The 115,343-nt window shown below is 71.4% G+C and carries 102 protein-coding genes (1 of these 102 running past the window's edge); 53 read left to right on the top strand and 49 right to left on the bottom strand.

The features are described 5' to 3' along the window. The 3 genes in view from AB0E94_RS12730 to AB0E94_RS12720 are tightly spaced (at most 2 nt apart) and all read right to left on the bottom strand, a layout consistent with a single transcriptional unit that may run on beyond the window. Positions 1-378, bottom strand: the start of a protein-coding gene (locus tag AB0E94_RS12730) for an SbcC/MukB-like Walker B domain-containing protein (protein ID WP_360325840.1). The gene continues 2,943 nt to the left of window position 1, outside the view; the window shows 378 of its 3,321 coding nt (coding positions 1-378); its start codon is at positions 376-378; its stop codon lies beyond the left edge, outside the window. Between the two features lie 2 nt (positions 379-380). Then, the gene (locus AB0E94_RS12725; protein WP_360325678.1) at positions 381-1,037 is read right to left on the bottom strand and encodes a DUF4194 domain-containing protein; all 657 of its coding nucleotides are present in this window, start codon (positions 1,035-1,037) and stop codon (positions 381-383) included. After that, positions 1,030-2,472 carry a DUF3375 domain-containing protein gene (locus AB0E94_RS12720; protein ID WP_360325676.1) on the bottom strand — a complete coding sequence of 481 codons (1,443 nt, stop codon included), beginning with the start codon at positions 2,470-2,472 and terminating at the stop codon, positions 1,030-1,032. Before AB0E94_RS12720 ends, AB0E94_RS12725 begins: the two co-directional genes overlap by 8 nt. Before the next feature lie 220 nt (positions 2,473-2,692). On the opposite strand from AB0E94_RS12720, the gene AB0E94_RS12715 reads away from it, so the two are divergent. After that, the gene (locus AB0E94_RS12715) at positions 2,693-5,767 is read left to right on the top strand and encodes a tetratricopeptide repeat protein (RefSeq protein WP_360325675.1); all 3,075 of its coding nucleotides are present in this window, start codon (positions 2,693-2,695) and stop codon (positions 5,765-5,767) included. 10 nt (positions 5,768-5,777) lie between these two features. Here the strand turns inward: AB0E94_RS12715 and AB0E94_RS12710 are convergent, their stop codons facing one another. The 4 genes from AB0E94_RS12710 to AB0E94_RS12695 form a co-directional block, all read right to left on the bottom strand. After that, positions 5,778-6,266 (bottom strand): calcium-binding protein, encoded by a 489-nt coding sequence (locus AB0E94_RS12710; RefSeq protein ID WP_360325673.1) that lies wholly within the window; start codon positions 6,264-6,266, stop codon positions 5,778-5,780. A gap of 62 nt (positions 6,267-6,328) precedes the next feature. Continuing rightward, on the bottom strand, positions 6,329-7,096 hold the full coding sequence (locus AB0E94_RS12705) for a calcium-binding protein (RefSeq protein ID WP_360325672.1): 768 nt from the start codon (positions 7,094-7,096) through the stop codon (positions 6,329-6,331). 104 nt (positions 7,097-7,200) lie between these two features. Then, complete coding sequence (locus AB0E94_RS12700; protein WP_360325670.1) at positions 7,201-8,433, bottom strand: MFS transporter; 1,233 nt, start codon at positions 8,431-8,433, stop codon at positions 7,201-7,203. A gap of 10 nt (positions 8,434-8,443) precedes the next feature. Beyond that, positions 8,444-9,805, bottom strand: a complete 1,362-nt coding sequence (locus tag AB0E94_RS12695) for an FAD-dependent oxidoreductase (RefSeq protein ID WP_360325669.1) — start codon at positions 9,803-9,805, stop codon at positions 8,444-8,446. 107 nt (positions 9,806-9,912) lie between these two features. Here AB0E94_RS12695 and AB0E94_RS12690 point away from each other — a divergent pair, with 107 nt between their 5' ends. The 3 genes from AB0E94_RS12690 to AB0E94_RS12680 all read left to right on the top strand — a co-directional run bounded on the left by AB0E94_RS12690 (position 9,913) and on the right by AB0E94_RS12680 (position 11,407). Beyond that, on the top strand, positions 9,913-10,290 hold the full coding sequence (locus AB0E94_RS12690) for a metalloregulator ArsR/SmtB family transcription factor (RefSeq protein WP_360325667.1): 378 nt from the start codon (positions 9,913-9,915) through the stop codon (positions 10,288-10,290). Between the two features lie 87 nt (positions 10,291-10,377). Next, positions 10,378-10,782 carry an arsenate reductase ArsC gene (locus tag AB0E94_RS12685; protein ID WP_360325666.1) on the top strand — a complete coding sequence of 135 codons (405 nt, stop codon included), beginning with the start codon at positions 10,378-10,380 and terminating at the stop codon, positions 10,780-10,782. Between the two features lie 64 nt (positions 10,783-10,846). Beyond that, a complete protein-coding gene (locus AB0E94_RS12680; protein WP_360325665.1) occupies positions 10,847-11,407 on the top strand; it encodes a DM13 domain-containing protein in 561 nt (186 codons plus the stop codon). 8 nt (positions 11,408-11,415) lie between these two features. Here the strand turns inward: AB0E94_RS12680 and AB0E94_RS12675 are convergent, their stop codons facing one another. The 9 genes from AB0E94_RS12675 to AB0E94_RS12635 all read right to left on the bottom strand — a co-directional run bounded on the left by AB0E94_RS12675 (position 11,416) and on the right by AB0E94_RS12635 (position 19,889). Beyond that, the gene (locus AB0E94_RS12675; RefSeq protein ID WP_360325663.1) at positions 11,416-11,736 is read right to left on the bottom strand and encodes a metalloregulator ArsR/SmtB family transcription factor; all 321 of its coding nucleotides are present in this window, start codon (positions 11,734-11,736) and stop codon (positions 11,416-11,418) included. Next, entirely contained in the window at positions 11,733-12,524 is a 792-nt protein-coding gene (locus tag AB0E94_RS12670; RefSeq protein ID WP_360325661.1) for a metal ABC transporter permease, read from the bottom strand. Before AB0E94_RS12670 ends, AB0E94_RS12675 begins: the two co-directional genes overlap by 4 nt. Continuing rightward, on the bottom strand, positions 12,521-13,372 hold the full coding sequence (locus tag AB0E94_RS12665; RefSeq protein ID WP_360325660.1) for a metal ABC transporter permease: 852 nt from the start codon (positions 13,370-13,372) through the stop codon (positions 12,521-12,523). Before AB0E94_RS12665 ends, AB0E94_RS12670 begins: the two co-directional genes overlap by 4 nt. Further along, entirely contained in the window at positions 13,369-14,124 is a 756-nt protein-coding gene (locus AB0E94_RS12660; RefSeq protein WP_360325658.1) for an ABC transporter ATP-binding protein, read from the bottom strand. Before AB0E94_RS12660 ends, AB0E94_RS12665 begins: the two co-directional genes overlap by 4 nt. Before the next feature lies 1 nt (position 14,125). Next, a complete protein-coding gene (locus AB0E94_RS12655) occupies positions 14,126-15,091 on the bottom strand; it encodes a metal ABC transporter substrate-binding protein (RefSeq protein ID WP_360325657.1) in 966 nt (321 codons plus the stop codon). 66 nt (positions 15,092-15,157) lie between these two features. Continuing rightward, a complete protein-coding gene (locus tag AB0E94_RS12650; protein WP_360325655.1) occupies positions 15,158-15,889 on the bottom strand; it encodes a class I SAM-dependent methyltransferase in 732 nt (243 codons plus the stop codon). Positions 15,890-15,932: 43 nt separating this feature from the next. Beyond that, positions 15,933-17,126: an aminotransferase class V-fold PLP-dependent enzyme gene (locus AB0E94_RS12645; protein WP_360325653.1), complete on the bottom strand. Its 1,194-nt coding sequence runs from the start codon at positions 17,124-17,126 to the stop codon at positions 15,933-15,935. Continuing rightward, the gene (locus AB0E94_RS12640) at positions 17,119-18,438 is read right to left on the bottom strand and encodes a pyridoxal-phosphate dependent enzyme (RefSeq protein ID WP_360325652.1); all 1,320 of its coding nucleotides are present in this window, start codon (positions 18,436-18,438) and stop codon (positions 17,119-17,121) included. Before AB0E94_RS12640 ends, AB0E94_RS12645 begins: the two co-directional genes overlap by 8 nt. Next, positions 18,435-19,889 (bottom strand): Y4yA family PLP-dependent enzyme, encoded by a 1,455-nt coding sequence (locus tag AB0E94_RS12635; RefSeq protein ID WP_360325650.1) that lies wholly within the window; start codon positions 19,887-19,889, stop codon positions 18,435-18,437. The genes AB0E94_RS12640 and AB0E94_RS12635 overlap by 4 nt, the downstream gene beginning before the upstream one ends. Before the next feature lie 274 nt (positions 19,890-20,163). Between AB0E94_RS12635 and AB0E94_RS12630 the strand changes: the two genes are divergently transcribed. From AB0E94_RS12630 to AB0E94_RS12600, 7 genes are read left to right on the top strand one after another with little or no spacing between them, the layout of a single operon-like run. Further along, the gene (locus AB0E94_RS12630; protein ID WP_360325648.1) at positions 20,164-21,141 is read left to right on the top strand and encodes a permease; all 978 of its coding nucleotides are present in this window, start codon (positions 20,164-20,166) and stop codon (positions 21,139-21,141) included. Then, positions 21,138-21,845 carry a TIGR03943 family protein gene (locus AB0E94_RS12625; protein ID WP_360325647.1) on the top strand — a complete coding sequence of 236 codons (708 nt, stop codon included), beginning with the start codon at positions 21,138-21,140 and terminating at the stop codon, positions 21,843-21,845. The genes AB0E94_RS12630 and AB0E94_RS12625 overlap by 4 nt, the downstream gene beginning before the upstream one ends. Then, the gene (locus AB0E94_RS12620) at positions 21,842-22,909 is read left to right on the top strand and encodes a hypothetical protein (RefSeq protein WP_360325645.1); all 1,068 of its coding nucleotides are present in this window, start codon (positions 21,842-21,844) and stop codon (positions 22,907-22,909) included. Before AB0E94_RS12625 ends, AB0E94_RS12620 begins: the two co-directional genes overlap by 4 nt. Positions 22,910-22,922: 13 nt before the next feature. Continuing rightward, a complete protein-coding gene (locus tag AB0E94_RS12615) occupies positions 22,923-23,792 on the top strand; it encodes an AraC family transcriptional regulator (protein ID WP_360325643.1) in 870 nt (289 codons plus the stop codon). 53 nt (positions 23,793-23,845) lie between these two features. Beyond that, a complete protein-coding gene (locus AB0E94_RS12610; protein WP_360325642.1) occupies positions 23,846-24,649 on the top strand; it encodes an ABC transporter ATP-binding protein in 804 nt (267 codons plus the stop codon). An 11-nt stretch (positions 24,650-24,660) separates the two neighbouring features. After that, the gene (locus tag AB0E94_RS12605; RefSeq protein ID WP_360325640.1) at positions 24,661-25,707 is read left to right on the top strand and encodes an iron-siderophore ABC transporter substrate-binding protein; all 1,047 of its coding nucleotides are present in this window, start codon (positions 24,661-24,663) and stop codon (positions 25,705-25,707) included. Next, entirely contained in the window at positions 25,704-27,761 is a 2,058-nt protein-coding gene (locus AB0E94_RS12600) for an iron ABC transporter permease (protein WP_360325638.1), read from the top strand. The genes AB0E94_RS12605 and AB0E94_RS12600 overlap by 4 nt, the downstream gene beginning before the upstream one ends. Here the strand turns inward: AB0E94_RS12600 and AB0E94_RS12595 are convergent. Genes AB0E94_RS12595 through AB0E94_RS12585 form a run of 3 tightly spaced genes read right to left on the bottom strand, consistent with a single transcriptional unit; the run spans position 27,731 to position 29,521 of the window. Continuing rightward, positions 27,731-28,576, bottom strand: a complete 846-nt coding sequence (locus AB0E94_RS12595) for an alpha/beta hydrolase (protein WP_360325636.1) — start codon at positions 28,574-28,576, stop codon at positions 27,731-27,733. The two genes, AB0E94_RS12600 and AB0E94_RS12595, sit on opposite strands and share 31 nt — an antisense overlap. A gap of 10 nt (positions 28,577-28,586) precedes the next feature. Next, complete coding sequence (locus tag AB0E94_RS12590) at positions 28,587-29,015, bottom strand: hypothetical protein (RefSeq protein WP_360325634.1); 429 nt, start codon at positions 29,013-29,015, stop codon at positions 28,587-28,589. A gap of 47 nt (positions 29,016-29,062) precedes the next feature. Continuing rightward, entirely contained in the window at positions 29,063-29,521 is a 459-nt protein-coding gene (locus AB0E94_RS12585; RefSeq protein ID WP_360325632.1) for an Lrp/AsnC family transcriptional regulator, read from the bottom strand. A gap of 62 nt (positions 29,522-29,583) precedes the next feature. Here AB0E94_RS12585 and AB0E94_RS12580 point away from each other — a divergent pair, with 62 nt between their 5' ends. Both AB0E94_RS12580 and AB0E94_RS12575 read left to right on the top strand, forming a co-directional pair. Then, positions 29,584-30,231, top strand: coding sequence for an AzlC family ABC transporter permease (locus AB0E94_RS12580; RefSeq protein ID WP_360325630.1), 648 nt, complete (start codon positions 29,584-29,586; stop codon positions 30,229-30,231). After that, positions 30,224-30,541 carry an AzlD domain-containing protein gene (locus tag AB0E94_RS12575; protein WP_360325628.1) on the top strand — a complete coding sequence of 106 codons (318 nt, stop codon included), beginning with the start codon at positions 30,224-30,226 and terminating at the stop codon, positions 30,539-30,541. Before AB0E94_RS12580 ends, AB0E94_RS12575 begins: the two co-directional genes overlap by 8 nt. On the opposite strand, the gene AB0E94_RS12570 is transcribed toward AB0E94_RS12575, so the two are convergent. Next, complete coding sequence (locus AB0E94_RS12570) at positions 30,528-31,133, bottom strand: TetR/AcrR family transcriptional regulator (RefSeq protein WP_360325626.1); 606 nt, start codon at positions 31,131-31,133, stop codon at positions 30,528-30,530. The genes AB0E94_RS12575 and AB0E94_RS12570 overlap by 14 nt on opposite strands. Before the next feature lie 145 nt (positions 31,134-31,278). Between AB0E94_RS12570 and AB0E94_RS12565 the strand changes: the two genes are divergently transcribed. Further along, a complete protein-coding gene (locus tag AB0E94_RS12565; RefSeq protein ID WP_360325624.1) occupies positions 31,279-32,328 on the top strand; it encodes an MBL fold metallo-hydrolase in 1,050 nt (349 codons plus the stop codon). A gap of 1,028 nt (positions 32,329-33,356) precedes the next feature. On the opposite strand, the gene AB0E94_RS12560 is transcribed toward AB0E94_RS12565, so the two are convergent. Then, entirely contained in the window at positions 33,357-34,121 is a 765-nt protein-coding gene (locus tag AB0E94_RS12560; protein WP_360325622.1) for a DUF2071 domain-containing protein, read from the bottom strand. Between the two features lie 1,072 nt (positions 34,122-35,193). Between AB0E94_RS12560 and AB0E94_RS12555 the strand changes: the two genes are divergently transcribed. Further along, entirely contained in the window at positions 35,194-35,730 is a 537-nt protein-coding gene (locus AB0E94_RS12555) for an ATP-binding protein (RefSeq protein ID WP_360325621.1), read from the top strand. 118 nt (positions 35,731-35,848) lie between these two features. On the opposite strand, the gene AB0E94_RS12550 is transcribed toward AB0E94_RS12555, so the two are convergent. Then, positions 35,849-36,685, bottom strand: coding sequence for an alpha/beta hydrolase (locus AB0E94_RS12550; protein WP_360325619.1), 837 nt, complete (start codon positions 36,683-36,685; stop codon positions 35,849-35,851). Positions 36,686-36,841: 156 nt separating this feature from the next. Here AB0E94_RS12550 and AB0E94_RS12545 point away from each other — a divergent pair, with 156 nt between their 5' ends. Beyond that, positions 36,842-37,798: a helix-turn-helix domain-containing protein gene (locus AB0E94_RS12545; RefSeq protein ID WP_360325617.1), complete on the top strand. Its 957-nt coding sequence runs from the start codon at positions 36,842-36,844 to the stop codon at positions 37,796-37,798. A gap of 114 nt (positions 37,799-37,912) precedes the next feature. On the opposite strand, the gene AB0E94_RS12540 is transcribed toward AB0E94_RS12545, so the two are convergent. Continuing rightward, positions 37,913-38,482 (bottom strand): hypothetical protein, encoded by a 570-nt coding sequence (locus tag AB0E94_RS12540; RefSeq protein WP_360325615.1) that lies wholly within the window; start codon positions 38,480-38,482, stop codon positions 37,913-37,915. A 131-nt stretch (positions 38,483-38,613) separates the two neighbouring features. On the opposite strand from AB0E94_RS12540, the gene AB0E94_RS12535 reads away from it, so the two are divergent. Beyond that, on the top strand, positions 38,614-39,450 hold the full coding sequence (locus AB0E94_RS12535; protein ID WP_360325613.1) for a CHAP domain-containing protein: 837 nt from the start codon (positions 38,614-38,616) through the stop codon (positions 39,448-39,450). A 75-nt stretch (positions 39,451-39,525) separates the two neighbouring features. Here AB0E94_RS12535 and AB0E94_RS12530 read toward each other — a convergent pair whose 3' ends face one another. After that, positions 39,526-40,392 carry a hypothetical protein gene (locus AB0E94_RS12530; RefSeq protein ID WP_360325611.1) on the bottom strand — a complete coding sequence of 289 codons (867 nt, stop codon included), beginning with the start codon at positions 40,390-40,392 and terminating at the stop codon, positions 39,526-39,528. Between the two features lie 838 nt (positions 40,393-41,230). Here AB0E94_RS12530 and AB0E94_RS12525 point away from each other — a divergent pair. Further along, on the top strand, positions 41,231-43,834 hold the full coding sequence (locus tag AB0E94_RS12525; protein ID WP_360325609.1) for a LuxR C-terminal-related transcriptional regulator: 2,604 nt from the start codon (positions 41,231-41,233) through the stop codon (positions 43,832-43,834). Between the two features lie 26 nt (positions 43,835-43,860). Here the strand turns inward: AB0E94_RS12525 and AB0E94_RS12520 are convergent, their stop codons facing one another. Beyond that, positions 43,861-44,346, bottom strand: coding sequence for a GNAT family N-acetyltransferase (locus tag AB0E94_RS12520; RefSeq protein WP_360325607.1), 486 nt, complete (start codon positions 44,344-44,346; stop codon positions 43,861-43,863). Positions 44,347-44,456: 110 nt separating this feature from the next. Between AB0E94_RS12520 and AB0E94_RS12515 the strand changes: the two genes are divergently transcribed. Next, the gene (locus AB0E94_RS12515; protein WP_360325605.1) at positions 44,457-45,374 is read left to right on the top strand and encodes a hypothetical protein; all 918 of its coding nucleotides are present in this window, start codon (positions 44,457-44,459) and stop codon (positions 45,372-45,374) included. Positions 45,375-45,378: 4 nt separating this feature from the next. Here the strand turns inward: AB0E94_RS12515 and AB0E94_RS12510 are convergent, their stop codons facing one another. After that, on the bottom strand, positions 45,379-49,383 hold the full coding sequence (locus tag AB0E94_RS12510) for a hypothetical protein (protein WP_360325604.1): 4,005 nt from the start codon (positions 49,381-49,383) through the stop codon (positions 45,379-45,381). Next, positions 49,374-50,462: a metallophosphoesterase gene (locus tag AB0E94_RS12505; RefSeq protein WP_360325602.1), complete on the bottom strand. Its 1,089-nt coding sequence runs from the start codon at positions 50,460-50,462 to the stop codon at positions 49,374-49,376. The genes AB0E94_RS12510 and AB0E94_RS12505 overlap by 10 nt, the downstream gene beginning before the upstream one ends. Positions 50,463-50,603: 141 nt before the next feature. Between AB0E94_RS12505 and AB0E94_RS12500 the strand changes: the two genes are divergently transcribed. After that, positions 50,604-51,635 carry a hypothetical protein gene (locus AB0E94_RS12500; RefSeq protein WP_360325600.1) on the top strand — a complete coding sequence of 344 codons (1,032 nt, stop codon included), beginning with the start codon at positions 50,604-50,606 and terminating at the stop codon, positions 51,633-51,635. Between the two features lie 3 nt (positions 51,636-51,638). On the opposite strand, the gene AB0E94_RS12495 is transcribed toward AB0E94_RS12500, so the two are convergent. Together AB0E94_RS12495 and AB0E94_RS12490 are read right to left on the bottom strand one after the other, a co-directional pair. After that, positions 51,639-52,391, bottom strand: coding sequence for a hypothetical protein (locus tag AB0E94_RS12495; protein WP_360325598.1), 753 nt, complete (start codon positions 52,389-52,391; stop codon positions 51,639-51,641). An 87-nt stretch (positions 52,392-52,478) separates the two neighbouring features. After that, on the bottom strand, positions 52,479-54,776 hold the full coding sequence (locus tag AB0E94_RS12490) for a hypothetical protein (RefSeq protein ID WP_360325597.1): 2,298 nt from the start codon (positions 54,774-54,776) through the stop codon (positions 52,479-52,481). A 267-nt stretch (positions 54,777-55,043) separates the two neighbouring features. On the opposite strand from AB0E94_RS12490, the gene AB0E94_RS12485 reads away from it, so the two are divergent. From AB0E94_RS12485 to AB0E94_RS12465, 5 genes are all read left to right on the top strand, one after another. Further along, positions 55,044-55,586, top strand: coding sequence for a SigE family RNA polymerase sigma factor (locus tag AB0E94_RS12485; protein ID WP_360325596.1), 543 nt, complete (start codon positions 55,044-55,046; stop codon positions 55,584-55,586). Further along, on the top strand, positions 55,579-56,793 hold the full coding sequence (locus AB0E94_RS12480) for a hypothetical protein (protein WP_360325594.1): 1,215 nt from the start codon (positions 55,579-55,581) through the stop codon (positions 56,791-56,793). The genes AB0E94_RS12485 and AB0E94_RS12480 overlap by 8 nt, the downstream gene beginning before the upstream one ends. Before the next feature lie 81 nt (positions 56,794-56,874). Beyond that, on the top strand, positions 56,875-57,360 hold the full coding sequence (locus AB0E94_RS12475) for an SRPBCC family protein (protein ID WP_360325593.1): 486 nt from the start codon (positions 56,875-56,877) through the stop codon (positions 57,358-57,360). Beyond that, complete coding sequence (locus AB0E94_RS12470; protein ID WP_360325591.1) at positions 57,357-58,451, top strand: acyltransferase; 1,095 nt, start codon at positions 57,357-57,359, stop codon at positions 58,449-58,451. The genes AB0E94_RS12475 and AB0E94_RS12470 overlap by 4 nt, the downstream gene beginning before the upstream one ends. Positions 58,452-59,676: 1,225 nt before the next feature. Beyond that, entirely contained in the window at positions 59,677-60,258 is a 582-nt protein-coding gene (locus AB0E94_RS12465) for a hypothetical protein (protein WP_360325589.1), read from the top strand. 86 nt (positions 60,259-60,344) lie between these two features. Here AB0E94_RS12465 and AB0E94_RS12460 read toward each other — a convergent pair whose 3' ends face one another. Then, on the bottom strand, positions 60,345-61,013 hold the full coding sequence (locus AB0E94_RS12460) for a M15 family metallopeptidase (protein WP_360325587.1): 669 nt from the start codon (positions 61,011-61,013) through the stop codon (positions 60,345-60,347). A gap of 87 nt (positions 61,014-61,100) precedes the next feature. On the opposite strand from AB0E94_RS12460, the gene AB0E94_RS12455 reads away from it, so the two are divergent. Together AB0E94_RS12455 and AB0E94_RS12450 are read left to right on the top strand one after the other, a co-directional pair. Then, positions 61,101-61,985 carry a YihY/virulence factor BrkB family protein gene (locus AB0E94_RS12455; protein WP_360325586.1) on the top strand — a complete coding sequence of 295 codons (885 nt, stop codon included), beginning with the start codon at positions 61,101-61,103 and terminating at the stop codon, positions 61,983-61,985. Positions 61,986-61,998: 13 nt separating this feature from the next. Continuing rightward, positions 61,999-64,593, top strand: coding sequence for an ATP-binding protein (locus tag AB0E94_RS12450; RefSeq protein WP_360325838.1), 2,595 nt, complete (start codon positions 61,999-62,001; stop codon positions 64,591-64,593). Here AB0E94_RS12450 and AB0E94_RS12445 read toward each other — a convergent pair. Further along, positions 64,583-65,428 carry a helix-turn-helix transcriptional regulator gene (locus AB0E94_RS12445; protein ID WP_360325584.1) on the bottom strand — a complete coding sequence of 282 codons (846 nt, stop codon included), beginning with the start codon at positions 65,426-65,428 and terminating at the stop codon, positions 64,583-64,585. The two genes, AB0E94_RS12450 and AB0E94_RS12445, sit on opposite strands and share 11 nt — an antisense overlap. Before the next feature lie 102 nt (positions 65,429-65,530). On the opposite strand from AB0E94_RS12445, the gene AB0E94_RS12440 reads away from it, so the two are divergent. The 4 genes from AB0E94_RS12440 (at position 65,531) to AB0E94_RS12425 (ending at position 70,893) form a co-directional block, all read left to right on the top strand. Next, the gene (locus tag AB0E94_RS12440) at positions 65,531-66,526 is read left to right on the top strand and encodes an aldo/keto reductase (protein WP_360325582.1); all 996 of its coding nucleotides are present in this window, start codon (positions 65,531-65,533) and stop codon (positions 66,524-66,526) included. A gap of 146 nt (positions 66,527-66,672) precedes the next feature. Beyond that, on the top strand, positions 66,673-67,065 hold the full coding sequence (locus AB0E94_RS12435) for a hypothetical protein (protein ID WP_360325581.1): 393 nt from the start codon (positions 66,673-66,675) through the stop codon (positions 67,063-67,065). A 34-nt stretch (positions 67,066-67,099) separates the two neighbouring features. Continuing rightward, positions 67,100-69,580: a VWA domain-containing protein gene (locus tag AB0E94_RS12430; protein WP_360325580.1), complete on the top strand. Its 2,481-nt coding sequence runs from the start codon at positions 67,100-67,102 to the stop codon at positions 69,578-69,580. After that, positions 69,577-70,893: an extracellular solute-binding protein gene (locus tag AB0E94_RS12425; protein WP_360325578.1), complete on the top strand. Its 1,317-nt coding sequence runs from the start codon at positions 69,577-69,579 to the stop codon at positions 70,891-70,893. Before AB0E94_RS12430 ends, AB0E94_RS12425 begins: the two co-directional genes overlap by 4 nt. 4 nt (positions 70,894-70,897) lie before the next feature. On the opposite strand, the gene AB0E94_RS12420 is transcribed toward AB0E94_RS12425, so the two are convergent. The 3 genes from AB0E94_RS12420 to AB0E94_RS12410 all read right to left on the bottom strand — a co-directional run bounded on the left by AB0E94_RS12420 (position 70,898) and on the right by AB0E94_RS12410 (position 71,974). Further along, positions 70,898-71,311, bottom strand: coding sequence for a hypothetical protein (locus AB0E94_RS12420; RefSeq protein WP_360325577.1), 414 nt, complete (start codon positions 71,309-71,311; stop codon positions 70,898-70,900). Positions 71,312-71,398: 87 nt separating this feature from the next. After that, a complete protein-coding gene (locus AB0E94_RS12415; RefSeq protein ID WP_360325575.1) occupies positions 71,399-71,806 on the bottom strand; it encodes a nuclear transport factor 2 family protein in 408 nt (135 codons plus the stop codon). A gap of 15 nt (positions 71,807-71,821) precedes the next feature. Continuing rightward, positions 71,822-71,974, bottom strand: coding sequence for a hypothetical protein (locus tag AB0E94_RS12410; protein WP_360325573.1), 153 nt, complete (start codon positions 71,972-71,974; stop codon positions 71,822-71,824). A 116-nt stretch (positions 71,975-72,090) separates the two neighbouring features. Here AB0E94_RS12410 and AB0E94_RS12405 point away from each other — a divergent pair, with 116 nt between their 5' ends. Further along, entirely contained in the window at positions 72,091-72,846 is a 756-nt protein-coding gene (locus AB0E94_RS12405) for a GntR family transcriptional regulator (RefSeq protein WP_360325571.1), read from the top strand. Here AB0E94_RS12405 and AB0E94_RS12400 read toward each other — a convergent pair. The 4 genes from AB0E94_RS12400 to AB0E94_RS12385 form a co-directional block, all read right to left on the bottom strand. Further along, complete coding sequence (locus tag AB0E94_RS12400) at positions 72,839-74,362, bottom strand: AMP-binding protein (protein ID WP_360325570.1); 1,524 nt, start codon at positions 74,360-74,362, stop codon at positions 72,839-72,841. The two genes, AB0E94_RS12405 and AB0E94_RS12400, sit on opposite strands and share 8 nt — an antisense overlap. 66 nt (positions 74,363-74,428) lie before the next feature. Next, a complete protein-coding gene (locus AB0E94_RS12395) occupies positions 74,429-75,781 on the bottom strand; it encodes a DUF1996 domain-containing protein (protein WP_360325568.1) in 1,353 nt (450 codons plus the stop codon). 100 nt (positions 75,782-75,881) lie between these two features. Continuing rightward, on the bottom strand, positions 75,882-77,228 hold the full coding sequence (locus tag AB0E94_RS12390) for a hypothetical protein (protein WP_360325567.1): 1,347 nt from the start codon (positions 77,226-77,228) through the stop codon (positions 75,882-75,884). Next, complete coding sequence (locus AB0E94_RS12385) at positions 77,225-78,271, bottom strand: NAD-dependent epimerase/dehydratase family protein (RefSeq protein WP_360325566.1); 1,047 nt, start codon at positions 78,269-78,271, stop codon at positions 77,225-77,227. The genes AB0E94_RS12390 and AB0E94_RS12385 overlap by 4 nt, the downstream gene beginning before the upstream one ends. A 154-nt stretch (positions 78,272-78,425) precedes the next feature. Between AB0E94_RS12385 and AB0E94_RS12380 the strand changes: the two genes are divergently transcribed. The 10 genes from AB0E94_RS12380 to AB0E94_RS12335 all read left to right on the top strand — a co-directional run bounded on the left by AB0E94_RS12380 (position 78,426) and on the right by AB0E94_RS12335 (position 89,351). Continuing rightward, positions 78,426-79,085 (top strand): glycosyltransferase family 2 protein, encoded by a 660-nt coding sequence (locus AB0E94_RS12380; RefSeq protein ID WP_360325565.1) that lies wholly within the window; start codon positions 78,426-78,428, stop codon positions 79,083-79,085. Then, positions 79,082-79,717, top strand: a complete 636-nt coding sequence (locus AB0E94_RS12375; RefSeq protein ID WP_360325564.1) for a DUF2064 domain-containing protein — start codon at positions 79,082-79,084, stop codon at positions 79,715-79,717. Before AB0E94_RS12380 ends, AB0E94_RS12375 begins: the two co-directional genes overlap by 4 nt. Before the next feature lie 83 nt (positions 79,718-79,800). Next, positions 79,801-80,346 carry a class I SAM-dependent methyltransferase gene (locus tag AB0E94_RS12370; RefSeq protein ID WP_360325836.1) on the top strand — a complete coding sequence of 182 codons (546 nt, stop codon included), beginning with the start codon at positions 79,801-79,803 and terminating at the stop codon, positions 80,344-80,346. Continuing rightward, positions 80,343-81,449, top strand: a complete 1,107-nt coding sequence (locus tag AB0E94_RS12365; protein WP_360325562.1) for a molybdopterin-dependent oxidoreductase — start codon at positions 80,343-80,345, stop codon at positions 81,447-81,449. Before AB0E94_RS12370 ends, AB0E94_RS12365 begins: the two co-directional genes overlap by 4 nt. Further along, the gene (locus AB0E94_RS12360) at positions 81,446-81,871 is read left to right on the top strand and encodes a hypothetical protein (RefSeq protein WP_360325561.1); all 426 of its coding nucleotides are present in this window, start codon (positions 81,446-81,448) and stop codon (positions 81,869-81,871) included. The genes AB0E94_RS12365 and AB0E94_RS12360 overlap by 4 nt, the downstream gene beginning before the upstream one ends. Next, a complete protein-coding gene (locus AB0E94_RS12355; protein ID WP_360325560.1) occupies positions 81,871-82,260 on the top strand; it encodes a hypothetical protein in 390 nt (129 codons plus the stop codon). Before AB0E94_RS12360 ends, AB0E94_RS12355 begins: the two co-directional genes overlap by 1 nt. Before the next feature lie 212 nt (positions 82,261-82,472). After that, positions 82,473-83,183, top strand: a complete 711-nt coding sequence (locus AB0E94_RS12350; RefSeq protein WP_360325559.1) for a response regulator transcription factor — start codon at positions 82,473-82,475, stop codon at positions 83,181-83,183. Next, positions 83,180-84,193, top strand: a complete 1,014-nt coding sequence (locus AB0E94_RS12345; protein ID WP_360325557.1) for a HAMP domain-containing sensor histidine kinase — start codon at positions 83,180-83,182, stop codon at positions 84,191-84,193. The genes AB0E94_RS12350 and AB0E94_RS12345 overlap by 4 nt, the downstream gene beginning before the upstream one ends. Positions 84,194-84,352: 159 nt before the next feature. Then, complete coding sequence (locus AB0E94_RS12340; RefSeq protein ID WP_360325555.1) at positions 84,353-88,411, top strand: carbohydrate-binding protein; 4,059 nt, start codon at positions 84,353-84,355, stop codon at positions 88,409-88,411. Between the two features lie 70 nt (positions 88,412-88,481). Beyond that, on the top strand, positions 88,482-89,351 hold the full coding sequence (locus tag AB0E94_RS12335; RefSeq protein WP_360325553.1) for a polysaccharide deacetylase family protein: 870 nt from the start codon (positions 88,482-88,484) through the stop codon (positions 89,349-89,351). Here AB0E94_RS12335 and AB0E94_RS12330 read toward each other — a convergent pair. After that, a complete protein-coding gene (locus AB0E94_RS12330) occupies positions 89,341-89,721 on the bottom strand; it encodes a RidA family protein (RefSeq protein WP_360325551.1) in 381 nt (126 codons plus the stop codon). The genes AB0E94_RS12335 and AB0E94_RS12330 overlap by 11 nt on opposite strands. Positions 89,722-89,833: 112 nt before the next feature. Here AB0E94_RS12330 and AB0E94_RS12325 point away from each other — a divergent pair, with 112 nt between their 5' ends. The 6 genes from AB0E94_RS12325 to AB0E94_RS12300 all read left to right on the top strand — a co-directional run bounded on the left by AB0E94_RS12325 (position 89,834) and on the right by AB0E94_RS12300 (position 94,818). After that, positions 89,834-91,573 (top strand): BTAD domain-containing putative transcriptional regulator, encoded by a 1,740-nt coding sequence (locus AB0E94_RS12325; protein WP_360325550.1) that lies wholly within the window; start codon positions 89,834-89,836, stop codon positions 91,571-91,573. 17 nt (positions 91,574-91,590) lie between these two features. Next, positions 91,591-91,767 (top strand): hypothetical protein, encoded by a 177-nt coding sequence (locus tag AB0E94_RS12320; RefSeq protein ID WP_360325548.1) that lies wholly within the window; start codon positions 91,591-91,593, stop codon positions 91,765-91,767. A gap of 57 nt (positions 91,768-91,824) precedes the next feature. Beyond that, the gene (locus tag AB0E94_RS12315) at positions 91,825-92,928 is read left to right on the top strand and encodes a LacI family DNA-binding transcriptional regulator (protein WP_360325546.1); all 1,104 of its coding nucleotides are present in this window, start codon (positions 91,825-91,827) and stop codon (positions 92,926-92,928) included. 267 nt (positions 92,929-93,195) lie between these two features. Further along, complete coding sequence (locus AB0E94_RS12310) at positions 93,196-93,852, top strand: hypothetical protein (RefSeq protein WP_360325545.1); 657 nt, start codon at positions 93,196-93,198, stop codon at positions 93,850-93,852. A gap of 253 nt (positions 93,853-94,105) precedes the next feature. Next, entirely contained in the window at positions 94,106-94,555 is a 450-nt protein-coding gene (locus AB0E94_RS12305) for a GNAT family N-acetyltransferase (protein WP_360325544.1), read from the top strand. A 53-nt stretch (positions 94,556-94,608) separates the two neighbouring features. Then, the gene (locus AB0E94_RS12300; protein ID WP_360325542.1) at positions 94,609-94,818 is read left to right on the top strand and encodes a DUF4287 domain-containing protein; all 210 of its coding nucleotides are present in this window, start codon (positions 94,609-94,611) and stop codon (positions 94,816-94,818) included. Between the two features lie 140 nt (positions 94,819-94,958). Here the strand turns inward: AB0E94_RS12300 and AB0E94_RS12295 are convergent, their stop codons facing one another. The 5 genes from AB0E94_RS12295 to AB0E94_RS12275 form a co-directional block, all read right to left on the bottom strand. Next, positions 94,959-96,575: a discoidin domain-containing protein gene (locus AB0E94_RS12295; RefSeq protein ID WP_360325540.1), complete on the bottom strand. Its 1,617-nt coding sequence runs from the start codon at positions 96,573-96,575 to the stop codon at positions 94,959-94,961. Further along, entirely contained in the window at positions 96,572-97,417 is an 846-nt protein-coding gene (locus AB0E94_RS12290; RefSeq protein ID WP_360325539.1) for a GDSL-type esterase/lipase family protein, read from the bottom strand. The genes AB0E94_RS12295 and AB0E94_RS12290 overlap by 4 nt, the downstream gene beginning before the upstream one ends. Positions 97,418-97,565: 148 nt before the next feature. Next, positions 97,566-97,934, bottom strand: coding sequence for a hypothetical protein (locus AB0E94_RS12285; protein WP_360325537.1), 369 nt, complete (start codon positions 97,932-97,934; stop codon positions 97,566-97,568). 660 nt (positions 97,935-98,594) lie between these two features. Further along, positions 98,595-99,470 carry a hypothetical protein gene (locus tag AB0E94_RS12280; RefSeq protein WP_360325535.1) on the bottom strand — a complete coding sequence of 292 codons (876 nt, stop codon included), beginning with the start codon at positions 99,468-99,470 and terminating at the stop codon, positions 98,595-98,597. Positions 99,471-99,523: 53 nt separating this feature from the next. Continuing rightward, entirely contained in the window at positions 99,524-100,498 is a 975-nt protein-coding gene (locus AB0E94_RS12275) for a WYL domain-containing protein (RefSeq protein ID WP_360325533.1), read from the bottom strand. A 63-nt stretch (positions 100,499-100,561) separates the two neighbouring features. Between AB0E94_RS12275 and AB0E94_RS12270 the strand changes: the two genes are divergently transcribed. Continuing rightward, complete coding sequence (locus AB0E94_RS12270; protein WP_360325532.1) at positions 100,562-101,560, top strand: alpha/beta hydrolase; 999 nt, start codon at positions 100,562-100,564, stop codon at positions 101,558-101,560. On the opposite strand, the gene AB0E94_RS12265 is transcribed toward AB0E94_RS12270, so the two are convergent. The 4 genes from AB0E94_RS12265 to AB0E94_RS12250 form a co-directional block, all read right to left on the bottom strand. Next, positions 101,517-102,512, bottom strand: a complete 996-nt coding sequence (locus tag AB0E94_RS12265) for a Ppx/GppA phosphatase family protein (protein ID WP_360325530.1) — start codon at positions 102,510-102,512, stop codon at positions 101,517-101,519. The two genes, AB0E94_RS12270 and AB0E94_RS12265, sit on opposite strands and share 44 nt — an antisense overlap. A gap of 85 nt (positions 102,513-102,597) precedes the next feature. Beyond that, positions 102,598-104,169: a PAS domain S-box protein gene (locus AB0E94_RS12260; protein ID WP_360325529.1), complete on the bottom strand. Its 1,572-nt coding sequence runs from the start codon at positions 104,167-104,169 to the stop codon at positions 102,598-102,600. A 123-nt stretch (positions 104,170-104,292) separates the two neighbouring features. Beyond that, entirely contained in the window at positions 104,293-105,309 is a 1,017-nt protein-coding gene (locus AB0E94_RS12255; protein ID WP_360325527.1) for a hypothetical protein, read from the bottom strand. Positions 105,310-105,346: 37 nt separating this feature from the next. After that, a complete protein-coding gene (locus tag AB0E94_RS12250; protein ID WP_360325525.1) occupies positions 105,347-105,802 on the bottom strand; it encodes an RNA polymerase sigma factor in 456 nt (151 codons plus the stop codon). A gap of 170 nt (positions 105,803-105,972) precedes the next feature. On the opposite strand from AB0E94_RS12250, the gene AB0E94_RS12245 reads away from it, so the two are divergent. Continuing rightward, a complete protein-coding gene (locus tag AB0E94_RS12245) occupies positions 105,973-107,280 on the top strand; it encodes a choice-of-anchor B family protein (RefSeq protein WP_360325523.1) in 1,308 nt (435 codons plus the stop codon). Positions 107,281-107,318: 38 nt separating this feature from the next. After that, positions 107,319-108,134, top strand: coding sequence for a hypothetical protein (locus AB0E94_RS12240; protein ID WP_360325521.1), 816 nt, complete (start codon positions 107,319-107,321; stop codon positions 108,132-108,134). On the opposite strand, the gene AB0E94_RS12235 is transcribed toward AB0E94_RS12240, so the two are convergent. After that, positions 108,124-111,939: a WD40 repeat domain-containing protein gene (locus tag AB0E94_RS12235; RefSeq protein ID WP_360325520.1), complete on the bottom strand. Its 3,816-nt coding sequence runs from the start codon at positions 111,937-111,939 to the stop codon at positions 108,124-108,126. The two genes, AB0E94_RS12240 and AB0E94_RS12235, sit on opposite strands and share 11 nt — an antisense overlap. A 166-nt stretch (positions 111,940-112,105) precedes the next feature. Between AB0E94_RS12235 and AB0E94_RS12230 the strand changes: the two genes are divergently transcribed. Both AB0E94_RS12230 and AB0E94_RS12225 read left to right on the top strand, forming a co-directional pair. After that, a complete protein-coding gene (locus AB0E94_RS12230) occupies positions 112,106-112,639 on the top strand; it encodes an RICIN domain-containing protein (RefSeq protein ID WP_360325518.1) in 534 nt (177 codons plus the stop codon). 165 nt (positions 112,640-112,804) lie between these two features. Next, entirely contained in the window at positions 112,805-115,063 is a 2,259-nt protein-coding gene (locus AB0E94_RS12225; RefSeq protein WP_360325517.1) for a M4 family metallopeptidase, read from the top strand. Positions 115,064-115,343 lie beyond the last annotated feature (280 nt).

Here is a 115,343-nt window from a genome sequence, read left to right as displayed (position 1 = left end):
CGCGATGGCCGACCAGGTGTCCCGGCCGTCACCACGCAGCACCCGCAGCTTCGTCTCACCGTCGGCGCGGGACTCGTCGAGCTTGCCACGGGCGTACGAGAGGATGTTTCGCTGGTCCTTGCCCCGGGGCCGGCCGACCACTCCGCCGTTGGACGCCCCGTTGAAGGGGGTCGTGTGCGGCATGAGCAACGCGATGTACGAGTCCATCAGCGTCGACTTGCCCGATCCGGAACCTCCGCTCAGCAGGGTCGCGCCCGGTGCGAGGCGCAGGTGGTGGTACCCGTCGTAGCCGCCCCAGTTGACCAGTTGCAGGTCACGCGCCACCCACTGCTGGCCCCGGGAGGCTGCCGGGACCAGCCCGAACAGCGTGTCGATCATGCTCACGCGGTGACCTCGTTCTGGTCGCGCAGCCACTGGTCCAGCTCGGCCAGTTTCTCCGTGCTCAGCACGACCTCCACCATCGGGGTGATCCGGTACCGGCCGGCCGACTCCTCGGCGAGGAGCCCTTCGGTGACCAGCCGCTGCACCGCGTTGCGCACCTCCTGCTGACGCCGGGCCAGGTTGTGGTCGTGCGGGTCGAAGTAGGTCAGCACGGTCTGCTCCAGTTCCTCGATGTCCACCCGCGCGGACGTCTCACCGGTACCCCGTTCGCGTTGGAAGACCGTGCGGAGATGGACCAGGACCAGGGTCTCGGCCCGGTTGTACGGGTCGTCCTTGAGCAGGATCGGCACGTCCATCTCGACCGACCGCACCTGCTGCTTGTAGGCGACCCCGCGGTCGTGGTCGACCACGAGGCGGACGAACAGGTCGTGCATACGCGATTCGATGATCTGCTGGTTCTCCAGCAACGTGCGCCAGTGCGCCGGGTTCTTCTCGGCGAGCAGGAACTTGCGCCGCAACAGCTGGACCAGCACACGGCGGACCTCCGCGTCCAGCGTGCCCGCATCGCCGGCGAACAGCTCGGCGGGATCCTCCTCCATCGACACCGGGTCGATGAAACCCGCCGACCAGCCGTCGGTCTCGTCCGGCTCACTCATCGTCACCACTCCTGTCCACACCGGCCGGATTCGCCGCCACCACACTGCCCAGGGCAAAACGTCGGCGGGTCCGGTCGGGTCGCACCGTCTCGACCACCGTGACCTCGGCCGTCTCGGTCATCCCGGCGCCGTGCGCGACCTCCAGGAGGCCGAGCAGATCGACCGGCCGCTGCAACTCCTCGCCGGCCGCACGGAACGCGTCCACCACGTCGACGCTCGCCGCCCCGGCCGCGAACGTCTCCAGATGGGCCCGCAACTCGGCGTAGCGCGGGCCGCCCCACGCCCGGGTGTCCGCGGCCGGCATGTCCTCCGGCTCGTCCCAGTCCGGCAACGGCGCGGGCGGCTGCGGAGGCCGCGGGTCGCTCATCCGCTGGCGCAGGTGCCCGACGTCGGCGACCGGCAGGCGGCGCAACGGCTCGACGGCCTCGCCGCGGCGCGAGCCGGGAACCCACCTGTGCAGGCCCGACATCACGTCTCGCAGCAGCTCGTCGACCTGGCGGTCACGCATCGGATCGTGGTTGCGGACCTGGGTGGTGATGACGTGCGACGCCTGCCGCTGGGCGGCCAGCACCTCTTTGACGCCCTGCTCGATCCGCCGGGAGATCTCGGTCAGCTCACGCCGCTGCTGCGGCGGCAACAGCTCGGTGAACCGGTGCCGCAGCACGGTACGCAACTGGCCCCACAGGCCGTCGATCTGCGCCGGGTCACCGATCAGGCGCAACGCCCCGGCGAACGCCCGGCCCTCCGGTGTCGCGTCCAGGATCCGCTGGCCGCGCGCGAGATACTCACGCAGGACCTCGCCGGTCGGGCGCACGTCGTGCCGCAACTCCGCGACGACGTCACGCTGAATGGCTTTGATCGACTCGGCCACACGGGCGAAGTCCGCGGGCAGCTCCCGCGCCAGGTGCAGCACGTTCTCGGCCGCCTCGAGCAACTGCTCGTCGTCGACCGTCTCGACGGCGCCGCCCTTCTCCAGGCGGGTCAGCTCCTTCTGCCGCTGCTGGATCTCCTCGTGCAGGCGCACCATCCTGGACATCAGGTCCGGATCGGCGTCCTGCGCCAGTCGCTCGATCGCCTCCAGCAGCGTCCGGACCCGCGACTCCGACACCCGGGTACGGGCGCCGCCGACCCGCCCGGCGACCTCGAGCGCACCGACGCCGTACGCCGAAAGCCGATACACCTCGGCATCGTCGTCGGACACCTGCCGGACCAGCCACCCGGCCTGCACCCACTGCCGGCAGAGATCACGCGCACTGCCCACGGGCAGCGGCTGGCTGTCCTCGTCGCCGTAGCCGGCCGCCCGCAACTGGCCGAGGGCGTCGTTGATCTCGGCATGCGCGTCGGCCACCGCGACGGTCGGGCGCTCCGCGGTGAAGACCATCGCCAGCACCGTCACCACGAACGGCGCGTGCGTCTGGTGAAGCAAGGCGAGCATCGGATTCTGAAACGCCCGGAGCGCTCCCTGGTAAGCGCCTTCAACACCTCGTGTAGCCATCACCGCACACCCTACGGCGCGGGTACGACACAAGCGGGTTCATGACCCGGCCGGGCGCGAGTCTCCGACTCTGGCGGGTTGGCGACCAATCGGTGCTGTGGCCGCCGATTCGTGCTGCCATTGGCGTCGATGGATTGCGGACGACGGACAGGGAGCCGGCATGGCGGAACAGGCCCGTCGCAAGCGCCGTGCCGGACGCTGTTTCAGCTATGTGGCCGCAGCCGGATACGGCAAGACGACGACCCTCGAAGCGATGTGCGCGGACGGCGCGGGGACGTACTGGACTGCCGAGGCGCTGCTCGCCACGCCGTACCGTCACCCGCCGGAAGCCCTGGCCCGGGTGGTCGTCGACGACCTGTGCGCGTTGCCCGCTCCGGCGCAGCGGCGGCTGGCGCGGGAACTGGCGACGCTGCCGGCCGATGTCGAGCTCTGGCTGGCGGCCCGCCGGCCCCTCGCTTCCGAGTTCTACGCCACGCTGCCGGGTGCGGCCGTCGAACGTGGCGCCGCCGACCTCGCCCTCACCCTCGACCAGGTCGCGCGGGTCCTGCGGGAGGAGCACGGCGTCGTCGATGCCGAGCTGGCCGTGCTGGTGCACGACGTGACGGCGGGATGGCCCGCGCTGGTCCAGTTCGCCGGTGAGGCCCTGGGCCGGCAGGGAGTCGGCTCAGCGGAGCTCCTCGCCGCGATCACCGACCCCGGCACGCCGGCCGCGACCTGGCTCGGCGAGGAGGTCCTGGCCGAGCAGCCGGTAGGCGCCGCCGCATTGCTGGATGCGGCCGTGGCGCTCGGCCCGGTGCCCGAGGCGCTCTGCCTGGGCCTGGCGGACGCGGGGCTGCTCGACAACGGTGTGCCGGGCACGCCGTTGCCTTCGCTGCGATGGCTGAACCGGGCGGGTCTGCTCGTGGCGCGCGCCGGTGCGGCGCCGCGGCTGGTGCCGGCGGTCTCTGCGGTGCTCGGTCACCGGCGCCGGTCGGGCTGTGCGGGCGCCGGCGTGCCCTCCGAGGCCTTCGTCGACTTCGCCGCCGCGTGGTATTCGCGCCACGGGCACTCCCTTGCTGCGGCGGCGCTGCTGCACCGGGCGGGGCGGCCGGAGCAGTGCGCGGCCGTGCTCGCCGAGCACGGTGACCGGATGCTGGCGGCCGGAGGCGGGTTCGAGGTCGTGCGGCTGCTGCGATCGCTCCCCGCCGAGCAACGGTCGTTCGAGCTGCGGCTGGTACAGGGCGACGCGTTGCGGATGACCGGCGACGCCGCCGGGGCGCTGCGTGTCTTCGCTCCGCTGCTGCGGGATCCGGCCCGCGGCGGTGACCCGGGACTGCGCTGGCGAGCGGCGATGGTGCACTACATGCGCGGCGAGTACGCGACGGCGCTGGAACTGTGCACCCTGCCGGACGGCCCCGGCCGAACCGTCGACGAGGTGCTGCTGCTGGCCTGCCGGGCCGGCGCGTTGATGATGCTGGGCCGGTCCGCCGAGTCGGCTGCCGTGGCGGCCCAGGCGCTGCGCTGTGCGGAGAGCAGCGGCGACGATCGGGGGAAGGCAGCCGCGCACATCGCTGCCGCGCTCGGTGCGGTAGGCGCCCGGCGTGACGGGCACCTGGCCGCCGCGCTCGACGCCGCGCAGCGCGCCGACGACGTGGTCACCGTGGTCCGGGTGCTGGTGAACCGGGCCGAAGGGCTGATCCGTGACGCCAGGTACCCGGAGGCGTTGCGGGTCGCCGCGCAGGCGGTGCACACCGCGGAGCACAGCTGCCCGCCCGGGTTGCTGGTGGCGGCGCTGTCCAACGCCGGCGACGCGCTGCTGCGGCTGGGCCGGTACGACGAGGCCGAGCGGCATTTCGAGCGGGTGGTCGCGGTGTCACACCGGGCCGGCCTGAACCGCGCGGCGTCCGGGCTGTGGGGCATCGCCGAGGTCCGGCGGCAGATCGGCCGGCGTGAACAGAGCCGGACCGCGTTCGAGGAGGCGGTGGAGGCGGCGCACGCGGTCGATGACACGCAGGTCCTCGTACCGGCGCTGGCCGGCCTCACCCGGGTGCTGCTGGACGGGCCGGACCCCGATCTTGCCGCGGCTCGTTCCGCGGCCGAGGAGGCGGAACGTGTCGCGCCCGAGATTCTGCTGCCGATCGCCCTGGTGGCCGCCGGCTGGGTCGCGTTCGCGGAGGGAATCCTGCCGGTCGCGCAGCAGCGGGCGGCCGCGGCGGTGACCGCCGCCCGGGCCAGCCGGCGCGCCGATTGTCTTGCCAATGCGCTCGAGCTGGTCGCTGCGGTGAGCATCGACACCGCCGGCGCGGTGGCGGCGCTGCGTGAGGCGGAGGCGATCTGGCGTGCCGCGGGTGCGCTGCCCGCCGCCGATCGGGCCGTGGTGCTGCTCGGCCGGGTGCCCGGTGCTGACGGCGCGCAGCGTTCGGCGGCGAAGGCCGCTGCCCGGCGGCTGGTGGAGTTGGGCGTGGCGGCTGTCGACGATGCCCGTCTGCCGGCCGGCGAGGACAGATCGACACCGGTGCGGATGCGGGTCCTGGGTGGGTTCGAGGTGTTCGTCGACGGCCGGCCGGTGCCACTGCCGGCCTGGCGCTCCCGGCAGGCGCGGTCGCTGGTCAAGATCCTGGTCGCGCGGCGTGGCCGGCCCGTCCCGCGCCTGGAGCTGCGGGAGCTTCTCTGGCCCGATGACGAGGCACATCGTACGGCGCACCGGTTGTCGGTCCTGTTGTCGGTGGTTCGCACGGTGCTGGATCCGGCGCGCCGCTGGCCGACCGACCACCATGTCCGGGCCGACCTGGCGGGGATCTCGCTCGACGTCGGGCACGTCGCGGTCGACGTCGAGGAGCTGCTGAGCGACGCGGCACACGCGGCGCTGCTGGTCCGCACCGGTGACCGGGCGCAGGCGCGGGAGGTGCTCGTCGAGCTCGATCGGTTGTATCGCGGTGACGCGTTCGGCGACGAGCCGTACGAGGAATGGGCCGACGGGCTGCGCGAGGAGGCGCGTGCGGTGTGGCTGCGTGCGCTGCGCGACCTCGCGGGGCTCAGCCGTGCCGCCGGCGATCTCGACCAGGCGGTCACCTACCTGGTTCGGCTGCTCGCCATCGACGCGTATGACGAGGTGGTGCACCGCACCCTGGTCGAGGTCCTGGTGCGGGCCGGCCGGCACGGCGAGGCCCGGCGCGCCTTCGACCGCTGGTGCCAGGCGATGCGGTCGATCGACGCGCCGGTGCCGACCACCGGAGTCCTCGCCGGCCGGGCCTGACGGCCTCTCCTCAGTTCAGGATGGGCTCGCTGGCGCACCGGACGAAATACTGGACGATGTCGAAGTACGCGTAGACCTGCGCGGATTCGACGTCGCAGATGTTGACGCCGGTGCCGCCGAACCCGGTGTCGTAGCCCTCCTCGCCGAACAGCAGGTCGTTGCCGGCACCGCCGTCGAGCACGTCGGCGCCTTTGTCGCCGTAGATCTCGTCGCACCCGTCGTCGCCGTAGAGGCTGTCGGCGCCGGGGTCGCCGTGGATCACGTCGTTGCCGCCGAGGCCGTGGATCACGTCGTCGCCGCCGTGACCGCGGATCAGGTCGTCGCGGGGGGTTCCGTTGAGCACGTCGTCGCCGGGGGTGCCCTCGATGACGAAGCCGGGCCCGGGTGTCTCGCACGGGTCGATCGCGGCAGCCGGTCCCACACCCGAGAGTGTGAGACCGGCGGTGGCGAGGATGGTCACGCCCAGCAGGGCCATTACCTTGCGCAGGTTTTCAGTCATGCGGGCAACATCCCACCGGCCCGTCATCGTGGCGTCATCACGGCGCCGGCCGTACCCGCTGATCAGCAGTTGATCTGGGTTTCGGTGGCCGGGCTGCAGACGTCGGCGCCGCCGGCCGGTCCGCCGTTGCCGGTGTCGGTGCCGGCCTCGCCGTCCATCTGGTCGTCGCCGTCGTTGCCGCGCACGACATCGTCGCCGTCGCCGCCGAACAGGTCGTCGTTGCCGAAACCGCCGTTGAGCACGTCGTCACCGGCGTCGCCGTCGAGCCGGTCGTTCTGCTCGTTGCCGGCGAGCTCGTCGGCGCCCGGTCCCCCGTGGACCCGGTCCTGGCCCTCCCCGCCGTTGAGCACGTCGTCACCGAGGTCACCGGCGAGCTGGTCGGCGCCGCTGTCGCCGTTCGCCACGTCGGCGCCGGGGCCGCCGGTCAGGGTGTCGTCGTCCTCGTTGCCGTTGACGGTGTCGTCGCCGTCGCCGCCGCCGGCCAGATCGTCGCACTGGTTGCCGAAGATCAGGTCGTTGCCGTTCTCGCCGCCGATGTTGTCCACTCCGTCACCGCCGAGGATGGTGTCGTTGCCGTCCCCGCCGAGGATGACGTCGTTGCCACCGAGTCCGTTGATGAAGTCGGCGCCGCCACGTCCGTCGATGAAGTCGTCGAACGGGGTGCCGACGAGGTTGTTGGGCATGCCGTCACCGATGAGGACCACACCGGGCCCCTTCGGCAGGCAGTGCTCCTCGTCGTCGGCGTAGGCGGCCGAGGCGCCCGACGTCGCCAGCGCGGCCGAGGCGAGCAGGAACGCGGCGGCCGCGGCCAGGGTCTTTCGCTTGTGCATGGTGGTGCCTCCAGAAACGTTCCGCCGGGCTCGCATCCCGCGAGGCCGGGCCACCGGATTCGGCGACAGGCAGAGCGTCGCCGGGACCCGTCAGCCCGGCGTCATCACGCCGTCATCATGCGAGGACCCAGCCCTCGCGCCCGGCTGACGGCCGGTGGCGGGCTTTCCGCGAGGGCCAGGATTCCGGCGGCGGCCAGCAGGCCGGCCGCGCCGATGGCCAGCAGGACCGGCAGGTAGCCGCCGGTGGCGGCGAGCAGGCCGGCGGCGAGCAGCGGCGCGGTGGCCCGGGCGAGGGTGACCGGGGCCGCGAGGGTGCCGGCGATGGCGGCGTAGGCGGCGGTGCCGTAGCGATCGGCGAGCAACTGTGGGGTGGCCAGGCTGGCGATGCCGAAGCCGAGCCCGAACGCCACCACCGCCAGGATCGCCCCCGGGCGGCTTCCGCCCGCCACGGGCAGGACCAGCGTGGCAGTGGCCTGCACGACGAAGATCGCGGCGACGATCCGGTGCAGCCGGACACGCCTGGAGGTGGCGGTGAGCAGCAGACGGCCGGTGACCGACAGGACACCGAGCAGCCCGGCCACGGTCGCGGCGAAGGTCGCCGGGTGGCCGCGGCTGACCAGATAGCCGACCAGATGGACGGTCATGGTCGCGTTCGCGGCGGCATGCGCCACGAACGCGGCGACCAGGCACCAGAACCGGCGGTCCCGCATCGCGGCCCGGACCAGGGCCCGCCGATGACCGGAACTTGCGCGCCGCGGTCCGCGCACCGCTTCCGGTGGTCGGCGCACGACGAGCAGATGCAGCGGTACGGCCACACCCGCGTACAGCCCGGCGAGCACCAGCAGGGTGGCCCGCCAGCCCTCGCGTTCGGTGAGCCAGCCGGTGAGCGGCATGAACACGGTGCTGGCGAACCCGGCCACCACGATCATGCCGAGGATCGCCCGCGGCCGGCGGACGGCGTCGAACCAGGAGACCAGCACCGGGGTGGCCGCCTCGTAGAGGGCCATCGCCATCGCCACGCCCAGCCCAGCGAAGACCAGATAAAGCGCCCATATTGTACGGACGTGCGCCCACGCCACCAGCATTCCGGCGCCGAGCATCGCGCCGGTGGTCATCAGGGCGCGCCCGCCGTGCCGGTCGAGCCAACGGCCCACCGGCACGGCGGCCGCAGCTTGGGCGAGGATCGCCGTGGTGAACGCCCCGGTGACCGCGGCCGGTGAGGTGTGCAGGTCGGCGGCGATCGGATGCAGCAGCACGGCGAAGGCGTAGTAGAGGGTGCCGTACCCGATGGTCTGGGTGACGGCGAAGGTGACCACGATCCACCAGCCGTGAAACACCGCAGGATGGTCAGCAGCAGGTGCCGGCCTGACCGGCAGCGGGAGAGTCACCGAGGGTGATCAGGTTCAGGGGCGCGGTGGGCAGCGGCTCGGCGGATTCTTCGGGTGCAGTGCCGCAGCAACTGTCGCCGTCGACCGCGTCGCTGCTGCAGACGCCGGTCTCGGGCAGGTCGAGCCGCACGTCGCGGGCCGCCGCCCAGTCGCCGGCGAGCGCGGCGACGACCGAGCGGGCCTGTTCGTAGCCGGTGGCGAGCAGGAACGTCGGCGCCCGGCCGTAGCTCTTGACGCCGATCGCGTAGTAGCCGGGCTCGGGGTGGGTGAGTTCGTCGACGCCGTGCGGCGGGACGGTGCCGCAGGAGTGCTCGTTCGGGTCGATCAGCGGTGCGAGAGCCCGGGTGGAGCCGAGGATCGGGTCTAGGTCGAGCCGCAGCTCGCCGGTGATGCCGTGGTCGGGGCGGAACCCGGTCGCCGAGACGATCCGGTCGGCGGTGACGGTGCGGTCGCCGTCGGACACCCGAACCGTGTCGCCGTCGACCCGCACACGCTCCACCCGGAAGCCGGTGAGCAGGGTGACGGCGCCGGACTCGACGGCCTGGCGCAGGCGGGTGCCGAGGGCGCCGCGTTCGGGCAGGGCGTCGGCGCTCTGCCCGCCGTAGGTCCGGGTCGGGCTGCTGGACCGGACGGCCCAGGTCACCCGGGTGTCGGGGGCCTGCTCGGCGAGGGCGGCCAGGGCCAGGACGGTGTTGGCGGCGGAGTGCCCGGCGCCGACCACGAGGACCCGGCGTCCGGCGAACCGGTCCCGGTCCCGGCCCAGGACGTCCGGCAGGGCATTCTCCAGGTACGCCGCAGCGCCCGCTTCGCCGTGGGCGGGGATGCCGTACGCGCCGAGCACGTTCGGTGTGTCCCAGGTGCCGGAGGCGTCGATGACCGCGCGGGCGTGCAGGTCGGTGCCGTCGGTCAGCCGCACGAGGAACGGTGTGTCCGCCCGGCCGGCGCTGCGGACCCGGTCCAGACCGAGCCGGGTGACCGCGACGACCCGGGCGCTGTAGCGGATGTGCGGTTTGAGCGCGGGCAGGTCGGCGAGCGGCTGGAGATAGTCGGCGGCGAGTTCGGCGCCGGTGGGCAGCTTGTCGTCGTCGGGCCGTACCCAGCCCGCGTCGCCGAGCAGACGGGCCGCGGCCGGGTCGAGGTCGTAGCGCCACGGCGAGAACAACCGCACGTGACCCCATTCGCGGACGGCGGCGGCCGGACCGTCACCGGCTTCGAGAACAAGGAAGGGCAGGCCGCGGTCGGCGAGCTGGGCGGCGGCGGCCAGGCCGACCGGGCCGGCGCCGATGACCACGACGGGAAGCTGGGAGAGCTGGCTGGACACGGAGGTGACTCCTGCCTGTGAGGCGACGCGGTTTCGACAACCATTGGATTCGACCGTTCTCGAAACCGAGATTTGCACACCGATTCGATAGTTGTCAAACTCGACCCATGTCGAAGCCGGCCACCACCGCCCCCGCCCCGCTTGATGAGAGCAACGACGTACCCTGCTGCCCGCCGATGACGCAGCAGCGCATCGACTCGGCCACGGCGGTGAACCTGTCGGCCGCGTTCAAGGCCCTCGGCGATCCGGTACGGCTCCAGCTGATGTCGATGATCGCGTCGGCGCCGGACGGGGAGATCTGCGTCTGCGACCTCACCCCGGCGTTCGAGGTGTCCGGCTCGACCATCTCCCACCACCTCAAGACGCTGCGCGAGGCCGGCCTGGTCGACGCCGAGCGCCGGGCGAGCTGGGTCTACTACCGGCCCCGCCCCGCCCTGATGCGGCAGCTCGCCACCCTGCTCGACCCGGCGGCAATCGCTCAGTAGCCGGCGCCGGCGCGATCCTCGTGCTCTACCCGGTGACCGGCCGGGCCGTAGCGGAAACCAGTCACCCCTCGTGAAAGGAGCGATCAGATGATCGTGCCCACCGTCCTGTTCGTCTGCGTGCACAACGCCGGTCGCTCCCAGATGGCCGCCGGCTGGCTGCGGCACCTCGCCGGTGACCGGGTCGAGGTCCGGTCGGCCGGGTCCGCGCCGGCCGACACGATCAACCCGGCCGCCGTCGAGGCGATGCACGAGGTCGGCATCGACATCACCGACCAGTCGCCGACCAGGCTGACCTTGGACTCCGCCCGGGAGTCGGATGTGATCATCCTGATGGGCTGCGGCGACGCCTGCCCGGTCTTTCCCGGCAAACGGTACGAGGACTGGAAGCTGGACGACCCGGCCGGCAAAGGCGTCGAGGCGGTGCGCCCGATCCGCGACGAGATCAGGTCACGTGTCGAGACGCTCCTCGCCGACCTGCTCCCACCCAGGTGACGTAAGGGTTCCGTAAGCGGGTCCGGCCTACCGATCACGGCGGTGGGCGGCTTGACTCGTACATGTGATTCGCCGACTTCTCAGCAGACCTGCCACCTGGATCGTCGTCGCGGTGCTCGGGATCGGCGGCGCGGGGGCGTTCTACTGGTTCGCGCCGTGGCGGTTGTTCACCGACACGGTCGTGGCCGACACCCTGACCGTCGTGCCGGCCGCACCGCCCGCCGCCGTACCGCCATCGTCCGGTTCCGCAGAAGCGCCGCCGCCGGCCGCACCGGTGATCATCGCTCAGGGGGATTTCATCACCCACGAGCACGACACCAGCGGCACGGCCCGGCTGGTGCGCAACCCGGACGGCAGCCACCAGCTGGAGATCGCCGGCCTGGACACCAGCGACGGCCCGGACCTGCGGGTGTGGCTGTCCGACCAGCAGGTACGCACCGGCACCGCCGGATGGCGGGTCTTCGACGACGGCGAGTACGCGGAGTTGGGCAAGCTCAAAGGCAACCACGGGGATCAGGTGTACCGGCTGGACTCCGGCGTCGACCCGGCCGAGTTCCGCAGCGTCAGCATCTGGTGCAAGCGGTTCGCCGTCTCGTTCGGGGCAGCCGAGCTGACCACCGTCTGACCGGCTGGTCACGTCGGCCGCTGCCGGTCGCCGCCGGTGACGAAGTCGAGGATGCCGTCGATCAGGCGGCCGGTCGACTCGTTCGGCAGCGAGTAGTAGACCCGCTGGCCCTGCCGCCGGCGCAGGATCAGGCCGGCGTCGGTGAGGTGGCGCAGGTGGTGGGCGATCGCGGTGGGGTGGGCGGGGACGATCCCGTTCAGGTCGGCCGGGGTCGCCTCGCCCGCGCGCAGCACCAGGAGGATGTGCAGGCGGTGCTGGTACGCCATGCCGCGCAGCACCTCGACCGCACGATCGAGGTCGGCCTGCTCGATCCGGGGTGTGATGGTCATGCCGGCACCGCCCGGACGAGGCGGCGCAGGGTCCAGGAGACCGTCAGGACCGCGGTCGCGGCCAGGGAGATGCTCGCGCCCGCGGCCACGTTCCAGTGTGCGGAGACGTACAGCCCGGCCAGGCCGCTCGCGACGCCGAACAGGACCGCCAGCCCGGTCATCACCGGCAGCCGGGCCGACCACAGCCGGGCGGCCGCGGCCGGGGCGACGATCAGCGACAGCGCGAGGATGGTGCCGACCGCCGGCACCACCGTCACCACGACCAGCACGATCGTGAGGAGCAGGAGGACGTCCCAGCCGCCGGTCCGGACACCCGCCGCCCGCGCGCCGGCCGGGTCGAAACCCGCGAACAGCAGCGGGCGGGCGCAGACCGCCAGGACCAGCGCGACCACGGCCAGCACCCCGACCGTGGCGGCCAGGTCCGATCGGCTGACCGTGAGGATCGAGCCGACCAGGAACGACGACAGGTCCCGGCTGAACCCGCTCTGGGTGGCGACCAGCGCCGCGCCGAGCGCGAACCCGCCGGACACCAGCACCCCGGTGGCGGCCGCCGCGTCCTGACCGCGGCGCCGGGTCAGCGCGGCCACCCCCAGCGCCACGACTGCTCCGGTCAGCACCCCGCCGACCAGCAGATTCACCCCGATGATGGACGCGGCCACCACGCCGGGGAAGGTGGCGTGGGTCAGCGCCATGGTGAAGAACGACAACCGCCGCACCACCACCTGCACCCCGATCAACCCGGTCAGCACACCGACCAGGACCACTTCGACGACCGCCCGGAGGATCACGTCAGCCCTCCGGCGAACGAGCGGTCGCGCCAGCGGCGTACCGGCAGGAGCAGCAGATAGGCCAGGACCAGCATCAGGACGACGGCGGAGGCGGAGGTCAGCGCCACCCCGTAGCGCAGCGACGCGGTCCAGCTCAGCAGCAGCCCGGCATACCCGGCGACCAGGACGAGACCGGTGCCGGCCAGCGCCATCACGGCGGGCCGGGCGGTGATCATCCGGGCCGCCGCGGCCGGGACCACCAGCAGCGCCACCACCAGGATCGTGCCGACCGCACGGACCGCGGCGACGACCACCAGCGCGAGCAGGACGTTCAGCCACAGGTCGAGCCAGCCGACACGCAGTCCGGCCGCGGCGGCGCCGGCCGGATCGAAGGCGCGGAACAGCCAGGCCCGGGCGCCGATGGCCAGCGCCACCAGGATCACCGCGGCGAGGACGGCGGTCTCGGCGATCTGCCGCGGCGTCACGGTCAGCAGACGGCCGAAGAGAAAGGCGGTCAGATCTGAGGTGTACGACGTACGCCGCGACACCAGCACCACCCCGATCGAGAACATCGCGGTGAGCACGACCGCGGTGGCGGCGTCGTCGGTGAGCCGTGCGGCGCGGGTCAGGACGGTCAGCACCACCGCGGTGAGCAGCCCGGCGACGAGCGCTCCGGCGAACAGGCCCTCGATGCCGCCGGCGACGAACCCGATCACGACTCCGGGGAACACGGTGTGGGTGAGCGCGTCGGAGACGAACGACAGCCGCCTGACGAAGACGAACACGCTGACCGGGCCGCAGATCAGCGCGAGCAGGGCGATCTCGGTGAGGGCGCGGCCCATGAACGGTACGGCGAACGGCTCGATCACGGTTCGACCAGCACCATCCGGCCGTCGGCCAGGTCGAGGGCGGCATGGGCGTACGTCTGGCGCAGCGGACCGGCCGTGAGGGTCTCGCCGGGCGTGCCGACCGCCCATTGCCGGCCGTTGACCAGGCAGACCAGGTCGGCGAGGTCACGGGCGACGGTGAGGTCGTGGGTGCTGAGCACGATCGCGGTCCCGTCGGCGGACAGTTCGCGCAGCACCCGGACGATGGCGTCCTGGCTGACCGCGTCGACGCCGTTGAACGGTTCGTCGAGCAGCAGCAGCCGGGGCCGCGCGACGATGGCGCGGGCGAGCAGGGCGCGTTGCCGCTGGCCGCCGGAGAGCAGCCCGAACCGGTCCCGGGCCCGGTCGGTGAGCCCGACCCGGTCGAGGGCGGTGGCGACGGCCTGCCGATCGGTGGCGCGGGCCGGCCGCCACCAGCCGAGTTGCCGGTAGCGGCCCATCATCACCACCTGGCGGACGCTGACCGGGAAGTCGGGGTCGAGGTTTCCGGTCTGCGGCACGTATCCGGTGTGCGAGCGGGCGCGGGCCGGTTCCTGGTCCAGGACGGTGGCGGCGCCGGTGAGGATGTCGGCGAGGCCGAGCACCGCTTTGATCAGGGTGGACTTGCCGGCGCCGTTCGGGCCGACGAGGGCGAGCCGCTGCCCCGGCCTGAGTTCGAGGTCGACGCCGGTGACCACGGGCCGGCCCTGGTAGCCCACGCTCACGCCGGTCAGGCGCAGGGCGGCGGTCGCCATGTCAGCCGGCCAGCGCGTCGACGATGACCTGCGTGTTGTGACGTTCGGCGCCGAGGTAGGTGCCCTCCGGCGTACCCGGTGCTCCGAGGCTGTCGCCGAAGAGGGCGTCCTCGCCCGCGACGACCTTGACGCCGGCCTGCTGGGCGATGGCCTCGGTGGTCTTCGGCGGCAGGGAGCTCTCCGCGAAGATCGCCCTGGTGCCGGTGGCCTTGATCTTCGCGACCAGGTCGGTGAGCTGTTTGGCGGACAGTTCGGCGGAGGTGTCGAGGCTGGGGATGACCGAGCCGACGAACTGGAGGTCGTAGCGGGCGATGTAGTAGCCGAAGGCGTCGTGGTTGGTGACCAGCTTGCGGTCGGCGGCCGGGATCTTCGCCCAGGCGGCGGTGTTGTCGCTGTCGAGCTTGTCGAGCTCGGCGCTGTAGGTGGCGAGGTTCTTCGCGAAGGCGCCGGCCTTGGCCGGGTCGGCGGCGGCCAGTCCCTTCTGGATGTTGGTCACCATGATCTTGGCGTTGCGCGGGTCGTGCCAGATGTGCGGGTCGTGTTCCTCCTCGCCGGCGTGCGCCTCGCCCTCCTCCTCTTCGTGGCCGCCCTCGCGCAGGGTGACGCCCTGGCTGGTGTCGACGACGGTGCCGGCGAATCCGGCCGACTCGATCGTGCGGTCGAGCCATTCCTCCAGGCCCACACCGTTCTTGACGACCAGCTTGGCGCTCGCGATGGCCTGTAGGTCGGCAGGGGTCGGCTCGTACTCGTGCGGGTCGACGTTGGGTTTGATGATCTGGGTGACGTCGACGTCGGCGCCGCCGATGTTGCGGACGAAGTCGGCGACCTCGGGGGTGGTGGCCACGACGGCGAGCTTGGTGGTGGCCGGGGTGGAGGCGCCGGGCTCGGCGGCCGCGGAGCCGCAGCCGGCCAGCACGGCCAGGGCCGCGGTCCAGACGACAAGGTGGGGGGTGGTTCGGGTGTTCATGGCGGAACGATAATCATTGTCGAAAATTATCGTCTAATCGCAAACTGACGATATGTTGAGAAGCGGTCACGCGATCGCGGCGAGGGCGGCGTGGGCACCCCACCGCCAGACCACGCCGGCCTGATCGAAACCCGCGTCCAGAGCGGCCGCGCGGTGCCAGTCGGCGGGCGGGGCGAACTCGGCCGGCGCCCGGCCGGCGAAGACCGCCCGCCGTTCGTCCAGCAGCGGCCGCAACGACTCCTCGGCGTGCAGCCCGTCCCACCAACTCGCCCACGCCGGGCCGGCCGCGGGCTGGAGATGCGCCATCACCCGGTCCAGGCCCGGTTCGGGCATCAGGTCGGCAACGATCAGCAGGCCACCCGGACGCAGTGCCCTGCGGGCCGCCCGATACAGGGCGAGCGCCTGTTCCGAACTCAGGTAGTGGATGGTCATCACCATGGTGAGCAGGTCGTACGGCCCGCCCGGGAGGGACCGTCCGGAGGCCAGGTCAGCACAGTGGACCCGGATCCGGCCGCCCGCCCCGGCGTCGGCGAGAGCGAGCAGGACCGGGTCCAGGTCCAGCATCGCGACGTCGGCGCCCGGCCAGCGGCCGGCCATCCGTTCGGCGAAGACGCCGGGGCCGCCACCGAGGTCGAGGATCCTTCGCGGGCACCCGGCGCACGCGGCCTCGACGACTGCGGGCAGCGCCTCCTCGAGGCTCGCGGCGCCGGGCAGGAAACCGGCCATCACCTCGTCCCAGGTGCTTCGCCACCGGTCGACTGTCGCCCGATCAAGAACGGGCAAAGCGGGAGGAGACACGGGGACACTCTAACGGAAGTCGTTTTCAATAAGGCGGAACCGGTCAACCTTCCGCGTCGAGCCGGGTCAGCAGCTCGACCAGGCGATCGACCTCCTCCTCGGTGTTGTAGGCGTGCAGGCTCACCCGTACCGATGCCGTCTTCTCGCCTTTTTCGGCCTGGCAGTGACCGTCGGCCCGGACCAGGAAGCCCTCCGCGGCCAGAATGAAACCGAGATCGTTGGAACCGATCCGGCGATGCCGGAAGGTGACGATGCCGTGCCGCTGCTGCACCGGCGAATCGGCCGCGAGACTGCGCTGACAACCCAGCACCTCGTACGCGGGCAGGCGCCACAGCGCGTCGGTGAGGCGGGCGCCCAGCCCGACGGTCCACCTGGCGATCCGCTCCACACCCGCCTTGTCCAGCCAGTCCAGCGCGGCCGCAAGGCTCACGATCCCGCTGGTGTTCGGCGTGCCCGCCCAGCCACCGGGCGTGAACCGGGCGCCGCGCCGGTTGGCCGCCCAGATCGCGCCGGTGCCCGGCAGCGCCATCGCCTTGTGCCCGGAGAAGACCACGAAGTCGACGTCCAGGTCGGCCACCGACAGCGGCAGGTGCCCGATCCCCTGCGCGGCGTCCAGACAGATCGCCACGTCCGGGCCGGCGGCCGCGCGGATCCGGTGGATGTTCATGTCGCCGCCGTAGACGTGGTGCACGTGGGTGGCGGCGATGAACCGGGTCCGGTCGGTGACCAGGGCCGGCAGCGCCCGGTGGTCGTAGTCGTGGGCCGCGTCGTAGGGCAGCTCCACGATCCGGACGGCCACCCCCTCGCGGGCCAGCTGGCCCACCGCCTCCCGCCAGGGCAGCGCGTTCGCCTGGTGGTCGGCGGCCGGCACGATGATCTCGTCGCCGTCGCGGAGGTGGCGGGTCAGCCAGTCACGGGCGACCAGCCGCAGCCCCTCGGTGGCGCCGCTGACGAAATGCACCCCGGAACGGTCCGGGTCCGGGTCGCCGAGGAAGTTCCGGAGCCGCTGCCCGGCCGCCTCGACCAGCGCGGTGGTCCGGTTCGCCCACGGGTAGGTGCCCCGGCCGGCGTTGGCGTTCTCACTGGTCAGATAGCTGATCACGGCGTCCAGCACGGCCTGCGGCTTCTGCGCGGTGGCGGCGCTGTCCAGGTACGCCGTGCCCGGGTTGCCGACGATGATCGGGAACTGCTCGCGCAGCCCCTCCTGCCAGGCACGCAACTCGTCCACGTCAATCACGCACCAGGGTGGCGCCGGCGTCGCGCCAGGCGATCACCCCGCCGTTCAGCGACCGGACGTCCGGGTGCCCCATCCGGGTCAGCAGGGCGGCGTACCGGGCGGACTTCTCCCCCACCGGGCAGACCAGCAGCACCGGCTGGCGGCGGCTGAACGGCAGTCCACTGTGCAGCATCTCGCCGAACTGCTCGTCGACGATGTTGATCGACCGGTCGATGTGCAGCGCCCGGAAGGCGAACGGGCTGCGCAGATCCACCACCAGAGGCCGTTCGGTGTCGATCCAGGCCTGCGCGCCGGCCACGTCGACGGTGTGCGCCGCGGCCACCTCGGCGCCGGTCAGGCTGTGCACCGAGTTGGCGCGGGCCGGCTGCCGGAACAACTCGGGACGCCGCTCCCGCAGGTAGCTCATGTAACTCTCCACCCGGTCGCAGACGATGAACACCGCGGTCCGCCGCCCGGTCAGCTCCTCGTCGACGCCGCGCAGGTAGCGCACCGCCCCCTGGTACGCCCCACCACCCGTCGGGCCGGCCAGGGTGCCGCACCGGCGTACCAGCGTGAGCAGCCCGTCGATCGCATCGTCGGAGCTGACCGCCTCGATGACGTCGTAGGTCCCCGGGTCGAACAGCCCGACCTCGTGCACCTCGTCGATGTCGCGGATGCCGGGGATGAAGTCGGACTTCTCGGCCACCAGCCCGACCACGGTGACCGCCGGGTCGTGCGCCCGCAGCACCCGGGCCACCCCGCTGGACGAGCCGGCCGTGCCGACGCACGCGATGAAGTAGTCGGGCGCCCGGCCGCCCAGGTCGGCGATGATCTCCGGCCCGGTGCCGTGCACGTGCGCCTCGACGTTGCGGTCGTTGAAGTACTGATCGGTGTGCAGGTAGCCGGCCCCGTCGGCGGACACCGCGTGGTACATCCGGGTCAGCGGATCGTCGGTGTCGGTCGGGTCCAGGCACTCCGAACGGCCCGGCAGCTCGTCGATCTGGGCGCCGAGCAGCAGCAGGAGATCCTTGATCTCGGGCACCCGCATCCGGTTGGTGACACTGCGGAACGGCAGCCCGTGCATGCCGGCGATCACCGCGAGCGCCTTGGCGGTGTTGCCGCTGGACAGCTCGACCACCGTCTCGCCGCGGTCGGCCGCGCCGGCCAGCCGGTGGCGCACCATGTTCCACGCGGCCCGGTCCTTGACCGAGCCGAACGGGTTGAACAGCTCCATCTTCGCGTACAGGTCGATGTGCCGGAGCCCGTGCACCGCCGGGTCGATGCGCACCAGGGGCGTGCCGCCGATGATGTCGGTGACGCTGTCGTACCTCACCCGATCTCCTCACGGCCGGTCACCGGCCAGTACCCGTCGTCCAGGCACCATCGCCACGCGTCGCCGGCCCGGTAGGCGGCGATCGTGCGGGCGGTGGGCTGCATCAGCGCGCCGCCGGCGCTGAAGTCCATCAGGTAGCCGGCCGTGTTGGCGAAGACCAGCAGGTCACCCGGCTGCGGACGGCTCGGCAGGAACACCTTGCGGCGGGTGATCAGGTCGGCTTCCAGGCACAGGTTGCCGGTCAGGTAGACACCTGCCGGTCCGCCCGGCTGCGGGTCTCCGCGGGGCACGAGAATCGGATCCATCAGTACGCCGTGCTGCTCCAGCCCGACGTCGGTGCCGTTGCCGGCCACCCGGACCAGGGTCTCGCCCCGCCCGTCGTCGCCGACCTGCTCCACCCGCAACAGGACCGCCCCGCACTGGTCGAGCAGCGCCCGGCCGGGCTCGGCATACAGGTCGTAGAGGTGATCGAGCACCAGCGTGCCCAGCGGCCGCCGGTACAGGGCCGACTCGGTGCGCAGCAGAGTGTCCAGATAGTCCGGTCCGGCGACACTGCGGTGAGCCGGGTAGACACTGAGCGCGCCGCGGACCGTGCCGCCCTCGTTGCGCAGCCCGTATCCGTGCCCGTTCCAGGTCAGCGGCGGCCGCCGGCCGAGCACTGCCGAGGTGAGCTCGGTGGTCCACGACTCCCATTCGGTGGCGTCGGCCAGGTAGTTCAGGCCGAAGCCGCCACCGATGTCGATCGCCCTCGGGTTCAGCCCGCGCTGCCCGGCCTCGTCCATCGCGGTCAGGCAGCCCTCCAGCGCGGCCGCCTTCTCCGGCAGTCCGACGGTGTCCAGGTGGTACGCCACGCCGAGGAAGTCGAGCTGGTCTCGATGCTTGTCGAGGACGTCCCAGAGCGGGCCGGCGCCGGTGGCGGGGATGCCGAAGCGGCTGGCCCGGGACAGCACGGTCGTGCCGGTCCCGGCGAACCCGGAGAGCCGGGCCATCACCCGCACCGTGGGCAGCCCGTGCGTCGCCACGATCGCCGCCAGGCCGGACAGCTCCGCGACCGAGTCGGCGTTGACGATCACGCCGGACCGGGCGGCCAGCCACAGGTACTCCCGGCTCTTCGGCCCGGTCGCCATGATCCGCTCCGGGGTGAACCCGGCGCCGAGCGCGTGCTGGAGCTCGCCCAGCGACGCCACGTCGATCCCGCTGCCCGCCCCGGCCAGTGCCCGGACCAGCGCGTGCGACCGGTTGGCCTTGTGTGCGAAGTAGACGCCGCCGCTCAGGTGATGGGCCGCGAGCACCCGCCGGAACTGCTCGACGTTGCGGGCCACCTGCTCGGGCAGCACCAGGTTGAGCGGCGATCCGAGGGCGTCGGCGACCTGGTGGAGCCACGCGTGATCGTCCAGCAGGGGCCGCAGGTCACCCTCCACACGCGGCTGTAGATATCGGACCAATCCCACTCCCCGTGTCGTTGACGGCACAGCCCGAACGTAATCCATGAAAGTAGGCGGGCCAAGAGGATCATCACCTGAACGTGATCAGGTAGTCACGCTATGCAATGTTGCGCATATCGGCAGGCATCCATCCGACAGCTGCTCGAAATAGAATGCTGAACATATTAGAAATTGAGCATCAATTGATATTCCCGGACGGATCTTGCACCTCCGCCGATATTCGGTACGTTATTGACGGCCGTGACTGCATTCTCGTCCGGAGGATAACGAGGAGCGAATGGTGCCGACTATTTCCCAGGAACGCGTGACCTGGCGTTTCGGGTCCGTGGAGGCCTTGGCGATCCTTCTCGTGACGCTCGTCGCCCTCCGCAATCCACTCGCCGCTCTCGTTTCCGATCCACGGCTCCAGACGTGGACCACCGTATTCGTCTCGGTGATGGTCCAGGCCGTCCCGTTCCTGATTTTCGGGGTCGCCCTGTCCGCGGTCATCGCGGTGTTCGTGCCGCGCTCGTTCTGGGCCCGGGCGCTGCCCCGCCACCCCGCGGCGGCCGTGCCCGTCGCCGGCCTGGCCGGAGTGGTCCTGCCCGGCTGCGAATGCGGCAGTGTGCCGATCGCCGGTTCGCTGATGCGCCGGGGCGTCACCCCGGCCGCGGCGCTGGCGTTCCTGCTGGCGGCGCCCGCGATCAACCCGATCGTGCTGACCGCGACCGCGGTGGCCTTCCCCGGCAACCCGGAGATGGTCGCCGCCCGAGCGGGCGCCAGCCTCGTCGTGGCGGTCGCGATGGGCTGGCTGTGGCTGCGCCTGGGCCGCAGCGAATGGATCCGCCTGCCGCGCCGCTCCGATCTGGACGGAAGTTCCCGGGCCCGGGCGTTCTGGGCGTCCTGCCGGCACGACGTCATGCACGCCGGCGGCTTCCTGGTCCTCGGCGCGGCCGCCGCCGCGACCATCAACGTCGTGGTGCCCGAGTCCTGGATGCAGACCCTGGCCGCCGAACCGGTGCTGTCGGTGCTGGCACTCGCGGCGCTGGCCGTGCTGCTCTCGATCTGCAGCGAGGCCGACGCGTTCGTGGCCGCCTCGCTGTCCCAGTTCTCGCTGACCTCGCGGCTGGTGTTCCTGGTGGTCGGGCCGATGGTCGACCTCAAACTGATCGCGATGCAGACCGGGGTGTTCGGCAGGCGTTTCGCCGCCCGGTTCGCGCCCGCGACGTTCGTGGCGGCCGTGCTGACCGGCGCCGGCGTGGGCGCGGTGATCTGGTGAACCGGCGGGCCCAGGCGATCGTGATGGTGCTGTTCGGCGGGGCGATCCTCAAGGCCAGCCTCACCGATGTGTACCTGCGGTACGTCAAGGAGAGCCTGCAACCCTTCCTCATCGCGGCGGGCGTGCTGCTGCTGGCCGCGGCCGCGATGACCCTCTACTACGAGATGCGGCCCGCCCCGACCGGCGAGGACGGGCACGACCATCACGAGCCGCAGGTCGGCTGGCTGCTGATCGTGCCGGCGCTCGGGGTGCTGCTGATCGCGCCGCCGGCGCTCGGCTCCTACGCCGCCGGGCAGTCCGGGACCGCGCTGGCCGGCGCGCAGGTCGAGTCGGAGTTCTCGCCACTGCCACCCGGTGATCCGGTCCCGCTGAGCCTGATGGAGTACGCCACCCGGGCGGTCTTCGACCAGGGCCGCACTCTCGACGGCCGGGAACTGCGGCTCACCGGTTTCATCAGCCCCGGCCCGGACGGGCGGCCGATGCTGACCCGGATGACGGTGGCCTGCTGCGCCGCCGACGGCCGCCCGATCAAGGTGGGAATGGACGGTGCCGTCGCGATCGACGCGCCGGTGGACACCTGGATTCACGCCGTCGGCGTCTACACCAGCCGGGTGGAGAAGGATCCGGTCAACCAGGCCGACGTGCCCTACCTCAGGGTGACGAGCTGGCAGCAGACCACGGCGCCCCGGCGGCCGTACGAATGAGGACCTCCGTCAAGAGCACCCTCGCCGTCGTCGTCGCGCTCGGCGCGGTCGGCGCCCTCGTCTTCCGCGGCAGCCCGCCCGAAGCCGCGCCGGCCCCCGTGCCCTCGGCCGGCGTCACCCGGATCACCGCCGCGACGGTCTGGCCCGCCGCGGAGTCGGCCACCTTCGACGACCTGCCGTTGCGACCGCTGCTGTTCCTCGACACCACCACCGTGGTGGGTGTCGCGACCAGCAACGACGACCGGTTCCTGCGCCTGCTGCTGCGCGGCGCCGACGGGGTGCCACGCGAGCTGCGCCGCCTCGATACCGCGGCCAACCCCCGGTTCGAGAACGTGATCTCCGCCGGGGACGACGTGGTGTGGACCGAGTTCGCCGACTACGGCCCGCCGCAGATCTGGGCCGCGAGCGTGCTCGACCGGAGCCCAGGCCGCCGATTGACCGCCGATGTCGGCAACGCGGTGTTCTACGGCAGCGAACACGACCTGGTGTACCAGGCCGGGCGGGTGTACTGGACAGCCGGCGCGGCCGACGACTCGGCGACGACGGAGGTGCGTTCGGTGGCGACGACCGGCGGCCGCGTGCGGGTCGACCGGGTGCCCGGCGAGTGGTCGATGGCGCCCTGGCCGTGGCTCGACGACGGCGCCGGCAGTGGTGTGGCGGCCACGCTGATGCGCAACACCAGCACCGGCCGGGAGATCACCGTCCCGACCTCCGGCTCGGAGTTCGCGGCGTGCAGCCCGTCCTGGTGCCGGGTGATGGTCATCGAGGGCGACGATCTGTCCCGCATCGATCTGATGCGCCCGGACGGCTCCGAGCGCCGCGAGATCGCCACCGGCACGGTCCGCACGGCAGTTCCCGACGTGGCGATCCTGGGCCGCTTCGAGATCCTGGCCGATCCCAAGCCCGGCTCGGCCGCTCTGCTCGCCTACGACATCACCACCGGGACGACCGTCGAGGTGGCCGCCACCGCGAACGACGCGCAGTGCCGCAACGGCCTGCTCTGGTGGTTCGGCGGGGACGACGGCCCGACCCGGTGGCACGTGCTGGATCTGCGCACCGTGTGAGACGCTCGGCGCCATGGTCCCGTCCCCCTCCGATGACCTCGGCCTGGCCACCTGGCGCCGCGACCCGGGCACCGTGGTCCGGCGGGCCGTGTCGGTGCCCGCGGGCGACCTGACGCCGCTGGCGATCGTCGCCGGCTCGGAGGTGACCGGGCCGGCCACCGACTGGCTGCCGCACTCGCATCCGCGGCATGAGCTGGTGTGGGTGCGCGGCGGGACACTGACCTCGCGGATCGGCCGACGGATCCTGACGGTGCCGGCCGGGTTCGGGCTGTGGCTGCCCGCCGGCGTGGTGCACGGTGGGCGGCTGACCGCCGGCGCCGAGCTGCACGACGCGTTCTTCGACCCGGGCCGCACCCCTGTCGAGTTCGCCGGGCCGACCCTGATCACGATGACTCCCCTGCTGGAGTCGCTGCTGGTGCGCCTGGCCCGGACCGACCTGGACGCCGGGGCGCGGGCCCGGACCGAGGCGGTGGTGTTCGACGTGCTCGACCCGGCCGCGCGGCAGTTCGCGCTGGAGCTGCCGGGTGATCCGCGGATCGACCCGATCGCCGAGGCGCTGCTGGCCGACCCGGCCGACGTTCGCGGGCTGCTGGAGTGGGCGGCGCTGCTGGGGCTGAGCGACCGGACGATCACCCGGGCGTTCCGGGAGACGACCGGGCTGTCGTTCGGTCAGTGGCGGCAGGTGCTGCGCGTGCACGAGGCGGTGGCGCTGCTGTCCGGGGGCGCCGACGTCCAGGCAGTGTCCGAGCGGCTCGGTTACGCCCAGCCGAGCACGTTCATCGCCGCGTTCCGCCGAGTGCTGAACGTGACTCCCGGGACTCTCGCGCTCGATGTCCGGAATCCCGTATCAGCTGTCCAGAGTGCGGGATTGCCGACAACTTAATGATCATCTAGCCTCGGTTAGGCAAGGCAAACCTTATTAACCGGAGCTTTTCGATGAACCTGCGCGGCGACCAGCTGGTTCTTCGCTACGGCAAGACGGCGGTGGTCCACGGCGTCACCGTCACCCTGACCCCGGGGCACGTGACGGCGCTCGTCGGGCCCAACGGCAGCGGCAAGTCCACCCTGCTGCGCTCGCTGGCCCGGCTGCACCGCGTCGACGAGGGCGAGATCACCCTCGGCGAGCACCGCGCGTCGCTGCTCAGCGCCCGCCGGTTCGCCCGCGAGGTCACCCTCTTCGCCCAGTCCCGCCAGGCTCCGCACGGGCTCACCGCGGCCGAGGTGGTCGCGTTCGGGCGGCACCCGCACCGGCGCCGGTTCGCCGGCCCCTCCCCCGGCGACCGGGCCGCCGTCGACCACGCCATGCGGGTGACCGGCATCCACGACATGGCCGCACGCCCGGTCGGTGAACTCTCCGGCGGCGAGATGCAGCGCGTCTGGCTCGCCGCCTGCCTGGCCCAGCAGACCGGGATCGTGCTGCTCGACGAACCCACCAACCACCTCGACCTGCGGTACCAGATCGAAACCCTCGACCTGATCCGCGACCTGGCCGACGACCACGGCGCCGCCGTCGGGGTGGTGCTGCACGACCTCGACCACGCCGCCCGCGTCGCCGACACCCTGGTGCTGCTGCACAACGGCCGCATCCACGCCGCCGGCGACCCGCACGAGGTGCTCACCGCCGAACACCTCAGCGAGGTCTACGACCTGCGCGTCGACGTCGAGGCCGACCCTCGCACCGGGCGGCTGCGCATCGACCCCGTCGGGCGGCACCCCGCTCGTACCCGTACCACCCGATGAAAGAAGCTGTGATGAAACGCCTCCTCCAGGTCGCGGCAACCGCCGCAGCCCTCGCCTCGGTCGCGGCCTGTGGCACCACGACCGTCGCCGAACCCGCCGCGGTCGCCTCCACCCCCACGTCGCAGACCTGCGCGAACGACACCACAAAGACCGCGACCGGCCCGGTGTCGCTGACCGACGGCGTCGGCCGCAAGGTGGAACTGGCCAAGCCCGCCCAGCGGGTCGCGGTGCTGGAATGGCAGCAGACCGAGGACCTGCTCACGCTCTGCCTCAACCCGGTCGCCGTCGCCGACCCCAAGGGCTACGGCACCTACGTCAAGGCCGAGACCCTGCCGGCGAACGTCGTCGACGCCGGTCAGCGCGGCGAGCCCGACCTCGACGCCATCTACGGGCAGAACCCCGACCTGATCATCGTCGAGGCGTTCAAGGCCGACGACGAGATCATCGGCAAGCTCGAAGAACGCGGCGTCCCGGTGCTGGCCACCGTCGGCGCCGACGCGAGCGGCCAGATCGCCAACATGAAGAAGGTCTTCTCGATGATCGGTACGGCCACCGGCCGCACCGAACGCGCCGACCTCGTCCTCAAGCAGTTCGACGAGCACCTCGCCGCCGCCAAGCAAAAGGTCACCACCGCGAACGTCACGGCGAAGGACTTCCTGTTCTTCGACGGCTGGATCGAGGGTGGCAACGTCGTCATCCGCCCCTACGGCAAGGGCGCCCTCTTCACCGAGCTCGGCGAACAGCTCGGCCTGGCCGCGGCGTGGACCGAACAGATCAACGCCACCTACGGCAGCGGCGGCGTCGACCCCGCCTACGGTCTCGCGCAGACCGACATCGAAGGGCTCACCGCCGTCGGCAGCGCCACCCTGTTCTACTCCGACGACGCCACCCCGGAAAGCTACGTCCCCGAGCTGCGCAAGAGCCCGATCTGGACGGCCCTCCCGGCGGTCAAGGACGGGCGGGCGTACCCCTTCCCGGCCGGCGTCTGGGGCGCCGGCGGCCCGATCTCCAACGAGCAGGCCATCGACGCCTACGTGAACATCCTGACCAAGGGGTGAGCAGCCCCCGCATCGGGCTCGGCCGCGGCACGAGCGGGACGGCAGTGCTGGCCGTCCTGCTCGCCGCAGTGGTCGTCACCGGCCTGTGGCACATCACCCAGGGCACCTCGGGGATCGGGTTCACCGACCTGATCCGCTACCTCCTCGGCGCCCGCGAGCAGGTCGGCGGCGTACCCGTCACCGACGTCCTCACCGGATCACGGCTGCCGCGGATGTTCGCCGGAATCGCCGTCGGTGTCGCGCTCGGCACCGCCGGCGCCCTGCTCCAATCGGTCACCCGCAACGCGCTGGCCGCGCCGGACACCCTCGCCGTCACCGCCGGCAGCTACTTCACGCTCTGCGCGGTCGCCGCGTTCGGGCTGGCCGTGCCGCTGTGGGCGTCCGGGGCGGTCGCGTTCACCGGCGGGCTGCTGGCCGCCGGCCTGGTCCTCGGACTCGCCGGATCCGGCGTCGGCTCCACCCGGCTCATCCTCGCCGGGTCGGCCGTCGCGATGGCCCTCGACGCCGCCACCGCGATGCTGCTCATCCTCTTCCAGGAGAACACCACCGGGCTGTACGCGTGGGGCAGCGGCTCCCTCGCACAGCTCAACCTGGACGCCGCCACCCGGGCCGCGCCCGTCGTCGTGGCCGGGATCGTCGCGGCGCTGCTGCTGTCGCGTCGGCTCGACGTCCTCGGCCTGGGCGACGACACGGCCGCGTCCCTCGGCGTGCCGGTCCGGTCGACGCGGGTCCTCGCGGTCCTCGGCGCCGTCGTGCTGACCAGCATCTCGGTGACGCTGGCCGGGCCGATCGCGTTCATCGGGCTGGCCGCCCCGGTCGCGGTACGCCTCGCCGCCCACCGCATCGGCGTCCTCAACCGGCACCTGTTCCTCATCCCGGCGTGCGGGCTGGCCGGGGCGCTGCTCGTGCTGCTCGCCGACGCGGTGCTGCGGGCGGTCATGGGCGCGCAGGCGGCCGCGTCGATCCCCACCGGGATTCCCACGTCACTGCTCGGCGCGATCGTGATCGTGATCCTCGCGCTTCGGATGCGGGACGTCGGCGCGGGACGGGAGACACCCCGGGCGCGGGTGGCCGTACGATCGCGTCGCCGTTTCTTGATTGTCTTGATCGTCTCGGCCGGGCTGCTCGCGCTGGCCGCGCTGGCCGGGCTGCTGCTCGGCAGCCTGTGGCTGCGCACCGGCGACATCGCGCTCTGGATGCAGGGCGCCGCGCCGGACCTGATCGGCCGGGCCCTCGACGACCGGGCCCCACGGGTCGCCGCCGCGGTCGTGGCCGGTGCGGCGCTCGCGCTCGCCGGAACCGTGGTGCAGGGCACGGTCCGCAACCCGCTCGCCGAACCGGGTGTCCTCGGAATCACCGCGGGCGCCGGCCTGGGCGCGGTCATCGTGGTCACCTCGGCCGTGCCCGGCGGGCGGCCCGCCCTGATCGGGACCGCCGTCGTGGTCGGGCTGGTCACCTTCGCCGTCATCGCGACGCTCGCCTGGCGCGGCGGGCTCATGCCGGACCGGTTCCTGCTGATCGGCATCGGCTGCGGGTACGCGCTCACCGACGTCTCCACGTTCCTGCTGCTCCGGGCCGACCCGTGGGACACCCCGCGGATCCTGACCTGGCTGTCCGGCACCACCTACGGGCGTACCTTCGCCGACGTGCTGCCGGTCCTGGTCGTGCTGCTGGCCGCCACGCCGGTGGTGGTGGCGATGCGCCGCCAGCTCGACCTTCTCGCCGTCGACGAGGACACCCCACAGATCTTCGGGGTACGCCGGGACCGCGCGCGACTGACCCTGCTGACACTGGCGGCCGTCGTCGCCGCGGTCAGCGTGATCGCCGTCGGGGTGGTCGGGTTCGTCGGGCTGGTCGGGCCGCACATCGCCCGCAACCTGGTCGGCGTGCGGCACGGGCGGGTGGTGCCGGTCGCCATGCTGGCCGGTGGGGTGCTGGTGTGCGTGGCCGACACGATCGGGCGTACCGTCATCGCGCCCTCGCAGATTCCCGCCGGGTTGATGATGGCGCTGATCGGGGCGCCCTATTTCGTCTGGTTGCTGCGCCGCGGCTGACTTTCCAGGAACTCGCGGATGATCATGCTGATCAGCTTCGGTTTCTCGGCCACCAGGGCGTGCGTCGTGCCCGGGACGATGCACAGCTGCGCGCCGGGGATCGACTCGGCGATCAGCAGGGTGTGGTCGGGGCGGATGGTGTCCCGGTCGGCGGCCATGATCAGCACGGGCTTGGTCAGCCGGGCCAGCTCTTTCGGGTCGATATTCGGCTGGGTCGTCCACAGGCGGAACAGCTTCGTCAGTACGACGTCCGCGTGCTCCGGGCCGTCCGGCGACAGTCGTTCGTAGTGCAGGCGCTCGACATCCGGTTCCGCTTCCGCTTGGCCCGTGCGTGTTTCCTCGGCCGCCGCGGGTTCGGCGTCCTCTTCGCCGACCGCCGCGGGTTCGGCGTCCTCTTCGCCAACCGCCGCGGGTTCGGCGTCCTCCTCGCCGGGCGCCGTGAATGCCGACGGATCGAGATTCGCGCTGATCGCGGTCAGTGAGCGGACCCGCTCCGGATGGTCGAGCGCGAGCAGCAGGCCGATGATCGCCCCGTCGCTGTACCCGACGACGTGCGCCGACTCCAGTCCGACCAGGTCGAGGTAGGCGACGGTGTCGGCGAGGCCACGCTCGTACCCGTACTCCTCGTCTATGTCAGCCGACCGCCCATGGCCGGGACGCTCGAACGCGAACACCCGATGATCCGGAATCAGCGCGTCCGACTGCGCCCGCAACGATTCCAGCGAACAGAACCCGCCGTGCAACAGCAGGACGGGCTCGCCCTCGCCGGCGACCTCGAAATAGAGGTCGACGCCACCGATTCGCAGGTAGGACACCCGCTGAACCCTACATCGGGAACAGGTTGTCCAGCCGACTGCTCGCCGCCCGCCCATTCGCTGACAACACGCCCAGGGCGGCCCCGCTCTCACGGCTCTCGCCCGCACGGTTCTCGCCCGCCCGGCTGAACAGCCGGGACCAGCGCCCGCCCGCACGCTTGCCGACCTCCTCGGGCTCGGCTCCGTACTCCACGGCCCGGGCCGCGGCGTCCTCCGCGAGCCGCCCGGCCTCGGCACGGACCGCCTCCAGGGCTGACCGGGTCGCCAGCCACGCCCGCCGCCGCTGATCCTGACTGAGGCCCGGTTCCCACGGCGACGCGACGTCCATCCCGCCCTCGCCCACCGCTCGCTGCCGGGCCAGTTCCCAAGCCACTTCCTGCACCGCAGCCACGAGCCTGTCCTGCTCCGTCACATCGGCCTCCCCCGTATCGATGATCACCCCATCAAAGCGTCCACTGTCAACAGCGCGATGCCCGCGGCCGGCGGTCAGCGGTTGCTCTTGATCAGCTTCATGGTCAGGTGGGACTCGACCCGCAGCAGGCCCGGCAGACCGATCAACTTGCCGCTCATGAACGCCTCGTAAGCCGCATGATCGGCCACCGCCACGCGCATCAGGTAGTCGGGCCGGCCGAACATCCGCCGCAATTCGGTCACCTCCTCGTAGGCGGCAACGGTGGTCTCGAACTCCTGGACCGTCTTCAGATCCTGCGCCTGGATCTCGATGTCGAGCAGGACCTCCAGCCCACGCCCGGTGGCGGCCGGGTCGATCACCGCGCGGTACCCGGCGATCACCCCGGCATCCTCGAGGCGTTTCACCCGGCGCAGGCACGGCGGCGGCGTCAGACCAACCCGGCGGGCGAGCTCGACGTTGGTCAAGCGCCCGTCCGAAGCGAGGTGAAACAATATTTCACGATCAACGGCATCAAGGCGGATTTCATTACCCACAAGGCCATTCTAGAGCAACAACTTAAAACCATATTAGGTACGATTTAAAATAGAATTGCTTCGTGAAAGAGGCATTCAAAACCTCGCTGTCCGTCGGTTTGGGGCTCGGTCCGCTCGGGGTCGCGTTCGGGGTGCTCGTCGTGCAGGCCGGCCTGCCGTGGTGGTGGGCCACGATCTTCACCACTGTCGTCTACGCCGGGTCGTTCGAGTTCGTGCTGGTCGGACTGGTGACCGTGATGGCGCCGCTGGCCACGATCGCGACCACGGCGCTACTGGTGAACGTGCGGCACCTGTTCTACGCGCTCTCGTTCCCACTGCACCGGGTCGGCAGCCGGGGCGGCAAGGTGTACAGCACGTTCGCACTGACCGACGAGGCGTACGCGCTGACCACCGGCCGGCAGGCGCAGCAGTGGCCGGGCCGCCGGATCATCGGGCTGCAACTGTTCCTGCACCTGTACTGGGTGACCGGCGGAACCGTCGGCGCTCTGCTCGGTTCCCTGATCCCGGACCGGATCGCCGGGCTGGACTTCGCGCTGACCGCGCTGTTCGTGGTGCTGGCCGTGGAGGCGGTACGCGACGTCACCACCCCGCTGATCGCCCTGCTGGCGGCGCTGACCGCACTCCTGGCCTTTCCACAGCAGATGCTGCTCGTCGCGTTCGCGCTGTTCACCGTGGCGATGCTGACCCGCCGGGCGGTGGCCCGTGCCTGACACCCGCTATCTGATCACCGCCGTCGTCGTGTCGGCCGCGGTCACGTGGGGACTGCGGGCGGTGCCGTTCGCAGTCCTGGCACGCCTGCGGACCAGCGCGGTCGTGACCTATCTGGCGGCGGTCATGCCGGCCGGAGTCATGGTCATCCTGGCCGCTTACTGCCTGCGTGATCTGCCGCACGCCGACCGTGCCCGGGTGCTCGCGACCCTGCTGGGTGTCGCCGTCACCGCCGCGCTTCACCTCTGGCGGCGCAACGCCCTCCTGAGCATTGTGGGTGGCACCACGACGTACATCATCATGGTGATCTGACGTCTGGGGCGTAGCCGCGCAAGATGAACGCGATCGTCTCGTCGACGCCGGCCTCGATCTGATCGGCGGGGAAGCCGCCGCTGAGCGCCAGCGAAGTGAGGCCCTGAAGCGCGACGAACAGCGGCAACGTCAGCAGATCGAGGTGCCCCGCACGAACCTCGCCGCGGCGCTGGCCGTCCGCGATCAGGTCGGTGGCCAGGTCTTTCAGGCGGTGCATGGCGGCGATGAGCTCGGTGCTGGCGTCGGGGTCGTGCTTACGCCCATACATCAGGTCGAGCAGCGCCCCGTTGGCGGCGGCGAAGCCCAGATAGCTGCGCGCGAGCGCCGTCAACCGTTGCGCGAACGTCTCCCCGGCCTCGTCGAGCGAACGGCCCATGGCCAGGGTGAGGCGGTGGAAACCCTCCATCGCGAGCGCGTCGAGCAGCGCCTGCTTGGTCTTGAAGTGGCGGCTCGGCGCGGCCGGACTGACACCCACCTCACGGGCGAGCTCACGCAGCGACAACTCGGCCGGGCCCCGGGCGCGCAGGGTGTCCTCGGCAAGCGTGAGCAGGGCGGACCGGAGGTCTCCGTGATGGTAAGGGCGGGCCTTCATGACCACCATCCTAGCGTGATGTAGGCGACGAACACATAGTAGGCGTTGACTACATTGTTATCGCTGCCTACATTTGGACGCAGCCTACAGGTCCCGCCAGCACAGCCGATTGACGGACAGGCCCAGCAGAAGGAGTCGCCCGCTCATGGACAACCGGTTCAACATCGCCGCACAGATCGGCGGGAAGGCCACCGGGGCCCGCCGTGCCCGCATGGAGGCGTCGCCGCAGTTCTCCGGCGGCCGATTCCGCAACAACGTGCCGACCAGCACCGGCATCCCGCTCTCGGCCGTCCCAAGGGTCGCCGTCGCTGCCTTCACCGGCGGTGAGGCCCGGCGACCGCACCGGCCGGTCCCGCTCGCCGAGGCCCCTCCCGGCAGCGACGCTCAGGGGCTGCACATCACCTGGTATGGGCATTCGACCGCCCTCGTCGAGATCGAGGGCCGTCGCGTCCTGCTCGACCCGGTGTGGAGCGACCGCTGCTCCCCCACCCCGCTGGCCGGCCCGCGCCGCCTGCACCAGCCGCCGGTCGCCCTGCGTGACCTGCCACCGATCGACGCCGTGGTGATCTCCCACGACCACTACGACCACCTCGACATGCCGAGCATCCAGGTCCTGGCCGACCTGCAGACCACCATGTTCGTGGTGCCGCTCGGCATCGGCGCCCACCTGGAGCGCTGGGGCGTGCCCGAGTCACGCATCACCGAGCTGGACTGGCACGAGTCGACCCGGGTCGCCGGCCTCGAACTGGTCGCCACCCCGGCTCGGCACTTCTCCGGCCGCGGCCTGACCCGCGACGAGACCCTCTGGGCCAGCTGGGTGATCAACGGCCCGACCCGCAAGGTCTTCTACTCCGGCGACACCGGCTACTTCCCCGGCTTCGCTGAGATCGGCGAGACGTATGGCCCGTTCGACGCCACGCTGGTGCAGGTCGGGGCCTATGGCAACGACTGGTCGGACATCCACATGGTGCCCGAGGACGGCGTCGCCACCCACGTCGACGTCCGCGGCGGCGTGATGGTCCCGGTGCACTGGGCCACCTTCGACCTGGCCCCGCACCACTGGTCCGAGCCCGCCGAGCGCACGTGGCGCGAAGCCAAGGCCCGCGGCGTCACCCTGGCCATCCCCCGGCCGGGCGAGCGCATCGACGTGGACAACCCGCCAGAGATCGACGCCTGGTGGCAGCAGATCGCCTGACCCCCACCCACCCCGGCAGCCGGGCGGCGCTGGCCAGCCTCGCCCGGCCCCAGCCCGCCCCGCCACCTCACCGCGGGCCTGCCCGGCACCTCACCGTAGGCCCGCTCCGGCACCTCACCGTGAGCCCGTCGCGGCGCCTCAACCGTGGGCCCACCCCGGTGCCTCGTGCCTGGCCCTGGGCCCTGCCCGACACCCACCCTGAGGCCCTACCCGACACCCCACCATGAACCCATCACCGCGCCTCACCGCGGACCCACCCCGAAACCTCACCCTGGGGCCCGCCCGACACCCCACCATGCGCCCGCCCCAGCAACCCACCGTGAACCCGTCACGACACCCACCGCGAGCCCGCCCCGGGCATCTCGCCCTGGGGCCCGCCCGACACCCCACCGTGAACCCGTCATGACACCCCACCGTGGCCGCACTCCGGCAACTCACCCTGGGGCCCTGCCCGGCACCTCACCGTAGGCCTGTCCGGCACCTCAACCATGGGCCTACCCCGGCACCCCGCCCTGGGCCCTGCCCGACACCCCCACCCTGAGGCCCTACCCGACACCCCACCATGAACCCATCACCGCGCCTCACCGCGGACCCACCCCGAAACCTCACCCTGGGGCCCGCCCGACACCCCACCATGCGCCCGCCCCAGCAACCCACCGTGAACCCGTCGCGGCGCCTCACTGTGGGCCCACCCCGGTGCCTCAGCCTGGGGCTCTGCCCGGCACCCCGTCATGCGCCCGTCCGGCACCCCACCGCGAGCCACCCCGGGCACCTCAGCCGGGGACCCTGCCCGACACCACACCGTGAACCCGTCACGACACCCCTGCCGCGGGCCCGCCCCGGGCACCTCACCCTGGGGCCCCGCCCGGCACCCCACCATGTGCCCGGCCGGCATCCCGCCGTGGGCCCGGCACGGTGCACTGTTCGCGCTCCGCACGGCTCGCGTTGACCGGCTTCAGGCACGGCTCTGCTCGGTTTGCCCTGGTCAAGGGCTGCACCGGCCTGCGACGCCGGGCAGAGCTAGCCGGTTAGGACGGCCCTATCCGGCTCGGGGCGGCGGCACGAATGGGGCGGACCGCCATCTGGGGCAGCGGGATCCAGGTGGCGGAGACGTCGCGCATCAGCAGGCCGCAGTCCGGGATCGCCGAGCCGGGCGGGAAACGGGACGGGTCGTCGAAGAAGCTGGAGCGCACCGAGGTCAGTTCGACCGGGGTGACCTGCCAGTCGTCGGTTTGCAGGTCGACGCCGTCGAGCCGGGTCGGGTCCGGGGTGGTCGAATAGCCGGCGCCGCCACACCGGAAGAAACCTGATGCCTGGGCGGTGCCCGCGAACAGGCGACTGCCGTCCAGGGTGGTCGTGGCGCGGGTGTGGACTTCTATCCGTACCGCGGCGTCGTGGCTGTTGACCTTGATCTGGAGGTTGCCGGTCGTCTCGTGGACGTCGAAGTGAGCACGGTGGTGGCGGCCCGGGAAGATCCGGCCGCCGGCCCACGTGGTCAGGAGCGAGCCGGTGTCGCGACGCGGGATGTAGACGCCGTGCTCGATGCCGTCGGCGGTGTCCCATTCGACCGCGATCCGGTGCGCGGCGTTCTCGCTGCGCAGGCCGAACGGCATCGGCATCCGCGCCGGGCGGACGGCGCCCAGCCGGATCAGGCAGATGCCGGCGACCGCCCAGCCGTCGACGACCCGCGGGCGCAGTGGGGCGGGCAGCAGGCGCGCGGTGACCTCGGGGTCGGTGCGGTAGTTCACCAGAAGGCGACGTTCGATCGTGCTCGCCATGCGGGGCGCCGTCATCAGGTCACCCTCCCTTCCTTCACAGCCGTTTTAAGCGATCGCTCAAACGTCAGCATACCCGCTTGAGCGATCGCTTAAAATGGTTGGGGCGGAGATCTTCCGCAATCAGGGTTCAACCCATCTGCCGGGCTCTCACCACCTGACGCGTCAAGCGCCGTCGGCAGCATCGCCGTTGAGCCTGTTGCTCTTGATGGCAACTTGCGATCTCCGCTCATCAAAGTGGATCACCGTGGCGGGATCGGACGGCCGTCTTCTTCTGATCACGGTGAGCGACGTATCTATAGCAACGGGCTCCGTAGCGGTTATTCAGTCCCATGACATCTGTCAGGCTCCGTAGCGGTGACGGGCGCACACGTTGGCGTTGCGTGTGCTCGGGTAGTCGCCCCGGCGTGGATGGACGCTCACGATCGGCCTTGCGTGTGCTCCTGTCCCTGCTCGGGCAAAGACCAGCGCACGCGATCGGCCAATGTGTGCGCTGGTCGACGTTGCCGACCCGCGCCATCCGCAGCAGCAAACTCCGGGACGAGCCGCGAACCCCACCCGTCTTCGCTGAACTGGTCATCCCGCCTGCATTCCGATGGTTGAGCGACGGCCGGGACCGCGGGCCGTCGCTCAACCATCGGAAGCCAACCACGTGCCGGTCCTGACTGACGGCCCGCGGCCCCTGGTCCTGGCCCGGACCGGGGCGGAACCAGGGGCCGTGCGGGACCAAGGCCGGGCGGGACCGGGGCGGGACCGCGGGCCGGGCGGGACCGAGGGCGCGGGCCGTCAGCCAGGACCGGGGCCGGGGTTGCGGACCGGGGTCAGGGCTGGGACCCGGGTCAGGGTTGGGACCGGGACCAGGGTCAGGGCTGGAACCAGTGCCGAGACCGGGACCAGGGCCGGGCTGAACGATCGCGCCCGGCGGAGGCTCACTAGAGTTGTGGCCATGGGGTGCTTCGCCGCCATGAACATTCGCGCCGCCGCTTAGCAGCGGCGGTATCGCGACAGCGGTAACGCCGGATCAGCGTCCTGCCGGCGGCGGTTCTGTGTGCGCTGCCGGATCGCAATCTTGATGATCCGGAGAAATGAAATGACCCGATTTCCGGTGGCTCGGGCCGTCCTGATGGTCGGCCTTCCCGGGGCCGGCAAGACCACCAGAGCGCGGGAGTACTCCGCACTGCGGCTCACGCCCGACGACTGGATGATCCCGCTCTTCGGCGACTCCTACGCGAACGGCAAACGCTGGACGCTGGAGGGCCGGCTCATCCTGGTCGCCCTGCACACGCTGCGGCTGGGAACCGATGTCGTGCTCGACTTCGGCCTGTGGGGCCGTGACGAACGGTCAGCCCTGCGCTGGCTGGTCACGTCGATCGGCGCGGACTGTGTTGTCGACTATCTGCCTGTCGACCGGGAGGTGCAGCTCGCCCGGATCGCGCACCGCCAGACGACCGCGCCCACGACGACGTTCCCGATGGACGAGGCCGAGGTCGATCGCTGGCGGGACCAGTTCCAGGCTCCCGACCCGGCAGAACTCCGCGGCGGCGACATCCCTGCCGCGCCTGACGGCTGGGCCGGCTGGCTCGAATGGGCGGCCGATCACTGGCCGCCGCTCGCCGAGATCGTATGAGCCAGAAAGTCGTGTGAGCCAGAAAAGGCAACGGGGCTCCGGAAGCTCAAGGGGCAGGACACCGCGGCGATCGCCCCCGGCCGGGATCAGGTGCCGGTCGACGACATCACGGCCCCGATCAGTGGAACCGCTGAACGAACGTCAGGGCGGTCCCGGCCACCTCACGCCAGCCGCTGTCGATGGTCAGCGAGTGGCCACGGTCCGGGATCTCGACGATCTCGGTAACCGCCGGGTTGTCTTTCTGCTGCCGGTACGAGGCGTTGGCGATCGACCACGGGACGGTGTGGTCCTTCTCCCCCGAGATGATCAGCAGCGGGCCACGGTCCGGGTTGCCGGTGTCCACCTTGGCTTCCGTCCACGGGTTCAGGTTCGCGGTCGCGGCCTGGAACAACGGCTCACCGGAGGCCGGCACGGCGAACTCGGCGTACAACTGCCGGGCTTCGTCCTCGGTGACCGCGTTGGCGAAGCCGTACCGGAACTGGTCGTAGGTCAGCGGCACGGCCCGGTGATAGTTGGCCGGATTGCCGAGCACGACACTCGCCACGCGCAGCGCGGAGATCGGCAGCGGCAACACCCCGCGGAACGGCGCCGGGTCGATCGCCACCGACGCCGCCGACAGGCCACGTCCGGCGCTGATCTGCGTGAGCAGCCCGCCGAACGAGTGGCCGACGATCGCCGGCTTGCGGTCGAGCCGGCCGATCAGGTCACAGAAGTGGTCGGCGACCTGCCCGACGCTCTTCTTCGCGAAGACCTCGGGGTGGGCGTTGGCCTCCACGACCGTGTCCGGGTCGTCGGGCCAGCCCGGCACCACGGGCGCGTATCCGGCGGCAGCGAACAGGTCGGCCCACCTCTGCCAGCTCGACGGCAGCAGCCACAGCCCATGGATGAACACGACGGGTGGCTTGCCGGACGCGTTGGCCGTGTCGATCTGTGCCAGGTCGGTACGCAGGCTCATGTGTCTGTCTCCTCGCCGTTCACGCCCAGGTGCGCGGCAGCAGACTAGGCGCGCGCCGTTCGGCGGAGTTGGCCGTCAGCGCACACGTCATGTCCGTCCGGGACCGGTTCCGGGACGGCGTTGTGCGGAGCGGAGGCGCCATGCCACGGTGGGGGCGTGCAGGCGACACTCGACACCGTCACGCTGCCCCCGCCCGATCGGGAGGACGCCGTCCGCTCGCTGGTCCGCGGCAACGTGGTTCGGGTCGAGATCGAGCACCACGTCACCCCGTCCGACATGGCGGTCACGCTCGCTCTCGGACAGTGCGGCGACATCGGCGTCTGCGCCACCCGGGCCACGCCGACCACGGTTCGCCGGACCTCGCGGCTCGCTCGGGAGGACACCGAGCCGATGGTCTTCCTCAGCCTGCAACGGACCGGGTCGAGCATCGTCGTCCAGCACGGCCGGGAAGCCGTCCTGACGCCCGGCGACTTCGCGGTCTACGACACCACGTCGCCGTACAGCCTGCTGTTCGCCGACGGCATCGACACCACCTTCTTCCGCATTCCACGGGCGGCGCTCGCCCTGCCCGACAGCGCGGTACGTGCCGCCTCCGCCGTCCGCATCGGCGCCGGGAATCCGCTCGCCGGGCTGACCACGCGGTTTCTCACCCAGCTCGCCGACGACCCGGCGATCCTCGGCGGCGGCCACGGCCCGGCGGTGGCCACCCCGACGGTCGAGCTGATCCGCGCGGCACTGTCCGTGCAGATCGGCGACGACCGGCTCAGCCGGGGCCCGATGAAACGCACCCTGACCACCAGAGTCCTCGCCGACATGCGGACCTACCTCGCCGACCCGGACCTGTCACCCGCCGCGGTCGCCGCCCGGCACCACATCTCGGTCCGCTATCTGCACCGCATCCTGCAACAAGAGGACATCAGGTTCGGAGATTGGGTACGCCGTAGCCGGCTCGAAAACGCACGCCGCGATCTCGCCCGCTCGGGCGAACCGGTCGCCGCCGTCGGCCGTCGCTGGGGGTTCGCCGACGCCGCACACTTCAGTCGCTCCTTCCGCGCCGCATACGGGATCAGCCCGCGCCAATGGCGAGCCGTCGCCTATGGCCGACTGTCCTGACCGATGCACGGCAGATAGGCCCACGCTCGGCGACGGCCAAGTCCGTGTGGGAACGGGCGAGTCCGACTGGGAACGGGCGAGTCCGACTGGGAACGGCCTGCTGAATCATGTGGCTCATGACGTGGCATGGGCGGACAGCTGGTCGGCGACGTGTCTCTGGAGCGCTGGGTCGACCCGGCGATCGCGCATGGCCCTCAGCAGGAGCGGGTGCTCCCCACCGTACCGTCGAAGATGGGTCAGAAGGGGTTTGAATCTCTCCGGGCGATTGCGGATCAGCTCGGTGACCAGGCGCAACTCCAGGCTGACGGCGGGGATCCGGCGCGGGCCGAGATCAACGAGGTCGAAGTGCTCCCATGGGCCGGGACCGGCGCACTCGAGGGTGTCGGTGTCGGCCGGCTGCTCGACGGTGCTGAACTCCAGGGCGATGCCGTCAACGGTGAACGCCGCGAAATACTGACTCGCCTCGGGCAGCCAGGTCGGCGCGGTGCGGCATGGGAGGTCGGACAGCGCTGCCGCGATCGCGTCGACGTCGCTGCGCCGCCGCATCAGGATGTCGACGTCGCCGGCTGGCAGCGGGACCCCTCGGGCGACCGCCGATGCCGTCCCGACCAGCCGGAACTCGGTATCTGCGGGGACTCGGTCGAGGAACGGGTCGAGCACGGATTGCAGTCGGCTCCGGTTCATGCCCCCATGTTGCCGCCCGGGTATGACACTTTTCCGCACCCGGGGCGCACCCATGCTCCAACCAGGAACCTCCGGCCCGGGCCGACAGGAAAGGTGGACGAGAACGCACCATAATCCCAGGAGGAACCCGCATGTCGAAGCGCCAGTTGACCCGTTCGCTCGTGGTGGCAGCCGTCACGGCCGGTGCAGCCGTGAGCCTCGCTGTTCCCGCGCAGGCCGCGGGCGCGACCGGCTACCACGTGGCGGGCACCGGTTCACAAATAGTCAACGACCCCCGCAGCGCGACCCCGACGACCGTGGGCAAGCTCACCGGCGGCACCGCGATCACGATCGACTGTGGCATCCGGGTCCGGCAGGGCTACCGCGACGTCGTCTGGCACCACATCACCGCGCCGGTCAGCGGCTACATCATGGCCCGGCAGACCGACGTCCCGCGGCCCGACCGGTTCCTGCGCGGTGAGCCGACCTGCGGCACCACGGTGACCCCGGCGCCGCCGGTCACCACCCCGCCGGTCACGACACCGCCGACCACTACACCGCCGACCACGACGCCGACTCCGCCGCCCGCCACCACGCCGACGACGCCCGCGCCGTCCACCCCCGCTGCGCCTCACGGCGCGACGATCAACTACAACCAGGGGTACGCCGGGACGTGCGTCTACTACGCCCTGGACCGCTTCCACCAGCTGACCGGCGTGTACCCGAAGGCGTTCGGTGACGCGAAGTACCTCGCGACCAGCGCGGCGTCCAACGGGTGGGCCATCGGGTCCACGCCCCGTGTCAACAGCATCGCCATCTTCCAGGGCGGGCAGAACGGCGCGGGCATGCAGGCCGGGCACGCCGCCTGGGTCGAGAAGGTCGACGGCAACCGGATCTACGTCTCCGAGATGAACTTCCCGAACGCGTGGACCGTCACGAACCGCTGGCTGACCCCGGTCTCCGGCGTGCAGTACATCTACGCCTCCTGACCAGGACGGTCGCGGCCCGGAACCGGCACGAGAGAAGCCGGGTCCGGGCCGCGACCGTGTTTCACAGGGTGCGTGTCACCGGGCCGGCACCGTCATCCCGGTCCGGGTTCCACCGCCACCACTGTTTCCGGGCTGGCCGTTCCGACCGGGTCCCGACTGGCCGCCACCAGTGAAACCCGGCCGGACACCGCCACCCGAACCCGGCCGGACACCACCACCCGAACCGGGCTGGCCCACGCCACCCGAACCGGGCTGCCCGGCGCCACCCGAACCGGGCTGGCCCACGCCACCCGAGCCCGGCTGCTGCCCCGACCCGCCCGAACCTGGCCGGACGCCACCGACCGAACCGGGCTGGCCCGGACTACCCGAGGGCGACGGCTTGATCCCGCCGGAGCCCGGCTGGCCCGGCTGGCCCGGCCCCGGCTGGCCCGCGTTACCCGACGGCGACGGCTTCACCCCACCCGGGCCCGGCCGGCCCGGATCGCCCCAGCCGCCGTGACCCGGCACACCCGGCTTCGGGCCGGCATGACCGCGCCCGGGGTATCCCGGCGAATTGTCATAGTCCGGCCAGAGCGGCTGAGGTTGACCGGGCCGCACCGCACCGGGATACGCCGGCCGGTTCGGATACCGCCGGAGCCGCGGGTCGTACCGCAGCCGGCCGTGCCCCGGCACGACGCGAAGTGACCACGTGCTGCCGCCCGGCCCGAGAAGGGCGTAGTTGCAGTTGTAGTCGTTCCACCGACGGAATTTCGCGCCGCTCAGCCCGGCGGCCTCACACATTCGCCACGAGGGGAAATAGCCGACCGCATAGCCACCGAACGGGTCGCGCTGGGAATGGCCGCCACCATGCCCCGGGCCGGCCTGGACCGGACCCGTCCCGACGCTGAGCGCGGCGAACAGCCCCAGACCGGCGGTGACGATTATGCGAGGCAGTGTCTTCATTCGGGTCCCCTCCAACGCTTTCGGCGAGTGGTACGGCGCCAGCGAACACGCACCTCACCCCGGCCTGCAAACGCGAACGACAGTTGTCAACCGCAAGGCCGACGACCTGCACGGCAGGCCGCGAGGAGTTTCGTTCCAATAGCCCGCCGAAAAGTATGAGACGCTTCGTAGAATCGATTTTCCGGCACCGCATCCGGCATGGGCATCAATTCCGGCGGGGCCGGTGGACGACCCGATCCGCGATGATCCCTCACTTAATCTCCGGTAATCCGAAAGCATGTCACCGATTGCCATCCCGGCCGGTTCATGCACCCGGCTTGATCGGCCCGCGGCAGCACCCGCGCCACGATCTTGCGGTCGGCGCCGATCTCGGGCCGGATGCCGCGCCCAGGAACCGCGCGTTCGGCGCCGGCCGGTCCACCGGGGTTCCCGGCGAACACCGCCTGTCCGTACTGTCGATCCGCATCGAGGCCCCGCCCGTATGGAACAGTGCGCAGCGTTGGTTGCCGTCACCGTGCAAATTCTTGGTTTCTTGGCGTCTCGGCAGCTCACGGGTATTGAAGCGGGTTGCCGGGTCGGCGAGGATACGGACCGTCGAATGGACGATGAGGACGCGGACGGGGCGCCGTGGCGGCAACCCGCCAGGCGCTTGACCTCGGCTGATCACTTTCGGCCACGGCCGACCGGAGCCGCCGCCGGTGTGATCAATGTCGCGATCAATATCGGACACGATCGATGAGCGTCCGCTATGGACTTCGATGGTTCATCATGTTTCGCTGACGCATACGCCGTCTCCGGGGGTATTTCGATGGACTTGAGTGGGATGGGGGATGGCCAGTTGCCGTTGATACCGGTCAAGATCGCGCAGCCGCGTGTCGCCCGGGCCGGCGTCGACCGGCAGCGGCTGTTCGACATGCTCGGCTCCGCTATGGACACACCCGTCACCGTGGTCACCGCGGGCGCCGGCTGGGGCAAGACGATGCTCGTCTCGGCCTGGGCGCGAGCCGGGACGAACCCGGTCGCCTGGCTGAATCTGGACAGGCACGACAACGATTCGCAGACCTTCTGGGCGTACGTGGTGGCCGCCCTGCGTTCAGCCGGCCTGATCCGGCCGGAGAGCCCACTGGCCACCATGACCACCGTGCCGACCTGCGAGAAGGAGCGAATACGCATCCTGGCGGCCGGGTTCAGTCACCTCCCGGACCCGTCAGTGCTGATCCTCGACGACTTCCACGAGATCGACGACCCTGGCGTGCTGCGTGAGGTCAGCGAACTGCTCCGGCACCCGCCCGAACCGCTGCGTCTGTTTCTGATCAGCCGGATCCCGCCCGCCCTCGAACTGCACCGGCTGCGCGCCGCCGGTCTGGTCACCGACGTCCGGGCGGCTGACCTGGCGTTCACCGAGACCGAGGCGGCCGCAGTCGTCCGCGGGCACCAGCTCGCCCTCGACGCCACCGATCTGACCGAACTGGTGAAACGGACCGAGGGCTGGGCGATCGGCCTGCACCTCGGGGCCGGATTCCTGGCCGGCGACCCGGCCCGTACGGTCGCTGATTTCCTCGGCGACAGCCGGGCCGTCGACGAGTACCTGACCGCCGAGGTCCTCACCGGGCGCAGCCGTCAGCAGCGCCGTTTCCTGTTGCAGACCAGCATCTGCGAGCGGGTCTGTGCCGGGCTGGCCGACGCGATCACCGCCGGCAGCGACGGCCAGGCGCTGCTGGAACAGATCGAACGCGACAACGACTTCGTGATCCGGCTCGGCGACAGTCCGGTGTGGTTCCGCTACCACCACCTGCTGCGTGACGCGCTCGGGCACCGGCTCCGGCGGGAGTCTCCGGGCGTGATCGGCGAGTTGCACCGGCGGGCCGCCCGGTGGCACGCCGCGAACAACTCGGTGATGGAGGCCCTCAACCATGCCGTGTCGGCGGGCGACTGGGCGTACATCGGAAAGCTGGTGACCGGCCGCGCCGCGCCGCTGATCCTCTCCGCGCATCGTCCCGCGCTGGTCCGGCTGTTGCGGCAGGTGCCCGAGGACCGGCTCGGCAGCACCGCCGAACTGATGATCTGCGCCGCGGTCCTGCTCTTCCACGACGGCGACTACGAGGCCATCCCGGCCCGTCTCAACCACGCCCGGCGGCTGCTCCGGCGGCGGCCCGGCGACGAGCACCGGCCCGTCGAGCTGATGCGGCTCACCCTGCAACTGGCCGCCGACCGGGCGGTCGGCGACATGCCCGCCGTCCGGGCCGGCTGCACCGAACTGCTCGCCCTGCTCACCAGCGACGGCGCCGCGGGGGGCGCCGCCGTCACTCAGCAGCGGGCGATCGCGCTCAACAACCGCGGGCTCGCCCACCTGTGGAGCGGCGACCTCAGCGCCGCCGTCCGTGACCTGTGGGCGTCGGCCAGCGCCTCCCGGGCCGCCGGGCTGGAACTCGCCGAGATCAACGCCACCGGGCATCTCGCCCTGCTCGAGGTGATGGCCGGCTCGGTCGCCGAGGCCGCGCAACTGGCCGGCCGTGCCCGTGAGCTCGCCGAACGACGCGGCTGGCAGCGGACCGTGCAGTCGGTGGCGGCGCACCTGGCGATGGTTCTCGTGCATCTGGAACGCGGGGAGTTCGCCGACGCCGACGCGGTTCTGGCGATCGGCAGGCAGGCGCACTACAGCGAACCGGAGGCCGCACAACGAGTCGTGCTGCTCGGGGCGCAGGCCAGGCTCGCCGTCACCCGGGGTGAGCCGGTCCGGGCGCAGGTGTTCCTGGAGGAGGCCCGCGCCGACCGCAGCCCACGGGCCCGGATCCCGTGGCTGGACCGCTGGCTGGGGCTCCTCGAGATCGAAAACGACCTGCTGGTCGGGCGTCCGGTGCCGGCGACGGCCGGGATCCCGGTCGTCGACGGCGATCTGGCGCAACAGGTCGCCCAGGCCCGGGTCGCGCTCGCCTACAAGGATCTCCGGCGCGCCGGGCAGCTGCTCGTTCCCGGGCCGGCCACCCGCACCCACACCGCCGCCTCGGTGGAGGCCGGGCTGCTGATCGCGCTGATCGCGGACGCCCGCGGTCAGGCCGGGCAGGCCACCGACCTGCTCAGCGACGCCCTCCAGCTGGCCGAACGCGAACAGATCCGCCGGCCGTTCCTGATCCACGCCGACGGCCGCCTCGACGATCTGATGCACCGGCTCCAGCTGCTCACCCCGGAGAGCACGTTCCTGGCGGAGTTGCGCTCCGAGATCCGGTCCACGCGAAAGGCCCCGGCCGCGGGCATTCTCAGCGAACGCGAGGCCGACGTGCTGCTGCACCTGCCGACGATGCTCAGCGCCGCTGAGATAGCCGGCAACCTCGGCATCTCCGTCAACACCGTCAAGGCGCACATGCGTGCGATCTATCGCAAACTGGGCGTCGCTCGCCGAAGCGAAGCGGTCACCCAGGCCCGGGACATCGGCCTCCTTTGACGGTACGGCGTACCCGCGCCGAATCCTCAGAAGGCCAGGCGGTAGCGCTGTTCGAGACGGCCGCTGCGCGGGTGGGGCGTGGCGTCCCCGTACCGGAGCCAGCCGAGGCTCTCGTAGAGCGTGACCGCCCGCGGATTGTCGAGATAGACCGCCAGCTCGCCGTGCGTGTAGCCGACGGTGGCGAGCAGGACCGGAAGCTCAGCCGCCAGCCGGCGGCCGACGCCGCTCCCCCAGCTGCCGGGCTCCACACCGAGGTAGCGGACGTGAGCGGTCGATTCGTCGGCGGGCACCGGCTCGACCGCCGCGAACCCGACGATCCGGCCATCGGCGCCGGCGACCACCAACCGCGCCCGGGGCGAACTCCCGAGCACCCGATCGATGAGAGGCAGCGCGAGTTCCAGCGGGGCCACCTCGGAGTCGCCGTCGCGTGCCGCGGTGGCCTGCGCCCAGATGGTGGCCGCCTCGGCCAGGTGGAGCCCCGGCTCGGCCAGGTGGATGTCGACCGTCGTCACGCGCCGATCATGGCACCCCGGGCCGGGAAACCCGGAATCGGCGGCGGGGCCGTCACGGCATCACCCACCCTGGGGAGATACCTGATCAGCCGAACATCCGGGATGTGCCGATGCCCGACGCCGAGGAGGACGGGCCGGGCGGCTGGGCCGGTTTCCGGGCCGGCGCCGCACTCGGCATCGCCCTGGTCGTCGGTTTCGCCGGCGGGCGGCTGACCGGCTCGCCCACCCCACCGGCGCAGCCGCCGGATTCCACCGCGCAGACGGCGCTGGCCCCGGACTCGGTGTTCTACGTGCCCAGCGCGCCCGTCCACCAGCACGGCGCCGCGACCGGCTCGACGGACACGGCCGGTCTCGCCCGGACCGCGAGCGGGCTGACCCTCGACGCCCCGGCCACGGAGTTCCAGGCCGGGCGTCGCCAGACATTCCGGTTCCGGGTCCTCGCCGGCGGCGGCGCACCGGTCACCACGTTCACGCCGGCCCATGACCGGTTGCTGCATCTGGTCGTGATCAGGCGCGATCTGACCGGCTTCCAGCATCTGCACCCGACGATGACCCCGGACGGCGCCTGGAGCACCGGCCTGACCCTCGGCGAGCCGGGCAGCTACCGCGCGATAGCCGACTTCACCGCGATCGTCGGCGGCCGGCCGCTGCCGGTGACGCTGGGCGTCGACCTGACGGTCGCCGGCGATCAGATCCCGGTCCCCCTTCCGCCGCCGGCTGACCAGGTGGAGACCGGCGATCTGACGGTACGCCTGGACGGCGCCCCCGAAGCCGGACGCGAGGGCCTGTCGACCGTGCAGGTGAGCACCCCGGACGGCACCCCGGCGAAACTCGAACCGTATCTGGGCGCGGCCGCCCACCTGATCGCGTTCAGCGAGGGCGACGTCGCCTACCTGCACACCCACGCCGAAACCGGAGCAGCCCGATTCCTCTGGACCCCGCCGGCCCCGGGCCGCTACCGCCTGTTCGCCGAGTTCCAGGTGGCCGGGAGGGTGCACGTCGCGGCGTTCACCGTGCAGGTGCCCTGACCCGTCAGTCGACGACGTGCTCGTTGGGGTAGCCGAGCACCGGCCCCTCCCCGAACGACGTCAGGGTCCGGGCGCCCCAGCAGGTCACGGCCCCGTCGATGCGGGCCGCGCAGCTGGTGGTTCCGTTGGTGGCCAGATGCGCCACCAGCAGGATCCCGCTCTGGTCGTAGAGGACCTGCGCCAGCGGCTCGCCGGCCCGCAACAGGCCGTTGCCGGTCTGCCCGCCCGCGCCCGCGCCGAAGCACCACCCCTGCGGGTTGGGGCTCTTGACGCAGGTCAGGTCACCGGCGACGGCGAGGCGGGAGGCCTTCACGTCGGCGACCACGGTTGGTGTGGTCCGGCCCGTCAGGTCACCGAGCCCGAGTTGCCCGGATTCGTTGGCGCCGAAGCACCACAGGGCCCGGGCCGGCAGCAGGGCCACCGCACAGGTGTGGGCGCGGCCGACGCCGAGCGCGATCACGCCGTACAGCTCAGGGATCTTCCTGGCCACCGGCGAAGCCGGACCGGCCGTGCCGAGCTGGCCGTCGGTGTTGGCGCCGAAGCACCACATCGCGCCGGACGTGGGCGTGGCCTCGATGTACCGCTCGGTGGCGCAGACGTGCCCGGGTCCGACCGCGACCTGCGAGATCGCGGTGAGCGGCTGCCCGGTTCCGTCGACCACCTGGACGGGTTCCGGGTTGGGGGTCTTCTCGGTGAGGCCCGCGCCGAGCAGGTCGGCCCGGCCGAAGCACCACAGGCCGCCGTTGGCGCGCCGCACGCAGGTCACCTGATCACCGACGGCGATCTCGCTGGCGCCCTTGATCGGCACCAGCGCCGGCGTGACGGTGGCCGCCGCGGGCTGCCCGGCCTGCCCGGACCCGTTGGCGCCCCAGCAGTAGACCTCGGACGCCTCGGACAGCACGCAACTGGTTCCGGCGCCGACCGCGATGGTGCGCGGCTTGACCCCGTCCGGCAGCAGGATCTTGGCCGGATGCGGGACCGGCACCCCCGGAACCCCGCCGGCGCCGCCGAACCGGTTGTCGCCCCAGCACCACACCGCCGCGTCCCGGATGACGCAGCCGGCGTCGGCGCCGAGCGCGATCCGGGTGGTGCCGCCGAGGCCGGCGATGGGTTCGCTGGGCCGCGACGACCGGCTGTCCGCGCCGGTCCCGAGCTGCCCGGACCCGTTGGCCCCGAAGCACCACAGCGACCCGTCACGGGTGAGCGCGCAGCTGGTGGCGCCGGTTCCGCCGGCGGCGGCGACGCTGGTGGCGGTGTCCAGGTTGAGGACGGTCATCGGCACCGCCCAGTCCAGTCCGGCGCCGTCGCCGAGCTGCCCGGCCCGGCCGGCGCCGAAGCAGCGGGCCTGCCCGGAGAGCAGGGTGACGCAGGTGTACCGGTTCCCGGCGCTGACCGCGGTGGCGGCCGGCACGTTCACCGGGGCGGGCTCGCCGGTCGGGGTGACGGTGCGGCCGAGCTGGCCGACGTCGTTGGCGCCGAAGCAGGACACCGTGATGCCGGTCAGGACGCAGGTGTGGTCGGTTCCGGCGGAGACCGCCGAAACACCTGTCAAACCCGGTACCTTCGCGGGGGTACGGGACACCGACGACGTTCCGTAGGTGCCCCAGCAGGCGATCGTCGCCCCGGTGAGCAGCGCACACGCGTGCCCGCCCCCGACGGTGACCGCGGTGGCCGTCTCCGGCAGGCTGATCTTGACCGGGGCAGCGCTGGACGCCGGACCGCCGAGCTGCCCACGGCTGCCGTCACCGAGGCACCAGACCGCGCCACCGGCGACGGCGCAGGCCGTGCCGCCGTCGGTGTCGGCCGCGGTGACCCCGGTCAGCCCGGTCACCACGACCGGCCGGGTGGTCTGGTCGGGTTTTCCGCCGAGCACGGCGCCCCAGCACCACAGGGCTCCCCGGCCGGTGACCGCGCAGGCCTGCCGGGTGCCGGCCGCGACCTGGGTGACGCCCGTCGGCCCGGTGACGATGACCGGCGCGGCGGTGGAGGCGACCGTGGACAGGTCACCGAGCTGGCGGCTCTCGTTGGCGCCCCAGCAGCGGGCGGTGCCGGACTGGTGGACGCCGCAGGCGAACGCGCTGCCGACCGAGACCGACTGCCAGGGCGCGCGGGGCACGGCGACGGCGACCACCGACAGCGGCGAGAGGCTGCCGTCGTCGTACACGCTCTGCACCTGGTACCGGTACGCCCGCCCGTCGGTGAGCTGCCGGTCGGTGTTCGCCGGCTGGGTGGTGCGGGTGATCTCCACGCCGTCGCGCAGCACCCGCCACTCGGCGACGGTCCGGTCCTTCGGCGCGGTGAACGTCAGCTGGGCCGCCTCGTGCTGGCCGGTGGCGGTCACCGTGGGCGCGTCCTCGGCGGGTGGGGTGGGCCGGGCCGGGACCCGGGCCGACGGGGCCGATTCGACACCGCGCGCGTCCAGGGCGGTCACCCAGTACTCGTAGGTGGTGTCGTTGTCGAGGGCGCCGTCGCGAGCCGGTGAGGTGGGCACCTCGGCGACCCGGGCGCCGTCCCGGTACACCCGGTAGCGGGCCGCCGCGAGCAGCGGCATGTCCCAGGTCAGGGTCACTTCGGTGTTCCCGGCGACGGCACGCAGGCCGGTCGGCGGGTTCGGCGGGACGGCCCGCGGGGTGGCGGCGACGGCCGGGGACGGGGTGGACCACTGCTGGTCGGCGCCGACCACCACCAGCGCGTACCGGTAGGTGATGTCGTTGACCGCGGACGTGTCGACGAAGCCGGTGCCGGTGAGCACGCCGCCGAGCGCCGAACCGTCGCGCAGCAGCACCCAGCGGCCGGTGCCGCCGGCCGGCCAGGAGAGGGTGACCTTGCTGTCCCCGGCGGTGGCCGTGGGCGCGGCCGGTGCGCCGGGCGCGGGGCCGGGCACCGCGGTGACGACGGCGCTTCGCGGTCCGGCGGCCCTGTTCGCGTTGTACGGCAGCAGCTGGTACTGGTAGGTCTTCTTGTTGACCAGCCCCGAGTCGGTGTGGCTGAGCTCGGTGCCCGGCACTTCGGCGACCTTGGCGTTGTTGCGGTACAGCTCGTAGACGGCGACCGGGTCCTCCGGCTCGGGCCAGCTCAGCAGGACCGCTCCGTCGCGGGGCTGCGCGGTGACCGGGCCGGGCGCGGCCGGGATCGCGAGCGGGGTGGCGACCTTGATCGGCGACGGCCCGGAGAGCTGCCCGGAGACCATCACCCGGACCTGGTACTTGTAGGTGACGTTGTCGGTCAGCCCGGTGTCCGCGGCCGTCACGGTGGGTGCGGCGACCGTCGAGAGCATCTCGCCGTTGCGGTAGACGTGATAGCGCTGGGCGCCGGCGACCGGCTGCCAGCTCAGGTCGACCCGGCCGGCGCCGGCGGTCGCGACCAGGCCGAACGGGGACCGCTGGTCCTCCTCGGTGGGGATGGCGGTGACCTGGACCGTCTTGCCGGCGCTGCCGTTGCGGTTCACCGCGGCCAGGCTGATCAGGTACGACTTGTCGTTGACCAGGTTGCCGACGGTGAGCGCCAGCGCGGACACCTTGGCGGTGCCCGCCGGGACGCCGTCGACGCGGGCCTGCACGGTCGCGGCGATGGCGTTCTTCGGCTGCTGCCAGGTGAGCGTGACCTGGCCGTTCTGGTTGCGGACGGCAACGCCGTTGAGGGCCGGCGGCGGCGCCTGCGGGGTGACCGTCCGGGTGGCGCTCCTGGCCGAGCGGTTGCCCTTCGCGTCGACGCTGCGCAACGCGAACTTGTACGTGGCGCCGTTGCGGACCACCTCGGTGGTCCACTTGCTGCCGGGCACCTTCTTGGCGAAGACGGCGCCGTTGCGGAGGATGTCGACACCTGCCGAACCGGCGGCGCGGGTCCAGGTCAGGGTGACCCGTCCGTCGCCGGCGACCGCGGTGAAACCGGTCGGCGGCGCGATCCCGGCGGCGGCCAGGGCCTGCGCGGCCACCCCGAAGACGGCAATCAGGATCAGGATCATGAGGTACGCGGCGGGGCGCCGGCACCCGGCAGAGGTCAGCGGCACGTTCCGGTCCCAGCGTCGTGGAAGTCGACCGGAGCGGGCTGGGCCTGGACGAACTCCCACGTGTAGCTTCCCTCGGCGAGACGCATGAACAGCATGCCGAACAGCGCGACCGACGTGTCGGCGTACTTGGCGTCGATCTTCCCGGCCAGGTCGGGGCGGTGGGTGTCGTCGGCGACGTCGTAGTTGTTCGCGCCGCCGGTGCCGACGATGAACTGGCGGATGCCCTCGTTCTCCGCGACGGCCACCGGTGGGGCCATCGCCGAGTCGCTGTTCGCGGTGGCCTTGCCGAGCGGCACGAACCGCTGGTAGTTGTGGTCGTGGCTGACCAGGACGACGTCGACACCGCCGTCGAGCAGCGCGTTCCAGACCGGGGTCAGCGGCGCGTAGTCGCCGTGGTGGCCGGCCGACCACAGCGGGTGGTGCCAGTAGGCGAGCGTGCACTTGTTGGGGTGCGCGGCCATGTCCGCCTTCAGCCAGTTCATCATCTTGCTGCCCTTGTCACAGCGGTTCTGCGGGCTGCACAGGTTCGAGTTGACCGCGATCATGTGCCAGCTGCCGATGTCGTAGCTGTAGGCGCCGGGTACGCCGTACGTGTTCTCCTGCTCGGCCTGTTTCCCGAAATAGCCGTAGTAGCCGGCGGCCTCGAGGGTCTGGTACTCGTGGTTGCCCGGCACCGGCCGGCTGATCGACTTGTACGGGCCGAAGAACTGGTCGTACACGTTGATGAACTCCTCGGCCCGGCCCTTCTCGTACTGGAGGTCGCCGAGCGGCAGGAAGGCAGCCAGCCGCTGACCGGCGAGCAGGTCGGCGACACTGCTCTCCCGGCAGCCGGCCGGGCTGCCCTCGCCACCGCGGTAGACCTGGTTGGTGGGTGCGCACGCGATGTCGCCGACGGCGGCGATCAGCTCCCCGTCGGCGTCGGCGGCGACCTGCGGCACGGTGGTGCGGGTCGGGCCGGTCTTGGGATCGGTGTCCCCGCTCAGTGCGGCATAACCGGCGGTCGGCAGGAGCACGGCGGCCAGCAGCCCGGCGATCAGGCCGGTATGGCGCCGGCGCCGCCGGCTCAGTGAGAAACCCACCCCAGCACGATCACCGGCGGCGGTCGCCGGGCGGTCGCCGGAACGGGTGCAAACAGGTTGCCGTGCCGGCCGGCGGCGGAACACCTGCCCGGCAACTCGCGGGTGACCCCGGCACACCCGCGGACCGGCAGAGTCGGGCACATGACGATCAGTTCGGGCCGGGTGCGGATGCTGGCCTTCGTGGCGTTCACCGCGATCACTCTGGCCGGGTCGGTCGGATATGTGGCCGACGCGTACGGCGACCGGATCGACGCGGCCGCCGGCGCGGACACCGACACCCGTGCCGACCTGGCGGCCGTCGCCGCGGCGCCGCACGTGATCTTCCGGAACACCGCCGCCGGGCCGGACGAGGGCCACGTCGCGCTGGTCGCGCTGGACGCGCCGGGCGGGGCACGGGCGATCACCCCGGCGGCCTGCGACCGGGTGTACGCGACCCGCGCCCGGACCGTCTGCCTGGCCGCCACGGCCACCGCGGTCAGCCGCACCTACCGGGTCAGCCTGCTCGGCGCGGGCTGGGCCGCCGAGCGCGAACTCGACAGTTTTCCCGGCCTGTCCAGCCGGACCCGGATGTCCCGCAACTCGGCACACGTGGCGACCACGGCGTTCGTCTACGGCGACTCGTACAACGAGCCGGGCCGGTTCTCCACCCGGACCACGATCAGCGACGTGACCGGCAGCGGGCGGGTGGAGCTGGAGGACTTCGAGTTCCACGTCGACGGGCGGGTCAACCGGCGCGCCGACCGCAACTTCTGGGGTGTCACGTTCACCCCGGACGGCGACACGTTCTACGCCACTGCGGCCTCGGCGGGCCGGACGTGGCTGGTCCGGGGCAGCCTGTCGGCGCGTACCCTGACCGCTCTCCACCCGGATGTGGAGTGCCCGTCGCTCTCGCCGGACGGCACCCGGGTCGCCTACAAGAAGCACGGTGACCTGCCCGACGGCGAGTGGCGGCTGGCGGTGCTCGACTTGCGTACCGGGCTCGAGACTGTGCTGTCCGAGACCCGCAGCGTCGACGACCAGGCGGAGTGGCTCGACGACGGGCACCTGCTCTACGGGCTGCAGACCGGCCCGATCGGCAAGCGGCGCTCCGACGTGTGGATGGTGGACGCCGACGGCGGCGGGTCGCCCCGGCTGTTCATCGAGAACGCCTGGTCGCCCGCCGTCGTACGGTGATCGTCAGCTGGGCACCGCGTTGAGCTTGATCTTGCCGTCCTGCCTGGTGCAGGTGCCCCAGCCGTTGGCGGTGGTGACCTTCAGGTAGTAGGCACGCTTGGGGTCGAGGCCGGTGAAGATCTTCGAGAACTTCGCGTTGGTCCAGCCGGTCTGGGTGGCGGTGGTGGTCGTGATGACCTTCTTGTCGAGGATCCGGACGAGCTGGAGGTTGAGGGTGACGCCGATGGTCGGGGCCTTCAGGTTGTCCGGCTGGGCGCCGCCGGTCGGCCCGCCGAGGTATCCCTTCCACTGGGGCGCGGCCATCTCGAAGGTGGCCCGGGTACGGTCGGCGGCCCGGTAGGCGCGGGCCTTGGTGACGATCGTCGGCGCGAGCGTCTTCTCGGTGACGGTGACCGACGCGCCCTGGCCGAGGCTGTCCTCGGCCCGGACCGTGATCCGGTACGTGGCGCACTTGTCGGCGGTGGCGACGGTCAGCTTGTACCGCCCGTTGACCTGCGCCGCCGTCGCCTGCACCAGGTAGTTGGTGACGGTGCTGCCGTCGGTGACCTTGACCCGGTAGCGGGTCGCGTTGAGGGTCGGCTTCCAGTAGACGTCGGTCTGGGCCGCGTTGACCGTGGACCGGACCTGCTGCACACCCATCGGCGTGCTGGGGATCTCGGCGACGGAGGCGGTGGCCGCCGACGCCGCGTGCGGCACGGCGAGCAGGCCACCGGCGACGGCCAGGCCCAGCATTGCGGTGTTGCGCCAGAACTTCATGATCACTACCCCGTGTTTGTTCCGTGTTGACCCCGACTAATCTGACGGCCGAACCTCAAGGCCAGGTCAAATGCGGTTCTTGATACGTCAAGGCTTCGCCACCCGGATCTCCGTGATCGCGCCGAAGTCGCCGTTCTGGTGGTACGCCACGACGTGGTACGTGGTCCCGGCCGGCGCGGCCGGGTCGGCGAACTGCTCGGTGCGGAAACCACTCACGAGACCGATCCGGTCCACCAGGTGCACGTCCCCCTTGATCGTGTCGTCGACCGACACGTACACCTTGGCGTAGACCGCCCCAGGCGGCGAGATGCCGGTGAACGAGCTGGTGATCCAGTTGCCGCGGGTCTCCACCGAACCGACGTTGGCGGTGGCCGACCGGGAGAGGAGCACCATTTTCGAGTTGTAGAACTCGATGCCGGTCCGGGCCCGCTGGGCACGTCCGGTCAGGGCCTGGTAGGAGGCGACCCCGGTGTAGAAGTGGCCGGCGAGGACCGGCGTGGCCCGGCCCGCCGCGGCGACGGTGCCGCCCGTGGTGGCGGTGAGCGCCAGTGACGAGCTGCCGGTGGCGCCGGCACCGGTGTACCGGGCCACGGTGGCGCCGGTGACCGGGGTGAACGCCGAGAAGTCGGCGGCGGGCATCAGGTTGCCGGGGATGGCGGCGCTGCCGGTCCGCAGGTCGGCGACCGCCCGCCCGTCCCGGAACACCCGGTACCCGGCGATCGGGACGCCCGCCTGCGGGTCGCTCTCCGCCCAGCTCACGGTGCCGGAGGTCACCGCCGGGCGGTCCGGTGCGGCCGGGACGGCCAGCCCGCGGTTGAGATGCCCGATCACGCCGGTGGCCATGTTGGCCGCGCCGTTCGGGCCGGTCAGCACGGTGTTGCGGACCGTGGTGGGCGCCGACCGGCCGCCCAGCTGGACACCGAACCACGTGGTCGGGTTGCGGTGCTTCTCCTCGATCCGGTCGACGATGGTGTTGCCGTAGATCCGGTCGCCGTCACCGATGCCGACCGCGATGCCGCTGGTCTCGAACGTTCCGGCGCCGGTGTTGTACTCGTACGACCCGCCCGCGCCGGCGTTCTCGATCAGGTTGCCGGTGATCGTGTCGGGGGCGGTCTTGAGCCGGTCGGCCTGCCCGGTCACGATCACCCCGGACTCGGCGGGCCGGACGATCGTGTTGCCCTGCACGACGTTGCCGCCGCCCGGCCGCACCACGTGGCTCTGGCCGCTGTAGTCGCCGTAGCTGATCGTGACGCCCGCGTCGAACGAGTCGACGATCCGGTTGCCGGAGACCACCGAAGCACGCGGGTTGGTGATGTCCCGGTTGGCGCCGACGTGCTCGTATCCGCTGTTGGACTGGAGCACGATGTGCGCGCCGTGCAGCAGGTTGCCGGTGACCGACGCCTCCGGCACGCCCTCCAGGTAGACGGTCCCGTAGTCGCTCACCGACCGGGCGGCCGCCACCGCCCGGTCGGTGAAGATCGAGTTGTTGCGGATCGTCGGGCGCAGCGCGTTGGTGAGGTCGACGCCGTTGCCACGGATCGTCCGGTCGAACTGGTTGTGCTCGATGATCACGTTCTCGTTCTGCCCGCCGCCGATGTTGTCCTCGTCACCTGACTCGGCGCCACCCCAGTTGTCGAACCGGTTGTCGACGAGGCGGACGTTTTCGGCCTCGTACACCCAGATCTTGAAGTATTCGACGTTGGTCACCCGGACCTGCCGCACCGTCCAGCCGTCGCCGACGCTGACGCCGCCGCCCATGTTGGTGGAGGCGCCCGGCAGGCGCCGGAAGTCGCAGTCCTGCCCGGGCCGGCCCGGCAGGGCCGCCGGGATCGGAGCGCCCGCGCCGGTGCGGCAGTTGCCGTTCACGGTGAGGTCGGAGATCAGCTGGGTGCTGCCCGGCGAGGTGACGTCGTTGTGCCGGATGATGCTGCTGTACTGCCAGTTCGCCGGGATCGACGGGTCCATCCGCAGCACGGTCGCGGTGATGCCGGCGCCGCGCAGGCTGACGTACGGCGGCAGCCGCAGCCCTTTGTTGATCAGCCACTCGCCGGCCGGCAGGAACACGGTCACCGCAACCGGGCCGGACCGGACGGCGCCGTCCGCGCCGAGACCGGTCCGGATCCGGGCCGCCTCGATGGTGTCGGTGAGCGCGGTGTAGTTGACCTTGCTGTCGGCGACCGGGGCCGGCGCGACGACACAGTTGGGGTCGGCGGCGCACTGGCCGCTGGTCAGCGGCGCCGGGCTGACCGTGGTGGCGAGCGAGTAACCGCTCGCCGGCTCCTCCCCGGAACGCGCCGGTGCGGCCAGCATCGGCACCGTGACCAGCGACAACAGTCCTGCACCGACGGCCCGGCGCACGGGTCTGGCGAATGACGACGACAGCATGCCCGAACTATCGGCCCGCTGTCTCAAGCCCACCTCAACCGCGGCGCAGGAACAGTTCAGGCCCGCCAGCCGTCGCTCACCGCGGTCAACAGGGCGCTGAAAGCGCTCTGAGCGACGGCTCGCGGTCCGGAGGCGCGGTGGAGCGGGGGCGGTAGAGTGCGGCGCTCGCGAGAGGGGCGGAAGTATTTTGAAAAAAGTTCGGTCTCTCTGCATCCGCTGTGCGGCCCGCGGCCCGTCTACCACTCGGACAGACAGGAGCTCCGGCTGGTGAACAGTGATGAAGAGGCGAACTATCGAAGTTTCGTCGACGCGCAGGCTCATACCCTGCGCAGACTCGCCTATCTCACCTGCGGTGACTGGCAGCTCGCGGAGGACGCGGTCTTCACCGCCCTGGCCAAGCTCTACGACAGGTGGCGCCGGGTGGACCGCCCGGAGAGTTACGCCCGCAGCATGGTGGTCCGGGCCGCCATCGACGAGGTCCGCCGGCCCTGGTGGCGCCGGGAGCAGCCGGCCGGGCACGCCATTCCGGAGCGGGCTGGCGCGGACAGCGCCCCGGACGTCGACGAGCGCCTGCGGATCCGCGCCGCGCTGGCCCAGCTGCCGCTGCGCCGCCGGGCGGTGCTGGTGCTCCGCTATTTCGAAGGGCTCACCGTCCAGGAGACCGCCGAGGCGCTCAACTGCCCGGAAGCGACCGTGAAGAGCCACACCGTCCGCGGGCTGCGGACACTCCGCGAGGTCCTCGGCGTCGACGCCGACCTGTCCGCCGACGATTCGAACGGGATGGAGCACTATGCCTCTCGACATGCGTGAGTTGCTGGCGGCGGCGCACGAGGGCGAGCCACCGATGCGGCACACCACCGACGACTTCGTGGGCGGCGGCCGGCGACGGCGCACCCGCAGGCGGATGACCTGGGCCGGCAGCGCCGCCGGGACGGTGCTGGCGATGGCCGCGGTGACGGTCGTGCCGCAGATGATCATCGGAACCCGGACCGTCGCGGCGACCGGCCAGGCGGTCATGTTCTACACCGCGACGGCTTTCAATCAGACCATCAGCGCGTACGCCGTAGGCGACATCAGGGTCAGCGACCCGGTGAACGTCACGCCCGGTTATCAGCAGTCCCGCATCAGCCGGGTCGGCGACACGAAACAGTACGAGCACGCCGAGGGCCAGGTCGAGCAGGTGCAGGTCAGCCACTCGGTGCTCACCGTCTACCGCACGGGCATCTTCGACCCGGCGCAGTTCGGTGATACCGAGCAGGTGACCGTCGGCTCGGCCAGCGGGCGCTACTCCGCCGACGACCGCGCGCTGGCCTGGCAGTATGCGACGGGCGCCTGGGCCGTGATCCGCTCCGGGTCCGGTGACCTGAGCAAGGCCGACATGCTCCGGCTGGCCGAGGCGATGCGAACCGCGCCGGAACGCCCGGCCACCCTGCCCTGGCGGATGACCTACCTGCCGCCCGGCTACCACCTCAGCTCGATGGGCGTCACCAGCGACGACGAGCTGACCGGCGCCCACCTGCAACAGGGCGACGCCCGCTTCACCAAGGAGCCCGAGGAGTACGCCTCCCTGACCCAGCCGCTGACCGGCGACGGCCTGTCGAACCTGCGGGTGAAGGTGTACCCGCGCTGGTACGGCGAGACCCGGATCGGGGGCTTCTTCTGGTCCGGCGCGCAGGCGCAGCCCTCAGGCGGCCCGTCCTACGAGCCCTCCTACGAGCCGTCGTACGAGCCCTCCCCCGGGATCTCCGACTGGCCGTCCTACGAACCGTCCTACAGCCCCACCTTCGAGCCGTCGTACACACCGTCGTCGACCGACGTCGAGCCGTTCTGCGTGCCCGACCAGAGCGTCTGCTACCGGGTCACCGCGGACGGGGCGTACATCGTCGAGGCGTCGGCCACCGCCGAACCGGACGGCACCGAGCTGCTCAAGGTGCTGCGCGGCATGCGGATCGCCGACCCCGACAACACTTCGACCTGGTCCCCGCTCGGTGAGGCACTGCCGGCCACCAGCGGCTGACCCGTTCCATCCATCGATTCCAATCCCCACCTTCGGTGGCGGATCACTTCGCCATGCCCGTACGGAGTTCTCATGATCAACATGCAACGACGCGTCATCGCCGCTCCCGTGGCCGTCCTCGGTGACATGCTGGACCGCCTGGCCGGCCCGAACGACACGCTGTGGCCCGACGACGAGCCGCTGTGGCTGGACCGTCCGCTCGGCGCCGGCGCGACCGGCGGCCACGGATCGATGCGGTACACCGTGACCGCGTACCAGCCGGGCCTGCGGGTGCGGTTCGAGTTCCCGGCCGGCTCGCCGCTCGCCGGATTCCACGAGCTGTGGGTCCGCGCCATCACCCACGAACGGGCCGAGATGGTGCACATCCTGGTCGCCCAGCCGCGCGGCGCGATGCTGCTGCTCTGGCCGCTCGCCGACCGCTGGGTCCACCAGGCGCTCATCGCCGAACTGCTGGACAACGCCGAACGCGCCGCCACCGGCCGGGTCCGCCGCCCGGCCCGCCGGTCGCTGTGGGTCCAGCTGCTGCACACCGTCAGACCGGCGCGGGCCGCGGAGACCGTGCGATGACGATGACCCTCCCGGCGGTCACCGCGCGCCTTCCGGCCGCTCCCCACCAGCGGCCTGCGCGCCTGCCGGCGCTCGACCTCTTCCGGTTCACCGCGGCACTCTTCGTCGCCGTCTTCCATCTGGTCGCGGTCGCGGGCACCGGGAGCGTACGGATCTGGGGCGACCCACCCGACACGGTGTTCGGCTGGTTCTACCCGGTCGCATCGTACGGCTGGGTCGGTGTGCCGTTCTTCTTCATGATCAGTGGGTTCGTCATCTGCATGACCGCGTGGGACCGCAGCCCCGGCCGGTACCTGCGCTCACGGTTCGTCCGCCTGTTCCCGGCGCTGTGGGTGTGCATCGCGATCACCACGGTGGTCGCCACGGCGTACCCGAAAGTCTTCAGCCCGGTGCCGTTCCGGGCCCTGCCGGCGAACCTGTTCCTGCTGGCCGACCCGCTCGGCCTGCCCCGGGTCGACGACGTCTACTGGACGCTGTGGCTGGAACTCAAGTTCTACCTGCTGTTCCTGACCGTCGTGTGGATCGGTCTCACATACCGCCGCGTCGTCGCCTTCTGCCTGCTGTGGAGCGCAGCGTCGATTGTCGCGGCCGAACTGTCCCGGCCCTGGCTCGACGCGATCGTGATGCGGGGGAATTCGCATTACTTCATCGCCGGGATCGCGTTCTACCTGCTCTACCGGCACGGTTCACAGATCGAACTGTGGCTGCTGGTGGCGTTCGGCTGGGCGCTGTCGATCCACTATTTCGAGGGCAATCCGTGGCAGGCCAGCCACGGCATGTCGTACACCCCGTCGAGCGTCCTGATCACGCTCTGCTTCGTCATCCTGGCGCTGCTGGCCACACACCGCCTCGACTGGATCCGGTGGCGGGCGCTCGCCGTGCTCGGCACCGCCACCTATCCGTTCTACCTGCTGCACTACGTGGCGGGTTTCGCCGTCGTCCATTTCCTGCGGCACAACACCCAGATCGGCCCGATCTCCCTGCTGGCGCTGATCCTCGCCACCCTTCTCACCACGTCGATCCTGGTTCACCGCTACGCCGAACAGCCGATCGCCCACCGATTGACAGCCGCCTTCACACCCACACGCTGAAACGCACCCCAAGTCACCCTGAATCGATTCCGACTCACCCCCGATACCGGCTCATCCTCGATTCCAACCTCTCGTCCCCAAGCTCTCATTCCCAACCTCCGGTCCCCAAGCTTGAGGGCGGGAGCTCCCGTTCCTTAGCTCTCACTCCCAACCTCCGGCCCCCAAGCTCCCGTCCCCAAACTCCCGTTCCTTATATCCCATTCCCAACCTCTCGACTCCCGCCATCTCGATTCCCGCCATCTCTCGATTCCCGCCATCTCTCGATTCCCGCCATCTCTCGATTCCCGCCATCTCTCGATTCCCGCCATCTCTCGATTCCCGATCAATTCTGATTCCGAGTTCCTCCCAACGCCGACCCCTCCCGATGCCGACTCTCTGGAGATCTTGCACGGTTCTTCACGCTCATCCAGATCTTGCACGTTTTTCCTCACCAGGGCATGTTTAATCGTGCAAGATCCACTTCGACTAAGAGACCTTGCAGCTTTTTTCACGCCGGGGAATGGAAAAGCGTGCAAGATCCACTCCAAGATGCAAATCCGTGCAAGATCCACCCGAGGCAGGGTGCATCTACGTGCAAAATCGGGCCCAGGAATGAACATTCACGAAAGATCGGCCCAACATGGGGTGCAAGTACGTGCAAGATCAGGCCAGGAGTGAGAATTCGCGCAACATTGGCCCCTGTATGGGGTGCGATTACGTGCAAGGACTGGTCACGAGTGAGCATTCCTGCAAGATCGGCCCGACGCGGGGTGCAATTACGTGCAAGATCGGGTCAGGAGTGAGCATTCGTGCAAGATCGGCCCGACGCGGGGTGCGATTACGTGCAAGGTCGGGTCAGGAGTGAGCATTCCTGCAAGATCGGCCCGGCGCGGGGTGGGGCGATCGGGCCAGGGGGAAAATCAGCGCAGGTTGAACAAAGGCGGCCGCATTTTCGTGCACGATCTTTCCGTAAGTGCACAATTACACAAGGCCGGACCGGGATGAGGCTGCATTTGCGTGCATGATCTGTCCGAAGGCGCACCGCAGCCGCCGCTCGAACCTCGTGCTCACATGCCGGACCAATGCACGGCGGTGACCCTCCGGAATCGAATCACCGGCACCATGGCCACTGTGGACATCTTCCGGACGTGGTGGCGGCTGTGGCTACGCCGACAGGGACCATCACCAACCGCCGGGAGGCCCCGTTATCCAGGGCGTAACCACCCGGCGGAGGAAGGGCACCCCGATGACGGCCGCTAAACCGAACCATCTGAAGGCGCGGCGGCTGCTGCTCGAGCATCTCGATCGGCACCCCGGCCGTACCACAGCAAATGATCTTGATCCGCATGAGGCGGGGATCGTCGGGGACACCGCGCACCAGGGCGGCGGCGACTCCTATCACCTGGGCCGGGACCAGATCCGGGCGCGGGCGGGCCGGGACCGCTACTCGGTCGACGAGTCGCGGCGCGATCAGGACGGGCTCGACGACCACGCGTCGGCGATGGACATCGGGTTCTTCAAGATTCGTACGCCGCGCGGCACCTTCGACCTCTACGACTTCAACACCTGGCTGGTCCGGCTGTGCCAGTCGGACCACCCGGACACCCGTGACCTGCGTGAGGTCATCTACAGCCCGGACGGCCGGACCGTGCGCCGCTGGGACCGGCTCGGCCGGCGTTCCAGCGGCGACGACAGCCACCTGACGCACACCCACCTGTCCGAGCACCGTGACGCCGACGGTCAGCGCATGGTCCGGCTGGCGAACCGCTGGCTGCGGCACATCGGGCTGATCACCGCCAAGACTCCGGAGAAGGCGCCCGCCGCCTGAACCGCCGCCAACGGTCAGGCCGGCAGTGCCAGCCGCACCGCCGCGAACCGTCAGGCCGGCAGCGCCAGCCGCACCGCCGCGAACCGTCAGGCCGGCAGCGCCAGCCGCACCGGGGCGTACCGGGTGCGGCCGGCGCCGGTCATGAACGCCCAGTACCGCTCGCCGAACGACCAGTGCCACCACTCGGTCGGGTAGTTCACCAGGCCGACCGAGGTCAGCGCGTCGATCAGGATGCGCCGGTTGCGGAGGGCGTGGTCCGGGATGTTCTCGGCGGCCGTGAAACAGGCGTCGGCGCTGTCCACCGGGGTCGCGTCGAGCGGGGTGCCCATGTCGACCTCGGCGCCGTCGGCGTCGCACAGTGTCAGGTCGACGGCGCCGCCGGTGCTGTGCGGGGCCACGTGCACCGGCGAGACGAATTTGGTGGCCTCGACGTACACCCGCCCGGTGTCCCACTCCGGGTGCCGGGCGGCCAGCTCGTCGAGGTAGCCGTCGAAGATCTCCTGCTGGCGGTCCAGTGGCCGGTACCCTTCGGTGATCAGGAACCGCAGCCCGCCGGGCAGGGTCGCCTGCGCGTCCAGCAGCCGTGCCACCACCCCTTCACGCAGGTGGCCGAACGCGCCGTCCTCGTCGGCGTAGCGTCTGTCGAGCCGCAGTTCCGGTATGTCCCGCAGGTCGGCGAGGGGCTCCTCGGACTCCCCCAGAGCGATGGCGTCGATGCGACTGTCGGACAGCAGGACGTAGGGCTCGGGCGGCATGCAACTCCATCCGTGGGGCGGGCTCCGGGAGTACCTTGCGGTACGTGATCTGTTCGGCGCAACTCGCTGCCGGGTAAGGGACAGCGCGTGTGGTTGCGGGATCGTGAATGGGTCGATCACCTGGTCCGGGCGGCGAGACGGTACGACGAGGCCGACGGTGGGCGCCTGGCCGCGGCCGTGACCTACTACGCCTTCTTCGGCGTGTTCGCGGCCTGGCTACTGGGCTTCGCGGTGTTCGGGTTCGTGCTGGACGACCCGGAGGTGCTGCGTGCGGTGGAACATTATCTGGCCCAGGACCTGCCGAGTGTCGACGTGGAGGCGATCCGCGATGCCCGTACCACAGTGGGGGTTGTCGCTTTTGTGGGGTTGCCTGTCACCGGATGGTTCTGGACCGACGCCTTCCGGTCGTCGATCCGCCGGATCTGGGAGCTGCCGGAGTATCCGGGCCGGCTGATCGGGCGGATCCTGGCCGACCTGGCCGTGCTCGCCGGGCTGGCGGTGCTGCTGGTCGCGTCGGTCGCCGGGGCGTATGCGACGACAGTCGTCGCGGGCCGGATCGCGGAGGTCGCCGACGCCGGCGACGTGCTGTCGCGGGTGTTGCTGGAGGTGGTCGGGTTCCTGGCCGGCACCGGCGTCAACACCGCCCTGGCCTGCGGCGCGCTGGCCGGTCTGCCGCGGGTGCGGATGTCCTGGCGGCGGCTGATCGGCCCGGCGCTGCTGACCGGCGTCGTCATCGAACTGCTGAAGACCCTCGGCGGGTTCTACGTGCGGGCGGTCGAGGCCAATCCGGTGTACGGGCTGGTCGCCGGCTCGGTCGGGTTGCTGGTCTTCCTGAACCTGGTCAACCAGGTGATGCTGTTCGCCGCCGCGCTGACCGCGACGAGCACCGTCGGCCGGGCCACCGACCTGGCCGTCCGAAGCGACGTAAACGGCGGGGGCGGGTCGGGGCGCTCAGCGGTCGGGGGAAACTGACGATTGGTACTTGGTGAGAGCAGTGAGCGCGGTGGCGGCACGGCTGCGCTCGGCCTGGACCCTGACCGTTGCGGTCATCGTAGTGACTCTGCTGATCGCCGGGGCCACGTTCGCGGCGATGACCCGTGGTGACGACGAGACGACGCTGCGGCTGCTCCAGCGGCGCGCCAGCCAGGTCACCGCGGCCGTGCAGGCCGAGGTCAACAGGTATCTGGATGCGCTCAGCACGACGGCGGCCGCGGCCGGCGCCCACGACACCCTGACGAACGCGAAGTTTCAGCAGCTCAGTGCTCCGCTGGCCGGGATGCGGCTGTCCGGGGCGACGTCCGTCGGGTTCCTGGTGCCGGCGGCCGAGGACCGGATCGCGGCGACCGAGCAGCTGTGGCGTGATCGGGGTGCGGCCGACCTGCGGCTGCAGCCGGTCGGCTCCGGGGAGCACATCTTCCCCGTGATGGTGCGGGTGCTGGACGCGCTGCTGGCGCCCCGGGCCGGGATCGACGCCACCCAGTCACGGCCGCTGTGGGACACGCTGCGCGCCGCCCGGGAGACCGGCAGACCGGCGGTCTCGGAGCCGTACAGCCTCGTCGTTGATCAGAATCTGCCGCCGTCGCAGCGGCAGTTGTCGTTCACGCTCGCGGCGCCGGTCTACGGGCTGCCCGGACCGGAGGGCGCCCGCGAGTTCCAGGGCTGGGTGACGATGGGCCTGCGCAGCCGCAACTTTCTCGGCACGGTGCTGCCCGACCTCGGTGACGGGCTGCGCGAGGTCACCCTGTCGACGTCGCCGGAGGAGTTCGGGCCGCTGATCGCCGCGTATCCGAGAGCCGACGCCCACGAGCCGGACATGTCCGATTCCGGGACGGTCACGGTGGCCGACCGGACCTGGTATCTGCGGATCGGGGCCGCTCGGCGGGAACTGGCCGGCTCGACCGCGCTGCCCCGGGTGGTGACGGTCGCCGTGCTGGCGCTCGGTCTGGTCCTGGCCGCGTTGGTGCATGTGCTGGCCACCGGCCGGGCGCGGGCCCGGTGGGCGGTCGAGCAGGCGACCGCCGAGCTGGCGGAGGCCGAGACCCGGGCCCGGGAGCAGGCGTTCCTGCTGACCACGATCCTCGACGCGATGAGCGACGGGGTCGGGGTGGTCGACGACGACGGCGAGTTCCTGCTGCACAATCCGGCCGCCAAGACGATGCTCGGTATCGCCGAGGACCGTAGCGGGCCGCAGAACTGGCAGGAGCACTACGGCATCTTCCGGCCGGACGGCAGCGGGCCGTTCCCGACCGAGGAGCTGCCGATGGTCCGGGCGCTGGCCGGGGAGCAGTCCGATCTCGTCGACATGATGATCCGTAACGCCACCCACCCGGAGGGGCTCACGATCAGTGTGTCGGCCCGGCCGCTGCGGTTGCAGGGTGGCCGGGCGGCCGCGGTCGCCGTCTTCCACGACATCACCGCCCGCAAGGCGGCGATGGCCGCGATCGAGGCGGCCCGTGACCAGCTGGCGGGGCAGAAGGACTACCTGACGCAGGTGCTCGACGCGTTGCAGATCACCGTCGTCACGTGTGACACCGACGGCATGCTGGTGCACACCAACGCCACGGGTGGCGCCCGGGTCGGTTCGCCGAATCTGACCGGCCGGCACATCGACGAGGTCAGCGCGGGAATGACGTTCACCGACATGGACGGCCGGGTGATCGCGACCGCCGACATGCCGATTCCGCGGGTGCTGCGTGGCGCGGACGCGATCCGGCTGGAGGCGATGGTCCGGTTCGGCAGCGGCCACACCCGGGCCGTGGTGCTGAACGCCCAGCCGCTGCTGGACCGGACCGGCGAACGGATCGGAGCGGTGGGCTCGTCGTACGACATCACCGCCTTGCGGGAACGCGAAGCGGATCTGGCCGCGTTCGCCGGGGTGGCCGCGCACGATCTGCGGGCCCCGCTGATGGTGGTCGCCGGGTACACCGCCCTGCTGGACGAGGATCTCGACGACGGCGCCGAACCGGAGTCGATGCGGCTCACGATCACCCGGATCAGCGCCGGGGTACGCCGGATGCAGCAGCTCATCGACGATCTGCTGGCCTATGCCACGGCCCGGGACGCGCGGATCAACCTCCAGCACGTCGACCTGCAGTCGGTGGTGGCCGACATCGTCACCGAACGCACCCTGCACCTGGCGATCGCCGACGGCGGCGGCCCGCCCCCGAAGATCACGGTCGGCCCGCTGCCGGTGATCGACGCCGACGCCAGCATGATCCGGCAGGTGTTCGACAACCTGATCGGCAACGCCCTGAAATACACCAGACCCGGTGAACCGGCCCGGATCGACATCGTCGCGTGCCATCCGGGCGGGGACGAGGCGACGGTCCAGATCACCATCGCCGACCGGGGCATCGGCATCCCGGCCGAGGAGCAGCCGCACGTGTTCGACCAGTTCCACCGGGTCGCCGCGCACACCAAGTCGTACCACGGCACCGGGTTGGGCCTGGCGATCTGCAAGCGGGTCCTGCAACGGCACGACGGCACGATCCGGGCCGCCGACAATCCGGGCGGCGGCACCTGCATGATCATCGAGTTGCCGTACGCGGGCCGGCCGCTGCCCACTCCGGTCACGGTGTGAACGCGGGGAACTCCTCGACGCCGAGCACCCGCAGCAGGTCGAGCCGTTCCCGGGCCTCGGCGTCGGCCGGGGTGAGCACCAGCAGTTTCTGCCCGAGGTCCGGGGTGAGCAGGGTTTCGCAGTCCATGGTCAGCGGCCCGACCCGCGGGTGCAGGAAGGTCTTGCGGTCGGCGCGGCGCACCGCGACCTCGTGTTCGGCCCACAGCCGCCGGAATTCGGCGCTGGCCGCGAGCAGCCGGTCGACCAGGCCGGTCACCTCCGGGTCGCCGGATCGGCGGCCGGCCACCGCGCGCAGGTCGGCGACGTGCCCGCGGGTGTGCCGGTCCTGTTCCTCGCCGGTGGTGACGGCTCGCGCGTCAGGTTCGGTGAACCACCGGTAGATCAGGTACCGGCGGTCACCGGCGAGGCCCGTGTGGTCGCCGCTGAGCAGGATCGACGCCCGGTTCTGGGCGAGCACCTCGCCGAGGTCGGAGACGACCATGGCGGGGGTGTCGCCGAGCAGGTCGAGCATCCGGACCAGGCCGGCGCGGGCCAGCGCCGCCGGGCCGGTTCCGGGTGGCGGCTGGTGGCCGGCCAGGCGGAACAGGTGGGCGCGTTCGTCGTCGGACAGCCGCAGCGCGCGGGCCAGCGCGGCGAGCAGCTGGGTGGACGGCTGGCTGCTGCGGGCCTGTTCCAGTCGTACGACGTAGTCGACGGAGACGCCGGCGAGCATGGCGACCTCCTCGCGGCGCAGCCCGGCGGTCCGGCGGCGGGGTCCCTCGGTGATGCCGGCCTCGGCCGGGCGGATCGCGGCCCGCCGGCGGCGCAGGAAGTCGGCCAGCTCGTCTCGCTGCATGGGTCCATGCTCCCGCGGGTTCGCCGGCCGTGACAGGGAGCGGCGCTCCCACGATAAGCGCTCCTCTCCCGGTACGGGGCCGGGCGGCGTTTCCTCGATGGCATGCAGACACGAACTCTTGGCAGCACCGGTCCCGTCGTCTCCGCGCTGGGGCTGGGCGCGATGGGCATGACCGGCGGCGCGTACGGCCCGGCGGATCGGGCGGAGAGCATCGCCACCGTGCACGCCGCTCTGGACGCGGGCGTGACCCTGATCGACACCAGCGACCACTACGGCACCGGGCACAACGAGATGCTGCTGGCCGAGGCGCTGCGCGGCCGTAGCCGGGACGACTATCTCCTGAGCGTGAAGTTCGGGGCGATGGTCGGGCCGGATGGCGCGTTCCTCGGGCAGGACAGCCGTCCGGCGGCGGTGAAGAACCAGCTGGCGCGCTCGCTGACCCGGCTCGGTGTCGACTACGTCGACGTGTACCGGCCGGCCCGGCTGGATCCGGCGGTGCCGATCGAGGACACCATCGGGGCGATCAAGGAGATGGTCGACGCGGGGTACGTCCGGCACATCGGGTTGTCCGAGGTCGGCGCCGAGACGATCCGGCGGGCGCATGCCGTACATCCGATCGCTGATCTGCAGATCGAGTACTCGCTGATCTCCCGCGCCGTGGAGGCGCAGGTGCTGCCGGCGTTGCGTGAGCTGGGCATCGGGATGACCGCCTACGGGGTGCTGAGCCGGGGTCTCATCTCCGGTCACTGGGACGCCGGCGCGGTGCGGCCCGGCGATCACCGAGCGCGGCTGCCGCGGTTCGCCGGCGAGAACGGGCGGCACAATCTGGCGCTGGTGGAGCCGTTGCGGCGGGCCGCCGGGGAGCACGGCTGCACGGTGGCGCAGCTGGCGATCGCCTGGGTGGCCGCGCAGGGGCCGGACATCGTGCCGCTGGCCGGCGCCCGTACCCGGGAGCGGTTGTCGGAGGCGCTGCCGGCGCTGGACGTGCGGCTCACCGCGGCCGACCTGGCGGCGATCGAGGCGGCGGTGCCGCCCGGGTCGGCTCGCGGCGACAGGTACCCGGCCGCCATGATGGCGTCGGTCGGCGTCGGCAACTGACGGATCCCCGGAAACGCGGCCCGACCAGGCGCGATGCTTTCCGCATTGGCGGCTGTCTCCGCCTGTCGGCCGTTTCTGGTCCTCCGAATGATCGATTCGGCCGTCATCGGCGGAAAGTGATCGACCGGTTCGGTTACCGTGTCGGAATGCCCCTCAGCCCCGATTCCGGTGACCCGATCCGTGTCGAGATCACTCTCGACGGCGAAGATTCCGACAGTGCCCTCAATGAGCTGCGCAAATGGCTGCGCAGCGACGAGGAGCTGGCCGGTGTCCGGGTGGATCCGGTGACCTCGGCGGCCCGGCCCGACCAGATGTCCGGCGGGCTGATCGAGGCGCTGGTCGCGACGGTCACCGATCCGGGCCTGATCGGGGCGGTGTTCGCCGGTGTCGGCGGGTGGGCCGCCGCCCGGGCGTCCAACCGGCGCACCCGCGTCCGGGTGACGGTCGGCGATCGTGAGGTCGAGGTGGAGGGGCCGGACCTGCGCGACCCGGAGGGCATGGCACGCCGGCTGCGTGAGGATCTGGGCGAGGCGCCGTGACATGCGGCTACCCGATTTCGCCAGGTCACGGGCTGTGCTCATCGGCACGGCGAAATACCGCAGCGCCAATCTGCCCGACCTTCCGGCGGTCGCCCACAACATCGCCGCACTCAAAGCGCGCCTGACCGATCCGGAACTGTCCGGATTCACGAATGAGAACTGCGCCGAGATCCTGAATCCGAGGCTTCCCGGCCAGATGCTGAAACGGGTGCGGCAGTCCGCCAAGGAGGCCGAGGAGCTGCTGCTGGTCTATTTCGCCGGGCACGGGCTGCTGGACCGGGACGGCGAGCTGCACCTGGGCGTACGGGACTCGCACGAGGAGGAGCCGTGGACGAGCGTACGGTTCGACGCGCTCGCCGGGCAGATCCTGGAGAGCCCGGCCACCAGCAAGATCGTCATTCTGGACTGCTGTTACAGCGGGCGGGCGCTGCACCACCTGCACATGTCCGAGGACCGGCTGGTCCAGCGGGCCACCGCCCAGCTCGGCATCGACGGCCTGTATGTGATCACCTCCAGCGCCGCCAACAAGCCGTCGCTGGCGCCGGAGGGTGACGAGTTCACCGCGTTCACCGGGCGGCTGCTGAAGTTCATCGACGACGGCCTGCCCGGCCCGCAGGAGCTGCTGACGATGCAGGCCCTGTACACGGCGGTCCGGCAGGACATGCAGCGGCACCGGCTGCCCCGCCCGCAGCAGTACATCGGCAACCTCGCCGGTGAGGCGGCGCTGGTCCGCAACCGCGCGTACGCTCCGGCGGCGCCGGCCGAGCCCGCCGACGAGCCGGCGAGCGCTCCAGCCGACATCCGCCGGGCCCGGCGGCCCGCGTTCCTCGCGGCGCATCCGCGCTGGCGGCGGGCGGTCGGCGGGGGCCTGGTCCTGGCCGTGCTCACCGGCACCGCGAGCGCGTCGGTGGCGGCGGCGGCGGCGCCGTGTGCGGCCCCGGCGGCGATCCGGATGCTGGTGCCGCTGGACACGGTGGAGATGTTCACCGACATCGCCGACGCCTACGAGTACGCCACCCGGGGCGCCGGTTTCTGCCAGCGGGTCCGGGTCAGTGTCGCGGGGGCGTCCCGGGACGACGTGGCGCGGGCGTTCGCGCTGTCCTGGCGTACCCCCGCCGGAGCCTCGGCCGAGGATCGCCGGGTGCTGCGCCGGGTCGGCCTGCCGCCGGACGTGTGGGTCGCCGATCTGTCCGCGGACATGGCAGCGGTGCAGGCCACCCTGACCGGCAACCCCGACGCCGGGGTACGCATCCCGGGCGACCCGGCACGCTGGCCGATCGCCGAGTCCCCGGTGGTGCTGGCCGAACCGGGCGAGCCCGGCGGCACCCCCGCGGCCCGCCCAGCCGCCTCGTGGAGCAGTCTGGTCGCCGGTGGCGAGCCGCGGCCGCAGGTGGCCGGGATCGTGCGCCCGGACCCGGACACCACCACTGTGGGCCGGCTGGTCGACGTGTCGCTGTTCCCGGCGGGGCAGAGCCCGGCCGTGGCCCGCAACCAGGTGCAGCTGCCGCTGGACGCCGCGGCGGCGGCCGCCGGGCAGGGCATCGGCGCGCCGGACGTCGCCGGCATGCTGTGCGCCCCCACCGGATCGGGCCGGCGCACCGGGGTGATCGTCGCCGAGTGGCAACTGGTCCGGCACAATCTGCACCGCTGCGGTGGGCGGGCGGCGCCGTGGAACGCCTGGTATCCGGGCGACACCCGGCTACTGGACTACCCGATGGTCCAGCCGGGCTGGTCGCCTGCGACAGGTGAGCGGATCCGCCGTACCGCCGACGATTTCACCGCCTGGATCCGCTCGCCCGCGGGTGGCCGGGCGCTCGCCGATCGTGGGCTGCGGCCCCGCAACACCGGCCCGGACACCGGGCTGATCAGCCGGAACGGGGCCTGGGCGAACTGGTACGCCAAACAGGGGTACGAGACCGACATCTCGGATCTGGAGCGGGCCGAGAAGGCGTATCACGCGGCCCGGAAGCCGGCGACGGTCCTGGTCGCGATCGACGGGTCGGGCTCGATGACCACCGCCGGCGGCGGGCGGACCAGGTTCGACGCCGCGCTCGACGGGATCGCCGCGTCGGTCGGCGCGATGGGCCCGCGCGACGAGTTCGGCCTGTTCATCTTCTCCACGGCGATCCGCGGCGACATCACCGACCTCTCCGGTGACGCCGCGACGGTGACCGGGCGGGCGCGCGGCTACCGGCCGTCCGGCAGCACACCCCTGTATCTGGCCGTCGACCACGGGGTCCGCCGGCTGCGCGGCGACGGGGCGTCGGCCGGCGACAGGTACCGGGTCCTGGTGGTGCTGACCGACGGCGAGGACACCACCGGGCACCCGCTGCCCCGGCTGGACGACGACTCGATCCGGGTCGTGGTGGTCAACGTGGGGATGTCCGGCTGCCCCGATCCCCGGCTCGCCGCGCTGACCCGGGAGCACGGCGCGTGTGTCGGGGTGCCGTCCGGGTCGGTCGACGTCAGTGTCGCCGAACAGATCGAACGACTGTGGCAGAAGGAAACGACGTGATCACTGACCTGGGCCGGCGGGCGTGGCTGCTGCTCGGCGCCGGGCTCGCGGCCGGTGTGCTGCTCGGCGTCACGGTCCCGGAGCTGCTGCGCTCGTCCGGTGGCACGCCGGCCGAGCTGGTGATCATCAGTGGGGTCGAGGACGGTGAGGGCGGCGCCCGGCAGGCCCTGATCGACCTGTGGAACCGGCTGCACCCGGACCGGCAGGCCCGGATCGAGCTGGTGTCCGGCAGCGCCGACGAGCAGCACGACGCGATGGTCCGGTACGCCAGGGGTGAGGAGCAGGTGAAAGCCGACATCCTCAATCTCGACGTGACGTCGATCCCGGAGTTCGCCGAGTTCGGGTACATCGCGCCGTGGCCGTCCGGTTCGCTGCCACGCCGGCAGCTCGACGAGTTGCTGGCGAAGCCCCGGGAGAGCTGCTATTACGACGGGCGGCTGTGGGCGCTGCCGTTCAACACCGACGCCGGGGTGCTGTTCGCCCGCCGCGGGCTGCTCCAGCCGCAACCACCGGCCACCCCGACCGCGTTCACCTGGAAGGACGTCGTCGGCCAGCGCCCGGCCGCCGGAAGCACCACACCCAAGGCCGCGTACGCCGGACAGCTCGACGGCTACGAGGGCCTGACCGTCAACGCCCTGGAAGCGCTGTGGGCGGTCGAGCAGGAGCGGGCCGGTTCGTCGGAGGACAAGCCGCTGGGGGTGCCGGACGATCCGGAGATCTGGACGGCGGCGGTGGGCCGGCTGTTCGGCACGGTGGGTGAGGAGCGGGTGGTCGATCCGGGTTCGACCGCATACCGGGAGAGCGAGACCACCGAGGAGTTCCTCCAGCGCCGGCTGGTGTTCATGCGGAACTGGCCGGTGGCGTTCCGGACCCTGGTGCAGGGCAGCGATCAGCGGGCGACGGTCGCGGCCGCCGACATCGTGATGACACCGCTGCCGGGGCCGGCTGTCCTCGGTGGCCAGAACCTGGCGGTGGTGTCCGGTTCGGCCCGCGGCGACGACGCCCGGGAGCTGATCACGTTCCTGGCCGGTGAGCCCTCACAGCGGCTGTTGATGCAGGTCGGCGGGTATGCGGCGGCCACCGGCGCGACCTATGACCGGCCGGAGATCAAAGCGGCGCATCCGTACGCGGCGACGATCCGGGCCGCTGTCGAGCACAGCCGGCAGCGGCCGCAGACGCCGTACTATCCGCGGTTCAGTGAGGAGATCCGGCAGCTGGTCACCGAGATCCGCAACAGCGGCGGCCGGACCGTGCCGCCGGACCTGCAACAGCGGCTCACCGACGCCGCGCAGGGCCGGCTCGCGCCCCGGTGACCGGTCAGTCCTGGTAGAGCTCGACCTTGTCGACCGGCCAGCCGATGAACTCGGCGATCTCCTCGGCGTCGCCGGACAGCGTCCAGTCCTCGATCACGTCGGCGAGCCCGTCCGGCAGATCGCCGCCGTCGACGTGGGTGAGGTCGGTGTCCTCGAGGACCCGGTCGTAGTGGACCCACTTGTCGTCCGGGTCGAGCTCCTTGCCGGCGGCGAGGAACCCGTCGAGGCCGTCGTCGCCGGCGGCCAGGATCTCGTTGGTCCGCCAGTCGACGATGTCCCAGGCGGTCTCGCTGATCTGCCCACCGGCGACGATCCGGCGGCCCGCACCTTCGAGCTGCGCGATCCGCTCCTCGATCTTGCCGTTGTCGGCGTGGTTCGCTTCCAGGACGTCCTGGATGAAGGTCTTGAGGTCGCTCACGACAGTCCCCCGTTGATCACGTTGATGGCGCCGTGCAGCATACGGCCGCTCGGGAACGGGCAGCCGTCCACCCGGTGAAGGATCGGCTCAGGCGGTCGGTTCGCGATAGGGGTCGCCGTGGCGGTGGACGGCTCGCCAGACCCCGTCCTCGCGGCGGAAGATCGTGGTCGCCCGCAGCGCATACGTCACCGGGGCGCCGTTGGCGACGGCGGTGATCCGCTCGATGGTGACCAGGTAGGCGAGGTCACCGTCAGCGCCGGCGGCGACGACCTCGTGCTCCAGTGACAGGCACCCGGAGAAGCGGGTGGCGATCCAGTCGAAGGTGGGCGCGACCTCCGCCCAGCCGGTGCGGTTGGCCTCGGCGCCGAACAGGGTCACCGGATCGCGGTGCGACCACAGCTCGCCACGCGGCTCGGCGTCGCCGTCGTGCAGCGCGATCTCGGCGGCACGCAGCCGGGGCAGGACCTCTGCGAGGAAATCGTCGACCTGAGCCACGGCGCACATTATCGCTCAGGCCTCGCCCCCGTCTCCCTCGTCGCCGCCGTCCGCGTCGTCGGCCGGCGTGGACGAGTAGTTGGTGGGGCCGGACGAGCCGGCGAACAGGAGCAGGCCCCACAACAGAAAGAAACCCAGGGGGATCAGCCAGGCGAGATCCACGAACATCGCCACCTTCTATATTGACTAGACAATGTGTACGAAGATGGTGGCACCCGCCCTTCACACCGTCAAGATGTAATGCTTATATTGACTAGACATTCAAAGTGGACCGGAGGTGGCCCGTGGAATCCCAGCCCGCGTACCAGCGGATCGCCGCGACGTATCGCACCCGGATCGCCTCCGGCGAGCTGCGCGCCGGCGATCAGCTACCGACCGAGCACACGATCGCCGACCAGTTCGGGGTGGCACGCCAGACCGTGCGCACCGGCCTCAGCCTGCTGGTCACCGAAGGCCTGATCGTCGCGCGGCGCCCGCACGGTTACTTCGTCAGGCAGCGCGAGTACATGATCTACCGCCCGCAGGAGAAGTCCCGGCCCCGCCCGGTGACCCCGGAGATGGTGGACCGGTTCTCCCAGCAGATCGCCGCCGAGGGGCGGGTGCCCAGCCAGCGGATCGAGGTGTCCATGGTGCAGGCCGGACCCGACCTGGCCGAGCGCCTGCGGGTCGAGCCGGGAACCACGATCGTGGCCCGGCGACGGGTGCGGTTCATCAACGGCGAACCGACCAACATCAACGACTCGCACTTCCCGCTGGAGCTGGTCAAGGACTCCGAGATCATGTCGCCGGCCTACATTCCCCGCGGCACCGACCAGGTGCTCGTCGACCGCGGCTACGGGCAGGACCGCGCGATCGACGAGATCCTGATCCGGATGCCCACCCCGGACGAGATCCACCGGCTGGAACTCGGCCCGGGCACCCCGGTCGCGGTGCACTACGACACCGGCTACACCGCCGACGGCCGGCCGGTGCGGTGCACCGTCAACGTGCTGCCGGGCGACCGGCACCGGATCGTCTTCGAGCGCAGCTGGCTCAGTTGATCTGCCGGTCCCGGCCCTGCCAGAACGGCTCGCGGAGCTTGAACTTCTGAACCTTCCCGGTGGCGGTGCGCGGCAGCGCGTCCAGGAACTCGACACGCTTCGGGCACTTGTAACCGGCGAGCCGCTCCCGGCAGTGGGCGATCAGCTCGTCCGCGGTCACCGTGCCGTCGGCGACCACCAGAGCGGTCACCAGCTCACCCCACTTCTCGTCGGGGATGCCGATCACCGCGACCTCACGCACCGCCGGATGGCCGCTGACGGCGTCCTCGACCTCGATCGAGGAGACGTTCTCGCCGCCGCTGATGATGACGTCCTTCTTGCGGTCGGAGATGGTCAGGTACCCGTCGGCGTAGACCCCGCCGTCGCCGGTGTGGAACCAGTCGCCCTCCTGCACGCGGGCGGTCTCCTCCGGGTTGTTCCAGTAACCGTCGAGGTTGTGGTTGGAACGGGCCAGCACCTCACCGTCGCTGTCGACGGTCAGCTGGACGCCGAGCGCCGGGGTGCCCGCCCGGCCCAGCCGCCGGGCCTGCTCGTGCGGGTCGGCGCCGGCCCACTCCGAGCGCATCCGGTTGACCGTGAGCAGCGGCGACGTCTCGGTGAGCCCGTAGATCTGGATGAACTCCCAGCCCAGTTCGGCACGGACCCGTTCGATGGTCCGGGTCGGCGGCGGCGCACCCGCCACCACGATGCGCACCCGGTCCCGGCCGGGGATCGCGCCGTCCCAGGTCCGCGCGGCGTCCAGAGCGGCGTTGACCACGGCCGGGGCCGCGCAGAGCAGGGTCACCCCGTGCTCGTCGATGCGCCGCAGGATCTCCCCGCCGTCGATCTTGCGGAGCACGATGTGCCGCCCGCCCAGCCCGGTGACGACATACGGCATCCCCCACCCGTTGGCGTGGAACATCGGCAGGGTGTGCAGCAGCACGTCGTCGTCGGTCACGGTGATGTGCAGCCCGAACACGGTCGCGTTGAGCCACAGGTTGCGGTGGGTGAGCTGCACGCCCTTGGGCCGCGCGGTGGTGCCCGAGGTGTAGTTGAGGGTGGCGGTCGCCGACTCGTCCCCGGCCCAGGGGTGCGGCTCACCCGTACCGCCGAAGATCTTCTCGTCCTCCTCGCCGAGGACGAACGTGTGTTTGGCGGAGACCGTGTCGAGCAGGCCGCGCAGCTCCGGGTCGACCAGCAGCACCTCGGCGCCGGAGTGCTCGACGATGTAACCGACCTCGGCGGGGGACAGCCGGAAGTTGACCGGCACCAGCACCCGCCCCCAGCCGGAGACCCCGAAGAAGGACGCGAGCATCCGGGCCGAGTTGTGCGACACGATCGCGACCCGCCCGCCGGCCGGCACCCCGAGCGCGTCCAGGGCAGCGGCCTGCCCCCGCGCCCGGTGCGCCAGCTCACGGTAGGTCAGCGAGCCCCACGACGAGGCGGGCTGATCGGGTTCGTCCACCACCGCGATCCGGTCGCCGTAGACGAGCTCGGCACGGTCCAGGAAGTCACGGACACCGAGATTGAAGAACATCCACAGCTCCTTCGGTCGCGGCCCGGGAACCCACACTCCTGCATGGACCCTAACCCGGCCCCCGGGTCAGGAGCAGTTCCTTCCCCGGTTGATGCAGGTGGCGATGCGCTGCATGGTCCGGGCCGAGTTGACGTTGATGAAGTCGTCGTGGTCGGAGAACGGGTTGTGGTTCTCCTCCGGGAACGAGTCCAGCGCGTACTGACCCTTCCTCTGCACGTCGCGCGGGATGTCGTACGAGATGGTGATCCGCAGTTGGGGTATCGCCTTGAAGCCTTGCGGGCAGGCGCCGGTGACCTTGTCTGCGAAGGCGACGTGTTTGCGGTGGTTGTCGCTGTCGATGTTGACGCCGTCCCAGCAGCCGGGGAAGTCGTGCACTCGCTGGACCCGGCTGCCGGTGGGGCAGATCGTGTACTTCTCGGAGAGCCGGTCGCCGAAGCCGGAACAGCTCCAGCTGCCCCGGGCGTTGGCCGGGCCACGGCTGGTCGGTTTGGCGTCCCCGGTCAGCGCCCGCAGGAACTTCGGCATCGGCACGACCTTGCTCACCGGATTGCCCCGGTACTCGATGAGGACCCGCGCCGGGCGGACGATGCCGCCGGTGTTGCCGGGCAGTTCGAGGTTGCGTCCCTGCGGTTCGGGCAGCGCGGACGCGCTCGGGGCGGGGACGGGGGCCGCGCTGTGCATCGAGGCGTGCATGGCGTCGTAGCTGACGTCGCAGTCGACCAGGGAGATCAGATCCCGGCCGAGGCGCTTGATCAGGGCCGCCCGGCGCTCGCGCAGCCCGTCGAGGATCTGCTTGTTGAGCCGGGTGTCGATCCGGCCGTGGCTGGCGGTCATCCGCCGGTTGGCCTCGGCGGTGAGCCGGTCCAGTTCGGCCAGGATCCGCCTCCCCCGCCAGGCGACGCCGGCCGGGATCCGGTCGCGGACCGAGGGGCAGACGACCATCGGCTGGGTGTGGGCGAGCGCCTGTTTCACCTGGTCGGCGCTGCGCACACTGCGGTCGATGCGCACCACCGGCCAGAAGTAGGACGACTTGTCGCCGTTGCGGCAGGTGGTGCCGGAGGCGTCCAGCTCGGCGTTCGACGAGTCCGCGGTGATGTCCTTGTTGCCGACGAAGTCGTGCAGGTGCTCGGCGCCGTTCTTGATGCCGGGCTGCGCGACCGGGTTGTCCGGGCTGAACTTGCCGTTGCCGTTGGTCCCGCAGTTCACGGTGAACCGGCCGGTGGCGGCGTCCGGCCCGGCCTTGGGCGGCCGCGGGCCCGGCTGTACCTGCTGGATCGGCACGTACTGGTCCAGGCTGGTGGCGGCGTCGGCGGCGCCGTTGCCGCCGCTGGTGACGAACGTGACGGTGAGCGCGCCGGTCGCCGCCAGCACCGCCGCCGCCATGGCGATCCGGGCGGGCCGGTTGATGCTGCGTTTCATCGGTCCTCCTCGAAGGGGTGTCGGCGGGGGGTACGGCCCGTGGCGGCCATGCGGGTCACTTTTCTACCGGTACGTCATTGTTTAGTAAGAAATAGCCGGGTCACCAGTTCGTCAGCAGCAGGTGGTTGACCGCGAGAGCCACCGTGACCTGCACGACGAGCCAGAATCGGCGGTCGGCCGGCGGGATCAGCGCGGCCCCGGACAGCAGCCACACACTGAACGGCAGCCAGATCCGTTCCACCTCGGCCTTGCTGTAGCCGGACAGGTCGGCGGCGACGATCGCGGCCATGGCGGCCAGCGGCAACAGGGCGGCACCGAGGCGCCGTACCGACCGGACCGCGCGGCGCAGGACGACGGCTGCCACCGGCCCGGCGGCGGCGACCACACAGGCGAGGTCGGCCCACACCCAATAGGCGTACGCCCGGTCGGTCGCGATGCCCTGGTAGTAGCGCTCGATCAGCAGGTGATACCCGTCGAACCAGTCGAACCCGAAGGCGGTGAACACGGCCGCCACCGGCAGCGCCCCGGCCAGCGCCCACCCGGCCGCCCGCCACCGCCGGGACAGCAGGACCACGGTCAGCGCCAGCGGGCCCATCAGGATCAGCCCGTAGGACAGGTAGCAACCGAACCCGAGCAGCGCCCCGCCCGCGACCGCGGCGACCGTCCGGCCCCGGACCGCGCCGTGCGCCAGCAACGCGATCCCGGTGGCGGTCACGCCCATGAACAGCCCGTCGCCGGACACCCCGGTCCAGACCGCGCCCGGGAACAGCACCACGAACGGCACCACCGCGCGGGCCGCGTCGTCGGTGCCGAGCAGCCGAACCGTGTGCGGCACGGCGACCGCGGCGAGCCCGGCGACCAGGATGCACAGCAGCCCGGCCCAGGCCCCGCCGCCGAGCCCGATCCGGTCCAGCCAGACGAACACCAGCAACGCGCCAGGCGGGTGCGCGGACACGTGGGTGGTCCACGAGTCGGGTTGGAAGTCCAGGATCCGGGTGGTGAACGTGGCCAGGGTGGCCGGGATGTCGGTGATCCCGGGCACCTCGTGCAGATACTCGTGTTCGGTGGTCAGCCGTCCGGCGATCCCGCGCTGCCAGCCATCGACCAGCGCCAGCGACAGCGTCCACATGACCGTGAACAGGTAGGACAGGCCGAGCAGCCGGCGCCACGGCAGCCGCGCCGCCAGGTCCGGGCCGCGGGTCACGGCCAGCACCGCCACCAGCAGCGCCAGCGGCGTGCCGGGGCCGGCGTGCGGGAGCCACTTGGCGAACAGGGGTGCCGCCGTCGCAAACACCGGCCGGTCCGTCAGCGTCAGCACTGCGCCGACGAGCGAGGCCAGCGCGAACAGGCCGACCGCGACGGCGGCGGCGACCCGGTCCGGTCGGCTGATCGTCCGCGCGACGCCGAGACGGCTGATCATCCGCGCAGCGCCGAGACGGCTGCTCATCCGCGCAGCGCCGCGTGGGCGAACTCGGCGACGCCGTCGGCCAGGCTCACGGCGGCCCGGAACCCGAGCTCGTCAGCGGCCCGCGACGGTGCGGCGACCACGTGGCGCACGTCGCCGAGCCGGAACTCGCCGGTCACCACCGGGGCCGGGCCGCCGGCCGCCCGCGCGAGCTCGGCGGCCAGTTCGCCGACGGTCGACGGCCGCCCGGAGGCGACGTTGTAGGCACGCCAGCCGATACCCGTGGCGGTCGCGTCCAGGGCGGCGAGGTTGGCCGCCGCCACGTCCCGCACGTGCACGAAGTCACGGCGCTGGCCGCCGTCCTCGAACACCCGTGGTGCGAGCCCGGCCTCCAGCGCCGACCGGAAGAGGGCGGCGACACCGCTGTACGGGGTGTCGCGGGGCATGCCCGGCCCGTACACGTTGTGGTAGCGCAACGCGGCCACGCTGCCGCCGGTCTGCCGCGCCCAGGCCGCGGTCAGGTGTTCCTGGGCAACCTTGGTGGCGGCATACACGCTGCGCGGGTCCACCGGCGCGTCCTCGCCGATCAGCCCCGGGGCCAGGGGCGCGCCGCAGTGCGGGCAGCCCGGTTCGAACCGTCCGGCGGCCAGGTCGCCGACCGCCCGCGGAGCCGGGCGCACCGACTCGTGGATCGGGCACGTGTAGGCGCCTTCGCCGTAGACGACCATGGAACTCGCCAGCACCAGCCGCCCGATCCCGGCGCGGGCCATCCCGGCGAGCAGGACCGCGGTGCCGAGGTCGTTGCAGCGCACGTACTCCGGCAGGTCGTCGAGGTCCACGCCGAGCCCGACCATGGCCGCCTGGTGGATCACCGCGTCGACCCCGGTCAGGGCGTCGGCCACGGCGGCCCGGTCGGTGAGGTCGGCGCGGCGCAACACCGCCCCGGGCACCCCGTCCGGCGGTGTGCGGTGGGCGCCCGGATGGCCGGAGTCCAGGATGGTCACTTCGTCGCCGGCCGCCAGCAGGGCCGTCACGACATGGGTTCCGATGAAGCCGGCTCCGCCGGTCACGAGCACATGGGTCACGGCGCGACCGTAGGGCTGCCGGCCGCCGAGTGGCGCGGTTCGCGGCAGGACGTCAGCGGTTCGTAAGAAGTGGCTGTTCACGTCATGGTTTCGTAAGGGTTCGTCATCGGCGGGTAAGGATTCGCGGGCCCGATCGTGACTAGCGTCCGGAGCCATGACCGATGTGGTTCTTCCCTGCCGCGACGAGGCGGCCGCCCTGCCGGACCTGCTGGCCCGGATGCCGGCCGGCTACCGGCCGATCGTGGTGGACAACGGCTCGTCCGACGGCACGGCCGAGGTGGCCCGGGCGTGTGGCGCCCGGGTGATCAGCGTCGCCGAACCCGGCTACGGGGCCGCCGTGCACGCCGGTGTGCTGGCCGCCGACCCGGACGACGGGGTGGTGTGCGTGATGGACGCCGACGGCTCGTTCGACCCGGCCCAGTTGCCCCGGGTGGCCGCGCCGGTGCTGGCCGGCCGCGCGCACCTGGGCACCGGGCGGCGGCGTCCGGCCGTACCCGGGGCGTGGCCGTTGCACGCCCGCGCCGCCAACGCCGTCCTGGCCCGTCGGCTGCGCCGGACCACCGGGCTGCCGGTGCACGACATCGGCGCGATCCGGGCCGCACACCGCGACGACCTGCTGGACCTGAACCTCCGGGACCGCCGGTTCGGCTACCCGCTGGAGCTGCTGATCGCGGCCGGCCGGGCCGGCTGGCGGGTGATGGAGGTCGACGTCGACTACCACCCGCGAGCCGCCGGCACCCGGTCGAAGGTGACCGGCACCGTGCTCGGGACGGTCCGCGCCGTACGCGACATGAGCGCGGTGCTGGCCCGGTGACCGCCTCGCAGATCCTGGTCCTGGCGAAGGAGCCACGCCCCGGGCGGGTCAAGACACGGCTCTGCCCGCCCTGCACCCCGGAGCAGGCCGCCGGAATCGCCGCGGCCGCACTGGCCGACACCCTCGACACCGTCTCGGCCACCCACGTGGACCGGCGGATCCTGGTCGTCGACGGCGAACACCCGGCGCCACCCGGCTGGCTGACCGTCCCCCAGCGTGGTGGCCCGCTGGACGAGCGGCTGGCCGGCGCGTTCGCCGACACCCGCGTCGCCGGTGCCGCGACCGTGCTGATCGGCATGGACACCCCACAGATCACCGCCGGCCGGCTGGCCGCGGCCTTGGAGCAGCTGCACACGCCGGACGGCCCGGACGCGGTGCTGGGCCCGGCCGCCGACGGCGGCTGGTGGGCGCTCGGCCTGCGCGACGCGGGGGACGCGACGGTGCTGCGGGGCATCGTCACCTCCACCGCCGACACCGGAGAGCACACCCTGACCGCGCTGCACCGGCGCGGCCTGCGGGTCGCGATGCTGCCCGAACTGTGTGACGTCGACACCGCGGACGACGCCCGCCAGGTGGCCGCACTGTGCCCGCCGGACAGCCGGTTCGCCCTGGCCACGGCGGTGATCAGGTGACCGCGACCGTGTTCGACGCCGTCTTCAGCCGGGCCGCGGCGGGTGCGCCCGCCACGTTCTCGGCCCGGCACGCCGGCGGCGGGGTGCTGCACTTCGACCCGGCCACCTGGTGCCGCGACACCCTCGCCGGCGACGACGGCCTGCTCCGGCGATGCACCGGCGCCACCCTCGACGTCGGCTGCGGGCCGGGCCGGCTCACCGGCGCGCTGCTCGGCTCCGGCCGTACCGCGCTGGGCATCGACGTGAGCGCCGCCGCCGTACGCCTGGCGCTGCGCCGGGGCGCGGTGGCGTTGCACCGGGACGTGTTCGGCCCGGTGCCCGGCGCCGGCCGGTGGCGGCATCTGCTGCTGGCCGACGGCAACATCGGCATCGGCGGCGACCCACGACGGCTGCTGGCCCGCTGCCGGGAACTGCTGGCCGCCGACGGCCTGGTCCACGCCGAACTGGCGCCGCCCGGCACCACCGCGTGGTCCGGGACCGCCACCGTGCACGGTTCCGCCGGTGGCTCGCTGCGCTGGGCGTGCGTGCCGTTCGACGACCTGCCCGGCATGGCCGGGGCGGCGGCCATGCGGGTGATCGACACGTGGACGGAGGCGGGGCGATGGTTCGCCACCCTGAGCCCCCGGTGAGCGCCCTGCGGTCGCACCGGCTGACCAGCTTGCTCGGGATCGCCCTCGGCGTCGCGCTCGGGATCTGTTTCCTGACCGGCCTGGTCAGCCACTTCCTGCAACATCCACCGGCCGGGATCACCTGGCCGTCGCGGCCGGCCGGGTTCTACCGGTTCACCCAGGGCCTGCACGTGATCACCGGGCTCGCGTCGGTGCCGCTGCTCGGCGCCAAACTGTGGTCGGTGTACCCGCGGCTGTTCCAGTGGCCGCCGATCCGGTCGGTCGCCCACGCCGCCGAACGGGTCAGCGTCGCCGTGCTGGTCGCCGCCGCCCTGTTCCAGGTCGTCGGCGGGATCCTCAACGTCTCCCGCTGGTATGCGCCGATGCCGTTCTTCTTCACCGCCGCCCACTACTGGGTGGGCTGGCTGGCGGTCGGCGCGTTGCTCGTTCACATCGGCGTCCAGCTGCCGATCGTGCGGGCCGCGCTGGCCCGGCCCGAACCCGAACCCGGCCCGGACGGGCTGACCCGGCGCGGGTTGCTCGGCGCCGTCGCCACGGCCGCGGGCCTGATCACCGTGGTCACCGCCGGCCAGACGGTCCGGCCGCTGTCCGGCCTGGCGCTGCTCGCCCCGCGCCGGCCCGACATCGGCCCCCAGGGACTTCCGGTCAACAACACGGCAGAAAACGCGGGGGTACGGACGACCGCGCTCGACCCGTCGTACCGGCTGACGATCACCGGCCCGCAGCGGCAGGTGAACCTGGACCTGACCGCCCTGAACGCCCTCGACCAGCACACCGCCGACCTGCCGATCGCCTGTGTGGAGGGCTGGAGCGCGTCCGCGTCGTGGTCGGGGGTGCGCTTGCGGGACCTGGTCACGCTGGTCGGCGCGGACCCGGACCGGTCCACGGTCGTGGTCGAGTCGCTGGAGGCGGCCGGCCGCTACCGCACGTCGACGGTGGCCACCCCGCACGTACGTGACCCGCTGACCCTCGTCGCGTTGCGGCTCAACGGCGAGACCCTGCACCCGGACCACGGATATCCGGCCCGGCTGATCGCCCCGAACCGGCCCGGCGTGCAGCAGACCAAATGGCTGGGCTCGATCACCGTACGGGAGGAGTCATGAGGATCCGGGCGGCGCTGGTGGTCACCGGTGTGGCGCTGATCGGTTTCGCCACGGCCGGGGCGCTCACCGATCCCGACGTCGACCCGGTCGGGGTGCTGCTGTTCATGGCCGGCGCGCTGATCGGCCACGACGTCCTCTGGATGGCGGCGGTCCTGGTCACGGGCGCGCTGATCACCCGGCTGGTCCCGATCCGATGGCGGGCGGTGACGACAGCCGCCACGATCGTCGCCGCGGCGGTCACCGTGGTGGCGTTCCCGCTCGTTCTCGGGTACGGGCGCCCGCCCGGTAATCCGTCGGCGCTGCCTCTGCCGTACGGCCGGAATCTGCTCTTGATCCTGTCCTTGATCGTCATCACAGCGGTGCTGTCGAGGCTGCTCCGGCGCCGCTATTCTCCGCCTCCCGGCGAAAGTAGGATCATGTGATGGCCTACGACGACAGCTATTACATCGAGGCGGCGAAAAACGTCCACATCAGTCCTCGACCGACGCCCGTCGCCCGAGGCGGTTGGTGGTTCCGGAAATGGCGTGTCACCGCACCCTCCCTGGACGGCATGGAGGACTTCGTCATACCCACGCCCGTTCGCGAGGTGGCGATCGCGGCCAGCGTGGTGGCGGTCAAACCGGGCGAGATCATCGTCGAGCTGGGTGAGCCCCGCAAGGAGATGTCCGAGGACGCAATAACGTACGCCTCCATTATCATGAACGAATTACGATGCCGGCTGGGTGCCGAGACCGCGGTGGAAGGCGACCTGCGACATACCTTGTTTCTGCTCGTCAAATGGGATTGCGATCGACCTCGGCCATCGGACTGAAATCGTTCACGGCTCGTCCCGGACGACGACCGTCAAACGGGAGAACCAGTCATCGTCGTCGGGGCGCTTGAAACGCTCGTAGTGTGCCTGCTTGATCTCGCGGATCTGCCCGCCCTCGTGAAAGCGTTCGCCGGACCAGCTCGAGACGTCGTAAGAAATCGGAAAGACCTGGACCAGGGGGTACGGCCGGAGCCGCTCGGTAACGTGGCGGAATGGGACATCGGGTGCTGGTGGTCGACGACGACCCCACGGTCAGTGACGTGGTGCGGCGTTACCTGGAGCAGGCCGGCTGTGAGGTCGAGCTGGCCGCCGACGGCGCCGACGGTCTCGCCGCGGTCGCCGCACGGCGGCCCGACCTGGTGGTGCTGGATCTGATGATGCCCGGCATCGACGGCCTCGAGGTGTGTCGGCGGTTGCGCCGGCAGTTGCCGCAGCTGCCGGTCGTGATGCTGACCGCGCTCGGTGAGGAGGCCGACCGGGTCCTCGGCCTGGAGGTCGGCGCCGACGACTACGTGACCAAGCCGTTCTCGCCGCGTGAGCTGGTGCTGCGGATCCGTTCGGTGCTGCGCCGCACCGCCGCGCAGAACGGCCCCCCGGCCGAGCCGGCGATGCTGACCGACGCGGAGTTGTCGGTCGACACGGCACGCCGGATCGCCGAGACCGGTGGCATGCCGCTGGCGCTGACCGTGCGGGAGTTCGATCTGCTGATCTTCCTGATGCGCCATCCGGGCCGGGCGTGGTCGCGTACCGACCTGCTGGAGAAGGTCTGGGGCTGGCAGTTCGGCGACCAGTCGACGGTGACCGTCCATGTGCGCCGCCTGCGGGAGAAGATCGAGCGGGACCCGGCCAACCCGGACCGCATCCGCACGGTCTGGGGCGTCGGCTACCGGTACGACCCGCTGGACGGCGGCGCCGCCCGATGAAGGACACCCTGCTGATCGGGCTGTACGCCCTGCTCGCCGGCGGTGTCGTCGGGCTGGCCGGCGCCGGGACGCTGAAGCTGCTGCGCGGCCGGTCGATCCTGGTGCACGTGCTCGTGCTGATCGCGGTGACCGTGCTGGCGGTGGTCGCCGGTGTCGCCACGGTCGCCCAGGCCATGTTCCTGTCGGCGCACGACCTGTGGGTGGTGCTGGTGACGGTGACCGCGTCCGCGCTGATCAGCCTGGGGGTGGGTGCCGTGTTCGGCAGCCGGCTGGCGGCGGCCGCGGTGTGGGCGCAGGCGGCCCGGGACCGGGAACGTCATCTGGAGGCCGGCCGCCGGGAGCTGGTCGCCTGGGTGTCGCACGACCTGCGGACCCCGCTGGCCGGGCTGCGTGCGATGGCCGAGGCTCTGGAGGACGGCATCATCGCCGACGCGGCCACCGTCGACGAGTATCACCGGCGGATCCGGGTGGAGACCGACCGGATGACCCAGCTCGTGGACGACCTGTTCGAGCTGTCCCGGATCAACGCCGGCGCGCTGCGGCTGATGCCGACGGCCGTGCCGCTGGGTGAGGTGGTGTCGGACGCGCTGGCCGGGGTGGCGCCGCTCGCCGCCCGCCGCCGGATCCATCTGGTCGCCGCTGACACCGGCTGGCCTGTCGTTCGCGGCGGTGAGCGGGAGCTCGCCCGGATCGTCAGCAACCTGCTGATCAACTCGGTGCGGTACACGCCTGAGGACGGCACCGTCCAGATCGCCGCCGGTCAGGAGCACGGTCACGTGTGGCTGACGGTGTCCGACACGTGCGGCGGCATCCCGGAACCCGACCTCACGCGGGTCTTCGACGTCGCGTTCCGCGGCGAACGCGCCCGGACCCCGGCTGCGGCCGACGCCGGCCCCGGAGGTGGGCTCGGCCTGGCGATCGTGCGCGGCCTGGTCGAGGCGCACGGTGGCCGGGTCGGCGTCTGCAATGTCGGCCGCGGCTGCCGCTTCGAGGTGCAGCTGCCCGCCTGAAACGATCGTTTCCGATCACACCTGGCCACCTCCGATCGTTTGTGCTCGTTCGAGCATTGACGTGCGTTGTTGTGAGCGGTTTACTCCCGTAACAGGATCGTCACCGAAGTGATCACGCCGGGAGTCGCGATGAGACGGTGGATGGCAGGCTGCGCTGCGATGGCGACGACGCTGGCGTGGACATTGACGGTGATGCCACAGCCGGCGGCGGCCGCGGACGACCCGGTCGACGTGGTGATCGACGGCCTCGACGTGCGTGCCGACAACACCAACGGCCTGACCTACAAGGGACTCGGGCTGATCAGCGCCAACAGCACCAGCAACCTGCTGATGGACTACAAGGCCGAGCAGCCCGATCGGTACTGGCAGATGATCGACGTGCTGTTCGGCGGCGACCGCCCGCTGATCAACCACGTCAAGGTGGAGATGGGCTCGGACACCAACAACTCCACCGGCGCCGACGCGGCCACCATGCGCACCGCCACCGAGCTCGCCGACGCCTCCCGCTCCCCCGGCTTCCAGCTGGCCGCCGACGCCAAGACCGTCAACCCGCGGCTGAAGGTGTCGATCCTGCGCTGGACCATGCCCTACTGGGTGCAGACCGCGTGGAGCGCCGGAACCGGCCGTGACGAGATGTACCAGTGGTACAAGGAGACGATCCTCGACGCGTACGAGAAGTACGGGTACATGGTCGACTACGTCAACCCGGACACCAACGAGACCAGCAGCCCGGACATCGCGTTCATCAAGTACTGGAAGAACGCCGTCGTCACCGACACCGACTTCGCCGATCCCCGGTACGGCATCCCCGCCGAGCAGCAGGCAGCGGTCGCCGACGCGTACCACCGGATCAAGATTGTCGCCTCGGACGAGAACCAGACCAAGAACATCGGACCGGCGCTGCTCGACGATCCCGCCCTGTTCGGGATCGTCGACGCGGTCGGCTACCACTACAACACCGACGACAGGTACGACGGCGCCGCCACCAGCAACACCTACGAGCCCTACACGAAGCTGGCGACCGTCCGCGACAAGGAGGTCTGGTACAGCGAGGGCGTCGGCTCGTTCGGGTTCACCGACTACCGGGTCAACAACAACGAGGGCCCCGGCGGTGCGAGCACCGGCATCGGCGGTCTGCAGAGCGCCCTCGACCTGGCCAACCGCAGCGTCAAGGGCTACTACCGGTCCAAGCGCACCCACTACATCTTCCAGCCGGCGATCGGCTCGTTCTACGAGGGCGCCCAGTACAGCCACAAGGAGCTGCTCAGCGCCCGCGACCCGTGGTCGGGGAGCATCCACTACGACGCCGCGATCCACGTGATGCAGCACTTCACCCGGTTCGCGACGACCGGCTGGGAGAACGACACGAACACCGCCGGCATCTGGCGGACCGTGCCCGAGGCCAGTTACAGCGGCGTCAGCGGCACCGAGAACATCGACGGTTCCAACGGTGCGCCCAGTTACCTGACACTCGCCGCTCCGGACCGCAGCGACTTCTCCACGATCGCCGTCAACGACAGTGATCAGACCAAGACGTACCGAATCAAGATTGACAACATGGATCTAGTCAACGATCCAGTCGTCAATGTTCCAGTCGTCAACGTGTGGGAGACCCGGGCCGCCCACTACATGCGCAAGGTCGCCGCGTTGCAGCCGACCGCCGACGGCTACTACACCTACCAGGTGCCGCCGCGGTCGATCGTCACGTTCACCACCCTCGACACCGCCGCCGCCGAACCGCTGCCCGCAACACAGCCGCGCACCGTCCTGGACACCGACGCGACGGGCAAGAACCACGACACCGACGACCAGATCCTGTACGCCGACGACTTCGCCTACGCCCAGGAGGCCCCGTCCTACCTGGCGTCGCGTGGCGGAGAGCCGCGCTACCTGGTCGACCAGACCGGCGCCTGGCAGGTCGAGGGTGACGCCCTGTACCAGCTGATGGACCAGTCGATGAAGGACACCGCCGCCTGGAACCGCACCACCCCCAACACCCTGGTCGGCGACTTCCGCTGGCAGAACTACACGGCGAGCGTCGACGTGCGCCCCGACCCGGCCGGCGGCACGGCGGGTCTCGGCGTGCGCCAGCAGAACGGCATGACCGCCGACAGCGCCGCCTACCTGCTGCGCGTCAACCGGGCCGGCGCCTGGACCTTCGCCAGGCACGGCGCCACCATCGCGACCGGCACGACGGCCGCGGCCGACACCCACCACCTCGCCGTCGAGGCCAAGGGCGCGACCATCACCGCGTTCGTCGACGGCGCGCAGGTCCACAGCTACCTCGACCCGGCCCCCGAGCTCGCCGGACGCGTCAACCTGTCCAGCGACTTCTACCGCACCGGGTTCGACAATCTCAAGATCGAGAAGATCAAGGGCTTCTCGCCGTACGCCGAAACGCTCGTCGACAACATGGACAGCGCCCTGGCCTACACGGGCACGTGGAGTCACAAGGCCGCGGCCGGTGACGCCATGGACTGGCACCGGTCCACCTCCACCAGCAGCACCGCCGGCTCGACGGTCACCGTCGGGTTCACCGGCACCGGCCTCGACCTGATCGGCGGCAACACCGGCGCCGCCACCCTCGACGTCACTGTCGACGGCGCACCCCTGGCCGCGTCCGCCCCCACGCGTAGCACCGGGAAGCGGCAGGCCACGTACACCCTGAGGGGTCTTGCCGAAGGCCCGCACACCGCGACCTTCACGCTCCGCGCGGGCACGCTGGTGCTGGATGCCGTCACCGCGATCTCCGGTGACGTCGACGGGCCCGTCACCACCACCCCGATCCGCGACGCGCTGACCGCTGCCGGCGATCCGGTGGAGTCCGACTGGTCGGCGCAGACCTGGGCGGTGTTCGCCGCCACCCGTGAGCAGGCGCGGGCTGCGCTGCCCGGCCTGCCGGGCCTGGACACGATCGGCGTCGCCCAGATCGCGGCCCGGCTCACCGCGGCCGCCGACAACCTGCGGCCCGCCGACGTCACCGACACCCGCCGCGACCTCGGCCTCGCCGGCGCGGTCCGGGCCAGCGGAAACCTGCCCGCCACGGTGACCATCGACGGGCAGGCGCACGAGGTCACCTGGACCCCGGCCAGCCGGGCCACCGTCCGGACCGCCTACACCACGGTGTCCGTCGAAGGCTGGACCAACGACGCCTACGTCGACGGCCGCAAGCAGGCGTTCACCGCCCGCTACGAGGTGGTGCCGCCGTCGCTCGCCTACTTCATCGACTCGGGGCTGGCCGCCGGGCAGAGCTCACCGCAGTTCCAGGCGGTCGCCGGCGCCGTGCCCGAGCTGCGTAACAACGCCGCCGACCAGATCTCGCCGAACGCCGACACCTGGGGTTACGTCAACGACGGCATCACGGTCAAGGGCAGCACCGACCCGGCCGACAAGTTCTCCACCGGCTACTGGGCGGGGAGCAACAAGACGATCCGTTACCGGCTGCCCCTCGAACCCGGCGACTACGTGCTGACGGCCGGCTTCACCGAATGGTGGGCCCAGACCCGCCCGATGTCCCAGACCGTCACGGTCGGCGGCAGCACGGTGACCGGCACCCCGATCAGTCTCTCGTCCGGCAGCACACGGGCCACCGGCACGGTGACGTTCACGGTGACCACGCCGACCGTGGTCACCTACACGGTGGCCAAGACCGGCTCCCAGGACCCGGTGATCAGCTGGCTGGCCGTCGCCCGCAAGACCGTCACCGTCACCGGGCCCGCCGAGGTCATACCCGGCCACCAGATCACCCTCTCCCCCGACCAGGCGGTCACCTGGTCGTCCTCGGACCCGGCGGTCGCCACGGTCACCGCCGATGGCGTGGTCACCGGTGTCGGCTACGGGACCGCGACGATCACCGCCACCGCGGCCGGGTCCTCGCTGACGACCGGAACCCATCAGGTCACCGTGGTTCCGGCGGCCTGGTCGGCGGACACCGTCTACACCACCGGCAACCGGGTCCGGCAGGACGGCCGCGACTACGTCGCACAGTGGTGGACCCGCGCGCAGGCACCCGGATCGTCGCCGTGGGGCCCCTGGGCCGAGATCGGCGCCCCGGTCACCTGCGGCGACGGCACGCTCCCGGCCTGGACCACGTCGTGGATCTACACCGGTGGCGAGACCGTGCACCACGACGGCCGGTCATGGCGGGCCAAGTGGTGGACCCGCAGCCAGGAGCCGGGCGACCCGTACGGCCCCTGGCAGGACGCGGGCGCCTGCTGAACGGTGACCCGGGCCACCGCGCGCACCCCCCTTAACCGGTGCTTTACATCGATACGACCAGGATCGCGCGGTGCGGTACGCGAAGATTGTTCGTTCCACGGCGGCGGCCGGGCTGGTCACCCTGCTGGCCGCCTGCTCGGTGAGCACGGCCCAGCCGTCGCCCGCCGGATCATCGGCCGCACCCTCCGCGCCACCCGTGTCCTCCTCGCCGGCGCCCTCCGGACCGGACCCCGCACAGCTCCTCGCGGCCCGGCGGGCGCACTACGGCATCCCGGACTTCGCGCCCGCTCCTCCCCCGCAGCCGATCACCCTGCCCGCGGGTGACTCGGTGGAATACCTGCACCGCATCCCGACCGATCAGAAGGTCGCGTTCCTCACCATCGACGACGGCTACCTCAAGCTGCCGGAAGGACAGGAGCTCATCGCGGCCGCCGGGGTGCCGGTCACCCTCTTCCTCACCACCGATGCGGTACGTGACGACCCGGCGTACTTCCGGCCGATGATCGACGCCGGCGCGGTCGTGGAAGCGCACACGGTCACCCACGCCGGCCTGCGCGGACGGTCCTACGAATTCCAGAAGCGCGAGATCTGCGACTCGGCCGACGAGCTCGCCGGATGGTACGTACGGCGGCCGACGCTGTTCCGCCCGCCGTACGGTGAGAAGGACGCCACCACGCTGCGCGCGGCCAAGGACTGCGGCATGACCGCGGCCTTCATGTGGACCGAGACCGTGCACAAGGGCAAGGTGCGCTACCAGGAGGGCAAGCCGGTCAAGCCGGGCGACATCATCCTGATGCACTTCCGCGAGGCGTTCCGGGACGACTTCGTCGGCGCACTGAAGGCGATCCACCGGGCCGGTCTCACTCCGGCGCTGCTCGAGGACTACATGCCGCCCCGGCCCCCGGCGGCCACACCGTCGACGCCCGCGGTCACCCGATGACGGCCACCATCGCGATCGAGACGAGGAGTCCGGGACGGTCGACACCGATCCGGCTGACGCAGCGGGGTGGGCGTACCTCCGGAAAGAATTCGTCGAAGACGTCGATGAGACCGTCGGCGTCCTCGGATCGCAGCAGCAGCGTGTGCACCATGACGGCGTCGTCCAGGGTGGCGCCGGCCGCGGCCAGGATGGCCTGGCAGTTGCGCAGCGCCTGACGGGCCTGCTCCTGCACGGTGTCGCCGGCGAACCGGCCGGTCTTGACGTCGATGCCGACGGTGCCCGCGACGTAGATCGTGTCACCGGCCTTCACCGCCTGGCTGTAGGCGGGGAACGACGGGGCGTCCGGCGTGTAGACGACCTCTTTGGGCATCACGAACTCCTCAAGGTTTGCCGGCACCCTGCCACCGGAGCGTGTGAACCGGCGTGTGACGCTGTCGGATGGGTGGCGGCGCGAGCCGGTCCGGACGGTCCACAATGGCGGCGTGGCCGCGATCATTCAGCTGCTCGGGCGTCCCGGCATCCACCGGCCCTTCGCGGAGGGCGGCCGGCTGCGGGGCCGCAAGACGTGGTCGCTGCTGGCCGTCCTGGCGCTGCGCGGTCATCCGGCGACCCGGCGCGCCCTGGCCGGGCTGCTGTTCCCGGCCGCCGACGACCCGGCCGCCGCCCTGCGCTGGGCCCTGTCGGAGCTGCGCCGCGGGCTCGGCGACGATGCCGTGGTGGGTGGCGACCCGGTGACACTCGCACTGTCGCCGGGCACGGTCGTCGACGCTCAGCTGATGCTGTCCGGGCAGGCCCCGGCCGACTTCGACGCCGGGGAGTTGCTGGCCGGCCTGGTTCTGCCGGACTGCCCGGAGTTCGAGCTGTGGTTGTCCCAGCAGCGCGAACGGGTTTCGCTCGCAGCCCAGGCGGCGCTGCGCTCGGCCGTCACCGCCGAGCTGGGCGCGCGACGGCCGGCCGAGGCGGTCCGCCTGGCCCGCCGGCTGGTGCAGCTGGCGCCACTGACCGAGCGGCATCAGGTGCTGCTGGTCAGCAGCCTCGCGGCGGCCGGTGACCGGGCCGGCGCGCGGGCCGCCGCCGACGCCTGCACCCGGTTGTTCGAACGTGAGCTGGGCGTTCGGCCGTCGCCCCGGCTGGCCCAGGCCGAGCGGGCGCCCGCCGCCGGTCTGACCCTGCTGCCGGACGGCCGGCGGCTGAAGGCCCGGCTGGAGATCGAAGCGGGCAAGGCGATGGCCGCGGCCGGTGCGGCCGCCGACGGTCTGGAACGGCTCCGGTCGGCGGTACGCCTCGCCGACGAGCTCGACGATCAGATGATCCGGGGCGAGGCGAACGCGGCCCTGGGCACGACCGTGGTGCACACGGTGGCGCTGACCGCCCCGGAAGGCGTGGCGGCGCTGCTCCGGGCCCGTGACCTGGCCCGGACCGCCGGGGATCGGGCGACTGCGGCGAGCGCGGGCCGGGAGCTGGCGTTCGTCGCGACAGGCGCCCGTCGCGGCGCCGGCGCGCTGCTCCGGCAGGCCCGGGAGCTGGCCGGCGGCGACGACGCGAAGCTGGCCGCGACGCTGGGGGTGGAGGCGATCGCGCTCGTCGACAGCGGCCGCCACGAAGCCGGGGTCCGCCGGTTCCGGCGGGCGATCGATCTGGCCGAACAGGCCGGTGAGCCGCGCAAGGCGGCGCTGTCGCTGACCAATCTGGCGCGCGCGCATCTCACCGCCGGCGATCCGGGCGCCGCGCGGGTCTGCGTGGACCGGGCGCTGACGCTCGTCGCCGAGCAGCGGTGGACGGCGTTCCTGCCGTTTCCGCAGGCGGTGTCGGCCGAGCTGGACCTGCTGGAGGGCCGGGCCGACAGCGCCGGGGAGTTGCTGGCCTGCGCGTGGACGGCGGCGGTGGAGCTGGCCGACCCGTGCTGGCTGGCCATCACCGGGCGCGGGCTGGGGCTGCTGGCGGCCCGGCAGGGTGACGTGACGGCGGCGATGCAGTGGCTGGACAGCGCGTACCACCAGACCGGCGCCGGGCTGCCGCAGGTGTGCCGGTGGATCGACGCGGCCACCATCGACACGATCTGCGAGGTGGCGACGGCGTACGGGCTGCCCCGGGCGGCGGCGGGCGTGGCCGAGCTGGAGGCGCTCGCGGTCCGTGCACGGATGCCGCGATATGCGGCGCGGGCACGGTACTTCGGCGATCTCTTGACCGGTAAAGACGGCAGGGTTACTGTACCGGTATAGAGATGAAGGAGCTCACCATGAACCTGCCCGTCGCCCTCATCATCGCCGTCGACGCCACCCGCGAGCAGATCGGCAGCGCCCGGCCGGACGCGCCGGTCGTCGCCCCCGTCGAGCGGCCCCGCCGCACCCGGACCTTCCGCGCCGGAGTGGCCCGCAGCCTGATCCGCGCCGCCCACGTCATCGCCCCGACGTAACCCTTACCGGCCGACATGACCGCCCGGTCCGCGGCCGGCGGCGACGACAGAGCTATCGTGGCCGCTGACGGTGAATCGGCAGCGGACAGGACCGGCGGTGACGTGGCGGCACGGGTGACATTGCAGACGATCGCCGACCGGGTCGGCGTCAGCCGCATGACCGTCTCCAACGCGTTCTCCAAGCCCGACCAGCTGTCGGCCGCGCTGCGCTCACGGATCCTGGCCGCCGCCGACGAACTCGGCTACGCCGGCCCCGACCCGACGGCCCGTGCCCTGGCCAAGGGAACCACCGGCACCATCGGCATCGTCCTGACGTCGTCGCTGCAATACGCCTTCACCGACCACATCGCCACCACCTTCCTGGGCGCCATCGCGGGCCGGCTGGCACCCACCGGCCTGGCCATCACCCTGCTCACCTCGGCCGACAGCGGCGCCATCGTCCCGGCCCGCGACCTGGCCATGGACGGCGCGCTGATCTACTCCTGCGACCCGACGTCCTCGGTCGTCGACGTGCTGGCCCGACGCAAACTGCCCCTGGTCTACGTCGACCAGGACCCGGCGCCGGACATCTCCAGCGTCAACGTCGACGACCGCACCGGCGCCCGCGCCGCCGCCCAGCACCTGATCGACCTCGGCCACCGCCGTATCGGCCTGCTGCTGTCCGGCCTGCACGGCCCGCACGGCGTGGTCGACCCCGACGTGCGCCCACTCGACGGCCACGCCTCCCGGCAGCGCCTTCAGGGCTGGCAGGACGCGCTGCGCCCGGCCGGCATCACCCCGCAGGCGGTCCGCCAGAACGGCACCGGCCTGGAAGCGGCCCGCGACGGCGCCCGCCTGCTGCTGGACCGCCCGGACCGCCCGACCGCGATCCTCTGCTTCTCCGACGTGGTGGCGCACGGCGCGCTCCAGGTCGCCGCCGAACTCGGCCTCCAGGTCCCCCGCGACCTGTCGGTGGTCGGTTTCGACGACAACCCGCTCGCCGTCCAGGTCCAGCCCACCCTGACCACGGTCCACCAGGACGTGGAGGCGAAGGGCCACGCGGCCGCCGACGCACTCACCGCGGCCATCGCGGCGACCCGCACATCCACCGACTTGACACCCCGGCACGTGCTGCTCCCCACCGGCTTGGTGGTCCGCGACAGCACAGCGCCCCCTTCCTGACACCCTTATGCGGTACGCCCTACGCCGCACCCTTCTGCGGTAAGCCCTACGCCGCACCGCCGTCCGTCATCGGCCCCGCCATCGACTCCGCCATCCGGCCCCGCCACCAGTCCGCCACCGGCCTCACCATTCGGCCCCGCCATCGGCCGCGCAGGAGGTGCCGGACCGGACCATCCGACCACCGTTCGCCATCGATCCCGGCCCGCGCCGGACACCCGGCACCGCGCCCGCAGATCACCGTGGACCCGCGAGGGTAACGTGGGCCGGGTGAGCGAGCAGCCGCCTCCCGCGCCCACCTCCGGCCCGCCCCCGACGACGCTTCCGATGGGCTACCAGCCACCCCCGCCCCCAACGGCTCTTCCGATGGGCTACCAGCCGCCCCCGGGTCCGGCCGGCCCGCACGAGCCGCCCGTCGACCCGCCGATCGAGGCTTACCGGCCGATCGCGTACCAACTGCCGCCGACCCGGAAGGCCCACCGGGGCCGCACCGCTCTCCTGGCCCTCTTCGCTCTTGTGTTCGTCGCCGGTGCCGTAGGGGTGATCCTCGTAACCGCAGCGGACGGCGACCCGCCGCCGGCATCCGGCCCAGCAGCGGCAGCCGCGGCACCGGCGCCTCCGGTCACGGCCACACTCGACCTGACCTGGCCGGAGATCCGCGCCGAGCCGGAGAGCGCCGAGCCGGAACTCCGCAGCTCACAGACCGGCGGCCCGACGGTCGTTCATTTCGAGAATCTGTCCGGCGAGACAGTCACCGTCTCGTGGCTCGACTACGGCAACACGCCGGTCCGATACTCGGACCTGCCCGACCGGCAGGGCTACGACCAGGACACCTACAGCGGTCACGTCTGGGTGGTGACCCGAGCCGACGGCAGCACCCAGATGTACACCGCGTCGTCCTCCCCCGCGCGTGTAGTCATCCGCTGAGACCAGCCGAGGTTTGAGGGGGCGCAGCGGGCGACAGGAGCACACATCAGCGTGGTGACCCGCGGTTCGAATCGAGCCGCAAGTGTCCGCGCGGGCTGCCCGGCCCGACAGCGCGGTGATTTGTGGCCCGAATCGGACCGCAGGTGTCCACGCGGGCTGCCCGGCCCGACAGCGGGGTGACTTGTGGCCCGAATCGAGCCGCAGGTGTCCACGCGGGCTACCCGGGCGGCCGGACTGCGGCCATGATCGGGGGATGGAGTGGGTGCTGGCCGAGGCGCGACCGGGCGACTACGACGAGATCATCGCGGTCGTTGACGACTGGTGGGGGCGGCCGGTCGCCGGGTCGCTGCCCCGCCTGTTCCTCGACCACTTCCACCGCACCAGCCTGGTCGCGCGGGACTCCGGCGGCGGACTCGCCGGATTCCTCGTCGGTGTGCTGTCGCCTTCGCGAGCCGGTAGGGCGTACATCCACTTCGTCGGTGTCTCGCCCGGCGCCCGCGGCACCGGTCTCGGCCGCCGTCTCTATCAGGAGTTCTTCGCGCTTGCGCGGGAAGCCGGATGTGTCGGGGCAGGAGCGATCACCGCGCCCGTCAACGCCGCGTCGATCGCGTTCCACCGGAGCATGGGTTTCACGGTCACCGGACCGGTCGAGGACTACGACGGGCCGGGCCGGCACATGATGGTCTTCGACCGGGTCCTCTGAACAACTCTCCCGGCCACCGATGAGTTCCGGGGGTGGGTGCGGTCAAATAGCGTATGACCGAACCTGTGAAGGGCCCCGCCAGCTACTTTCCGTCGATCGAGAAGAAGTACGGCCAGCCGATCGAGCACTGGAAGGCGCTGATCCGCTCCTCCCCGCTGACCCGCCACGGCGAGCTGGTCACCTGGCTCAAGACCGAGCACGGGCTCGGCCACGGGCACGCCAACGCGCTGGTCGCGCACACCCTGGCCGAGTCCAAAGGCTGACCGCCGGGACGAGCGGCTGACCGCGCGGAGCCGAAGGCGGTCGCCATCGAGCGGCTGAACACGCAGCGCCGAGGGCCGGCCACGCGCCGAGCGGCTGACCGCGCGACGCCGAAGGCCGGCCCGGCGCCGCGCAGTCGTGTCTATCTGGTGCCGAGCACCGACGCCGACCCCAGCCGGACCGGCCCGGCGCAGTCGGTGACGGTGAGCCGCACGTGCCGGCCGAGCCCGGTGAACTCGGTGCGCCCACCGGTGACGTCGCGGGCCACGGTGGTCCAGCGGCGGCCGTCAGCCGAAGTCTCCACCCGGTACCTGACCCGGCCCGCCCCGGCGAACGTGGTCTGCACACCGGTGATCTCGCGTTGCCGGCCCAGGTCGACCCGCCACGAGGCATGCCCGGCCGGCGTCCAGCGACGGCCCAGCGCGTGGTCGGCCGGGATCTCCTCGGCGGTGTACCGGCTGTAGTTGTAGAGGCGTTTCGTCTGCGGCAACGGCCGCCCGGTGACTTTGGCGGCCAGATCGCAGGGCCCGCCGGCGTACAGGTAGGCGCGGTCGCCCATCACGTAGTCGACGACCTCGCCGCGGTCGTCGCCGCAGATGTCGCCACGCATCATCCGGCCGTCGACCGGGAACGTCGCGATCCGCTGCCCGTCGGCGTCCCACATGCCGGCCACCTCGCCGCAGCCACGGTTCCAGGAGAGCAGCAGGTCGGAGTACGTGCCGTCCCAGTTGTGCAGGGGTTCGAGGACGGTTCCCCAGCAGCCGAGGGTGTTCCGGTTCTCCTTCCACAGGGTCTGGCCGGTGGCCGACACCAGGTAGAGCGCGTCCTTGCCGGTGGTGGCGGTACGGTCCACCCGGTCGAGTCCGGCCACTTCGAGCCCGGGTGACGAGGGCCGGAAGTCCCCGAGCCCGACCTGCTGAGCCTCGACCGCGTCGGTGTTCGACCACAGCACACTGCCGTCCTGCCGGTACGCGTTGGTGCTGTCCCCACCTTTGCCGGCGCCACCGAACACGATGTCATCAGCGCCGTCACCGTCGATGTCACCGACCCCGATCGAGTCGGGATGATCGGCCATGTCCGCGGTCCAGAGCAGCTCGCCGTCCGGGGTGAGGATGTCGTACCCGGCGATCAGCTCCTGCCGTCCGTCGTCGTCGAAGTCGTGCGGGTACGGCCGGTGCCCGGTCACCCCGCGATGGGTCCAGAGCAGGTTCCCGTACTCGTCGGTGGCCCAGACCTGCTCGTACCGATCCTTGAAGACCAGGTCGGAAGGATGATCGAGCCCGCGGAAGTTCGCGATGACGATGGTGTCCCACGCGTTCGGGCCGGGCACCGGGAACTCCCGGACGAGCATGCCGGTCCGCCCTTCGAAGACCCGGAACACGCCCGCCATCAAGGCCAGCACCTCGTTGTCGCCGTCACCGTCCAGGTCGTAGATCTCGGCCGGGATGTCCGTGCCGTTGTTGGTGACGCGCGGATCGGGCGTGCCGACCTGCCACATCGGCGATCCGGTCCCGAAGTCGTACGCGGTGAGCGCCTGCACCTGACGCCCGATGTAGGTGTCGCTGGCCAGGTAGGTGGGCTGCATGGTGATCAGGTCGAGCCGTCCGTCGCCGCTGACGTCGCCGAGCAGCAGCCGCGCGCCGGTGCCGCCCGCGCTGGTGTCGATGCTGGTGATCAGCTGTGGTTCGGCCGTGGCCGCCCGGGCCGGCGCCCCCGGTACGAGGGCGACGGCCGTGAGCAGGGCGACGACGGCTCTCACAGCAGGTATCCGGCGAGCGGGATGTTCTGGGTGCGCAGGGCGCCGGCCACGAGTCCGGCGATGCGCTGGGCGCCGTACGTCTCGAAGTGGGTGTGGTCGTTGCAGAAGTACTGCCCGACGAGCCCGGTCGTGTAGTCGCCGTTGTTGGGACACAGCTTGACCGAGTTGTAGTGGTTGACGCTGAGCGTCTGGAGGTCGATGACGGGCGATCCGGTGGCGGCACCGGCCGCGGTGGTCTGGGTGACGTAGCCGCGGTTCTTGACCGCGGTGCTGCCCGAGCAGGTGATCGCGGCGACCGCGGTGAGCAGCACCGGGTACGCGCCGCGGGCTTTAGCGGTCTGCGCCATCATGGTCATCAGCTGCTGGTACCGGGCGGTGCCGACGTGCCGGGGGCAGGTGGTCGAGCCGTCGTTGATGCCGAACTGGATGAACAGGTAGTCACCGGCTTTCATCCCGTCGAGCACCCGCTGCCAGCGCGCCGAGGCGGTGGTCGAGGTGAGCACGCATTCGCCGCCGGAGCCGATGGTCGAGGTGACGTTGCCCTCGTACAGCCAGGTCTGGATGCTGCGGCCGCCGAGGGCCAGGTTGTTGACCACGACGTCGCTGTTGAACAGCGCGTCGAACTGCGACCCCCAGCCGACCGGGCAGGTCGCTGACGGGTTGGCCATGGTGGAGTCGCCGGCGAGCCAGACGGTGGTGGTCGCGGCGGCGGCCTCCGCGGCGGCCGCGGGCCGCGCGCCACATCCGTCGAGTCCGGGTGCGATCTCGGATGCGGCTTCGGGCACGGCAAGAAGCAGCGGTACGGCCAGAGCGGTGGCGATGATGTTCCGGAGCATGCGCATGGTTCCTCCGTGTGGGGATGCACGTCTGCCGTCCGGCCGCGATGGTCAGGGGATGCGGTCGAGCCGGCAGGCCGTGAAACGAGGGGGATGAATCGTTTCACGGCAAAAGGACACCACGAGCCTATGTATTGAGAAACTTCGATGTCAATCAGTACAGTTCGACGCGGTGACCGGCATACAGCAGCAACGCCGCACCGGCCGTGACCGTGAACCCGCACAGTGCCGCCACCGTCCCGGCCGCGACCGGCGACACGAACCGGCGAGCCAGCCGGCCCGCAAGCCCGAGCGCGACCGCGAGCGACACGATCAGAAACGGCACCGTCACCATCACCAGGATCCCCATCAGGTCATGGCGGGTGACGCAGAACCCCGGCTCGTCGTCACACGACGTGCTGTTCCACGGCACAACATACGCGTTGACCAGGAGCGCGGCCACCGGCACCGCATACCAGACAGCAGCGGTCCGGCTCGCCACGCGCCGCTTGCGCTCCTCAGGCCCGTCGACGTACCCGCTCATCCAGCCCCCCGATGTGAAACCACGACTCTAGAGACATTCCGCAATCAGGGTCTGGCCCATCCGCCGGCGCTCTCTCCACCGGCAGAAGCCGTGACAATGACGACCCTGACGGCCAAATGAGGAACCTGTATACCTGTGGAACGTGGTGGTGACCGCCGGCCGACAGTCACCCTCCGGCCTCCAAGTTTTGATCGAGGTCCGGTTTCCGCTGCCGAGGCCCAGCGGCACGGTGTGGCTGTTTTCGGCTCTCATCGAACGGCCGGCGGTACGGTATGGCTGCTTCCGGGCCCGGCCGGCACGATCGAGCGTGCGCGTGATCCCGTCATTGCTCGCGCAAGGACCGAAGCACACAGTCGGCCGGTGTGCTCGCTGGTCGACGTTGCCGAGACACGCCACCCGCAGCAATCTCCGCGGAACGGACCGCGGACTCCCACCGGCCGTCGCCGAGCGCGGTAAACCCGCCGGCATTCCAGTGGTGAGCGACGGCTGACGGTCTCGACCAGGCAAACCGCCCGAGCTCCGGAACTGGGCGACCGTCTCGGCCACCGCTCGACCAGGCCTTCGGATAGCCGGGCACCGTTGCGGGCGCCGGCGGCCTGTGAGCCACCGGCGTCCGGCTGATGGGAGCGCACGTTCTCTCGTACCGCAGAAGGAAAGGTCTTATCGGGGGATGGCCGTGCCGTGGCGGCAACCGGAGCAGCCGACCGCGCTCAGGCCGGTCCAGGTGTTGAGATCGGAGCTGGTCGCGGTCCACAGGCCGCCGTTGGTGTATTTGTCGACGTAGATGCGGTACTGGCCGTTGTCCAGGCGCACCAGCGACGGGCCCTCGTAACCGGAACTCCACAGGTTGCCCTGGTTGATCCAGCCGCCGGTGAGCCGGTCGGTGCTGGTCCAGTGCTCGATGTACTTGGTGGTCTCGTTCTTGACGAAGGAGTGCCAGGTGCTGCCCGACTTCACCACATAGGCGTCGATGTGGTTGAACCCGAGGCCCCACATCTGCTGCGGCCCGCTCCACGAGGTGAGGTCGCTGTTCTGGGCCGTGTAGACGTACGGCCGGAAGCAGTTGGAACAGGTGGTCTGGGCGACGTTGGCGATGATGTTGACGGTGGAGCCCTCGATGTAGAACTCCGGCGCCCAGGTGAACTTCGTGCTGCTGATCCCGGACGGCACCGTGGCGATGTTGGTCCAGTTCAGCAGGTCGGTGCTGCGGGCGACGGCGAAGTAGGTCGAGTTCGTGGTCCAGGACTGCCAGGTGTAGGCGATGAAGTAGGTGCTGCCCCGCTTGATGATGCTCGGGTCCCGCAGGACACCGGTCGGGCCGCGGAAGTTGGTGTCGTACAGGACGTTGTAGGTCGTTCCGCCGTTGGTGGACTGATAGATCCACAACTCCTGGTCGGCCGCCCCGTCACCCTTGAAGGTGGCGTAGATCAGCGTGGTGGCGGCCGCGGCCGGCCGGGGAACGGCCAGGCCACCGAGGACGAAGGCGACGACGCCGGCCAGCGCCGCCAGAATGCTTCTGGTTCTCCGGAGGTCCATCACCGCAATATCGGCAGCCGGGCCTGCGACGTCCACAGGTCGATCGGCAATGTTCAATACCGATCGCACTCGAACACCGGTGGCCGGTACCGCTCGACGAGCATGGTCCCGATCACGGCCAGGTGGTGCCGCACTCCCGGTGGATCGGTCACGTCGACCCATTCGGCGAGCCCGGCGAGTTCGCCGGCGAGCGTGTGCTCGTCGTGGCCGCGGATCACGACCTCGATCCGGCCGTCGGTGGCGGCGCCGCCCACCTCCAGCCGGACACCGAACGCCATCCGCAGGTTGCCGATCCAGCCGGGCACGCACAGCGCCTGAGCCTCGACGGGCGTGCGCCGGCGGTCGACCTCGTCGGCGATCTCGCGCCAGGTGTCGGCGAGGTCGAAGCCGTCGGGCCGGTGCACGGGATCGCCTGTCGGTTCGACGGACGACACCCGGTCCACGCGGAAGGTCCGCCGGCCGGCCTCGGTGCCGCAGACGAGATACCAGGACGGGCCTTTGGCGACGATGCCCAGCGGGTGGACGGTCCGCCCGGTTTCGGCGCCCCGGCTGTCGACGTAACCGAGACGCACCTGGACGCCCCGGATCACCGCGTCCTGAAGTTCGTCGAGGAAGGGCGGCGGACGGTGTTCGACCCGGCTCGACCCCCATTGCCGGGAATCCCTGACCAGCGACGACGCTGCCGCCTCGGCCTGCGCCCGGAACGGTTCGGGCAGGGCCTGGACGAGCTTGCGCAGGGCCGCTTTCACGGTCGGGGTCGCCGCCGAGGCCGGGCCGGCGACCAGGAACAGGGCACGTGCCTCGGGTGCGGTCAGCCCGGACAGGTCGGTACGGGCGCCGCCGACCAGCCGCCAGCCGCCACCCCGGCCCTGCATGGAGTACACCGGCACGCCGGCCATGGCCAGGGCGTCGAGGTCGCGGCGGGCGGTGCGCTCGGAGATCTCCAGTTCCCGGGCGACCTCGGTTGCGGTCACCTGCTCGCGCTGTTGCAGCAACAGGAGGATGGCCATCAGGCGGTCGGCTCGCACCCCGCCGATTCTTCCCAGGAAACAGGTCAGGAGATGACCGGTTTCAGTCAGCAGGATGTCGGCATGACCGCAACGACGTTCGATCCAGCCGATTTTCCCGAGCCCACCCTCATCGCCGTCAACGGCGTGGAACTGGAGGTCTTCGAAGCCGGGCAGCAGAACCGGGGCAAGCCCATCGTGCTCTGTCACGGCTGGCCGGAGCACGCCTTCACCTGGCGCCACCAGATGCCCGCCCTCGCCGCGGCCGGCTACCACGTCATCGTCCCGAACCAGCGAGGGTACGGAAACTCGTCACGCCCGGCAGAGGTGACCGACTACGACATCGCCCACCTGTCAGGTGACCTGGTCGCGCTCCTCGATCACTTCGGGTACGAGGACGCCACCTTCGTCGGGCACGACTGGGGCGCGATGGTCGTCTGGGGCCTGACCCTGCTACATCCCGGCCGGGTCAACGGCGTGATCAACATGAGCCTGCCGTACATCGAGCGCGGGGAACGGCCCTGGATCGAGGTGATGGAGCAGTTCCTCGGCGGCGACTACTACTTCGTCCACTTCAACCGGCGGCCGGGTGTCGCGGACGCCGTCTTCGACGAGAACACCGCCCAGTTCCTGCGCAACCTTTACCGGAGGAACGAGCCGCCCCAGGAACCCCGGCCGGGGATGGCGTTCATCAACCTCGCACAGGCGCCGACCCCGCTCGGCGAGCCGGTGATGAGCGACGGCGAACTGGCCGTGCTGGTGTCCGCCTTCGAGTCGAGCGGGTTCACCGGCGGCATCAACTGGTACCGCAACCTCGACCGCAACTGGCGCCTGCTGGCGGACGTGGACCCGATCATCCGCCGGCCCGCCCTGATGATCTACGGCGACCGGGACACGATCCCGAAGTCGGCGACGCTGGCGGAGTTCGTTCCCGGTGTCGAGGTGGTCGAGCTGGACTGCGGCCACTGGATCCAGCAGGAACTGCCGGAGGAGACCAACCAGGCGATGCTGAAGTGGCTGGACCAGCAGAGCGGCGCGATCACTGCGCGAGATCAAGGACCTGCCGCGGCTGCCGGTCGGTGAGCGGCCAGGGCCGACGAGAATCAGTGGGTACGCCGAGCGTGTCCAGCCGGTGCAGGATCACCCCTTCGCGCAACGCCCAGGGACAGATGTTCAGCTCACTGATCTCCAGCGCCCGCATCGCCGCCCCGGCCACCAGCGCGCCCGCCACCAGCTGGTGGGCGCGCCCGGGGCTCACCCCGTCCAGGCCGGCGAGGTCGGGTGCGGCCATCCGGCTGATGAACCCGAACACCTGCCGCAGCCCGGCGTCGGTGAGGGTCCGCCGGACCCGGGGCCCGGCGGCGGACGGAGCAGCTCCGGCGAGCCGGGCCAGTGAACGGAACGTCTTCGAGGTGCCGACCGCGAGATCGTAGGGTCCGGCCGCGCGGATCTGCCGGGCGATCGGGGCGATGATCCGGTCGACGTGGTCGGTGAGCGCCTCGATGTGGTGGCGCGCGGGCGGGTCACCGGGCAGCCGGCCGCGAGTGAGACGGCCGGCTGCCAGTGGCGCCGACAGAGCCACCTCGGGATCCTCGTCCCGGCCCACGGCCAGCTCCAGGGAGCCACCGCCGATGTCGAGCACCAGCAGGCGGCCCGCGGACCAGCCGTACCATCGGCGGACCGCGAGGAACGTGTACCGGGCCTCGTCCGCGCCGGACAGCACCCGCAGGTCGACATCGGTCTCGGCCCGGACCCGCGCCAGGACCTCGGCCGAGTTGTCCGCCTCACGCAGCGCGGACGTGGCGAAGCCGAGCAGTTCCACACATCCGGCGGTGGCCGCGATCGTCTTCGCCCGCGCCACGGCCCGGATCAGTCGGGCGGTGCCGGCGTCGGTCAGCCGCCCGTCCTCGACCTGCTCGGCCAGCCGCAGCTGCGCCTTCTCCGAGCGCATCGGGTCGGGATGGCCGCCCCGATGGGCGTCCACGACCAGAAGGTGCACAGTGTTCGATCCGACATCCAGCACGCCGAGCCGCATACTTCGACGCTAACGCCAGGACCAGCGAAGATCGGGTGACCACGGGGACGGTTTCACGGAGTGTTCCGAGGTTGTTAGCCCACCGTCAATGCGCCCCGCCCGCATCCAGGGTCAGTTCGAAGATGCTGCCACGGGGGTGGTTGTCCCGGTGGGCGACGGTTCCGTGGTTGGCGCCGGCGAGACTGGCGACGATGTGCAGGCCCAGTCCGTGGCCCTTGGCGGCGCCGGTGTCGGCGGCCCGGGTGTAGCGATCGAACAGGGTGGGACGCAACGCCGAAGGCACACCAGGACCTTCATCGTGTACGGCCACGGACACCGTCTCCCCGGTCTCCCGCACGGTGATCGCGGTGGCGCCACCGCCGTACTTGGCGGCGTTGGTGATGAAGTTGACGACGATCTGCGTCAGGTGGGCCGGGTTCACCAGGACCCAGGTTTCGCCCGGGCACTCGACACGGATGTCGGCCTCCACGGCGTCGACCGCCTCCCGCAGCGCCGGGCCGAGCAGCACCGGCTGCCGGCTGGCGGTGAGTGTGCCCGAGTCGAGGCTGCACATGGCCAGCACGTTGTGGCGCAGCTCGTCGATCCGATGGGCGGACTTGCGGATCCGTCCGACGAGGTACAGCACCGGCTCCGGCAGCGGATCCTCCAGCAGCAGCTCGCTGTAGCCGGTGATCGCGGCCAGCGGGGTGCCGATGTCGTGCGAGAGCATGCCCATCAGGTCGAGTTTCAGCAGGTTGGCCTGCTCCAGCTGCTGGTTGCGCTGTTGCAGCTCGCGCTGGGCGGCCCGGCGGGCGCTGATGTCGTGCAGGAAGGAGTGGAAGACCGGACTCCCGACGTCGGTGATCTGCACGGTGTACTCGACCGGGATGCAGTTGCCGTGCCGGTCGATCACCGGCATCTCCATCCGGCGCCCGGCCAGCACCGATTCGCCACCGGCACGGACCCGGGCCACGTCGGCGGCGAACCGGACCCGATGCTCCTCCGGGATGATCAGCTCGACCGCGTCGGCGCCCACCGCCTCGGCTCGTGACCAGCCAAACAGCGTCTCCGCGGCCGGGTTCCAGTCCAGCACGAGACCGTCGGCGTCGGTGGACACGTACGCGTCGGGTGACGCCTCCAGGACCGCCCGCATCAGCGTCGCCGCCCGCTCGGCGTGACCGGCCGCCATGATCAGGGCGATCTCCGAACCGACCGCGGCGCCCAGGTCCTCCAGCGTCGCCAGGTCGGCTGGACTCCAGGTCCGCGGCCGGCTGTCGATCACACAGAACGCGCCGAGGGTGTGCCCGTCCATCCGGATCGGCACCCCCACGTAGGCGATCACCCCGCTCTCGTCGACGGCCGGGTTGTCACGGACCCGCTCGTCGGCGCGGGCGTCGGTGACGACCAGGGGCGCGTCGTCGTCGACGACATGCCGGCAGAACGAATGCGTCAACGACATCCGGGCCACCCCGCCGTTCGACGGTGGAAACCCGAACCGGCCGGCGAGCACCTGCTGCTCGTCGGTGACCAGCGACACCGCCGACATCGGCGTGCCGAGCAGCCGCGCCGTCAGCCGGGTCAACCGGTCCAGCCCGGGTGCGGACGGCGCCTCCAACAGGCCGGTGGACGCGACGGCAGCCAGCCGGTCCGCCCGCGCGATACGCCGTTCCCCGTCCAACCCCGGTCCTTCCCGACTCCCGTCTGACTGTTCGGCAGCAACCGGCCCTGAGCTGAGCCGCTGGTTTCCGGACCCGGCGCCCGGGCATCGATGATGCCGATGAACACCGAACCCTGACCGGGGCTAGCGGGTGACCGGGCGGATCCACGGGTCGATGATCTGGCGGTCGAGGCCGATCGCGACCAACCGCTCGTACAGCGGCTCGGTCAACTGGACCATGTTGACCCGGATCCGGTCTTCCTCCTGGCGGGCCATGTAGACGCCGGAGATGTTGTCGCCCATCAGATCCCGAGTCGCCGCGCCGACGGTGGCCTGGAGTTCCTCGTCTGCGGCGAGGCTGCGTTCGCCGGGCGCCCCGACCACGCAGAGGTTGGCGGTGTAGATCGCCTCCAGGGCCTTGCGGGCCTTTTCCACGTCGCCCTTCACCACCGTGACCACCATGATCCGGGCGCCGTTCAGGTGCGTCACGTACTGCTCGGCGAACTGGTCGGCGTGCTCGTGCAGGTAGTTGCGCAGCGGGTCCTCGACCTCCGGGGTGCCCCAGTCCTTCTTCTCCGACCAGCCACCGGGCGGTGCCGAGCACGGCGGGGTCTGCGGCAACGGGGAGGCCAGCCAGCCCGCACCGGCCGAAGTCGGCGCGTACGGCAGCACCTCGATGTCGGACAGACCATCGCGATGCCACCGGGCACGTAACGTGACGCCGTCCGACGGGGGAACCCCCGGCACGTCGATGTCGTACGGGCAGGAGTCGCCGCCGATCGGGGCCGGCGCGCACAGTTCCCCGTCCTTGACCCGGCCGCTCACCTCGACGAGATCGCCGTCCCGCACGATCAGCGAGGCCGGTTCATCCGTTTCGGCCGGACGGCTGGGCACGGCCGAACTGGTCGGGACGACCGGCATGGTGGAGACAGCCGGATCCGGGGAGACCTCCAGCACCGGATCGGCCGGCGTCCGCTGGGTGGCGAACACCATCGCTCCGGCGGCCAGGACGGTGGCCGCCGCCGCTCCGGCCGGCACCAGCCAGCCTCGCCGCGCCGGGGTCACCCAGCGACTGGCATCCGGCTCGGGCGGCGGCGGCTGGGCCGCCCGCCACCGCTCGCCGGCCACGGTGAGCAGGTCATCGATCGGGTCGTTGGTCATCGGGCAACGCGCCTTTCGAGGTCGGCGGGAGAACCCGTCATCCGGTCACCGCCAAAAGGGTTCGGAGCCGCAGCCGGGCGTCCGCCAGCGTGGATTTCACCGTGCCGACCGAGCAGTCCATGACCGCCGCGGTCTCGGCCGTGGACAGGCCGGCGAAGTAGTAGCAGTCGATGGCCAGCCGCTGCCGGTCGGTGAGCTGCCGCATCGCCCGGCGGACGTCCACCCGCGCGTCCCATTCCGCCGCCACCCCGTCGTCCGGCACCTCGGCGGTGGTCCCCCGGAACCGGCGGGCGGCCTTGCGCGCCTGATCCGCGGTGATCGCCAGCAGCCAGGCCGCCGGGGTGCCCCGGGCCGCGTCGTACTGGTGCCGTTTCAGCCAGGCCCGGGCCAGCGCCTCCTGCACCACGTCGTCCCGGTCGGCATGCGGCGCCAGCCGGGCCGACAGCCGGGCCATGGCGCCGAGATGCGGCCGTACCCAGTCCTCGAACGTCACACTCACACCTCTACTACCCGCGCCGAGCCTCGACGGTTGGGTGCGCGCTGCATGATAGTTCAGCCCAAGACATTGACGGGCATCTAAGTGACGCTTAGCGTTCAGGCACGCACCTCCAGGCGCGTGCCGACCCCGCGCGCGCTGACTACTCCGCGCGAAAGGGCTCACCCATGCTCCGAGGAGTACGCCGACTCACCCTCGCCGCCACCGCGGTCCTCCTGCTGGCCCTGGCCGGACCGCCGGCCACGGCGCACGATCCGGACACCCCGGAGGGCCGCGCCGAACAGACCGAGCTGCTGAGGATCTACGAACCCGCCTGGCGCAGCGGCGCCCCGCTCGTCGCCGCCGCTCCGGTGACCTGCGTGAACGGCATGGCCGGGACGTACCCGTGCAAGAACGTCGACCTGCTCAGCTTCCTGCCGCAGTCGTCGCTGGGCGGCGGCGGATCGTCGAGCATGTGGCACTGGACCGACACCCGCGACAGCAACGAGTACATCCTGTACTGCCGGTCCAACGGCATGTCGTTCGTCAACGTGACCGACCCGTCGAACCCGCGCTACCTGGGCAACCTGCCGTCCTCGAACGGGGTCAGCTCGTCCTGGTGCGACGTGCGGACGTACAAGAACTACGCCTACATCGGCAAGGACTCGGTGTCGCACGGCATCCAGATCTTCAACCTGAACAAGCTCCAGGGCGTGACCACCACCCAGACGTTCACCGCGGACGCGCGCTTCACCGGGCTGACCAACAGCCACACCCTGCAGATCAACCAGGCCACCGGCTTCCTGTACGTATCCGGCGCGAACACGTGCAGCAAGGGCCTGACGATCTACGACATCAAGACGCCGCTCACCCTGACGCTGGCCGGCTGCTACAGCCGTGAGGTCTACTCGCACGAGTCGATCGTGGTGAACTACACCGGCCCGGACACCCGATACACCGGCCGGGAGATCGCGTTCAACTTCACCGGCCAGGGGCGGCGGTTCCAGATCCTGGACGTGACCAACAAGTCGAGCATCGTCCTGCTGTCCAGCGTGACGCACCCCGGCGCCAGCTTCATCCACCAGGGCTTCGCCACCAGCGACTACAAGCACATGATCGTCAACGACGAGACGATCAGCACCGCCTCCGGCAGCCCGGACTTCGTCTACAACATCGAGAAGCTGGACGCCGCCCGGTACGTGGGCCGGGACAACGGCACCCGCGGCACGTTCGTCAACCACAACGGCTACACCGTCGGCAACCGGCACTTCCAGGCGTCCTACCGCGGCGGCCTACGGATCCTCGACACCACCAACGTCGCCTCGGCCTCGCTGCCCGAGGTCGGCTACTTCGACGTCGACCCGTCGTCGAACGCCAGTGGCTACAGCGGCAGCTGGATGGCTCTGCCGTACCTCAAGAACGGGGTCGTCGCCGTCCAGAGCATCGGCGTCGGACTCTTCCTGGTCCGGCCCACCGGCGCGGCGGCAGTGAGCTGACCGGCCAGAACGCGCGTCACCGCCGCCTCACCGCGGCGGTGACGCTGGCCGGCTTCATCGGGGCCGCCTACCTGTTCCTGGACAGCCGCGCGCCCGCCGCCCCGCCCGCGCCGGCGCCGTCACCCGTCGCCTACCACAGCGACGGCCTCTCCGACGCCTACGACGGTTTCCGCGCCGAGGCCCTCTCGCTGCCCGCCGGGCGCGGCCCGGCGACGGTGTCACTGCGGGTCACCGGCCCCGGCGGTCCGGTCACCGACTTCCAGAAGATCCACACCAAACCCGTGCACATGTACGTGCTACGCGACGACCTGTCCGGCTATCAGCATCTGCACCCGGAGGTGGTCGACGGAGCGTGGACGGCCCCGGTGACGATCACCGACGGCGGCGCCTACCGGGTGTACCTGGAGTTCGTGCCGTACGGCCGCCCAGCCGGCGCCGAACCGACCGTGCTGGGTGTGCCGTTCGTGATCGCCGGCGACACCACGATGGTCCCGGTGCCGGCCCCACAGCCGGAGGACCGCTCCGGGCCGTACACGGTGCGCCGCCTCGACGGCACCGCCGACCTGACCTCCGGCACCCAGACGGCGCTGCAGTTCCAGGTGCTGCGCGACGGCCGCCCGGCGACCCTGGAGCCGTACCTCGGCGCCTACGCCCACCTGTCCAACTTCGAGGTGCGCACCCAGGGCCTCAAACACCTGCACCCGATCGCGACCAGCGCCGACGGGTCCGCCCCGGCCGACGGTGTGCTGGCCTTCCACGCCGCGTTCGCCGAGCGCGGCGACAAGCGGATGTTCCTCCAGTTCCAGGCGGGCGGCCAGGTCCGCCAGGTGGAGTTCACCATCTTCACGACCTGACCGTGGACGGCCGGTTGCCGTTGTTGTTGCGGTGCCTGTCGCAGCGGATCGCGGTGTCGATGCCGGGGCGCATCGAGCAGTGCACGTCGTGGCAGATCGGTGTCGACGGGTCCCCCGGGGGAAGGTAGACGGCCCGTTCCTCCGGGGTGATGTCGCGGGCGATCGCCCGGCAGATCTTCTCCACGGCAGCGGCCGGGGTGGCCGCCGTGACCTGCCACAACCGCACGGTCGCGTCCTCACCGGCGCTGGCCAGGGTATGCCCGTCGGGGCTGAACGCCACCGACGACACCGCGCCCCGGTGCCCGTCCAGACGGGTATGGAACTGGCCGGTCGCGGTGTCCCACAACCGGACGGTGGTGTCGACACCGCCGGTGGCCAGCGTGCGGCCGTCGGGGCTGAACACCACCGACAGCACGGCGCCGGTGTGCCCGTCCAGACGGCTCCGGAACCGGCCGGTCGCGGTGTCCCACAACCGGATCGTGGCGTCGACGCCCACGGTGGCCAGCGTGCGGCCGTCCGGGCTGAACGCCACCGCCGTGACGGCGCCGGTGTGCCCGTCGAGCCGGACCACCACCTGACCGCTGCGGGTGTCCCACAGGCGGACCCGGTGGTCCGTGCCACTGGCCGCCAGGATCCCTCCGTCGGGGCTGAACGCCAGCGACGAGACCGGGCGAGGCTTGGGCGGTGTCATCGTGGCCCGGGTCTGGCCGGCGGCGACGTCCCACAGCCGGGTCGTGGTGTCCGCGCCGCCGGTGGCCAGAGTCGCTCCGTCCGGGCTGAACACCACCGCCGCCACCGGGCCCAGGTGCCGGCTCAGCGTCAACCGGGAACTGCCGTCGGCCGTACCCCAGAATCTGATCCGGCCGTCCAATCCTCCGCTGGCCAGGGTGCGCCCGTCAGGGCTGAACGCGACCGCCTCCACCGGGCCCACGTGTCCGGCCAGCGTCAACCCGGAGCGGCCGTCGGCCGTACCCCAGAATCTGATCCGGCCGTCGTTTCCCGCGGAGGCCAGGGTGCCGCCGTCCGGGCTGAACGCGACGGCCGTGACCGCGCCGGTGTGGCCGGTCAGCGCGATCCGGGTCTGCCCTCCGGTGACGTCCCAGAGCCGTGCGGTGCCGCTGGCCCCGCCGGTCGCCAGCGTGGTGCCGTCCGGGCTGAACGCGACGGCGGTGACGCCGCCGGTCAGCAGGCTGCGAGCGGTCTGCCCGGCGACGTCCCAGAGCCGGGTGGTGTCGTCGTCGCCCGAGGAAGCCAGGCTACGGCCGTCGGGGCTGAACGCCAGGGAGTGGACCTCGCCGGCGTGGCCGGGCAGAGGGGCGTGCAGCCGCAGGCCGGCGACATCCCAGAGGCGGATGACCCGGTCCTGACCGCTGGAGGCCAGCGTGCGGCCGTCCGGGCTGAACACCACCGACAGCACGGCGCCGCGGTGGTGGCTGACGGTGGCCCGCAGCGCCCCGGTCTCGGCGTCCCACTGCCGGACCGTGCCGTCCTGGCCGCCGGTAGCCAGGGTACGGCCGTCCGGGCCGAAGGCTATCGAGCGCACGTCGCCGGTGTGCCCGACCAGGTCGGCACGGACCTCGCCGGCGTCCACGTCCCAGAGCCGGGCCATGCCCTGTCCCCCGGCCACCGCGACGGTGCGCCCGTCCGGGCTGAAAGCCACCGACAGCACGGCCCCGGTGTGGTGGGTCAGGATGCCGCGGGCGGCCCCGGCGGTGTCCCACAGCCGGACCGTGCCGTCCTGGCCGCCGGTGATCAGAGTGCGGCCGTCGGGGCTGAACACCACCGACAGCACGGCGCCGGTGTGCCCGGTCAGGACGCCCCGCAGCTGCCCGTCGCCGGCGCCCCAGATCCGGGCCGTCCCGTCGTCGCCGCTGGTCGCGACGGCTCCGCCGTCCGGGCTGAAGACGATCGACCGCACACTGCCCGGATGTCCGGCCAGGCTGTGCCGCAGCGGCCGGGCCGCCGCCGTGTACAGGCTGCTCAGCGCCTCGGCGGTGGGTTCCACCTGGTAGGCGCGGATGGCCAGCAGGGCGGCCAGGTCCGGGTCGGAGGCGGCCAGCGCCGTGGACTGGGCAGCGAGCTGCCGGGACAGCGCGGTGCCCTGCGCGGTGATCGCGGCCCGCCGGTGCCACAGCGCGATCCCGGTCGCGGTCAGGCTCACCACCAGGAGCACGGCCAGAGCCGCGGTGATCCGGTGTGCCCGGCGGGTCCGGTACAGCTGGTTCTGGCGGCTCATGGCCAGGAACCCGGCGATCGGCTCGGGCAGGGTACGCCGGGCCGACCAGTCGGTGCCCTCGGCCAGGTCGGTGCCCTGCAACAGATCACCGGGATGGTGACTGGCCACCCAGCGGGTGTGCCGCTCCCCGGCCCGGCGCAGCCAGTCCTGGAACCGGTGGTCCTGGTTGACCCAGCCGCGCAGCACCGCCCAGTCACGGATCAGGGCGTCGTGCACGAGTTCCGCGGTGGGCACCCCGGCCGGATCGGTGACACCGGTGGTGACCAGCCGGTACGCGGTCAGCGCGGCCAGCACCTCGTCAACGGTCCGCCCGGCGGGTACGTCATCGTCCGCTGGATCCATTCGCACACCCGCGACGGCGTCACCGGGGGGCCTGGCAAGATCACGCAGCACCGCGATCGGGACTCGCTGGCGGGCCGCCGGAACCCGCCCGGCCTCGTCGGCCGGCCGGACCAGGGCGGTCAGGATGCGCTGTGCGGTCGGCCGCCGGTCCGGCGGCAGCTGCTGCAGCGCGGTGTCGCACCACATCGCGAGGGCGCCACTGACCCCGCCGATCCGCTGGTACGCCTCATGGGTGAGACAGCCCCGTTCGCGGCGCTGCCAGAGCTGTTCGAGGGTGAGCTCCAGCAGCGGGAGAACGGTGGCCGGGGCCTGCCGGTCGACGGCCAGGGTGTCGGTGATGATCCGCTCGGCCAGGCCCTCCTGGTAGGTCAGGGCGGCGGCCACGGCGGGCCGGGTGACGATGTCGCGCAGGTCCTGCATGCCCAGCATGGTCGGCACGTTGACCACACCCGGCGCCATCAGGTCCAGCAGAGCGGGCGCCTCGGACGCCAGCCGGGGATAGAAGTCGTCCCGCATGACCAGGATGACCGTCGTGTCGGGGTCCTCGTCGCCGAGCACGGCGGTGAGCCGGTCGAGGACCTCGCGCCCGCCGCCCGGCGCCAGCAGTTCCTCGAACTGGTCGACGACCACCAACCGCCGCCCGCCGGAGTCGAGGGCGGCCAGCAGATCCTGGCCGGGCCGTGTCACCACGGTGGTCCAGCGATCACTGCCGGGAAGCTGGCCGTCCGCCAGCGCGGGCAGCACACCCGCCTGGACCAGCGACGACTTCCCGGCGCCGGACGGCCCGAGCAGCAGCACCCCGCGCGGGTGGGCGGCCAGGCCGGCCAGCACCCGCTGGATCGCGACGTCCCGGCCGTGGAAGAACGTGGCGTGCTCGGCGGTGAACGTCTCCAGTCCCCGGAACGGGCAGGACTCGGTGGGAACAGCCCGGCGCCGGACCCGGGCCTCGGCGACGTCCCGGGTCATCACTGCATGCCACCGCGTCCACCGGCCGAGATCCGGATCGGGCGCGCCTTGATGCAGCGCGCACGCCAGCACGAACGCCTCGACGAACTCCGCGGAGGGCGCCGAGCGGCCGGTCAGCTTGTCCTGGATGGTGCCGCGGGTGTACGGGCTGCCCACCTTGCCGGTCAGCCGCTCCAGATCACGGACCGACGGGCCGCCGGAGTCGATCTGGAGCCGCCGGAGCCGCGCGGCGAAAACCTGGACGGGATCGTCCTCGGACACGTCACCCCCATTGATAGCGACGCCTGTCCGGGATCCGTCCGGGACCGTTGCCGGACGGTCGACCGGACAGCTGCCATCGGAAGGCATCGAAGTCCGATGCTGTCAGGGCGACCACCCGAACCGGGCCGACCTGACAGGAACCCGACGTGTCAACGAAAGGCACACCATGAATCTCCGTAAGGTCGCCGGACTGGTCGGCGCGCTTGTCGTCTCGCTCGGCATCGGCCTGGCCGGCCCGGCACAGGCCGCCGACAAGGCCCCGGCGCCACTGGCTGCGGGCGTCGTCAACCTGGTCAACAACGTCTCCGGCAAGTGCGTCGAGGTGAAGGACGCCTCGAAGAGCAACGGCGCGCGCATCCAGCAGTGGACGTGCGGGTCGGACAGCCACCGCCGGTGGATCGCGAACGACCTCGGCAACGGGTACGTCCAGTACGCCAACGTCAACAGCGGCCGCTGCCTTCAGGCCATCTGGGGCACGATCAGCGTCACCCAGACCGACTGCAACGCCTCCGACCAGAGTCAGTGGTGGCGCTGGGCGCCCGCGAACAACCTGGGCGACCAGTGGCTGGTCAACCCCACCCCGTGGGGTGACTCCTGCCTGGCGCTGATCCCGTTCTCCTGGCTGAACGGCCGGATCATCGGTCTCGCCGACTGCGGGCCGACCAACTCGGCGCACCTCTGGCACTCGGTGTCCGTCTGACCTGACCCGATTACGGCCCGTCGCCCGCTTTTCGCAGGCGACGGGCCGTTGGCCGTTTTTGACCCTTACGGTATGACCAGGAAGATATATAAGCTCATCACTATGCCCGGGTCATAATTTATCTACACATTGCCATGTGTGGATATCTGGTTCGGGAGGAACCGCGTGAAGAAAACCCTCGCGCTGGCCGGCGTAACCGCGCTGGTCGGCAGCGCCCTCGTGGCCACCGCCGCGAGCACCTCGGCAGCCCCGCCGCAGCCCAAGCCCCCCACCGAAGCTCAGGCCGTCACTCGTTCCGACGGTCTGATCAACGCCCGGCCGGCAGCGATCGCCGCCGCGAACGGCGAGTCGTACACCGCCTACCGCACCAAGGTCGACGCCGACGGCGACGCCCACGTCCGCTACACCCGCACCTACCAGGGCCTGCGCGTCTACGGCGGCGACTTCGTCGTGCACACCGACGCCAACGGAACCCTCACCGGCACCTCGGTGGGGCTCGCCGCACCCCTGGCACTGGCGACCACCCCGAAGGTCTCCAGCGCCAAGGCGTTGACGGCGGCCAAGTCCCGGTTCGAAGGCACGCTGACCGCGAACGACCAGCCCGAGCTGTTCGTCGACGCGAGCAGCGGCCGCGGCCGGCTCGCCTGGGAAACCGTGATCCACGGCTGGGCGCCCGACAAGCAGACCCCCTCCCACCTGCATGTCATCACCGACGCGCTGACCGGCGCGCACATCGGCGAGTACGACGAGATCGAGTCGATCGCGGGCACCGGCGCCAGCATCTACTCCGGTCCGGTCGCCGTCGAGACCACGCTGTCCGGCTCCACGTACAGCCTGATCGACCCGACCCGCGGCAACGGCCGCACCTGCGACATGAACAACGGCACCAGCACCTGCACCACGCTCACCGACGACGACAACGCCTGGGGCACCGGCACCACCGCCAGCCGCCAGTCGGCCGCCGTCGACGCCCACTTCGGGGCCGCGGTCACGTTCGACTACTTCAAGAACGTGCACGGCCGCAACGGCATCTTCGGTGACGGCCGCGGCGTGCCCTCCCGGGTGCACTACGGCAACGCGTACGTCAACGCCTTCTGGGACGGCGCCCAGATGACCTACGGTGACGGAGCCGGAAACGCCAAGCCGCTGGTGTCCCTCGATGTGGCGGGCCACGAGATGTCGCACGGCGTCACCGAGAACGTGGTGTCCGGCGGCCTCACCTACTCCGGCGAATCGGGCGGCCTCAACGAGGCGACGAGCGACATCTTCGGTACGGCCGTCGAGTTCTACGCGAACACGACGTCCGACCCGGGCGACTACGACATCGGCGAGAAGATCGACATCCGGGGTACCGGCGCGCCGCTGCGCTACATGTACAACCCGACGCTCGACGGCTCGTCCCACGGCTGCTGGTCGACCAGCACGAACAGCGTCGACGTGCACTACTCGTCCGGCCCGGGCAACCACTTCTTCTTCAACCTGGCCGAGGGCACCGGCGCCACCGCGTACGGCACCTCGCCGGTCTGTGGCAGCGCCGCCCCGGTCACCGGCATCGGCCGGGAGAAGGCCGAGAAGATCTGGTACCGGGCGCTGGACGTGTACTTCACGTCCAACACCCGCTACGTCAACACGACCACCCCGGCGAACACCTCCCGCGCCTACACCCTGTCCGCCGCCACCGACCTGTACGGGCTGTGCTCGACCGAGTACAAGGCCGTCCAGGCCGCCTGGACCGCGGTCAACGTCGCCGGCAACGACCTGGAATGCCCGGTCACCAACGACTTCTCGGTAGCCGTCGACCCGGCGACCCTGACGCTCGACCCGGGCACGTCGGCCACCGTCACGGTGACCACGGCCAGCGTCAACGGCGAGGCGCAGACCATCGACCTGACCGCGTCCGGCGTGCCGGCCGGCGTGACCGCCACGTTCAGCGAGCCGTCGGTGACCGCCGGCGGCACGTCGACGCTGACCCTCGCCGCCTCCGAGGACGCCGACAGCGGCCAGTACACCGTGGTGGTGACCGGCACGTCCCCGGCGACGATCCGCCGGGCCAACGTCGGACTCACCGTCAACGGCCTGCCCGGCTGCTCCGGCAGCAACGCCTCCGACGTCGCGATCCCGGACAACACCACGGTCGAGTCCACCATCGTGATCAACGGCTGCGCCGGCAACGCGTCGGCGAGCAGCACGGTCGAGGTGCACATCATCCACACGTACGTCGGTGACCTGGCATTGTCGCTGGTCGCCCCGGACGGCACGGTCTACTCGCTGCGCGCCCGAAGCGGCGGCAGCGCCGACAACATCGACGCCACCTACACGGTCAACCTCTCCACCGAGGTGGCCGACGGCCCCTGGAAGCTCCGAGTCCAGGACGCCGCCAGCCTCGACACCGGTTACATCAACAGCTGGACCTTGAACCTCTGACCCACCCGAACGGCGGGTCCCCGGCCCAAACCCGGAGACCCGCCGTTCACCCACGTTTCCACCCACTTTCTACCGATTTCACCCCCACGCGTCTTCCGCCCCGCAACCCAACCTGGGTGAACAACGGCGCGAAACGAACCACAGGCCGGCACGCGCCCCACGTTTCCGCCCCGCGCGCCGCGCGCCGCGTTCGGCCCCGCGCGCCGCGCCCCGCGCCCCGCGCCCCGCGCCCCGCGCCCCGCCCCCCCCGCCCCCCGCCCCCCCCCCCCCGCCCCCCGCC

This window comes from Actinoplanes sp. NPDC026670, from assembly GCF_040638175.1.
Classification (GTDB): domain Bacteria; phylum Actinomycetota; class Actinomycetes; order Mycobacteriales; family Micromonosporaceae; genus Actinoplanes.
This window is presented reverse-complemented; position numbering and strand designations above follow the sequence as displayed.

What these genes read in the sequence shown, in the direction of transcription:
- AB0E94_RS12605 (WP_360325640.1), top strand. Translation starts at nt 24,661, where the DNA reads ATGAAACGCCTCCTCCAGGTCGCGGCAACCGCCGCAGCCCTCGCCTCG.
- AB0E94_RS12615 (WP_360325643.1), top strand. Translation starts at nt 22,923, where the DNA reads ATGGTCCCGTCCCCCTCCGATGACCTCGGCCTGGCCACCTGGCGCCGC.
- AB0E94_RS12675 (WP_360325663.1), bottom strand. Translation starts at nt 11,736, where the DNA reads ATGACCATCACACCCCGGATCGAGCAGGCCGACCTCGATCGTGCGGTC.
- AB0E94_RS12550 (WP_360325619.1), bottom strand. Translation starts at nt 36,685, where the DNA reads ATGAGCCTGCGTACCGACCTGGCACAGATCGACACGGCCAACGCGTCC.
- AB0E94_RS12465 (WP_360325589.1), top strand. Translation starts at nt 59,677, where the DNA reads ATGACGGCCGCTAAACCGAACCATCTGAAGGCGCGGCGGCTGCTGCTC.
- AB0E94_RS12500 (WP_360325600.1), top strand. Translation starts at nt 50,604, where the DNA reads ATGACGATCAGTTCGGGCCGGGTGCGGATGCTGGCCTTCGTGGCGTTC.
- AB0E94_RS12475 (WP_360325593.1), top strand. Translation starts at nt 56,875, where the DNA reads ATGCAACGACGCGTCATCGCCGCTCCCGTGGCCGTCCTCGGTGACATG.
- AB0E94_RS12270 (WP_360325532.1), top strand. Translation starts at nt 100,562, where the DNA reads ATGACCGCAACGACGTTCGATCCAGCCGATTTTCCCGAGCCCACCCTC.
- AB0E94_RS12460 (WP_360325587.1), bottom strand. Translation starts at nt 61,013, where the DNA reads ATGCCGCCCGAGCCCTACGTCCTGCTGTCCGACAGTCGCATCGACGCC.
- AB0E94_RS12265 (WP_360325530.1), bottom strand. Translation starts at nt 102,512, where the DNA reads ATGCGGCTCGGCGTGCTGGATGTCGGATCGAACACTGTGCACCTTCTG.
- AB0E94_RS12565 (WP_360325624.1), top strand. Translation starts at nt 31,279, where the DNA reads ATGGACAACCGGTTCAACATCGCCGCACAGATCGGCGGGAAGGCCACC.
- AB0E94_RS12360 (WP_360325561.1), top strand. Translation starts at nt 81,446, where the DNA reads ATGAGGATCCGGGCGGCGCTGGTGGTCACCGGTGTGGCGCTGATCGGT.
- AB0E94_RS12715 (WP_360325675.1), top strand. Translation starts at nt 2,693, where the DNA reads ATGGCGGAACAGGCCCGTCGCAAGCGCCGTGCCGGACGCTGTTTCAGC.
- AB0E94_RS12410 (WP_360325573.1), bottom strand. Translation starts at nt 71,974, where the DNA reads ATGTTCGTGGATCTCGCCTGGCTGATCCCCCTGGGTTTCTTTCTGTTG.
- AB0E94_RS12685 (WP_360325666.1), top strand. Translation starts at nt 10,378, where the DNA reads ATGATCGTGCCCACCGTCCTGTTCGTCTGCGTGCACAACGCCGGTCGC.
- AB0E94_RS12720 (WP_360325676.1), bottom strand. Translation starts at nt 2,472, where the DNA reads ATGCTCGCCTTGCTTCACCAGACGCACGCGCCGTTCGTGGTGACGGTG.
- AB0E94_RS12340 (WP_360325555.1), top strand. Translation starts at nt 84,353, where the DNA reads ATGGCGACGACGCTGGCGTGGACATTGACGGTGATGCCACAGCCGGCG.
- AB0E94_RS12435 (WP_360325581.1), top strand. Translation starts at nt 66,673, where the DNA reads ATGCCCCTCAGCCCCGATTCCGGTGACCCGATCCGTGTCGAGATCACT.
- AB0E94_RS12705 (WP_360325672.1), bottom strand. Translation starts at nt 7,096, where the DNA reads ATGCACAAGCGAAAGACCCTGGCCGCGGCCGCCGCGTTCCTGCTCGCC.
- AB0E94_RS12280 (WP_360325535.1), bottom strand. Translation starts at nt 99,470, where the DNA reads ATGGACCTCCGGAGAACCAGAAGCATTCTGGCGGCGCTGGCCGGCGTC.
- AB0E94_RS12620 (WP_360325645.1), top strand. Translation starts at nt 21,842, where the DNA reads ATGAGGACCTCCGTCAAGAGCACCCTCGCCGTCGTCGTCGCGCTCGGC.
- AB0E94_RS12285 (WP_360325537.1), bottom strand. Translation starts at nt 97,934, where the DNA reads ATGAGCGGGTACGTCGACGGGCCTGAGGAGCGCAAGCGGCGCGTGGCG.
- AB0E94_RS12660 (WP_360325658.1), bottom strand. Translation starts at nt 14,124, where the DNA reads ATGGCGACCGCCGCCCTGCGCCTGACCGGCGTGAGCGTGGGCTACCAG.
- AB0E94_RS12395 (WP_360325568.1), bottom strand. Translation starts at nt 75,781, where the DNA reads ATGAAACGCAGCATCAACCGGCCCGCCCGGATCGCCATGGCGGCGGCG.
- AB0E94_RS12330 (WP_360325551.1), bottom strand. Translation starts at nt 89,721, where the DNA reads ATGCCCAAAGAGGTCGTCTACACGCCGGACGCCCCGTCGTTCCCCGCC.
- AB0E94_RS12355 (WP_360325560.1), top strand. Translation starts at nt 81,871, where the DNA reads ATGGCCTACGACGACAGCTATTACATCGAGGCGGCGAAAAACGTCCAC.
- AB0E94_RS12610 (WP_360325642.1), top strand. Translation starts at nt 23,846, where the DNA reads ATGAACCTGCGCGGCGACCAGCTGGTTCTTCGCTACGGCAAGACGGCG.
- AB0E94_RS12445 (WP_360325584.1), bottom strand. Translation starts at nt 65,428, where the DNA reads ATGCAGCGAGACGAGCTGGCCGACTTCCTGCGCCGCCGGCGGGCCGCG.
- AB0E94_RS12515 (WP_360325605.1), top strand. Translation starts at nt 44,457, where the DNA reads ATGCCCGACGCCGAGGAGGACGGGCCGGGCGGCTGGGCCGGTTTCCGG.
- AB0E94_RS12300 (WP_360325542.1), top strand. Translation starts at nt 94,609, where the DNA reads ATGACCGAACCTGTGAAGGGCCCCGCCAGCTACTTTCCGTCGATCGAG.
- AB0E94_RS12655 (WP_360325657.1), bottom strand. Translation starts at nt 15,091, where the DNA reads ATGAACACCCGAACCACCCCCCACCTTGTCGTCTGGACCGCGGCCCTG.
- AB0E94_RS12560 (WP_360325622.1), bottom strand. Translation starts at nt 34,121, where the DNA reads ATGACGGCGCCCCGCATGGCGAGCACGATCGAACGTCGCCTTCTGGTG.
- AB0E94_RS12480 (WP_360325594.1), top strand. Translation starts at nt 55,579, where the DNA reads ATGCGTGAGTTGCTGGCGGCGGCGCACGAGGGCGAGCCACCGATGCGG.
- AB0E94_RS12390 (WP_360325567.1), bottom strand. Translation starts at nt 77,228, where the DNA reads ATGAGCAGCCGTCTCGGCGCTGCGCGGATGATCAGCCGTCTCGGCGTC.
- AB0E94_RS12710 (WP_360325673.1), bottom strand. Translation starts at nt 6,266, where the DNA reads ATGACTGAAAACCTGCGCAAGGTAATGGCCCTGCTGGGCGTGACCATC.
- AB0E94_RS12555 (WP_360325621.1), top strand. Translation starts at nt 35,194, where the DNA reads ATGACCCGATTTCCGGTGGCTCGGGCCGTCCTGATGGTCGGCCTTCCC.
- AB0E94_RS12290 (WP_360325539.1), bottom strand. Translation starts at nt 97,417, where the DNA reads ATGCGCATGCTCCGGAACATCATCGCCACCGCTCTGGCCGTACCGCTG.
- AB0E94_RS12245 (WP_360325523.1), top strand. Translation starts at nt 105,973, where the DNA reads ATGCTCCGAGGAGTACGCCGACTCACCCTCGCCGCCACCGCGGTCCTC.
- AB0E94_RS12255 (WP_360325527.1), bottom strand. Translation starts at nt 105,309, where the DNA reads ATGACCAACGACCCGATCGATGACCTGCTCACCGTGGCCGGCGAGCGG.
- AB0E94_RS12490 (WP_360325597.1), bottom strand. Translation starts at nt 54,776, where the DNA reads ATGCTGTCGTCGTCATTCGCCAGACCCGTGCGCCGGGCCGTCGGTGCA.
- AB0E94_RS12530 (WP_360325611.1), bottom strand. Translation starts at nt 40,392, where the DNA reads ATGAAGACACTGCCTCGCATAATCGTCACCGCCGGTCTGGGGCTGTTC.
- AB0E94_RS12350 (WP_360325559.1), top strand. Translation starts at nt 82,473, where the DNA reads ATGGGACATCGGGTGCTGGTGGTCGACGACGACCCCACGGTCAGTGAC.
- AB0E94_RS12495 (WP_360325598.1), bottom strand. Translation starts at nt 52,391, where the DNA reads ATGAAGTTCTGGCGCAACACCGCAATGCTGGGCCTGGCCGTCGCCGGT.
- AB0E94_RS12320 (WP_360325548.1), top strand. Translation starts at nt 91,591, where the DNA reads ATGAACCTGCCCGTCGCCCTCATCATCGCCGTCGACGCCACCCGCGAG.
- AB0E94_RS12305 (WP_360325544.1), top strand. Translation starts at nt 94,106, where the DNA reads ATGGAGTGGGTGCTGGCCGAGGCGCGACCGGGCGACTACGACGAGATC.
- AB0E94_RS12345 (WP_360325557.1), top strand. Translation starts at nt 83,180, where the DNA reads ATGAAGGACACCCTGCTGATCGGGCTGTACGCCCTGCTCGCCGGCGGT.
- AB0E94_RS12570 (WP_360325626.1), bottom strand. Translation starts at nt 31,133, where the DNA reads ATGAAGGCCCGCCCTTACCATCACGGAGACCTCCGGTCCGCCCTGCTC.
- AB0E94_RS12470 (WP_360325591.1), top strand. Translation starts at nt 57,357, where the DNA reads ATGACGATGACCCTCCCGGCGGTCACCGCGCGCCTTCCGGCCGCTCCC.
- AB0E94_RS12535 (WP_360325613.1), top strand. Translation starts at nt 38,614, where the DNA reads ATGTCGAAGCGCCAGTTGACCCGTTCGCTCGTGGTGGCAGCCGTCACG.
- AB0E94_RS12540 (WP_360325615.1), bottom strand. Translation starts at nt 38,482, where the DNA reads ATGAACCGGAGCCGACTGCAATCCGTGCTCGACCCGTTCCTCGACCGA.
- AB0E94_RS12400 (WP_360325570.1), bottom strand. Translation starts at nt 74,362, where the DNA reads ATGTTCTTCAATCTCGGTGTCCGTGACTTCCTGGACCGTGCCGAGCTC.
- AB0E94_RS12690 (WP_360325667.1), top strand. Translation starts at nt 9,913, where the DNA reads ATGTCGAAGCCGGCCACCACCGCCCCCGCCCCGCTTGATGAGAGCAAC.
- AB0E94_RS12230 (WP_360325518.1), top strand. Translation starts at nt 112,106, where the DNA reads ATGAATCTCCGTAAGGTCGCCGGACTGGTCGGCGCGCTTGTCGTCTCG.
- AB0E94_RS12725 (WP_360325678.1), bottom strand. Translation starts at nt 1,037, where the DNA reads ATGAGTGAGCCGGACGAGACCGACGGCTGGTCGGCGGGTTTCATCGAC.
- AB0E94_RS12380 (WP_360325565.1), top strand. Translation starts at nt 78,426, where the DNA reads ATGACCGATGTGGTTCTTCCCTGCCGCGACGAGGCGGCCGCCCTGCCG.
- AB0E94_RS12440 (WP_360325582.1), top strand. Translation starts at nt 65,531, where the DNA reads ATGCAGACACGAACTCTTGGCAGCACCGGTCCCGTCGTCTCCGCGCTG.